The sequence below is a fragment of the Fusobacterium ulcerans ATCC 49185 genome, from assembly GCF_900683735.1.
Lineage (GTDB): Bacteria > Fusobacteriota > Fusobacteriia > Fusobacteriales > Fusobacteriaceae > Fusobacterium_A > Fusobacterium_A ulcerans_A.
This window is the reverse complement of sequence record NZ_LR215979.1, coordinates 3,344,948-3,460,290: the sequence shown is the minus strand read 5'-3', so window position 1 is coordinate 3,460,290 and position 115,343 is coordinate 3,344,948. Positions and strand designations below refer to the sequence as shown.

The window sequence follows — 115,343 nt, the reverse complement described above, 5'->3', positions numbered from 1 at the left end:
TCACCTAATTCAAAATAATTATCCATTTCTACTTCTATTTCCTCAAATGGACTGCCTTTTATATTGAGTATAAGATTTCTAAGTGGAGCTACTTTCTTAGATGAAGAATTCTTTATAATAGTTCCAAAATAAAATCCCTGCTTTTCAGTTATTATAAGTGGTTTTAATTCTTGAGAAAAATTTATTGCTGTTATCATCAAGAAAATACATAGTAGTTTCAATTTCATATTTTCCCCTTTATAAAAAAGGAGGATTCCTCCTCCTGATTTAGTTATTTAGATTTAATCACTATATGTTGCTGTTACTATTACTGTCTCATTAGTCAGACTGTCTGTATCTGCCAATGGGGCATATGTTAATTTCAATGTAGCTGTTGCCTTTCCTGTTGAAGTTAAATCAATAACAGTCCCATAATCAGCTGTTATTCCACTATCACTTGCTATTGTTATAAAGCTTCCTGCACTACCTAAATCCGCTTTTATTTTAACTTTTTGTTCTTTAGTACCAGTAATATCTAATATTTTACTTTGATTTGAAGTTTTTGTAGCCATAACTCTTCCAAAGTCTATTGTGTCTCCACCTTGAGGAACTATATTTATTGCTGCTACTGCTGTTCCTTTAAGATTTATTGTTGTTGTTCCATCTGAATCTGCTCCAAATGCTGTTATAGATAATGCTGCCAATATTCCTACCATAAAAAACGTTTTTTTCATGATACGTCATCTCCTTTTTTATTTTAACTTTACAGTCTCACTATAAAGTACCTTACCTTTTCCAGCTACATTTATTTCTGCAGCTTCACCTTTTAAATCTTTAAGTTCTATTTTTATTGATGCTGTATTTCCTTTTAAAATTCTTCCAGTTTTTTCTTCCATTTCTCCTATCTTTTTCCCTTTAGCAGAAAGATCGTTTATTTTAACCTCTGGTCTTAAGCTGTATTTCCCGTTATTTTTAATATTCATTGTAAGTTCATTATCTACAACTTTTACATTTGAAACAACTATATCATATTCTACTTTTCCTTTAGTCCCATACACTGTAAGCCCATGTCTTCCAGCTAAAGTCAATGTACTTTGCCCCTCCACCACTTCAGGCAGTTCCTCTATATATATCAGTCCTCTGTATTCTCCATCTGGTTTTTCTTTAGGAGCTCTTACAGAAAACTTTATTCTTCTTTCTGAATTTCCTTCCAGAGTCATAGTTCTTGGATATATTCTCAGCCAGTCTCCAAGATACTCTTCATCTTTAATATTTTCATCTTTTCCTGGATAAACTTTTACTCTGATAGGTTCATTTGAATTATTTACAAGTATTATTTCCTCAGTAGCTGATCTATCCAGATTCATTTCAAATATTCCTGGTGCTACCGAAGTTCTGAAGAATGCAAAACTACTTACAGTTACCATCAAAAACATAAATACAATACTCATTAATTTTTTCATATTCACTCCTCATTTAATCATAGGTAGCAGTAAAAACTATAGTGTCCTCTACTTCATCTCCATGATTCATTTTATTTAAAATTTCTGTATTATATGATATTTTAAATTTTTTCTCTTCTCCATCAGATACTTTCTCTATCTTATAGAGATTTTTTTCATTTCCACTATAATCTACATCTTTTAAATTTATAGACCCATTTGTATACTCTTCTTTCAAGCCAAATGTAAGCGTTTTCATACTTTTATTATTTGATCCCTTGATATAGTTTTCCATTACTATTTCATTTGTTTCTACTCCATCTACTTTTACAACTAATGAAGCATTGGCAACAACTTTCCCTGTTATCTTTATTACAGTAGAAACTTGTTGAAACTCCCCTGAATACAAATTTAAACTTATTAACAAAAACCAAAAAATTTTTTTTATCATAAGCTTATCATCCCTGTTTTGTTTATTTCCATCTTTATTTGGTATTTTTTTGAACAATTATATCTTTAATCGAATTATAGCATACAAAATATATAAGTTCAATAAATATCTTTATTCCTTATTTTGAGATAAAATAACTAATTATATATACTAATATGCTTTTTTCGTTAAGGTTCAAAATTTCAATTAATAAACTTCTTTTATTTAAATTTTCAAAGCTAAAGTGTAAACAAAGTAAAATTTAATTGAAATAAATAACATAAAAAAAATCTATTTTATCTATAAGTAAAATAGATTTAAAGATGTTTTAAGAAAATCAACTTAACTCTCAAAAACAAAAAAACAGGCATATAATACACCTGTTTTCCTATTTTAAAAATTATAATAATTTTTCAGCTAAACGAACTTTTACTAAAGCTTCATTTAAATTCTTTTCAGTTAGAAGAATATCTTTATCTTCTTTTAATTTATCTAATTTAGCCTTAGCTTCTTCAGCCTCTTTTCTAGCTCTTTCTAAGTCTATCATTTCACACGGCATAGCTTCATCAGCTAGCACAGTTACAATATTATTAGATATTTCTAGAAATCCTCCTGAAACAAAGTAACATTTTTCTTCACCATTGAGTCTGATTTTCATTTCACCAATAGCAAGCCCTGCAACAAAAGGTGAATGATTGGGAAGGATTCCCATTTCTCCTTCAGTAGTTCTTACCAAAAGAAACTCTGCTTCCTGTTCCAAAACTTTTTCTTGATAATTTACAACTTTAACTTTAAAAGTAGCCATAATTATTCATCCCCTTTCATAAGGTCTCTTCCTTTAGCCACTGCCTCCTCTATAGTTCCTACAAATAGGAAAGCTTGTTCAGGGATATCATCATGTTTACCTTCAAGGATTTCTTTAAATCCTCTGATAGTATCTTTTACAGTAACATATTTTCCTTCCATTCCAGTAAACTGTTCAGCAACAGAGAATGGTTGAGAGAAGAATCTTTGAATTTTTCTAGCTCTTGATACTGTAAGTTTATCTTCATCAGACAATTCATCCATACCTAGGATAGCAATAATATCTTGAAGTTCTTTATATCTTTGAAGAACTTCCTGCACTTCTCTGGCTACCTCATAGTGCTCTTTTCCTACTACTTCAGCTGATAAAGCTTTTGATGTAGAATCAAGAGGATCAACTGCTGGATAGATACCTAGAGAAGCTATATTTCTAGATAAAACTGTAGTTGCATCCAAGTGTGAGAATGTAGTTGCTGGTGCAGGGTCAGTAAGGTCATCTGCTGGTACATATACTGCTTGCACAGATGTTATTGATCCTGATTTAGTTGAAGTGATTCTTTCTTGCAAAGTTCCCATTTCTGTAGCAAGGTTAGGTTGATATCCAACAGCTGATGGCATTCTTCCTAACAGTGCTGATACTTCAGAACCTGCTTGAGTAAATCTGAATATATTGTCTATAAATAGAAGAACGTCTTGTCCTTCTTTATCTCTAAAATTTTCTGCAATAGTAAGACCTGTAAGCCCTACTCTAAGTCTTGCTCCAGGTGGTTCATTCATCTGTCCATAAACCAGAGATGTCTTAGATAAAACTCCTGACTCAGTCATTTCATCATAAAGGTCTCTACCTTCTCTTGTTCTTTCTCCAACTCCAGCAAAAACTGAAAGTCCTCCATGTCCCTTAGCAATGTTGTTGATAAGCTCCATGATAAGAACTGTTTTCCCAACTCCAGCTCCTCCAAACAATCCAATTTTTCCACCTTTTATATATGGTGCCAATAAGTCGATTACTTTTATTCCTGTTTCAAAGATCTCAGTTTCTGTTTCCTGCTCTTCAAAACTTGGGGCATCTCTATGTATAGGAAGAAATTCTTCAGTTTCAACAGGTCCACCATCATCAACTGGCTGCCCTAGAACGTTTAATATTCTCCCAAGAACCGCTTTCCCTACTGGTACTTTTATAGGGGAACCAGTATCTATTACTTCCATACCTCTTTGCAGACCATCAGTAGAGTCCATTGCTACTGCTCTTATTACATTGTTACCTAGATGCTGTTGAACTTCAAGTACAAGTTCCTTATCTCCTACTTTTACTTTCAATGCATTATATATACTAGGCAGCTGGTCTTTAAAAGACACGTCTACAACGGCACTGATAATCTGTGTTATAGTTCCTTTGTTCTCCACGCTATTGCCTCCTTATCTTTAATTTAGAGCTGCTGCTCCACCAACTATTTCAGTTATTTCTTGAGTAATAGCTGATTGTCTCTCTCTATTATATTTCAGATTAAGATCTTTTATCATCTCTTCTGCATTATCTGTAGCACTCTTCATCGAATTTTTTCTTGCTGAATGTTCACTGGCAGTATTATTCAAAAGAGCCTGATATATTTCAACATTCAAATATTTAGGAAGAAGTGCAGATAAAATAGTTTCTGCATCTGGTTCAAAAATATATGCTGTATTTTCTGTAGCTTCTACTCTTTCTATAGGAATAAGTTTTCTTACTAAAAGGTCACTTCTCAAAGCTGATACAAATTTATTATAGATCATATACACTTCATCAAAGATTCCATTATAGTAATATTCAACTATATTTTCACTTATCTCTTTTGCCTTATCTCCCATTGTTTCAGGAATAAGTTGGATATAGCTTGCTTTCAGGTCATACTTTCTCTTAGAACAGTACTCTCTTCCTTTTCTCCCTATAGCAATCACTGAAACCTCTTTTCCACTATTATTTCTCATGATTTTTTCCATTTCTCTAAGAGTGTTGTTATTAAATCCTCCACAAAGTCCTCTGTCAGATGTCATAACTATTACTCCTATCTTCCTGACTTCTTCTCTTCCATCAAAAAGAGGGTGTTTTTCACTCTTAACTCCTGCTGCTATATTAGACAAGATGTTATGGATACTTTCAGCATAAGGTCTTGATTTAGTTACTAATGCTGAAAATCTTTTGAATTTTGTAGTAGAAACAATTTCCATGGCTTTAGTGATCTGGTGAGTAGACTGAACACTTTTAATTCTGCTTTTTATCTCTTTAGCTCCAGCCATTATCCCACCTCTTTCTAGTTAAAGTTTTTTTTGAAAGCGTTGATAGCTTCTCCCAATTTTGTTTCCATCTCTTTACTCAGGGCTTTTTTATCTTTTATCTCAGCTAAGATATCTGTAGTATTTCTAAGCTCTGTCAGAAGTTCATCTTCAAATCTTCTTACTTTATCAACATCTACAGAATCAAGATATCCATTGATAACCGCAAAGAATGCAACTACCTGTTCTTCAACTGGGAAAGGTCTATATTGTGGTTGTTTTAGAACTTCCATAATTCTGTTACCTCTTTCCAACTGAGCCTTTGTAGATTTATCAAGGTCTGATCCAAATTGTGCAAATGTCAATAGTTCTGTATATTGAGCTAGTTCAAGTTTAACTTTAGAAGCAACCTGTTTCATAGCTTTTATTTGTGCAGAACCTCCAACCCTTGATACAGATATACCAGCATTTATAGCTGGTCTGAATCCAGAGTTGAACAATTGAGAGTCTAGAAATATCTGCCCATCAGTTATAGAAATAACGTTTGTAGGAATATATGCTGATACATCTCCTGCCTGTGTTTCTATTATTGGAAGAGCTGTTATAGATCCTCCACCTAATTTATCAGATAATTTAGCTGCTCTTTCAAGTAATCTTGAGTGCAGATAGAATACATCTCCTGGATAAGCTTCTCTTCCAGGTGGTCTTTTAAGCAGTAGTGACATTTCTCTGTAGGCTACTGCATGTTTTGATAGGTCATCATATACTATAAGTACATGTTCCCCTTTATCTAGGAAATATTCTCCCATAGATACTCCTGAATATGGAGCCATATATTGTAATGGAGCCGCTTCAGATGCTGTAGCTGCAACTATAGTTGTATATTCCATAGCTCCTGCATCTTCCAGTTTTTTATAGATTTGAGCAACAGTAGATCTTTTTTGTCCAATTGCAACATAGATACATTTTACTCCTGTTCCCTTTTGGTTAAGGATAGCATCAATAGCAATAGCTGTTTTTCCTGTTTGTCTATCTCCAATTATAAGTTCTCTTTGTCCTCTACCAATAGGTACCATACCATCAATAGATTTAATTCCTGTTTGTAATGGTTCAAATACTGGTTTTCTAGAGATAATACCTGATGCTTTTCTCTCTATCTCCATGTATTTTTCAGCTTTAATTTCACCTTTTCCATCAATTGGTTCTCCAAGAGCATTTACTACTCTTCCTAGTAAAGATTCTCCAGCTGGAACAGAAACAACTCTTCCAGTTGCTCTTACTTCATCTCCCTCTTTTATCAAAGAGAAGTCTCCAAGTATAACTGCTCCTACATTATCCTCTTCAAGGTTCAATGCCATTCCCATAACACCATGTGGAAATTCCAATAGCTCTCCTGACATTGCACTGCTCAATCCATAGACTCTAGCTATACCATCTCCTACTTCTAAAACAGATCCTGAAGTTTTTATATCAAGACTTTTTTTATAGTTCTCAATCTCATTTTTGATTATGCTGCTTACTTCTTCTGGCCTAATTTTCAACTGATTACACCTCCTGCTTTCCAAGCCTTTCTATTTTTTTCTTAGGGAATTCAATTCTTTACGTATAGATCCATCAGTTACCTGATCTCCTATTTTTATGATACCTCCACCTATGATAGATTTATCAATTTTAACTTCAAGATTGATTTTTTTCCCTGTTTTTTTCATTAATTTTTCTATTAATTTTTCTTTTTGCAGCTCACTTGGTTCAACAGCAAAGGTTGCTTCAACATCAAGTATCTGATTTTTTTCATAGTATATTTTCAGATATTCTGCCACAATGTTTCTTATGTTTTCCATTCTTTTTTTATCAAGAATATAGAACATTATATTTAAAGTCCCCTCATCAGAATCCTTAAAAATAGAACTTAATACTTTTTTCTTTTCATCTTCTTCAATAAGAGGATGTGTAATAAAAGTTTTAAATTCATTATCATTTTTATATAATTCCATAAGAGCATTTAGCTTTTCATAAATGGGTTTTACTTTGTCAGTAGATTCAGCGATTTCATAGATAGCTTCTGCATATCTTCTTCCTACTTGATTATCAATCATCTTTCTTCCCCTACCTCTTCTATAAACTCATCTATTAAGGTAGACTCAAGTTTAGGATTTATTTTTTCTTCAATCAGCTTTTCAGCTAATCTCACAGCTAAATCTTTTACCTCATCCTGAAGTTCTTTTCTTACATCTGATTTCATTTTAACAGCTTCAAGTTCAGCATTTTTTATGATCTTATCTCTTTGATCTTTAGCTTCGCTCAAGATGTATTCTCTTCTTTCATCAGCTTTATGTTCAGCTGTTTTCAGGATTTCATTTGCTTGAAATTTAGCTTTTTTCAGTAATTCTTCTGCTTCTTTTTGAAGTTTCATTGCTGCTTCTTTATTTGCATTAGCATCATTTAAATCGCTTGTTATTTTTGCTTTTCTTGTCTCAAGCATTTTTCCCAAAGGTTTCTTGAAATATTTATTAAATACAAAGACAAGTATAAAAAAGTTGATTATCTGCCAGAACATATTGACATCTATCGATACTGCTGGCATAATTGTTGTCGCCAAATTCTCTACCTCCTTTCCAGATGATGATAAATTTCTCTTTTTATTTTAAAGAAATTATCCTAACATTCCTACGAAAGGGTTAGCATATAATAATATCAAAGCGATAACTAGAGAGTAAATACCAGTTGACTCTGCAACTGCTTGTCCAAGTATCATTGTAGAGATAATATTACCTTTTGCTTCTGGTTGTCTAGCTACTGCTTCTACTGCTTTACCTGCTGCATAACCTTCTCCAATTCCTGGTCCTAATCCAGCTATCATTGCACAACCTGCTCCAATTGCTGATGCTGCTAATACTATAGTTTTTGCTAATAACATTTCATTCATATTTTATTACCTCCTAAAGTTCTATTGTTTTTTATCTAGTCTGTATACTCCGCATCTCCCAAAGAGCCTTGGATATATACCATACTCAGCATGATGAATACGAAACTTTGTACCAACCCCATAAATAAGTCAAAGTACAAATGCAAAGGTGCTGGAACTATTGCTGGTGCTGCCATATATAGAAGCCCCATGATAACTCCACCTGCGAACATGTTTCCGAAAAGTCTGACAGAAATATTAACTGGTTTTGCAAACTCTCCAACTATATTCAGAGGAAGCATAACTGGTATTGGTTCAATAAATCCTTTCAGATATCCGCCAAAACCATTTGTTGATATATTTGCTTTTAGGAAAGCAAATGTTGTAAGTAGTGCCAATCCTACTGTAGTATTCAAGTCAGCTGTAGGTGATCTAAAAGCTGGTGCTAACTGAAATACTCCATTCTCTACTGAATACCATGGTATAGGAAAGAATGTCACTATGTTAGATGTAAATATAAATAAAAAAAGTGTTGATATGTAGGAAAAATACTTTTTCTTCCATGATCCCAGCATCTGCTCAATTATAGCATCTAAAAAGTCATATACACTTTCCAGCATTATTTGAGCCTTTCCTGGTATCATTTCCAATTTTTTAGTTCCCAGCTTAAATAAAATAAACAGTACCAAAATAATAAACCAAGTGGTCACAACTGTTATTGTCACTGGCAAACCATAACCTCCATTAGCCATTTCCATTGCAAATGGCATTTTATGAAGAAATTCAGGAAGAGGGAGAAAAAATACAATTCTTGGTCCTTCCACCAAAGGGGGTGTTACGAACTCTATTGCTCCTAATCTCATCTGTTAAAACCCTCCTTTCATTGCGTCATCTTAGATATTTATCTCTAAGCTTCAATATATTTTCAGAAAGAATTATTAAAAGAATATTTGCCTTCACATTCAATAACCCTATTGCTGAACCTAATAACATGGGCAGCCCAAAAAAATGAGCCATCACACCAAGATATACTCCATAAATGGCATATCTTTTTGCATAACCTATAAAACCCCTTTTTCTCGAAACACTTTCAGAAGCAGCTATGGATTTTATATCAAGACAAAGCAAATAGAATACAAAAATAGACATCACACTACCTGAAAACATTCCCAGATAAACATATTCACTTTTTACTAATACTCCATATATAAGAATAATGACTGTTGTCACTGCTGCTCTTTTAAAAATTCTTTTTATATCATTCATTCCATCACCTTTTCTACTTTTTCATTATCAGCTTATATGCACTGTAAAAGCCGCTTACTATACCTATTAAAAGCAGTAGAATAAATAATATCGTGCTTTTAAAAAAATACTTCTCAATCATTTTATATATAAATATATAAAGTAGGATATTTCCAGCTATTAAAAAGCCAAGATACCCTAGTAATGAGAAATTCTTAATTAATTCTTTAGTTATCCATTTCATGAATAATTCACCATCTATACTGTATAATTTTATAATGTTTATCACTTTTAGTCAATGTTTTATTTCTATTCTGAAAATAATTTATCATTCTTTTACCATTTTGGTATTATTTTTTTAACAAATAAACATTTCGTCTGCCTGCAATCTCATCATTTTCTATAATTCTGATTAATTTAAGCCCAGATTCTTTTATTGAATCTTCAATCTCTTTTTCTGTAAATATCATTTTGCTGTAACTTTCAGTTACTTTGTCAAAAGTTCCTTTAGAATTTTTTACAAAATATGTAGCATCTATGTAGTCTATTCCTTCTTCTATTTCATGTTCCCAGATACAAGTTAAATCTTTTCTATTGTCAACAAAGATATCATTGGGAAACATCATTTCCATAAACTCTCTGTCTACAACATCAAAAATATATACCCCTTCATCTTTCAAAGAATTTCTTACACTTATAAAGTGACTTGTAAGTTCTTCTGTAGATAAAATATGATTCACTGTATCAAAAAGAGCAATCATTATATCATATTGAAAACCAGTATTAAAATCTACCATGTCCCCAAGGAATAATCTGACTTCTCTATGTTTTAATTTTCTGTCTGCTACTTTAAGCATTCCTTCAGATAAATCCAGACCGTGGCATTTATACTTTTTAGCCATTCTTAAAAGAAGCTCGCCAGTCCCACACCCTATATCCAGCAAATCCCTTCCTTGAGGATTTCCTTCAGCGATAAGCCCTTCTACTACCTTTTCCCATGCTCCATAATCTGAATATTCCATAAACTTATCATAGATTTTTGAAAAATATTTATACATATATATTCACCCTATTTATGCTAATTCTTTTTTTACTATTTCAGCAATTTCATTAACTACTTTTTCCACCATAGACATATCTTTCCCTTCTACCATAACTCTTACCAATGGCTCAGTTCCAGATGTTCTTACTAATACTCTTCCCAGTCCTTCCATCTCTTTTTCTTTCAGAGCTATAAAGTCTGTTATATTTTTATTCTGATTCCAGATATTTTTCTTTTTATTGTCCACTGTTACATTGATAAGTTTTTGAGGCCAGTCCTTTATATCTTTTACCATCTCATCAATATATTTTTTTTCATCTCTCAATGCTTCAACCAGTTTAAGTGATGTAAGTACTCCATCTCCAGTTGTTGCATGTTCTAAAAGTATAATATGTCCAGACTGTTCTCCACCAATAGCAGCTTCACTTCCTATCATCTTTTCCAAAACATATCTGTCTCCTACATTTGCTCTTAATAATTCTATTCCATTTTCTTTTAGATAATTTTCAAGTCCCATATTGCTCATTACTGTTGTAACTACTTTATTTCCTTTTAAATGTCCTTTTTTCTTCATTAAAAGGGCCAGAACAGCTATTATCTTATCTCCATCTATTATGTTTCCATTTCTGTCAACAGCCATAAGTCTATCAGCATCACCATCATATGCCAATCCTAAATCTGCCTCATAACCTATAACTACTTTAGCAAGAATTTCTGGATGAGTAGAACCACATTTTACATTAATATTCCTTCCATTAGGCGCATCATTTATTACTACTACCTCTGCTCCCAATGCTAAAAATACATCTCTTGCTATTCTGTATGCTGATCCATTAGCTGTATCAACTATTATTTTCATTCCAGTAAAATCACCTTTTACACATGAAAGAAGATGATCTCTATATAGGAAATATTCATCTTCTGCATATTTAAATCTTCCTACTTCATCTCCAGCTATGGCATCTTTAGTTATTTCAGCATAATTGTCCATTAATCTTTCAATTTCTGCTTCTGTTTCATCTGGAAGTTTATATCCATTTGGTCCGAATACTTTAAGTCCATTATCCTTTGCTGGATTATGAGAAGCTGATATCATTATTCCTGCATCTGCCCCTTTAGTTTTAGTTATATGAGCCACTGCTGGTGTTGATATAACTCCTACGAAATCTATATCCACTCCCATAGAGTTTAAACCTGCTGTAAGAGCTGATCTCAGCATATATCCTGATCTTCTTGTATCGCTTCCCATTATAACTTTTATTTTTCCATTATTTTTTTTCTGTTTAAGATAATATCCTAGTGCATACCCTAATCTGAGTGCTATATCTACTGTAAGTTCTCTGTTTGCTTCTCCTCTGATACCATCTGTTCCAAAATATTTTCTCATAATTTATTACCTCTTCTTAAATTTAATTTTTCTCCAATAAAGCCTGTTACAATTCCTGCCCCTACACCTATAGCCAAAAAGCCCCATACAAACATCATTATAGATTTTGAATACAGGGTAATATTCCTAAAGATAAGAAAATATACGACTATAAGTTGAATCATATTGTGAAGAAAGGCGGAAAGAGAACTGATTGCCAAAAGAGAAAGGTATTTCCTGAATTTATAAAGTCCAACCATAAATAAAGTAGTTGCTCCTCCAGCTGATAAACTTATTATAAAACCGGGGGTGAAAAGAGTTCCTAGCATAAGAGCCTGAATAAAGATTCTAAGCAGTACGACCTCAATCGCAAGCTTAGAATCAAATTTTTCAAGAGCTATCAAAACAGCTATATTGGATAATCCTATTTTCATCCAAGGAAAAGGTTTTGGAATAAAATTTTCTGCCAGAGAAAGATACAATGCAAGTAAAACTAAGGCGGTTAAATATATCTCTCGTCTGTTTTCCTTCATACCTATACCCTTAGTGCTGCTTCCATTCCTAGTTTATCACTATATCTTTCTAAGATTGGTTTTACTTCTATATTTATAAATTCTTCTGTCTGTTCAGGTGCAAAACCTATAAAATTCTTAGGAGATAAAATTTCCAGCAATCTATCTTTATCTAAATTGAAATATTTATCATTTAATATTCTCTCTATAAGATCATTTTCTTTACCTTCTATTTTTACCATTTTTCCTGCTTCCATAGAATGAACTCTTATTCTTTCATGAAGTTCCTGTCTGTCTCCTCCATTTTTTACACATTCCATTATAATATATTCTGTAGACATAAATGGAAGTTCAGACATTATACGTTTTTCTATCATTTTTGGATAAACTACTAATCCATCCAGAACATTTTTCCAGATTATCAATATAGCATCTATTGCCAAGAAAGCTTGAGGCAGGGATAATCTTTTATTAGCTGAATCATCAAGAGTTCTTTCAAACCATTGAGTAGCTGCTGTCATAGCTGTACTTTGCTGAAGAGCTATTACAAATTTTGCAAGAGAAGATATTCTCTCACTTCTCATTGGATTTCTTTTATAAGCCATAGCTGATGACCCAATTTGACTTTTTTCAAATGGTTCTTCTACTTCTTTCAGATGTTGTAAAAGTCTTAAATCATTTGTAAATTTATGAGCTGACTGAGCTATATTGGCAAGAAGATTCATCACTTCTGAATCAACTTTTCTATCATAAGTCTGTCCTGTAACAAGGAATCTTTTATTAAATCCCATTTTTTCCGTTATTTTCTCGTCTAAAGCTTTTACTTTAGAAAAATCATCATTAAATAGTTCTTTAAAACTTGCTTGTGTTCCAGTTGTACCTTTAACTCCTCTGAATCTTAAAGTTTTCTCTCTGAATTCAAGTTCTTCTAGATCAAGCAGAAGACTTTGAAGCCACAGAGTAGCTCTTTTACCTACTGTAGTTAATTGAGCTGCCTGAAAATGAGTAAATCCCAATGTTGGAAGATTTCTATATTCCATAGCAAATTTTGACATTTCAGATATTACGTTTACAAGCTTAGTTTTAACTATATCAAGTCCATCTTTTATCTGAATAAGGTCTGTGTTATCTCCTACAAATGCGCTTGTAGCACCAAGATGGATAATAGGCATAGCTTTTGGAGCTTGTGTCCCAAATGTATGTACATGTGCCATTACATCATGTCTAAATTCAGACTCTTTTTTTGCTGCAAGCTCGTAATCGATATTATAAATATTAGCTTTCATCTCTTCTATCTGTTCATCAGTTATATGCAGTCCTAGTTCTTTTTCAGATTCAGCCAAAGCTATCCAAAGTTTTCTCCAAGTAGAAAATTTCTTGTCAGGTGAAAAATTTTCAAGCATCTCCTTTGAACTATATCTTTCTGCTAAAGGGTTTGAATAAATATTCATATTCATCTTTTGTTTACCATCCTTTTTATATATTTATAGGTTTTTATTGTCAGCTTTTTGATAATACAAAACTATTTTATCCCTCAATTAATTTTTGACCATTATATAAGCTGCTTCTCCTGTATCAGTATAATAGTTTTTTCTGGTAGCTATCTTCTCAAACCCATTTTTCTTGTAAAATTCTATAGCTCCTATATTATTTTCTCTGACTTCAAGCATTATAGGCATTTGAATAAGAGAAGAAATATACTTCAAAAGTTCCTCTCCTATTCCCTTTCTTCTATGCTCCTTTTTTACTGCTATTTTCATGATTTCCCATACATCAACACTGTCATAAAGTATCACATAACCTGCTGTTTTTTCTTCAGCTTTTATAATAAGAAAGCTGTATCTATCTATTTTTTTCATCTCTTCTAGCTGTTTTATTGAAAATGCTGTATTATGAAATATCTCTTCTTCCATTTCAGCCACTTCTAAAAGATTTTTTTTATCAATTAATTCCTCTACCAATTTCTACTCCTATTTCAAAAGCTTTATTCTGTTCAAAGGCCAGAATCTTATAAAAGCTTCTCCTTTTATTCTGTCTTCACTTACAAATCCCCACATTCTTGAATCATAACTTCCATTTGTGTTATCCCCAAGAGCAAGATAATAATCTTTCTCAGATATCAATGCTACATTTTCACCTTTAAGTATTCTGTTTACATATTTAGGATCATGTATTAAATCTAAAAGCATTCCTGTCTTTTCTCCATTCACTCTAAATTCAAGATCAGGAAGTATTTCTCCAACTGCTCCAGGATTATCTACAAGATATTTCTGTACTTCTCCAACATTTATCAAATTTTCTCTAAATAATTTTGAATAATCCTTTCCAGGAATTATCTCAACAGTATCTCCTTTTTTAGGAACTATCCATTTTTCATTTCCAATTTCACCGATATTAGTATATTCTCTAGTTATTATCTCTTCTCCATTTACAAAAAGATGATTATTTTTTATATTTACTGTTTCCCCAGGAAGTCCCATTACCCTTTTAGTATAAAGTACTTTATTTTGAATAGGTTCTTTAAAAACTATAATTTCTTCTCTTTGAGGTTTTCTGAATTTATAAATCAACATATTTCCAAAAAGTCTATCTTTTGGCATTATTGTTGGTATCATTGATCCTGTAGGTACCAAAAAGTTTCCAAGATAAAATTTTTGTATTACAAGAACTAAAATAAGGGCAGTTCCTAATGTTTCTACTAAATTTATAGTTGTTCTTATTCCTTTACTCAGTACTTTTCCTTTTATATTAAGTACCATGATGACCTTATCAGCAAATTTATCTCTGTATATTTTTATAGTATCTGTCAAAGCTTTTTCTTTAACAAAGATATATACAAACACTGCTGTAAGTATCACATAGAAAATACCATTCAGTATTATTTTACTTTTTTCCATCTACAATCACTCCAATTTTATTTTTCCCCAATACAATCATTTTATCATAAATCTAAAAAAAAAAATACCCAAATAAAGAAAAAAGCCAAGGATAAATCCTTGGCTTTTGTTATTATTTTCTGATTTCTTTGATTCTAGCTTTTTTACCAGAAAGTCCTCTAAGGTAATAAAGTTTAGATCTTCTAACTCTACCAACTTTCAATACTTCAATCTTGTCAATCATTGGAGAGTTCATAGGAATTATTCTTTCTATTCCTATTCCTGAAGTTACTTTTCTAACTGTGAAAGTTTTTGCAATTCCCCCACCATTTACTCTGATAACTACACCTTCAAATAACTGAACTCTTTCTTTGTTTCCTTCTTTTACTTTGTAGTATACTGCAATAGTATCTCCAGCTTTAAATGAAGGGATGTCAGTTCTTAAGTAGTTTTGTTCTACTAATTGGATTAATTTTTCTTTCATTGTTTCTCCTCCTTGAGATATTCATTTAATAATTTTGATTAAAGCGGAATATCCATTTTAACTTAGATAGTTTATCATATTAGCAGGATAATGTCAATCCAAATTCTTAATTTTTGAAAATAAATAAATAATCATTATATCAAGAATTTATATTCAGTAAAAAAAAATTTAGACTATAATAAAATTCTTTAAGATTATAAAGTTAACAAATTAATGTATGCTTTTTGAATTTTTTTTGTGGTTTTAGAATTTTTTTTATGCTAAAATGGCTACTATCTAAGGTATACTAAATATGGAGGTGCTGTATGAAAGAATTTAAAAGTAATCCTTTAGTTATTTTGAAGAATGTTTTCTTTGTTGCATGTGCAGGTTTTGTTTTAGCAATCATAGCAAATTTTTTCCTTTCTCCAACTATTTCTAAAGTTCTTGGTACATTAACTTTTCTTGGGGGAGCATATTTTGCAGTAGTTCTTGATAATATCAGAATAATTATAGATGGTGACAAACTTACTTTCTATCGCGGAAAGAAAGAAACTCATAGTTTTATAATAAGTGAATGTTCATTTCATTCTCTGATAACTTCTACTACTGGAGACAGTTCATGTGATCTTACCATTAAGACTCATGAAAATGATTATGGAACAACTATTGACTGCAGTATGTTAGGAAGAGGACGTTATCTGCAACTATTAGATGCACTTGGGTTTAATAATCAAGAGCCAGTAAATATATCCACAACAAAAAAAGCAAATAAAAAAAATTGATATTTGTTAATTCAACTTTACTATTAAATAATGAAAGGCAGGTTTATATGGAAAGTTCTTTTTCTACATTTTTGACTGGACCTGGAAGATACATCATTATCATATGTGTGGCATATCTTTTGATAGGTCTTCCATTAACAATGTTATATTTAAAAAAAAATAAGGCAAAAGCAAAATCCTATCTGGAAGAAAATCCGAGTTCAGCCAAGATGATGATAAGTACACGATTGGCATTTGGTAATCTTTCTGATGCTTTGATTATCATCTACATTAATAATGAGGCTCCAGTTCACTTTTATGAAAAAAGAAAATTAGGATATTTTCTTCGTCCAGGAAAAAATATTATAGAAGCTGAAGCTTCTTGGACAAGAAAAGGTCTTATGAAAACTACTACAACTACTACTGGTCCTACTAAAATTGAAGTAGAAGCAGAGGCGGAAAAAATTTATGCATTAAAATATGATACAGAGGAAAACAGCTTTATTTTCGAAGAATTTATAGAAGAATAAGAAAAATAAAAAAGCCTTGGTGATACATATGTTAAAAAATAATAGAAAAAAAAGTATTTATACTATATTATGGTTGCTGCTATTTTTAACTATAGGAATAGTTTTTATTACTACGTTTTTCTTTTCTCTCCATTCTGGAATAGTAGGATTAATTTGGAATAAAATAATTCTTCCTTTTGAAATGGCATTATTTCCTGCTTTATTCATAGCTTTAGGATTATATGAATTTCTACAGCAGGAAAAAGAAAAAAATGGAAGAATCTCTCTCCATCAAAAAATTATAACTTTATTAGGGTGCATGTGCTGCATCCCATGGAGTCTAATGATCTTTACTCGAGAAGAAGGCCCTGTTCATGCTATACAAGATCTCATAGAAGGCCCTGTTACTGAAACTCTTTCTTTTAGCTCATTACATTATCAGGAAAGTTACAGAAGCATTATTCATACACAGCCATATTTTTATTTATGGATGCTGAAAACTGATTCTTCTGCAAAATGTATTATGCTGAAAATAGAAAACAGAAACTCTCAAATGATAGACCCTTTAACTAAAAAATTTGTAATAGATAATACAGTATGGGATACAAACAAAATAATAGCTTCATATAAAGAGGATCCTAATATATCCATTTATCCTTCTGAACTTGATATTCAAGATATTCCAGATGTAAAAGTTACATATTATCCAAAAAGTATGATCTTAATTTCTATAGAATATAATTAAACAAAAAAAGAAGCTGTCTAAGAATTTAGACAGCTTCTTTTAATTTATCTTTTATTGAATATTACAGGTGCTTTCCTCACAGGAGGTTTTGGTTTTATTTTCATATACCCTAATGTCAAAGGACAAATCCCTTGAAAATTTTCTGGTACTCCATATTTTTCTTTAAATTCTTTTGTATTGAATATATACTCACCAAACCCTATCCAACAGCTCCCTATCCCCATCTCATAAGCTCCCAGCATTATGTTTCCTGCCACAAGAGAACAATCATAAATATTCCAATGAGAATCTGTATTTCCATATATTATAACCAAAGTTCCTGCATCATAAAATACATTATATTTAGGATTTTCTACCCAGTTCTTATACTGTTTCAAATATGGAAATTTATCAAAATTGGCAATTAAATGTTTCTTTATTTCATCTGATAATTTATTCAACTCTTCTCTGTCTTGTATAACAACAAAACCCCAAGGTTCCATAGCAGATCCTGTAGCTGCTTTTGTTCCTAATTCTAAAAGCTCATTTATTATTTTTTCAGATATTGGCTCATCTTTATATGAACGAATACTTCTTCTTTCATTAATACAAGAGATTACACTCATTCCTATTCCTCCTCCATGAAATTTTTTCAATATTTTATATTATATCATATTAAATCGAATAGATTATTATAGAGAAATGTATATAAACTCTTTAAAATTATAGTTTTTTATAAAAAATTTTCCAAAAAATAAAAAAATGGCGCTTCCTAATGGACTTGAACCATTGACACTGCGGTTAACAGCCGCATGCTCTACCGACTGAGCTAAGGAAGCACTCATTTGAGCTTGGCAAGTTCCTATCCTCCCAGGAGGCTTCCCTCCAAGTACTTTCAGCGTTTACGGGCTTAACTTCTGGGTTCGGAATGGGACCAGGTGTACCCCCGCAGCTATTCTTACCAAGCTGTGTCTTTATTTTTTCTAATAGACACTTGAAACTATATAGTAGCATACGCTTTCGCGCTTTCAATCTTTAGGTTAAAACTTTGACTTATTAGTATTGGTCAGCTAAAAGCCTCGCAGCTCTTACACCCCCAACCTATCAACCTTCTAGTCTCGAAGGAGTCTTAAAGAATACTTATCTTGAAGCTGGTTTCCCGCTTAGATGCTTTCAGCGGTTATCCGTTCCAAACGTGACTACCCAGCTGTGCCACTGGCGTGACAACTGGTACATCAGAGGTTTGTCCATCCCGGTCCTCTCGTACTAAGGACAGATCTTCTCAATATTCTAACGCCTACAGTGGATAGGGACCGAACTGTCTCACGACGTTCTGAACCCAGCTCACGTACCGCTTTAATGGGCGAACAGCCCAACCCTTGGGACCTTCTCCAGCCCCAGGATGCGATGAGCCGACATCGAGGTGCCAAACTTTGCCGTCGATATGGACTCTCGGGCAAAATCAGCCTGTTATCCCCAGGGTAGCTTTTATCCGTTGAGCGACGACCCTTCCATTCGGAATCGCCGGATCACTATGTCCTGCTTTCGCACCTGCTCGACCCGTCAGTCTCGCAGTTAAGCTCTCTTATGCCATTGCACTCTGCGGTTGATTTCCATCCAACCTGAGAGAACCTTTGAACGCCTCCGTTACTCTTTCGGAGGCGACCGCCCCAGTCAAACTGCCCACCTAGCACTGTTTCCGTGGCTGCAAACCACAGATTAGAATTTCGACATTGAATGGTTGGTATTCCACCGACAACTCCAATACAGCTAGCGCCATATCTTCATAGTTTCCCAACTATCCTATACATGCAATGCCAAAACCCAATACCAAGCTACAGTAAAGCTCCATGGGGTCTTTCCGTCCTACTGTAGGTAACCGGTATCTTCACCGGTAGTACAATTTCACCAGGCCTCCCGTCAAGACAGCGCTCAAATCATTACACCATTCGTGCAGGTCGGAACTTACCCGACAAGGAATTTCGCTACCTTAGGACCGTTATAGTTACGGCCGCCGTTCACCGGGGCTTCAATTCGGAGCTCTCACTCCTCCTCTTAACCTTCCGGCACTGGGCAGGTGTCAGCCCATATACATCGCCTTACAGCTTAGCATAGACCTGTGTTTTTGTTAAACAGTTGCTTGAGCCTCTTCACTGCGACCCCCAAATGCTTCATAATGCGTAATTACTAACATCCAGGGGCACCCCTTCTCCCAAAGTTACGGGGCAATTTTGCAGAGTTCCTTAACGAGAGTTAGCCTGTCCGCCTTAGATTTCTCATCCTGACCACCTGTGTCGGTTTCGGGTACGGGCAGTTATACCTTAACGTTAGAAGCTTTTCTCGGCAGCGTGGGATTTGTGCATTCATCTTACGACTATATATCACACCTCAAGTCTAATCTAGCGGATTTTCCTACTAGACCACTCTACATGCTTTTACGGGAACTTCCGTTCTCCCGCGCACATACCCTTCTGCGTCCCTCCATCACAAAATATAACTGGCACAGAAATATTAATCTGTTTTCCATTCGCCTACGCATTTTAGCCTCGGCTTAGGTCCCGGCTTACTCAGGGAAGACAAGCTTTACCCTGAAAACCTTGGTCTTCCGGCGAGGGGGATTCTCGCCCCCTTTCTCGCTACTTATTCCTGCATTCTCACTTCTGATACCTCCAGAGTTGCTTACGCTTCTCCTTCAACGGCCTACAGAACGCTCTCCTACCAATTGCTTGCGCAATTCCACAGCTTCGGTTTATAACTTAGCCCCGTTACATTGTCGGCGCAGAGACTCTCGACCAGTGAGCTATTACGCACTCTTTAAAGGTATGGCTGCTTCTAAGCCAACCTCCTGGTTGTTTGTGAATCTCCACCTCCTTTCCCACTTAGTTATAATTAGGGACCTTAGCTGGTGGTCTGGGTTGTTTCCCTTTTGACAATGGAAGTTAATTCCCATAGTCTCACTCCTGAGCTTTGAATTATGGTATTCGGAGTTTGATTGAATTCAGTAAGCAATATGCCCCCTAGTTCATTCAGTGCTCTACCCCCATAATTAAACACTCAAGGCTGCACCTAAATGCATTTCGGAGAGAACGAGCTATCTCCTAGTTCGATTGGCTTTTCACCCCTAAACCTACCTCATCTCCCAACTTTTCAACGGCGGTGAGTTCGGGCCTCCACTGTGTCTTACCACAGCTTCACCCTGGACAGGCTTAGATCACCAGGTTTCGCGTCTACGCCCAGCGACTATGTCGCCCTATTCAGACTCGGTTTCCCTTCGGCTCCGTTATACTTAACCTCGCCACTGAACGTAACTCGCAGGATCATTCTCCAAAAGGCACGCCATCACTCCGAAGAGCTCTGACCGCTTGTAAGCACACAGTTTCAGGTTCTATTTCACTCCCCTCCCGGGGTTCTTTTCACCTTTCCCTCACGGTACTATACGCTATCGGTTAGTAAGAGTATTTAGCCTTACGAGATATGGTCCTCGCAGATTCACACAGAATTCCTCGTGTTCCATGTTACTTGGGAGAGAACATACATTCTAATGAGTTTACCTGTACAGGATTATCACCTTCTACGATCTAGCTTTCCAACTAGTTCCAGTTCGGTCATTAGATATGTTGAATATCTTACAGTTCTTCAAACGTTCTTCCCACAACCCCATATAAGCAACGGCTGTATCCTTGACACTTATATGGTTTAGGCTCATCCCCGTTCGCTCGCCGCTACTTGGGGAATCGTTTTTACTTTCTTTTCCTCGAGTTACTTAGATGTTTCAGTTCACTCGGTACCCTCTTTCGTGCTAAGACTCCATCTTAGCAGATTGCTCCATTCGGAAATCTTGGGGTTGGCGCTCGTTTGCAGCTAACCCAAGCTTATCGCAGCTTACCACGTCCTTCATCGGCTCTTACTACCTAGGCATTCCCTGTGTGCCCTTAATTATTTTAACCTATTTTGTTTTTGTTTAATTTGATTGACAGCTAACTCTGTTTATATAAACAAGAGTTAAAATTGTATTTTATCTACTATATAGTTTCCAATGTCCATTTGATAAGTTATCCAGCGCTTAATACGCTGCAAGAACATTATCAATAGAATAGAGAAAGAGAAATGATCTCCTTAGAAAGGAGGTGATCCATCCGCACGTTCCCGTACGGATACCTTGTTACGACTTCACCCCAATCGCTAATCACACCCTCGGAACATCCCTCCTTACGGTTAGGCCTGTTACTTCAGGTGCAACCAACTCTCGTGGTGTGACGGGCGGTGTGTACAAGACCCGAGAACGTATTCACCGCAACATAGCTGATTTGCGATTACTAGCGATTCCAACTTCATGTACTCGAGTTGCAGAGTACAATCCGAACTAAGAATAGTTTTATGAGATTAGCTTACCCTCGCAGGTTTGCAGCTCTCTGTACTACCCATTGTAGCACGTGTGTAGCCCAGCGTATAAGGGGCATGATGACTTGACGTCATCCCCACCTTCCTCCTGCTCATCGCAGGCAGTCTCGCATGAGTCCCCAACTTAATGATGGTAACATACGAAAGGGGTTGCGCTCGTTGCGGGACTTAACCCAACATCTCACGACACGAGCTGACGACAGCCATGCACCACCTGTCACCAAGTTCCTCCGAAGAGGCACGAAAACATCTCTGTTAACTTCTTGGGATGTCAAACGCTGGTAAGGTTCCTCGCGTTGCGTCGAATTAAACCACATGCTCCACCGCTTGTGCGGGTCCCCGTCAATTCCTTTGAGTTTCATACTTGCGTACGTACTCCCCAGGCGGATTACTTATCGCGTTAGCTTGGGCGCTGAGGTTCGACCCCCAACACCTAGTAATCATCGTTTACGGCGTGGACTACCAGGGTATCTAATCCTGTTTGCTACCCACGCTTTCGCGCTTTAGCGTCAGTATCTGTCCAGTAGGCTGGCTTCCCCATCGGCATTCCTACAAATATCTACGAATTTCACCTCTACACTTGTAGTTCCGCCTACCTCTCCAGTACTCTAGTTTAGCAGTTTCCAACGCAATACGGGGTTGAGCCCCGCATTTTCACATCAGACTTACTAAGCCGCCTAGACGCGCTTTACGCCCAATAAATCCGGATAACGCTTGCGACATACGTATTACCGCGGCTGCTGGCACGTATTTAGCCGTCGCTTCTTCTGTTGGTACCGTCACTGACTTCTTCCCAACTGAAAGCACTTTACATTCCGAAAAACTTCTTCGTGCACACAGAATTGCTGGATCAGACTTTTGGTCCATTGTCCAATATTCCCCACTGCTGCCTCCCGTAGGAGTAAGGGCCGTGTCTCAGTCCCCTTGTGGCCGTTCACCCTCTCAGGCCGGCTACCCATCATCGTCTTGGTGAGCCGTTACCTCACCAACTAACTAATGGGACGCAAAGCTCTCTCACAGCGCATATAGCTTTCATAATCAGATCATGCGACCCAATCATAATATCCGGTATTAGCATTCGTTTCCAAATGTTGTCCCAGTCTGTAAGGCAAGTTCTTTACGCGTTACTCACCCGTCCGCCACCTTCACCCGAAGGATCAAGTAGACTTGCATGTGTTAAGCATTCTGTCAGCGTTCATCCTGAGCCAGGATCAAACTCTTCGTTCAATCTATTTACTCAGTTTTTTAACTGATTGTTTACACCTATTTATTGTTTGTTGATTTTTTCTTCTCTCTCTATTCTGTTGTTAATGTCCTTTTTTATTACTTTTATTTTCTGTCCTCTTTTCTCGTGGACAAGAATTATAATACCATAATTTTTAGATTCCGTCAATATCTTTTTTACTTTTTTTTTAAAAAATTTTTAAGGCATTAAATAAGCCGGGTTTTGTATTTGATGATCATTTATCTAGCCCCATAATTGCTTATGGTATCAAGCAACTTACCCTGAAAGAGGACGAGCAGCCCTTTATACTTTCCTATTTAGCCTTGCTCCAGAGGGGGTTTACCTAGCTTCTTTAGTCTCCTAAAGAACTGGTGGTCTCTTACACCGCCTTTTCACCCTTACCATATAAATATGGCGGTTTATTTTCTGTGGCACTTTCCTTAAAGTTACCTTTAGCAGCCGTTAGCTGCCCTCTTGCTCTGTGGAGCCCGGACTTTCCTCTCCTTGATTACTCAAGCAGCGATCAACTCTAATACCTTAAAAAATTATTTTCTATTCTGATTTTTCTTTTTGATTTTCTCTTTTCTTCTTTACAAAAAGCACTCTTAATATAATAGCAAATATTATAAAAAATGCAATACCCATTCCTATAAAAAATGTATTTTTTTCACTATCAACTATTTCTTCCTCTATAACTATTGGTTCTTCTACATTAACTTTATCTAAAACTCCATCTATTCCATCTAAAACCTCTATAGCATAATTTCCAGCTTCACCCTTTGATAAGGTGTTCTCAGCATTTTCTAGAACAAGATTTATTCCATCCTGGCATTCTTCTACATTTATATCTTTTGAAAAACTTAATTCAATCTTTCCTTTTCCAGAATCATCTTTTTTTATATTTAATATAATAATCTTTTCTGGATCTTCCACACTAAACCCTTCATCAGTTGGAAGAGTATTCACATATATGTGAAGTTTTCTTTTATCTTCCAATTCAGTTATTTTACTTTCTACTTTTATTTTTTCATCTTGAGAAAAAATCTTTAAATTGTCGTTTAACTTAGCAAAAGAAACGTTGAATACTGCTAATAGTCCTATTATAAAAAAAGTCTTTTTCACGATTTTCTCCTTAATAATTTTCAAAAACAGGACCATCATTAAACACTTCCACTTCTAATCCCATCTCTTTTAAATTCCTTTTCAAAAGTTCTGAAAAACAATTCTCACTTTCAAAGTGTCCTATATCGATCAAATGCAGTCCACTTTCTTTAGCATCTAAAGCATCATGATAGCTTATATCCCCTGTTACAAAAAGATCTGCTCCAAGAGATTTAATCTTTCTCCAATAACTCATTCCTGAACCATTGATCAAGGCTATTTTTTTAACTTCTGACTTTATATCACTACTTATTATTCTTACATTTTTTATTTTCATTTTTTCTTTTATAAAATCAGCATATTGAGAAATACTTACTCTTTCTTCCAGAGAATATATTCTTCCAATTCCAACTGTTTCATCTTTTTCATTCATATCTATTATCTTATATTTCTTCACTTCCAACAGTTCAAGAATATAATCATTTAACCCATCTTTTGAAGAATCAAGATTAGTATGCATAGAATATAAATTTATTCTATTTTCTATAAGCTTAATAATTTTTCTTCCTGAAACTTCAGACATGACAATAGACTTTAATGGCTTAAATATAAGAGGATGATGAGTTATTATCATATCTATATCATTATCAGTTGCATAATTTATTGCATTTTCTGTAGCATCTATGGATAGCTGTACTTTCTTTATCTCTTTCTTATTATTTCCTACCAGCAGTCCTACATTATCCCAGTCTTCTGCATTGCTTTTAGGATACTTTTCTTCCAAAAAATTGATTATATCTTTAGTAATCATAAAAACATCTTCCCTTCTACTGTTGAAAGAATTAAAAGAGCGCTTTGAAACAATTCTTCTCCCTGTCCGCTCTCTAATTTTAACACATCTTCTATTTCAAAGATAGAGAATCTTTTATTTTTTCCAAAACCAAAATAATAATTTAATACTTCCATCTGTCTTTCACTTAATCTATTTTCCAAAGTAAAGAAATCAATTCTTTTCTCCACCATTTTTTCTCTCTTTTCAATAGACTCAATAGTAGGAAGAATATCTTCTTCTTTTAAATATACTTCATTATGTTGATGTTCTTCATCATGATCATGGTTATGATGGTGTTCTTTTCCAAAATTTTCTTTTTTATTTTTGAAGAAATTTTTAAACTCATTTCTGATATCTGCCACTTTACTTTCAATATACAGCACTATTTCTCTTGATATCCAATATTTAGAATAATTTTTAAAATCTCCATTCTTATCAGAATCATAATAGTCAACAGCCTTTATAAGCCCTACTGTTCCTTCCTGTACCACATCCATATATGCTATTCCAGTTTTTACATAATTAAAAGCTATTGAAGCTACCTCATTAAGATTTTTTACTATTATTTTCTCTTTAACAGACTCGTTTATATCTTTTAAATAATTATTTTCTTCTTCATCACTTATTACTTCCATATTAGAAAGCTCTTCAAGATAATCAATAACAGTTTCTTCTGCAAATTCATCTATATCTTCAAATTCTTTTGATCCAGTATAATGATTATCAAAAATTAATTCTTTATCTATATTATCATCTAGAAACTCTCTAAAATCATCATCATCTTTATAATTAACTATTATTTCTTTTTCCAATTCTTTGATACTTAATTTCTGCATGTTCCCTCCATAATATTTGCAGGCAAAAATGAGGGAATCCCCAAATAAACCTTATTTTATCCTTTGGGGCTCCCTCAAATTATTACACTTTAAAGTCTTCCAGTTTTTTTCTTCTGCTTGGATGTCTAAGTTTTCTCAAAGCTTTGACTTCTATCTGTCTTATTCTTTCTCTTGTTACCTTAAATATTTTTCCCACTTCTTCCAGAGTCTTAGGTGATCCATCATCCAAACCATATCTATATCTCAATACTCTCTCTTCTCTGCTGCTAAGTGTATTCAACACTCCATTAAGCTGCTCTCTAAGAAGAGATCTATTTGTAAGTTCATACGGATTAAGCATTTTATGATCTTCAACAAAATTCCCTAATTCACTATCTTCTTCACTTCCTACTGGAGTTTCAAGAGAGATAGGATCCTGATTCATTTCCTGAATAGCTTTTACTTTATCTACTTCCATTCCCAGTCTTTCACCTAAAACTTCAGGAGTAGCATCTTTACCTGTTTCCTGTAGATAAATTCTTGCTTCTTTCTTTATTTTATTAATAGTTTCTATCATGTGTACTGGTATTCTTATTGTTCTGCCTTGGTCAGCAATAGCTCTTGTTATAGCTTGTCTTATCCACCAAGTAGCATATGTAGAAAATTTATATCCTTTACTGTACTCAAATTTTTCAACTGCTTTCATCAGACCAATATTTCCCTCTTGAATAAGATCAAGAAGTTTAAGTCCTCTGTTAGTATGTTTTTTAGCTATACTTACAACTAGTCTAAGGTTAGCCTCTATAAGCTGTTTACTTGCCCAATCATCCCCTTCCAATGCTCTCTTAGCATATTCCAGTTCCTCATCATGGCTAAGCAATGGTATCTGCCCTATTTCACGAAGATACATTTTAATAGGCTCATCCACTTTCATATCACCTGAAAGATTAAACAAATCATCACTTACAAGTTCATCTTCATTTATCTCTTCCAATTCTTCTGGATTGAAATGTTCAAAGTCATCTATGTCCTCTACCCTGTCATCTAAAAGGTCATCTATTTCGTCTTCATCAGGAAACTCTTCTTTATCTTGAGTTTTTGAAATAGGTTCTTCTTCTTTATCCTTACCTTTTTTCAAAGATGCCATAAGTTTCTTTTCTTTTTCCAGATCTTCCTGCCTTACAATTTCGATCCCTTGTTCCATCATTCCTGTTATCAGCTGTTCGATTTTTTCTACTGGAAAATCACTTTTTAATTCCTCATTTATCTCTTCATAAGTTATAAACTTATTTTCCATCGCTTTTCTGACTAAAGAAAGAACCTTCTCATTTTTTATAAACTCTCTCATTATTTGAAGCCTCCTCTAAAAAAATTATAGATTAACTATTTCTTCATATTCCTTATATATATCCAATATTTTTGAGAAACCATCAGCTGCATTCAATTTCAATTCTATGCTTTTAAGTCCTATTGTTTTACTAATATTTTCTCTGTTCTTCTGCTTCTCTTTCAGTTCTATCCTGAACCAAGAGATAAATATCTCTTCTAATAATTTATTTGTTCTCTCCTCTGTAGAGAAATCATTTATAGCCATACAGATTACAATTTCCCATTCATCTGTTTCAGCTTTTGTCAATTCCACATGATCTTTAAGTTCTCTTACTATATCTGAATCTTCCTCTCTCTCTTTAAGATATTGAAAAACCTTTCTAGTCAGAGATCCTTTTACATTTTTATTTTTAAAATATTCAAAATACTCATTTTTAGACAGTATAAGTCCAAGTGTGAGTTCTTCCAGTTTACTTGCTGCCTCTTCTCTTGATATACTTATATTTTCTAAAACTTCTTCTATTTTCCTTGATTTTTTCCTATTTTTATCTATTAAAGTCTCTTTAAGTATATCCTTTTCAATGTTCAGTTGTTTAGATAATTTATCTAGATACAAACTTTTTTCAAGATCAGTATCCACACTTTGAAAAAATTCCTTGAATCTATTTATAAAATTCTGCTTAGACATCATATTACTAAGATCATATTCTTTAGAATAATACTTAAATAAAAAATCAAATATCTCAACAGAGTTTTTTACACACTTTAAAAAGCTTTCTTTTCCATACAGTTTTAAATATTCATCAGGATCCTTTGCTCCTTCAAGAACCAGAACTCTGATATTAAAACCTAATGCTTTTAGTATCATTCCAGATCTTTCTGTTGCTGACTGCCCTGCTGCATCTGAGTCAAAAGAAAGTATTATATTAGAGGTATATCTTTTTAGAAGTTTCCCCTGTTCTTCAGTTAATGCTGTTCCTAAAGGGGCCAGAGCTACATCAAATCCATATAAATATCCTGAAAGTACATCCATATAACCTTCCATAAGCATAGCATAATTTTTTTTCTTAATCATGCTGCCTCGTTCCAATCCATATAGATTTTTTCCTTTTTTAAAGATAGGTGTATCTGGTGAGTTTATATATTTAGGAACCTCTTTATTATTTTCAAGTGTTCTTCCCCCAAAAGCTATTATTTTCCCTGTTGGAGAGTAAATTGGAAATATAATCCTATTTCTGAATATATCATACTGCCCATTTTCACTCTCTTTTACAAGTCCAAGAGCAATAAGATCTTTTAATTCATATCCTTTGCTGATAAGATGATCATTAAGTTCATTCCATTTATTCGGAGCAAACCCCAGTTCATTATCTTTTATAATCTTTGGATTAAGTTTTCTTGCTGCCAGATATTCCATAGCTTCTCTTCCACCATTGGAAAAGATATAATCTTTAAAAAAGCTGTGAGCATCTTCCATTATTTTATAATATTTATCATAATTTTCATCACTTTTTTTGCTGCTTCTGATACCTTTTATAGGTATTCCATATTTTTTAGAAAGTTCTTCAACAGCTTCTATAAAACTTATCTTTTTATATTCAGAATAAAATTTTATAGGATTTCCGCCAGCCCCACAAACAAAACATTTACATATATTTTTGCTTGGACTAACCATAAAAGAAGGGGAAGTATCTTGATGAAAAGGACATAATCCTTTATAACTTGAGCCTGATTTTTTCAGTTCTACAAATTCGCCGACTACCTCTTCTATTCTGAGGCTTTCCACCAGCATATCTATATCTTCAGACTTATATCTCACTTGTAATCACTGTTTCATTTTCATTCTTATGCTCAGTTTTCAATTTCCTCATGGTAATCTCCCTTTTTTATATATCCCTATTCTGAAAATAAAAAGTTGTATATTCATTAAAAATACAGAAAATATTTTTCCGTTATTCTTTAGTATAATACATTTTTTAGAAATAATCAAATTTTTTTCCTTCAGAATATAAAAAAGAGAGTAACCCAAAATAAAATTTTAGGTCATTCTCTTTTTGTATACCAATTACCTAAATAAGCTTTTTAAGCTCTTCTTGAGTTTTTGAATTCAGATAATCATCTTTAACTCTATCTTTCAATTCATTGAAATCAGCTGATTTATACTTAACCTCATTTATTTTTTTGAAGATATAAAACTTATCTTCAATAAGAGCTGTTTGAACTTTATTTAAAGGAGCATCAAATATTAACTTTGTAAGTGATTCATTATATCCTAATCCAGGGATATATCCAGCATCATCTATTTTAGAGAATAAATTACTTTGAAGAACATCTTTATTTTCTTTAGAAAGAGTTTCAAAGTTCACTGTACCATTTGCTAACTTTTCTTTTACTGCTTCTATTTCAGCTTTTTTAACATCAAGAGTTGCTTCTGATATTTTAGGAACAACAAGTATATGACTTGCTTTTGCTCTTTCCTCATCATCTTTTCTATCTTCTATATATATTAAATGCTGTCCAAAAATAGTTTCTACAGGCTCAGGATATATTTTCCCAATTTCTCCTGCAAATACAGCCTTTTGGAAAGGTTCAACCATATCTTTTTTAGAAAACCATCCTAAATCTCCACCATTTGGTGAACTTGGTCCATTTGAATTCTTTTTAGCCATCTCAGCAAAATTTTCAGGAGTAAGAGTTTTCAGTAATTCTTCTGCTTTTATTTTTGCTGCTGCTTTATCTTCTGCTGAAGGATCAACTTTTAAAATAGCTATGTATGCATCAGAGCTTGGAAAAGTATCATATACAAGCTTATTTTTTTCAAAATATTCTTTTAATTGAACCTCAGTAGGATTCAATGAATTTTTTATATTTTCAAAAAGTCCTTTTTTATACTCTTCAAATTTATAATCAAGAGGAAGTGTTTCATCTACCTTTATTCCTCTTTCAATAGCTATCTTAGCTAATTTTATTTGAGCTCTGTAATATTCTTTAGATAATTCTCTGGCTTTTTCTCTGTCTCCATTAGTAATAAAAAGATTATTGAGAGTTCTTTTTGCCATTTCTATATTAGACACTGCAAATCCATCCTCTTCCATCTCACTTCTTTCTACATATGCTTTGTATTCTTGTGAAACATTTTCCAGCTTCATATCTTTTCTAGCTTTATTAAGAAGAAGAACATATTCTTCTATTCCTTTAGTTTGTTTTAAATCAGTTATTACTTCATTTCTTACTTCTGCTAAAGGTTTTCCAGAGAATCTGATATATAAATTATCTTCATAATAATTATTAATTTCATCATCAGTAGGATTGATTCCCTCTTGTATTTTAGCAAGAGTTTGTTCTACTGTAAGATTATCTTTCAACTCTTTCTTAAAAGTATTCTTAGTATACCCCTGTACTTGAAGCATTCTTTTAAATTGGTCTTTATTTCCTATAGAGTTTTCTATTTTATCAAATTGTTCATTTACATCACTATTAGAAACTTTAACTTTTAATTTTTCAGCCATTTCTAATGTAAGATTTTTATTTACAACTTCATCAAAGGCTAAAATATCTATAAGACTTCTGTCTACTTTATCTCCAAGATATCTTGAGTATCCATCAATCATTGTAGCCTTTGTTTTTTCTACCTCGAATTTAGATATTTTATTTCCATTCAACTTAAAAGCATAGTTTGAGTGACCATTACTCATACTTCCTACAATACTTGATAAAGTAGCATATCCTCCACCCAATACCATAAGAATAGTTACCAGCCAGATAATAGGTTTCATTTGTTTACGAAATTTTCTAATTGCCATAATCAATGTATTATCAGTCAAAACTGATAAATTTCCCCCTTCTTTTAGTTAGTTCTTTACTGCTGTCTATTTCACTTCTCTCTATTTAAAATCTAAACCATATTTTCTAATTTTTTCATAAAGAGTAGTTCTTCCAATTCCAAGAAGTTTAGAAGTTTCCTGTTTATTCCATCTAGTTTTTTGCAGAGCTATAGCTATAACTACTTTCTCCACATCTGCAAGGCTGTATATTTCTTGCTCAAGAATATCTTTCAATGGTCCTACTCCTACTACAGTTTTATTTTCAACAGTATCAGACTTCATTTTGATTTCAAGAGGAAGATCTTCTACACCTATTATTTTATCAGTAGAAAGGATTACCATTCTTTCTATCATATTTCTAAGTTCTCTGATATTTCCAGGATATGAGTATTCCATTAGATATTTCATAGCTTCTCCAGAAATAACTGGAGTATCTCTATGAAGTTCTCTTACTATTTTATTTAAGAAGTAGTTAGCAAGAAGAGGTACATCTTCTTTTCTATCTCTTAAAGGTGGAACTTCAATTGGGAATACAGTTAATCTATGGTATAAATCTTTTCTGAATTTTCCTTTTTCAGTTTCATCTTTAAGATCTTTATCACTAGCTACAATAAATCTTACATCTACTCTTCTAGTCTTATTTCCTCCAACTCTTCTTAATTCTCCATATTCAATAACTCTTAAAAGTTTAGCTTGAGTTTTGATATCCATAGCTGAAATATCATCAAGGAACATAGTTCCTCCATCAGCTTCTTCCAATAATCCTTTTCTACTAGAGTTAGCTCCTGTAAATGCTCCTCTTTCAAATCCGAAAAGTTCTCTTTCCATAGTTTCTTCTGGCATAGATGCGCAGCTTACTACTATGTAGTTATTTTTTCTTCTGTCACTTTTTTTATATATTTCTTTAGCTACAAGCTCTTTTCCAATTCCATTCTCTCCTGTGATAAGAACTGTAAGATCACTTTCAGCCACTTTTTCTATAAGATTTTTTACATCTTTAATTCTTGAAGATTGTCCTACTATCTCACTTTCTTCTTCTGTACTTAATAGTTTTTCTTCAAGTTTTCTTTTTTCTTTTAATATTTCTAGATTTTTAAGAGCTGGCATTATGATTCTATTCATTTCTCTTAACTCTACCGGTTTCATTAAATAATTATAAATATCTGCATTTCTTAACTCTTGAAGTACTTCTTCAGTTTCATCATCTAATAATCCTACAACAACAAAATCTTTTCCAATTCCATTCAATTTTCTTTTTGCTTCTGCAAAATTGAACCATGTTAGATATTCGTCCAATAAAACAATATCAAAGTCACTCTCTCTAAGCATATCTAGAGCATCTAGAAGATTATTGAATGTTATGATCTCATATTGTTCTGAAAGTTCTTTTCTTATTTGTTTTAAAGTTTCTTTTCTTTCTGAAATAGCTAATATAGCATTCTTCATATTTTGGCCTCCCTATTTTTATATATCTTTCAAAAATAATTCACAATTTATCATTTTCTATTATAATGTATTATAATAGATAATCTGTATTTTTTCAAGACTATTTTTTATAATTTATGTTATGTTGTGTTAGACCCCTGAATTACAGCTATCTTGTTAAATTAAAAATATCATTGGCTGTTATGTAAAAAATAAATGCAAAAAGAATTAACATTCCAGCAGTGTGCAGTCTTTCTTCAAACTTTTTATTTACTTTTATTCCTATTAGTTCTAAAATCACAAAAAGTATTCTTCCACCATCCAAAGCTGGTATGGGCATAAGGTTTAAAATTCCTACATTTACTGACAAAAGTGCAGTCAGCCATACAAGAATCCCAACACCTTCTTTTGAAGCATCTCCTACCACTTTTATTATACCAATAGGACCACTTATTTCCTCTGATTTCACTTTACCACTTACAATAAGTTTAAGTCCACCTAAAGTATCAGCAAATATTTTCTCAAAACTTAAAAGACTTATCTTTGCTGCTTCTCCTGCTCCATATTTTTCTACAGTGTATTCTGGAAGTATTCCCACTATATATCTTTTACTCTCTGGCTCTTCTGTAAGTTCAAGATTTACATTTTCTATTTTTCCTGCTCTTTCCAGTTCTACTTGTATAGGAATTTTAGGGTCTTTTTCTGTAAGTATCTTTCCTATATCATTCCATTCTTTTATATCTATTCCATCTATCTTTAATATTTTGTCCTTTGGAAAGATAACCTTACTTCCTTTGCTTTCTGGAAGTACGCTTCCTATTACAGCTTCTTTGTTCTGAATATATTTTCCATTTGAATAAATCATAGTAAAAATAAGTATAAAAGCAAGAAGAAAGTTCATAAATACTCCAGCAAAAAGTACTACAAATCTCGCTAAAGGTGGTTTGCTGTTAAAACCATCTTCAACTTCACTCCCTACTTCCATTCCCTCTATATTTACAAATCCTCCAAGAGGAATAGCTCTAAAAGAATATGTTGTTTTCATTGTTTCATATGAGTATACCTGTGGTCCCATTCCAATTGAAAATTCACTTACAGGCATTTTAAAAAATTTAGCTGTAAGAAAATGTCCAAGTTCATGTATAAATATTATTATCCCCAAGACCAGAATAGCTATTAGTATGTTCATTATTTCCTCCATCTATCAGATATCAAATGATATTTCTGACTAATTTATATACCTCTTCTCCAATTTCATCAATAGTTTTCAGTCTGTCTCCATCTGTACATTTTATCTCTTTCCAATCATATTTCTCAGCTATACTACAGGCATTTGCATGTGATTTCTCTAAATACGCAGCATCTCTTTCATGAATATCTTTTTTTTGTTCACCAGTTATTTTATTATTTCTTTCTTCCATAAGTTTCAAAGCCATTTTTGTAGGCATATTCAAAAATATAATAAGATCAGGTCTTGGAATATCCATCTTGTCATATTCCAATTCATCAAGCCAATCCAGATATATAGACTTTTTATTTTCATCTATTATTTTAGAAGCCTGATGTACCATATTAGAAGTAACATATCTGTCTGTTACTATTATTCCCTCTTCTTTATAGAATTTTTCCCAGTCCATTTTATATGAAGCATACCTATCTATAGCATACATCATTGATATAGGATAAGGATTTACTTTCATTGCATCTTCTCCAAATTTTCCTGCTAGATACATTTTTACAGGTTCACAAGCAGGACTGTCATAGTTTGGAAATGATATTTTTTTCACATTATATTTTTCTGCCAGAAGTCTTTCAAACAGTTTTTTTGTTTGTGTTTCTTTCCCACTGGAATCTGTTCCCTCAATAACTATAAGTTTTCCCATTTTAATTCTCCTTCTTATTTTTCATACTTTGTATATACCCAGTTTCTTGTTTCTCTATCTACAGTTTTGACTATTTCTATACTGTTGATTTCCACTGGTTCATGTCTGTTCATAGCTCCTTCTATTATCTCATATATAGTAAGAAATCTGATTTTCCCCTTCATGAATAATTCTACAGCTACTTCATTTGCTGCATTGAATACAGCTGGCATGGACTTTCCAGTTCTTCCAGCTCTATAGGCAAGCTCTACCCCTCTGAAAGTTTCATTGTCCACCTTTTCAAAAGTAAGAGTAGACATTTTCATAAAATCAAGAGTTTCAAATACAGGATTTGCCTCTCTCTTTGGGTATGTAAAGGCATATTGAATAGGTAGCTTCATATCTGGTGCTCCAAGTTGAGCTATTACTGCTTTATCCTTAAACTGTACCATTGAGTGTATCACACTTTGAGGATGTACTAAAACATCTATATGATCATAATCCACTCCAAAAAGTTCATGAGCTTCTATTACTTCAAGTCCTTTATTTACAAGTGAAGATGAATCTATAGTTATTTTTTTTCCCATAGACCAATTGGGATGCTTTAGAGCATCTTCCACTTTTACATTTTCCAGTTCCTCTTTTTTCTTTCCTCTGAAAGTTCCCCCACTGGCAGTTATTATTATCTTTTCAACCTCTTTTTTCTTTCCACCTAATAAAGATTGAAATATAGCTGAATGTTCACTATCTACAGGTATTATTTCCGATTTTGGATATTCTGCCAAAAGGCGATTTATATATGATCCAGCAGCTACCATAGTTTCTTTATTAGCAAGGGCTATTCTTTTGCTATTCTTTATTCCCTCAATAGTTGCTTCTATCCCTACAGCTCCACTGACAGCAGTAAGAAGTATATCATAGTCTTTCAACATAGCAAGTTCTTTTAATCCTTCATCTCCTAAAAATATTTTTATATTAGGGAACTCAGCTTTAATTTCTTTATATCCTTCTTCTGTTCCTACAGCTACACACTCAGGTGTAAATTCTCTTATTTGCTCCAAAAGAAGCTTGTAATTTCTATGACCACTCAGAGCTGTTACTTTAAACTTATCATTTGCATTTCTTATTACTTCTAAAGCATTAGTCCCTATACTCCCAGTAGACCCTAACACAACTATTCTTTTCACTTTTTAAATTCCTCCTATGAAAAAAATTGGGCGAATAGAAATATCCTTTCACCCAATGATATTATATTACAATACTATAAATTTCAAGAGATAATAAACAGTAGGTGCAACAAAAAGCATACTGTCAAATCTGTCTAATATCCCTCCATGTCCTTTAAGGAGAGTCCCTGAATCCTTTACCTTGAATTCCCTTTTGAACATAGATTCACCCAAATCACCAAGTTGAGCTATTATACTGATAAATATTCCTATTATTATTATATTAGTCATTCCAAGTTCTCCATTATCAAGAAGATGGAAATATTTTTCAAGAAAATATAAAGAAATTATTGTAAATACTGTTCCCCCTATTGATCCTTCAATAGATTTTTTTGGGCTTATACTGCTGAAACCTCTATTAAATATTTTTCTTCCTATAGCCATTCCTGTAAAATATGCAAAACTATCACATACCCAAACCATTATTTGAGCTGTTAAAAGCCATTTTCCTCCATTTGGAAGAAAACTTATCAGTATCACATGGGAAAAAAGCACTGAAATATATAATGCCCCTAATATAGTTTCTCCTATATCAACACTTGCATTTTCCACTTTATTTTCTAATACTCTATACCCTATGAGGAATATAACAAAAAAAGCTAATACTCCAGCTATATCTATTGATAAAGTTCCTAATTCATTAAAAAATAATACATTAGGAATAAGTAAAGCCCCAATTATCCCTGCTGCTTTGTGAGGTTTTTTTCCTCCCATTTCTGCCATATTATAAAACTCATAAGCCCCAATACCTACAATTACATTTACAAAGAGAAGTAAGGGAAATCCTCCATGGTATAATATGTAGATAAGCAGTGGTATACCCACTATGGCTACCATTATTCTACTAAGCATTTTTTACTCCTCCAAATCTTCTGTCTCTTCCATTATAACTTTCTATAGCTTTATCCAGCTCTTTTTCATCAAAGTCTGGCCATAAAGCCTCAGTAATATATATTTCTGAATAAGCTATCTGCCACAGTAGGAAATTTGATATTCTCAACTCCCCACTTGTTCTTATTAATAGTTCAGGATCAGGCATATCACTATATAAATATTTAGAAAAATTTTCTTCATCTATATGATCTTTCTTTAATTTTAAGATGGAATTTACAGCATCTATTATTTCAGCTCTACCTCCATAGTTAAATGCTATATTTAATGTGAGACCTGTATTATCCTTACTTTTATCTTCAAGATTCTTTATAGCTTTCAAGAGTGGAAGACTCACCCCATCTTTCCTTCCTGATACCAAAAATCTTACATTATTCTTCATTATATTTTTTTCTTCATTTTTTAAATATGTTTTAAAGAGAAACATCAAGGCATCAACTTCATCTTTGCTTCTCCTCCAGTTTTCAGTTGAGAAAGCATACACAGTAAGGTACTTAATCCCAATTTCTCCTGCATAGGTTATTATTTTCCTTAAAGCAACAGCTCCTTCTTTATGTCCCAATGTTCTTGGCAATCCTCTTCTTTCAGCCCATCTACCATTTCCATCCATGATTATTGCTATATGACTTGGAATTCTTGACTCCACTATCTATCACCTCATTGATATATTCAGTAAATTTTACCATATTTATTGAAATTTTTCTATATAATATAAAAAAGAATGAAGGAAAGCCCCCTCATTCTTCAATTTTCAAAATTATTTGTTTTATTAAACAGTTGTAATTTCTTTTTCTTTTTTAGCAAAAAGCTCATCTATTGCTTTGATATGAGCATCTGTCAATTTTTGAATTTCAGCCTCTAAAGTTTTTACTTCATCTTCAGAAATTGGATTTTCTTTATCTTTAGTAAGTTTTTTAAGATCATTATTTCCATCTTTTCTGATGTTTCTTACTGCTACTTTTCCATTTTCAGCTTCTGTTTTAGCCATTTTAACATATTCTTTTCTTCTTTCAGCAGTAAGTTCAGGCATTACAAGTCTGATAACTTTTCCATCATTGTTTGGTGTAAGTCCTAGATTTGCAGCCATAATAGCTTTTTCTATTTTAGAGATAAGAGTTTTATCCCATGGATCAATAACTAATAATCTAGCTTCTGGAGCAGAAACTGATCCCACTTGATTTAAAGGCATTTCAGATCCATATTGTTCTACTTTTACACTATCAAGCATAGAAACACTAGCTCTTCCAGCCCTGATTGAAGTAAATTTATGTTTTGTTGCTTCTATTGCTTTTCCCATTTTTTCATTACATGATTTAACTACATCTTGTCCTGTCATATCTTTTCCCTCCTGATTTAGTCAGCCACTACGACTGTTCCTATTTTTTCTCCCATTATAACTTTCTTTATATTCCCTTCTTCAAGTGAATTAAAAACAACAATTGGTAATTTATTTTCTCTACACAGAGAGATAGCTGTAGCATCCATTACCTTTAAGTCTTTATTTAAAACTTCTGTATAAGTTACAACGTTATATTTAACTGCATCTGCATGTTTTACAGGGTCTTTATCATAAATACCATCAACTTTTGTAGCTTTCAAAACTGCTTCCGTATTCATTTCGATAGCTCTTAAAGCTGCAGCTGTATCAGTTGTGAAATAAGGATTTCCTGTTCCTGCTCCAAATATTACAACTCTTCCTTTTTCCAAGTGTCTTTGAGCTTTTCTTTTGATGAAAGGTTCAGCGATTTTAGGCATCTCTATGGCTGTTTGTACTCTTGTAGGTACTCCAAGCTTCTCTATTGCATTTTGTAAAGCAAGTGAATTGATAACTGTAGCAAGCATACCCATATGATCCCCAGTAACTCTGTCTACCCCTTGAGTAGCTCCAGATATTCCTCTGAATATGTTTCCTCCACCAATAACTATAGAAACTTCTACACCAAGATCAACAATTTCTTTTATCTGCTTTGCATATGAATTTATTACATCTGAAGATATTCCAAATTCTTGATCTCCCATTAGAGCTTCACCACTAAGTTTTAACAAAACTCTCTTATAAAAAGGCTTCTCCATTTCTCCTCCTACAATTTATGATTTTTTAAAAAAATGGGGATGCTGATGCATCCCCTTATGCTTTTGTTGATATTATCCTTTGATTTGAGCTGCAACTTCTGCTGCGAAATCTTCTTCTTTTTTCTCGATTCCATCTCCAACTTTATATCTAGCAAAAGATACAACTTTAAGAGGTGCTGCAAATTTAGCAACAGTTTCTTTATTTTCTGCTCTTACATAGATTTGATCTACTAAACAGTTTTCTTCATAGAATTTATTCATTTTTCCAATTAATATTTTTTCTATGATTTGAGCTGGTTTTCCTTCAGCTTCCAATTGCTTTCTAGCAATTTCTTTTTCATGCTCTAAATCTGTAGTTGTAACTTCAGATGAATCTAAATATTTTGGATCCATAGCTGCTGCATGCATAGCTATATCTTTAGCTTTATTTAGATTTTCTTCAGTAGGTTCACCAGTCATTTCAACAATAACTCCTAGTTTTCCTCCTAGGTGGCTATATGTTGCAACAAATCCATCTTTAGCAATAGTTTCATGGATTCTTCTGATGTTCATATTTTCTCCAATTTTAGCAATTAAATCAGTTACTGCTACAGCAACAGTTTTTCCTGGTGCAAATTCAGCAGCATTTAAAGCATCTACAGTAGTTGCTTTATTATCTATAGCTATTTGAGCTAATTTTTTACCAAATTCTTTGAATTCTACGTTTTTAGCAACAAAGTCAGTTTCAGAGTTGAATTCAATTAATACTGCCATTTTATGGTCAGCTGATACACCATCAAATACTAATCCTTCTGCTGCAATTCTTCCTGCTTTTTTAACTGCTTTTGCAATTCCTTTTTCTCTTAAATAGTCTATGGCTTTATCCATATCCCCATTCATTTCCATAAGTGCTTTCTTACAATCCATCATTCCAGCACCAGTTCTCTCTCTTAGTTCCTTAACTAAGCTAGCTGTTATTTCTGCCATGTCTTCCTCCTAATAAAAATAGTTTTTATTAAATCTTCTATAATTGTATCTCAGTTGATTGTAATTACTCAGCTGATCCTTCTTCTACATTGATTTCTTCAGAAGCTACTTCTTTAACTTCTTTACCTTGGTTTCCTTCAATAATTGCATTAGCAATAACTGAAGAAATAAGTTTTACTGATCTTATAGCGTCATCGTTAGCTGGAATTGGATAAGTTACTAAATCAGGATCTACGTTTGTATCGATCATAGCGAATACAGGGATTCCTAAGTTAGCTGCTTCAACGATTGCTAAAGTTTCTTTTTTACAATCTACGATAAATATAGCTTGTGGAACATCTTTCATATCTTTGATTCCAGAAAGGTTTTTAGAAAGTTTAACTAATTCTTTTCTGAAGTTAGCTGCTTCTTTTTTAGTATAAGCAGTATCTAAAGTTCCATCTGCTTCCATTTTTTCTAATTCTTTTAATCTTTCTATTCTTGTTTTGATAGTAGAGAAGTTAGTTAACATTCCTCCAAGCCATCTGTTGTTTACATAGTACATTCCAGATCTTTCAGCTTGTTCTTTTACAGCTTCTTGAGCTTGTTTTTTAGTTCCTACGAATAGAACTTTTCCACCATTTTCAGCGATTTCTCTGATAACTGCGTAAGCTTCCTCAATTTTCTTTAAAGATTTGTGTAAATCGATTACATGGATTCCGTTTCTTTCAGTAAAGATGTATTTAGCCATCTTTGGATTCCATCTTTTTGCTTGGTGTCCAAAGTGAACTCCAGCTTCTAATAATTGTTTCATTGTTATTACTGCCATTTTTTCCTCCTAAATTTTGGTTTTTTTCTTCCACCAGCCTTAAAACTAAGCCATCTCGAAAGACACCCTGCCTAGAAATAACTGGTGTGTGTATTTAAACAACAGTTTATTCTAGCACACTTCTTAATAAATGTCAATATTTTCAAGGCGATTAAGAGATGAAATAACCTTTTTTCTATTAAAATATTTTTATGTTTATTTATCTTCTTCTTTATAATATAATATACAAAAGGATATCATGTGGGGTGAGACGATGAAAGCTTTAATTTTAGTAGATATACAAAAAGATTTTTGTAAAAATGGGGCCTTGGAAGTAAAAAATGGAGATATGGTAGTTCCTGTTGCAAATAAACTTATTGACTCTTTCAAAGAAAGTAGAGATATGATAATTGGAACAAAAGATTGGCACCCTTCTTCTCACAAAAGTTTTGCTGTAAATTCAAATGGAAAAATAGGTGAAGTTGGAGAATTAAATGGACTTCCTCAAGTATGGTGGCCTGTTCATTGTGTTCAAAATGAAAATGGTTCTAAATTTCATGCTGAACTTCATCCAATAGAAAACATAATATATAAGGGGGAAAATCCTGAAGTTGATTCATATAGTGCCTTTTTTGACAATGGTAAAAAATATAAGACATCTCTTGATGAACTTTTAAAGAAAAACAATATAGATACTCTATATATAATGGGACTTGCTACTGATTACTGCGTAAAATTTACAGTATTAGATGCTCTTGAACTAGGATATAAAGTATATTTAATAGAAGATGGATGCAGAGGAGTAAATATATATCCTGATGACTCTGAAAAAGCTGTAAATGAAATGAAAGACAGAGGTGCTGTTATAATTAACAGTAAAGATATATGAAAAAAGATAAAGTTATTTTTAAAATCTTCCCAAGTATACTTGGAGTTTTATCAGCAATTATTGCTTATAGTGTTTTCAAAATTCCTTTGGAAACTCTCATATATATAATAGTAATCTTGACATCATTTTTACTTTTAATAAAATTATGGAGACCTGTATATACAGCTAATATCATAAAAAATATGCTTCCTATATTAAATGAACAGTGTGACCCTCATCTATTTTTAGAAAAGTCTGCTGCTCTGTTAATGAAGCCTTTTTTAAAAAATACAAATGAATATTCATTTGTTGTTCTTAATATGGCTGTTGGATACTTTGCACAGGGAAATGTGAATAAAGCAGTGGAAACAGCAAGAGAAATACCTGAAAATGAAATAGAAAAAAACCATTACCTAAAAATTGTCTACTTATATAATATGGCCACATTCTATATAAGTGAAGAGCATTGGAATACAGCAGAAGTTTTTATCAACAAACTTCAAAATTATACTGTGCTTCTTAAAAATTCTCCTGTTAGCAAAAATGGAAAAAATATAATGATGTATCTTCCAGAAAAAAAACAGCCTGAATATTTCCCAGTAAAAAATATAGATGAAGTAAATACTATGCTGGATGAACTCACTACTCTTTTAAGATTAAAAGATAAAAAATATCAAGAAGCTATTGAATTATATGAAAGAAAATTTAATAGAACTGATAACAAATATATAAGATCATATTGCAGATACTATCAAGCAGTATGGTATGAAGAACTTGGAGATATGGAAAATATGAAAAAATCCCTTGCCTATACAGCAGAAAATGGAAATAAACTCCATATAGCTGTAACAGCAAGAGAGATTCTTGCAGAATATAATGATATATTCTAGTTTTATTATTATCTATATACATATTGTTTAACCAAGAAAAAGAGGCCTTTTTAAAAGACCTCTTTTTTTCAGATCAATATTGATATAACCTATTTAGCAGAAACTTCTACTGCCATAGGTCCTTTCTTTCCTTCTGATACTTCAAAAGTTACTTCTTGACCTTCTTCTAAAGTTCTGAATCCTTCTCCAACGATTCCAGTGAAGTGTACAAAGTAATCTGCTCCATCTTCACTTGTTAAAAATCCAAATCCTTTTTCTTTGTTAAACCATTTAACTGTACCTTTTAGCATTTTATAACCTCCAAAAAATCAAAAAATTCTCGTTCAGCGTTGAAGATATGAAAACTATAGAGAAGGCTCTACAATTTTTAAACAATCAGTAACCTTGAACAATTAATTAGATTATACCCCACACATCCAATATTATCAAGAACTTTTTACTCATAAGCAAAAAAGAGGAACACCAAACAGTTCCTCTTATTTCTATTAATCTAATAAATTGCTTATTAAACTAATTCAATTATAGCCATTTCAGCTGAGTCACCTTTTCTAACAGATGTTTTGATGATTCTAGTGTATCCACCATTTCTCTCAGCATATTTTGGAGCTAGTTCATTGAATATTTTAGCAACAACTTCTTCATTTCTTAGGAAAGCAAAAGCATTTCTTCTAGAAGCCAAAGTATTTTTCTTACCAAAAGTTATCATTCTTTCAGCAAATTTTCTTAATTCTTTTGCTCTAGTAACAGTAGTTTCTATCTTTTCAGCACTTAGTAAAGATATAGTTAAGTTTTTTAGCATAGCTTTTCTGTGGTCAGCTCTTCTTCCTAACTTTCTATATGACTTATTGTGATTCATTAGTTAGCTATCCTCCTTATCTTAATTACTCAGGAGATCCATTCTGAGATAGATCATATCCTAATTCTTTCATTTTTTCTAGGATCTCATCTAAAGATTTTCTTCCCAGATTTTTAATTTTTAGAAGTTCATTAAGTGACAATTTAGCCAATTGACTAACTTCCTCTATTCCAGCTTTCTTTAAACAGTTGAAAGATCTAACTGTTAAATCAAGTTCTTCTATCTTTGTATTAAGAATATTGTCATCTTTTGCATGGCTTACAGGATTTTCTTCTTCCTCTTCAGCTTCTACTCTTAGATTTTCCATTTTGTTTCCTAATTCTAAGAATGGATCAAAATGCAATTTTAATAATTCTACTGCATAAGATAGTGCATCTCTGATTTCAATACTTCCATCACTTTCAATTTCTAAAGTAAGCTTATCAAAATCAGTCATTCTTCCTACCATTGTATCTTGTACAGTGTAAGAAACTTTTCTGATTGGAGTATAGATAGCATCAACTGCTATATAATCTACAGCCCAGTCTTTTCTTTCTATTTCTTCTGATACTACAAATCCTTCTCCAGTATCAACTAAAAATTCCATGTCAAGTTCTCTATCTGTAGTTATTGTACAAATAACTTGCTCAGGATTTACTATTTCTATTCCTACATCAGGTATTATATCAGCGGCTGTTACTATTTTTGGTCCTTTAACAGAAAGAGTCATTTTTCTCTCTCCAGTACTCTCGGCTTTAACAACGATTTCCTTGATATTAAGGATTATTTCAGTTACAGCTTCTTTTATTCCATCCATAACAGAAAATTCGCTTAAAACACCATCAATTCTTACTCCTTTAATAGCAGCTCCTGGGATAGAAGAAAGTAAAACTCTTCTCAAAGCATTACCAACAGTATGCCCATAGCCTCTATATAAAGGTTCAACAATATATTGTCCTTTAAATTCACTCTCTTTTACTTCGGTAATATTAATACCCCTTGCATGTTTTTCAATTTTTAACATTAAATCAACTCCTATTAAAAGGGCTTATTATCTAGAGTAGAATTCAACTATTAATGATTCATTTAGATCAAAATCTAAATCATCTTTAGTTGGATTTTGAATAACTTTACCAGAGAATGCTGCTTTATCAAGTTCTAGCCAAGCTGGAACTCTTGAATCTTCAACAGCAGTTTTGATGATGTCTAAGTTTTTAGAATTTTCTATAACAGATACAACATCTCCTACTTTTACTCTGTAAGAAGCAATGTTAACTCTTCTTCCGTTTACAGCTACATGTCCATGAGACACAACTTGTCTAGCTTGTCTTCTAGTTTTTGCAAATCCAAGTCTGTAAACTACATTTTCAAGTCTTCTTTCTAAGTATTCGATTAAAGTCAAACCAGTAACTCCAAGTTTTCTAGCTGCTTCCTCGTATATTTTTCTAAATTGTTTTTCCATTACGTTATATATAAATTTAGCTTTTTGTTTTTCTCTTAATTGAATTGCGTACTCTGTAGGTTTTTTGTTAGCGTTTGGTCTTGGCCCTCTTTTAGAAGATTTATTCACTCCTAAAACTACTGGATCAATTCCTAGAGCTCTACATTTCTTCAATACAGGCTGTCTATTTCTTGCCATTTTTTAAATATTCCTCCTTTGTATTCAATTTGCCACAATACTTTTTTTTCAAAATAAAGTGAGACTACACTCTTCTTCTTTTTGGTGGTCTACAACCATTGTGTGGAACTGGAGTAACATCAGTAATTTTTGTTACTTCTAATCCAGCTGCTTGTAAAGATCTGATACAAGCTTCTCTTCCAGAACCTGGACCTTTCACTTTAACTTCTACTTTTTTCATCCCATTTTCCATAGCTATGTTTGCTGCTTGTTCAGCTGCAATTTGAGCTGCAAATGGAGTTCCTTTCTTAGTTCCTTTGAAACCAGAAGTTCCTCCTGATCTCCAACTTACAACTTTCCCTTCTGCATCAGTAATAGCAACTATTGTGTTGTTAAAAGTTGAATGTATATGGGCAACTCCGTTAGGAATATTTTTCAATTTCTTTTTAATCTTAGCTACTTTCTTTTTAGCCAACTTAAGCTACCTCCCTTGCTAATAGATCATAAACTTAATCTATAAATTTCTAAAACGCTCTAATTATCTTTTGATTGGTTTTTTAGGACCTTTAACAGTTCTTGCATTAGTTTTTGAACTTTGTCCTCTTACAGGTAGATTCATTTTGTGTCTTAATCCTCTGTAACATTTGATATCCATAAGTCTTTTAATAGAAAGTCTTACATCTTTTCTAAGATCTCCCTCTACCTTAACAGTTTCTATAATGGCTCTGATCTTATTTACTTCTTCTTCAGTTAAATCTTTCACTCTTGTGTCAAAGTTAACTCCAGCTTCAGTCAATATTCTTTGTGAAGTTGGTTTTCCAATTCCGTAAATGTAAGTTAAAGCTATCTCAACTCTCTTATTTCTTGGGATATCTACTCCTGCTATTCTAGCCAAAATTATTTCCTCCTCTTTCGAAAATTTATATATTTTGCTGGTATATTAACCAACTAAATACTTTCCTCGATATGTCCCAATTCCTATTTTGGGGATGGCTCTACAGCTCACCATATCTTTACAGCACTCCATTATCAGTACTTTTTTTAAACAAACTCTCTTAAATTACAAAATTACCCTTGAACTTGTTTGTGTTTAGGATTGTCACAAATCACTCTTACTTTTCCATGTCTTTTGATAACTTTGCACTTGTCACAAATAGGTTTAACTGATACTCTTACTTTCATTAATCTGCCTCCTTTCGTGATTAATTAATTTTTTTTCCTGTATACGATTCTACCCCTTGACAAGTCATAAGGAGAGATTTGTACAGTTACTCCATCTCCAGGTAAAATTTTAATATAATTCATTCTCATCTTACCAGAAATGTGGCCTAAAATAGTATGCCCATTTTCTAATTCAACTTTAAACATTGCATTTGGAAGGGCCTCTAAAATAGTACCTTCTAATTCGATAACATCTTTTTTCGACATAATTCCTCCTATCGAACAGAACTTCAAATTATTATATCACTAAAAATATAAAAAGTCTAGTATTTTCTTAGCTTTTTTTCTTAATCTATCTCACTTAATATAATCGGTTTTCCATCAACGATTGCTACTGAGTGTTCGAAATGCGCAGACCTTTTTCCATCTTTAGTTACTATTGTCCATCCATCCTCTTTTACATTGATTTTGTATGTACCTACATTGACCATTGGCTCTATTGCAAGAACCATTCCATTTTCAATTTTGATTCCTCTACCTTTTCTTCCAAAGTTGGCAATTATAGGATCTTCATGTATATCATGTCCCACTCCATGTCCAGCAAAATCTTTCACTACTGTGAAACCATTTTTTTCTACATAACTCTGAACAGCATGCCCGATATCTCCTATTCTATTACCAGCTACAGCCATTTCAATTCCTATCTCTCTTGATTTTTCAGTAACCTCCAAAAGTCTTCTAGATTCTTCGTCTATTTCTCCCACTGGAAATGTTATTGCTGAATCCCCATAAAATCCATTCAACTCAGTAACTGTATCTATACTTACTATATCTCCCTCTTGAAGAATTCTATCTCCTGGTATTCCATGAACAACCTCTTCATTGACAGATATACAAGTTCCTGCTGGAAAGGGAGCATATAATCCTTCTACTCCAATACATGCAGGTCTAGCTCCCTGTGATCTTATGTAATCTTCTACTATTTCATTTATCTCTTTAGTAGATATACCTGCTTTGATATATTTGGGCAGAACATCTCTATACAGTCTTGCTATAATCTGATTAGATTTTTTTATCTGCTCTATATCTTCTAAACTTTTTATAAGCGACATCTCAACTTCCTTTCGAAAATAAAATAAATACTATCCTAGAATATCAAATATCTCTTTTGTTATATCTTCCATTTTTTTAGTTCCATCTATATCAACAAGTATCCCTCTTGATTGATAGAAATCAAATAATGGAGCTGTCTGAGAATGATATTCATTCAATCTTTTTGTTACAGTTTCTGCATTATCATCTTTTCTTGTAATTAAATCTGCTCCACAAAGATCACATTTCCCTTCTATTTTTGGTGGATTGAATTTAACATGGAATGAAGCTCCACATACTGGACATACTTTTCTTCCAACAATTCTTCCAAGTATAAGTTCATCTGGTACATTTAAAGAAATAACTTTATCTAATTTGATATTCATTTCTTTCATTAGAACTTCTAAAGCTTCAGCTTGAGCTAATGTTCTTGGAAATCCATCAAGTATAAACCCTTTTTTACAGTCATCTTCTGATAATCTGTCTTTAATAATACCAATGATTGTTGAATCTGGAACTAATTTTCCATCATCCATGAATTTTTTTGCTTCAAGCCCCATAGTAGTTCCTTCTTTTATAGCAGCTCTCAATATATCTCCAGTAGAAATTTGAGGAATTCCATATTTTTCAATAAGGAATTTAGCCTGTGTTCCTTTTCCTGCACCTGGTGCTCCAAATAACATAATATTCATATACAACATCTCCTTAAAATATTTTTTTATTACCTTATTATTATACAATAATTAAGCAAAAAATGCACTATTTTATGAAGTAGATACTTCATTTTCTTTGTATTGCATAACTAAAATATTCTATTTTTTCTGTTCACTATCTTCAATTTTTATATTATATCTCTTTCAGCTTTTTCTATTTTTGATAATGGCAGCTTTTTTCCAATAGCTCTTGCTAATTCTCCAATATTTTTAATTTCAAATCCAGACATTACTATTTCTTCCCCATCCTTACTTTTTATTGTGAATATATTATAAATTTTCTTTCCTATAGTGAGCTTTCCAATAACTACAGAAGAAATTCTGTCTTTTTTTATGATAACTTTCTTTCTTTTAAATACTTTATCAGCTCTTATACTCTCTTCATCAATAGTTATCTGCTGATATTTTTCTAAATATTTTATCAATGGAACCATCCACCATATTACCAATATCACAAATAAAATCTTAGTTACTATTGAAATTTCACTCTCCCATATTCTACTTTTTATTCCAAAAATTAAAAGCATTAAAGAACACATACCTAGGCACATTGTCCAGAAAAATCTAAACCTATTTATACAACTTCTTATTTCTTGCTTATTTTCCATAATCTCTCCTTTTTTTGTTTTCTTCTAAAATTATATAGTAATTCCCTTATAAATTCAATCTTCCATATTTTTATTATTGCCCATATACATATTTTTCATAATATGATAGCATATAAATATAATTATAAAAGGAGGTAAATTATGATACTTAACTTTAAATATGCTCGAGATGAATATGTAAAATCTAGAAGGAATTATCTTTTTATGAATAAAACAATTAAAAAACTTGATTTAACCCTAATTGGACTCCTTATAATTTTTACTATATACTTATTTATAAACAATGGGGTTTCTATAATGCCTATTATCCTTATTATACTCCTTTTTATTGTTTCTATTATCTTTGCAGTATTATACGTTTTTCAGCCTGGGATATTTTATAACAAAATTAATAAATTTAATCAACAGTATCATCTCGAATTTAGAGATAATAGGATACTATTTAAAACTAATGGTATCAATTCTGAGTTGGATTGGAATTTTTATGAAGCTCTATGGGAAAATGATAATTTCTTTTACATAATTCATTCAAAAGAGATGTATACTTTAATTCCAAAAAGAGTTTTTAATAATGAGATGGAAATAATAGAATTCAAAAATTTATTTATGAAGTACAATGATAAGAAGATATATAAAAAATTTAAATAAATACTGCTGATATTATCCATTCATCCTCTTGATAAATAAAAAAAGACTGAAAGAATTTTAACTCTTTCAATCTCATTTGTTTTACAAATAATTAACTATATAAAATTATTTATGAATTTAATTTTATATTACAATATTAAAATTCAGTTGATGCACAATTATCTCCTGATGCAAATACCATTTTTTTAATATTAAGTTTATCCTTTAATAAAGAATAGAATACTTCTATTAAATTTTCACATGTAGCCACTTTTTTTACAACTACTAATCTACATTCTGGATAGGCTTTTGCTAATTCATTCTCTATTGGTAACCCCATATTAGTATTTGTTTTTGTTCCTTCTTTTATTCCTTGCTTTTCATATACTTCTAAAATTTTTGGCAGTAATGGATCATTTTCTTGCATAATTAATGCATGATCAAAATTCTTTAAATAATCCCATGCTATAGACTTTATTCCATTACAAGGATAAACAAAACCTGTTCTTTTATCTACATCTCCTTCTACTTCAATTGTCAAAAACCCAGAATGTCCATGAAGATATTCTGCCTCTCCCTCATATCCTAAAAAACGATGTGCATATTGAATATTTAACTTAGTTACTGATCTCATATATTTCCTCCCTTATACTCTCTATATAATAACAGTAATGATTATTATTATTATATAGAGAGTATAACCTTTTTATTACCTAATGTCAATAATAAATCAAAAATATTAAAAAATATATTCCTAAATCTTGAAAAATATATTATTATATAATAATAGAACTTTATTTGAAAGGAGTTAATATTATGAAATTTTCTAGACAAAGGGAATTAATATTAAATTATGTACTAAATGATGATAAGCATTCTACTGCTGATGATATTTATATCTCTTTAAAAGCCAATAATCCAGAACTAAGTCTAGGAACGGTATATAGAAATTTAGCTAAACTTGTAGAAATGAACTTAATAAAAAAAGTGAGTTTTCCCAATCAAAATGATAGATTTGATAGAAATTTGAAATCACATATACATTTAATTTGCAATAGTTGTAAAACAATTACTGATATTGATAATTTTGATATAACATTGTTAGAAAATGCAATAACAGATAAAAATATAGAAATAAAGCATTTCGATTTAATTTTATATGGTACCTGCCCTAACTGTAATAATAAAAAAATATAATTTAATAAAAAAGACTCTGACAACTAATTTAGGTTGTCAGAGTTTCATTAAAAGATAAATATTATGTAAATTTTTAACTATTCCTAATCTATATTTTATTTTTCTATATATTTTACTTCATTTTCTAAAGGTTTTCCTTCCTGAAATCTCTTTATATTTTCCATAGTTACTCTAGTTATTTCTTCCACTGCTTCTTTAGTAAAAAAAGCCTGATGTGATGTTACAAGCACATTATTGAATGAGAGCAGTCTTCCTAAAATATCATCCTCTATTACCATATTTGAATAATCTTCAAAGAAATAATCTGCCTCTTCTTCATATACATCTAATGCAGCAGCTCCTATTTTTTTATCTTTCAATGCCTCTATCAAATCTACTGTATCAATCAGCATTCCTCTACCTGTATTTACTATCATTACTCCATCTTTCATCTTATTCATAGAATTTCTATTTATCATATATCTGGTTTCCTTAGTTAAAGGACAATTCAAAGATATTATATCAGCTTCTTTATATAGAGTATCCAAATCAGTAAATTCAAATCCTAATTCTTTTGCTTTTTCATAATTAGGATATGGATCATAAGCTATAACTTTCATCCCAAACCCTTTTAATATCTTTATTAAAATCTGAGCTATTTTGCCAGCTCCTATTATTCCTGCTGTTTTCTCATGCAAATCATATCCCATAAGTCCTGTTATTGAGAAATTTCCTTCTCTTGTGCGAATATATGCTTTATGAATCTTTCTATTCAATGTCATTATCATTCCAGCAGTATATTCTGCAATAGAATATGGTGAATAAGCTGGTACTCTCACTACTTTTATTTTTCCATCTATATCTTTTAAAGATACATTATTATATCCTGCACATCTCATAGCTATAAGCTTTACTCCACATTCTACAAGTATATCTATTACTTTCTTATCTACAGTATCATTAACAAAAATAGAAATGATATCATATCCTTTTGCAAGATCAGCACTTTCTTCAGTCAATTTTCCTGTCAGATATTTTATATCAAATCCATAGCCCTTATTATATTTATTAAAAAATTCCTTATCATATGGTTTTGTGTCATAAAATAGTATTTTCATAATTACCTCCATAGTATATCTTCATCTATGATATATTTCGGAGTTTATCACTCTTTTCTTTTATATATATAACTATTTTTTGATTTAAAATTTCGTTATTATTCTCATCGCCATTATTTACATATCAATGATTATAACTATTTTCAATTTTATACCTTATATATTTTTTCTTCATGATAATCTATACTTCTAGTAATTAAAAATAAAATTATCAATGCTATTTTTATTTTTTCAATAAATCTCCTATTTTTCAAGCACATCTCTATTATTTTCATATATTCTTGTATAGGCTCTCTGAGCTATTTCTCCCAGCTCTGTCAATTCATACTCATCATCATAGCAATAAGCTGCTATAAATTTAGCAATAGTTATCAGAACTCCTTCAACATCATACATGTGAATTATATCATACGCTTCATCAAAATTCCCATTTATAAATTCTTTATCCTCATCTGTAAATTTTACCATTTCTAACCCCGCTTATATATCTTTTTTTAAATTATATTTTAAATTTCCTCTTATGTCAAATATTCAAAAAATAAAAAAAGGCACAACCTTTAAAGTTGTGTCTTTATTTATATAAAGCTTTATATAAACCCTTTGTATTCTCTCATAACAAGATGAGCATTAATTTGCTGAACAGTATCTATAGCAACTCCAACTACGATTATTATACCAGTTCCTCCAAAGAATACAGGAAGATTAAAAGTAGTAAAAATTGTATATGGAAGTATAGATATGATCGCTAAGAAGAAAGCACCACCCCAAGTTATCCTTGTTACAACACCTTCTAAATATTCAACTGTTTCATTCCCAGGTCTTATTCCTGGAATTGTTCCTCCACCTTGTTTTAAGTTATCTGCAACCTTTTCAGGATCGAAAACTATAGCAGTATAGAAGAATGAGAAAAATATAATAACTGCAGCATATACTACCATATATACTGGATGTTTTTGACTGAATACCATTGCTAATGTAGTTTTAAAAGTATATTGTGAAGGTATTGCATTTATAATTACTGATGGTATCATCATAACTACTGATGCAAAGATAACAGGCATTACTCCTGCACTGTTAAGTTTTAAAGGTATATATGAGTTTTGACCCATACCTCCTTTTCCACTAAATCCTTTTCCTACATAATGAATAGGTATTTTTCTTTGTCCTAATTGGAAAATTACTATCCCTGCCACTGTAAGTATCGCTGCACCTGCTATAAGGATTAGTACTGGTATAAGGAATTTACTTCCTTTCATTGTTTGTATAGTCTGAACAACACTTGAAGGTCCTCCAGATATTACATTTAAGAAAATAAGTAATGAAACCCCATTTCCAATTCCTTTTATTGATATCTGCTCTCCTATCCACATAAGAAAAACAGTACCTGCAGTCAGTGTAACTACTGTTGTCAAGAAGAATAATGTTCCTGGTGTAGTAACCAGTCCTACAGACTGAAGCCACATACATACTCCAAAACCTTGAACTATAGCAATAGCTATTGTCAAGTATCTTGTCCATTGATTGATCCTGTTTCTTCCTGCTTCTCCATCTTTTTGAATTTCTTCAATTTTAGGAATGATTACAGCCAAAAGGCTGAAAACGATTGAAGCGTTAATATAAGGAACAATACCTAGAGCAAAGATAGAAACTCTTTTAAAAGCTCCACCTGAAAACATATTAATGTATCCCAATATGTCACTTTGTGCTGTCATAGTTGCAAGTCTATCTACATCTATGCCAGGAGCTGGAATATATGTTCCAACTCTAGCAACTAAGAACATTAACAAGGTGAAGATAATTCTATCTCTTAGCTCAGGAATTCTCCTAATGCTACTCAATTTTGCATAAAATTTTTCCATCAAAGTCAAAACAACTTCACCTCGCTTCTCAAACTAACAATAAAAACTATTTGTTGTTTCCAGCAACATCAGCAAATGTTTTAACTTCTAGTATTTCTACAGATCCACCTTTTGCTTCAATAGCAGCTTTAGCTGATCCAGAAACTTTATGAGCTTTAACAGTTACTTTTTTATCAAGTGATCCATTTCCTAGCACTTTGATTCCATCTTTTAAGTCTCTTACTAATCCACTTTCGAATAAAACTTCAGGAGTAACTACTGCTCCATCTTCAAATTTATTCAATAAATCTAAGCTTATTAAAGCATATTCTTTTTTGAATATAGCATTTGAGAAACCTCTTTTTGGAACTCTTCTATAGATAGGCATTTGTCCACCTTCGAAATAAGTTTTAACTCCTCCACCCGCTCTCGAGTTTTGTCCGTTACTTCCTTTTCCAGATGTTTTTCCTAATCCAGAAGATTCTCCTCTTCCAACTCTTTTTCTAGCTTTTCTAGGTACAGAAGGCATTAATTCATTTAATTTCATCTTATGCTTGCACCTCCTCTACTTTAAGTAAGTAAGAAACTTGAGCTAGTTTTCCTTTTAACTCAGGAGTTTCTACATGCTCCACTACATCGTTCATCTTCTTAAGCCCTAGCGACTTTACAGTTGCTATGTGGTTAGGCTTTCTTCCGATTATGCTTTTCACAAGCTCTATTCTAAGCTTTACCATCTAAATTCCCTCCTAGCTTAAGATATCTTTAACTTCTTTTCCTCTTTGAGCAGCTATTTGTTCAGCTGATCTTAACATTTTCAATGCTTCAACAGTAGCTCTTGCTACGTTGTGCTTATTTCTAGAACCTTTGATTTTTGTTAAAATATCATGAACTCCTACAAGTTCTAATATTTCTCTTGCTGCAGATCCAGCAATAACTCCAGTTCCTTCATATGCAGGTGCCATCCATAAATTTGTTGCACCCCATTTTCCAGTGATTTCATGAGGAATAGTTTTTCCTTTTAAAGAAACCTCTACCATGTTCTTTTTAGCAGAAGCGATAGCTTTCTTTATAGCATCAGGTACACCATTTGCTTTCCCTAATCCTAATCCGATCTTTCCTTCTCCATCTCCAATTGCTGCTAAAACTGAGAAAGATATTGTTCTTCCTCCTTTAGTTGTCTTAGAAACTCTTGAAATTTTCAATAATTTTTCTTGATATTGTTTTTCTTCTCTATTTGCTAACTTAGACAAGTGAAATCCTCCTCTCTCTAAAGATTTAGAAGCTTAATCCTGCTTCTCTAGCTGCTTCTGCAAGAGCGGCTATTCTTCCTGTGTATTTATACCCAGATCTATCAAATACTATAGCTGTTATCCCTTTTCCTGTTGCTCTTTCTGCAAGCGCTTTACCAACAGTTTTTGCAGCTTCAACATTTCCACCATTTGCAATATTTGCTTTTAATTCTTTATCTATTGTAGATGCAGAAACTAATGTTACTCCATTCACATCGTCGATTAATTGAGCAAAGATATTGTTGTTTGATCTATATACAGAAAGTCTTGGTCTATCAGCTGTACCAGAAATTTTATTTCTGATTGATAAATGCTTTCTTGTTCTTACAGCTTGTCTATCTACCTTCTTAAACAACTGTCTTACCTCCTTATAGTTAAGCTACCTTACGACTTTTTACCTTCTTTTCTTCTAATAACTTCATCAGAATATTTAACACCTTTTCCTTTGTATGGTTCAGGTGGTCTTTTAGCTCTAATATTAGCTGCTACTTGACCTACTACTTCTTTTTCAATTCCTTCAATATGAATAGTAGTATTTTTTTCTACAGTGAATTTGATTCCAGGAATCTCATCAATGATGACAGGGTGAGAATATCCTAAAGATAGTTCTAATCCTTTTCCTTTTTCAGCAGCTCTGTATCCAACCCCTACTAGGTTTAAAGTTTTCTTGAATCCTTCTGAAACTCCTATTACCATATTGTTTAATAGAGCTCTAGTTGTTCCATGTATAGCTCTAACTTCTGGTAAATCATTAGGTCTTTCAATAACGATTTCGTTCAAACTTTCATGATGTTTTTCTTCTTTTGCATGTTTTATTACTAATTCTTTGTTAAATTCTTTTTTTAAAGTACCTTTAGGACCTTTTACAGTAACTTCATTTCCATTAACTGTAACTTCAACTCCAGAAGGCACAACAATAGGTTTTTTACCTACTCTTGACATTTACTAGACACCTCCTAAGTTTTAATTACCAAACAAATGCAAGTATTTCTCCACCTACGTTTTCTCTTCTAGCTACTCTGTCAGTAACGATTCCCTTAGAAGTGGATACGATTGCAATTCCTAGTCCTGATAAAACTCTTGGCATATCTTCAACTGAAGAATACACTCTTCTACCTGGTTTAGAAATTCTTTTGATTCCTTTGATAATTCTGTCTTTACCATCATATTTTAAGTACACTCTTATACTTTTTTTGTTCCCATCAGTAACAACTTTATAATTTGCAATGTAACCTTCTTCCTTAAGAATTTCAGCTATTTTGTCTTTTAAAGTTGAATGAGGTATATCTACTTTTTCATGCATTACTGCATTTGCATTTCTGATTCTTGTTAACATATCAGCGATTGGATCTGTTAAATACATCTACGAAAATCCTCCTTCCTATCAAATTACCAAGATGATTTCTTAACTCCTGGTATAACTCCAGCTCCTGCAAGCTGTCTGAATTTTACTCTTGAAATTCCAAATTCTCTCATGAATCCTCTTGGTCTTCCGTCTAACTGACATCTATTTCTTTTTCTAACTGCTGAAGAGTCTTTTGGAAGTTTGTTTAATTCAAACATAGCTTCCATATCTCCCTCTGCAACTCTCTTTTTAAGTTCTGCTCTTTTTTCAGCATATTTATCACATAGTTCAGCTCTTTTCGCATCTCTAGCGATCATTGACTTCTTTGCCATCTATTCCTTACCCTCCTCACTATTACTTTTTGAAAGGCATTCCAAACGCCTTAAGTAAAGCTCTTCCTTCTTCGTCATCTTTTGCAGAAGAAACCATAGTGATAGACATTCCTAAAAGTTTATCAACTTTATCGAATTCAATTTCAGGGAAAACTAATTGATCTCTTAATCCTAGAGAGTAGTTTCCTCTTCCATCAAATGCGTCAGCTGGAACTCCTTCGAAGTCTCTTACTCTTGGAAGAACTACATTAACTAATCTATCTAAAAAGTCATACATTCTCTCTTTTCTTAAAGTAACTTTTGCTCCGATTGGCATTCCTTCTCTTAACTTAAATCCAGCTTCAGATTTTTTAGCTTTTCTTACTAGTGGTTTTTGTCCAGAGATGATAGTTAAATCACCCATAGCTGCATCTATTAATTTCACATTTTGAGTAGCTTCTCCTACTCCCATGTTTACAATTATTTTTTCTAGTTTTGGACATTCCATAATGTTATTGATTCCTAAGTCTTTCATAAGAGCTGGAACTATAACATCGTTATACAATTTGTGATATCTAGAAACGTATTTAGACACTTACGTTTTCCTCCCTTCTTATAGAACTTCTCCAGATACTTTAGAGTATCTTACTTTTTTACCATCTACTATTTTATGACCAACTCTTGTAGGTTTACCTGCTTTTTCATCGAAAAGCATAACTTTTGATGAAAATATAGCAGCTTCCTTAGTTACAACTCCACCTTGTGGGTTTATTGGAGTTGGCTTCATATGTTTAGTAATCATGTTTATTCCTTCAACTACTACTTTCCCTTTACTTGGGAATACTTTTACAACTTTACCTGTTTTACCTTTGTCTTTTCCAGAGATAACATATACTAAATCTCCAGTCTTTACATGTAATGATTCAGGTACAAATTTGATCTTAGGTTTAGCCACGACTATTAGCCTCCTCTCTTATTAGATTACTTCAGGAGCTAGAGATACTATTTTCATAAAGTTTTTAGCTCTTAGCTCTCTTGCAACTGGTCCAAATATTCTTGTTGCTTTTGGTTCATTATTTGTATTGATTATAACTCCTGCGTTATCATCAAATTTTATATATGATCCATCTTCTCTTCTTAATTCTTTTCTTGTTCTTACTATTACAGCTTTTACTACGTCACCTTTTTTAACGTTTCCACCAGGGATTGCTTCCTTAACTGATGCGACAACGATGTCACCAATTCTTCCGAATCTTTTTTTAGATCCACCAAGAACTCTTATAATCATAAGTTTCTTAGCTCCAGAGTTGTCAGCAACATTAAGGATAGTTTGTTGTTGTACCATTAAAATATCCTCCTCTCACAATAATTGGAATTATCTAGCTTTCTCGACAATCTCTACTAGTCTCCATCTTTTATCTCTCGATAATGGTCTAGTTTCCATAATTCTTACTTTATCTCCAGTTTGAGCTACATTATTTTCATCGTGAGCTTTAAACTTAGTAGTACTTTTTACTCTCTTTTTATAGATAGGATGCAAAGTCATTGTTTCTATTGCAATAACAATTGTTTTATCCATCTTGTCAGAAACAACTATTCCTTCTCTAACTTTTCTTTCGTTTCTCAAGACATTAACCTCCTCTTCCTAAGAATCAAACATCTATAAACTGAACGAGATTATCTTTCATTTAAGATTGTGTTAATTCTAGCAATTTCTCTTCTAACTTCTCTAATTTTAGCAGTGTTAGTAAGTTGACCTAATGAAAGTTGGAACTTTAGGTTGAATAATTCTTCCTTAAGCTCTTTACACTTAACAACTAAGTCTTCAGTAGACATTTCTCTTATTTCCTTAGCTCTCATTAGTTTTCACCACCATTCTCTTTTTTTACGATTTTACAACTGATTGGAAGTTTCATTGCAGCTTTTCTTAAAGCTACTAATGCTCTTTCTTCAGTTACTCCTGAAACCTCAAACATGATTCTTCCAGGTTTTACAACTGCTACCCAACCTTCAACATTTCCTTTACCTTTACCCATTCTCACTCCAGCTGGTCTAGCTGTGATTGGTTTGTCAGGGAATATTCTGATAAAAGTTTTTCCTTCTCTTTTGAAAGTTCTGTTGATAGCAACCCTACATGATTCTATTTGTCTATTAGTAATCCAATGTGGCTCAAGAGCTTGTAGTCCGTAATCTCCGAATGCTACAGTATTTCCTCTTTGAGCAGTACCTTTCATTCTACCTCTAAACATTTTTCTATGTTTTGTTCTTTTTGGCATTAACATGACTACGCTTCTCCTCCTTCCCTTTTAGTTGGAAGAACTTCACCATGGAAAACCCATACTTTAATTCCTAGAGCTCCATAAGTAGTGTGAGCTGTTGCTACTGCATAATCAATATCAGCTCTTAATGTATGTAAAGGAACTTTACCTTCAACTACCCATTCAGCTCTGGCAATTTCTGCTCCATTTAGTCTTCCAGAAACCATAACTTTGATTCCTTTAGCTCCAGCTCTCATAGCTCTCATAATAGCTTGGCTTACAGCTCTTTTATATGCTACCCTTTTTTCAATTGAAGTAGCAATATTTTCTGCAACAAGTACAGCATCTTTGTTGAATTCTTTTACTTCTTGAACTTTAACTGTTACTTTTTTCCCAGTTAATTTTTCAAGTGATACTCTAAGATTATCTATCTCAGCACCTTTTCTTCCTATGATTATACCTGCTTTTGCAGTATAAACAAGAACAACTACATTAGAAGGAGAAGTTCTTTCGATCTTTACCTTCGATATCCCTGCATGGAAGTAGTTCTTCTTGATAAGTTCTCTGATTTTTACATCTTCATGGAAGTACTTAGCGTATTCCTTCTTATCTGCATACCAGTTAGAATCCCAAGATCTTGTTATTCCTAATCTTAGTCCTCTAGGGTCTACTTTTTGTCCCACAGTCTTACCTCCTTAAACTACTTTTCAGAAACTGCCACTACAATGTGAGCTGTTGGTTTTCTGATTATATCCGCTCTTCCCATAGCTCTAGGCATTATTCTTTTAAGAGCTGGTCCATCATTAATCATTATTGTTGAAACTACTAACTTATCTTCATCCATCTTGAAGTTGTTAGTTGCATTAGCAACAGCTGATGCTAATGTTTTCTTTATTATTCTAGCTGCTTTTTTGTTTGTAAACTCTAGAATATCTAATGCTTCTAGCGCTGATTTTCCTCTTACTAAGTCAGCTACTAACCTAGCTTTTCTAGGAGACAATCTTACGAATCTAGTTATTGCTCTAGCTTCCACTAGTCCAACCTCCTTTATATCATACATCAATAAAATTTAGTATTTTATATTATTATTTTTTCTTCTTTTTATCCACACCGTGTCCGTAGTAAGTTCTAGTTGGTGCAAACTCACCTAGTTTGTGTCCAACCATTTGCTCAGTTACATGAACAGGTATGTGCTTCTTACCATTGTACACACCAAAAGTGATTCCAATGAAATTAGGGAATATAGTAGATCTTCTTGACCAAGTTTTAATTACTGCTTTCAAGTTTTCAGTTGCAACTGCATCTTCAACTTTCTTCATTAAGTGGTGGTCACAGAAAGGTCCTTTTTTTAATGATCTAGCCATTACCTATTAACCTCCTCTCGAAAATTATTTATCGTTTCTTCTTCTTACGATAAATTTATCTGTAGTTTTCTTACCTCTAGTTTTAACACCCATTGCTGGTTTACCCCAAGGTGTTAAAGGAGATTTTCTACCTACTGGACTCTTACCTTCTCCTCCTCCATGAGGGTGATCAACAGGGTTCATTACAGATCCTCTTACATGAGGTCTTTTACCCATATTTCTGTTTCTTCCAGCTTTACCGATTTGGACTAAGCTATGTTCAGAGTTTCCTACTTCTCCGATAGTTGCCATACATTCACCATGGATTAATCTAAGTTCTCCTGATGGTAATTCTATGTGACAGTAAGTTCCTTCTTTAGCAACAAGTCTTGCTGCTGTTCCTGCAGATCTTACTAATTGTCCACCCTTTCCTCTTTGTAGTTCAACATTATGAATTTGAACCCCTACTGGCATGTCTTTTATTTTTAGTGCGTTTCCTGGTTTAATCTCAGCTTGAGATCCTGCCATAACCATGTCGCCCTTTTTTAATCCTTTAGGTGCTAGTATATATCTTTTCTCTCCATCTACATAGAATAAAAGAGCTATATTAGCAGTTCTATTTGGATCGTACTCGATAGATTCTACTCTAGCAGGTACATCTAATTTGTTTCTTTTGAAGTCGATAATTCTGTAAAGTCTTTTGTGTCCTTTTTGTCTGTCTCTACAAGTTCTATGTCCATAGTTGTCTCTACCATAAGCAGATTTTAAAGGTACAGTTAAAGACTTTTCAGGTCTTACATTATCTAAATCTTCATTGACTAATCTAGACATGTGTCTTGTTCCATTAGTCATTGCTTTCATTTTTCTAATAGCCATTTTTGCTTAACCTCCGTTTAGACCTATATATATCTTTAGCCGTTTTACAGTATTTTATACTTCTTTAAAGTAAGTTATTGTATTTCCTTGAGCTAATTTAACGATTGCCTTCTTTTTAGCTTGAGTTTTGTAAAGTTTCATTCCATGTCTTTTAGTAACAGGTTTGCTGTTAAGAGTAGATACTGTTTCAACCTTTACATTAAATAATTCCTCAATCGCTTTTTTGATTTGAATCTTGTTAGCTTTTGGACTCACTTCGAAAGTGTACTTGTTGTACTCTCTTCTAAGTGTTTCAGTTTTTTCAGTTATTACAGGTTTCTTTACTATATCATATGATGTCATTATCCAAGCACCTCCTCTATTGTAGTTAGTGCCTCTTTAGTAAGAATTACTTTTTCTTGTTTTAGAAGCCAGTATACACCAATTTCATTTGGTTGTAATACAACTGCATTTTCAAGGTTTCTTACTGATAAGTATAAGTTGTAATCTGCTTGTTCAGCAAGATCATTTACTACGAATAATTGCTTTGTAGTTGCATTTACTGCATTTGTTAAAGCTATTATTGTTTTTGTTTTTGGTGTATCAATTGTACCATCAAGTACAAGGATATCTCCATTAGCTACTTTAGCTGATAAAGCTGATCTTAGAGCTAGGTTTCTTACTTTTTTATTAACTTTTTTCTCATATGATCTTGGGTGAGGACCAAATGTAACTCCTCCTCCTACCATATGTGGAGCTCTGATAGTACCTTGTCTTGCTCTACCAGTTCCTTTTTGTTTGAAAGGTTTTCTTCCCCCTCCTCTAACCATTGCTCTAGTCTTAGTAGCTGCAGTTCCTTGTCTAGCAGCTGCTAATTCTGCAGTCAATACTTCATGAAGTACTGCTTGATTAGGTTCAATCCCAAACACTGTATCTTTAACTTCAACAGTTCCAGTTTGAGTTCCTGTCAAGTCATATATGTTTAAAACTGCCATTATTTTCCTCCTTCCACATCTACTAACCTATTATTTTTTTACTGCTGGTTTAACTACTATATAACTGTTTTTTGATCCAGGTACTGCACCTTTGATCAATAGTAGATTGTTTTCAACATCTACTTTCACTACTTTTAAGTTTTGAACAGTTACAGTTGCATTTCCGTATTGTCCAGCCATTCTTTTACCTTTAAGAACTTTTCCTGGCCAAGATGACATTCCGATAGATCCTCCAAGTCTGTGGTTTCTAGAAACCCCGTGAGACGCTCTGTTTCCACCGAAGTTATGTCTCTTCATAACCCCTGCTGTACCTTTACCTTTTGAAGTACCAGTAATATCTACATACTCTACTTCAGCTAAGACATCAGCTTTGATTTCTTGTCCAAGTTCAAAACCTTCAACAGAATCCACTCTTAATTCTTTTACAAATCTTTGAGGATTAACTCCTGCTTTCTTGAAGATTCCCATAATTGGTTTAGTAGTGTTTTTTTCCTTTTTCTCATCAAATCCTAATTGTAGAGCTGTATATCCATCATTTTCTACAGTCTTCTTTTGAAGAACATAGTTAGGACCCGCTTCAACAACTGTTACTGGAATGAATTTTCCATCCTCAAATATTTGAGTCATTCCAATTTTTTTTGCTAAAATTCCTGACATTGTTTTTACCTCCATCAAATAATATATTGGTTGACAACTTGACCTCGTGGTTCTACTGTCTAGCTTTAAAAAAAGCGTCAACTTGTATTATTCTGTAAGGATAATTTGGATTTCGATAACCATCTTATCAAGCACAATCAAATTACCCGAATTAAAACCGTGAGTGCTTTTTAAAGAAATCATCAATCAATTAGATTTGTTTGATTTCTATTCCGACACCAGCTGGCAAGTTAACTGCTGTTAACGAAGCGATTGTCTTTTGTGTAGAATTATTAATTTCTACCATTCTTCTGTGTACTCTCATTTCAAATTGTTCTCTTGAATCCTTGTTTACATGCACTGATCTTAAAACAGTGTACTTTTTAATTTTAGTAGGTAATGGCATAGGTCCTGCAATCTCTGCTCCAGACTTTTTAGCAACCTCCGCTATTCTTTTAGCTGATTGATCTAATAAAGTGTGGTCATAAGCCTTTAAGTAGATTCTTAATTTGTTAGAAGCCATCTATTCTTTACACCTCCTTCAAAATCATCTTTAAGGATCAAATATCCTTATACACTCTAAGGATTATATCATAGTTATAAGAAAAAGCAAAGCTTTTTTTGAAATTTTTAGATATTTTTTTATAATTTTCTCAACGTTACTTCAATTCATAGTTTTACAATATTTTTTTAGATTTTTTTCCTTCAAAAACATATTTTTTAATTTTTTCTCATAATTTTTTTTAGATATTTTTTAATATTTTATATTAAATTTTTGAAAAATACTCTCGTACACTTTTTACTATATAAAGCAAAATGGAAAATATTACAAAAATCACCATCTCTTCTACAGTTATTATCATTCCTGGAAGAAGAGTTATTCCAAGAGAAAATATTATGCTGAAAAGAAATATCTCTCTTGCTCTTTTCTTCCCCATAATCAAAAACACTCCTGAGAGAATATATAAAAGACTTCCAAATATATATTCTCCTGAAAATATCAAGTTTCCATATAAATTTATCTTTGGAACTTCTTCTATATTCAATGGAAAGAGAAGAACTGTTATTCCTGCCAAAAGTTTTAAAACTGCTGCTATTACAATTATTAATCCAATCCCTCTCATAAAAAATGGTTTTTTCATATTTTCCTCCTGATGCTCATATTTTTAGTAGTATCTTACTTTTATCATATTCAAAAAATTTTTTACTTAATTTATGTAATACTTTAAATACTTATTTTCTTCTTTTCATTTCACTTTTCTTGCTTTTATTCTTTATATATTATATTATTTTTAATATTAAAATTAATCTTTTATAAAAAAAGAGAAATACATTCAGCTTTTATAGTTTTAGAAGCCAATATACTTATAGAAAAACTCCCAGATATTATTCCAACTGCTGCCATTGAAAATACTAATATTCCTTTTATTAAACTTCCACTCAGTATATATAAAGATATTGTCACTTTAAAAACCCTGATCCAATAATTATCCCAACTATTATAGCAATAGTAGTAAATAGACCATCCTCTCTTTTTTTCATTAAACTTTCTTCCTTTCAATTTTTAAAAAACTTTATTCTGTTTTTATTACGTTGAATTATAACCCAGAATCTATCTTTTTCAAAGAAATTATTTTAAAATGAATGTTTATAAGAAAGTTTAGCTTTGATTTTTTTTAAAATTCTCATTAATGGATATCCTTTTAATACCCACATTTTTCTTATTTCTTTAAATCTATTGAGAAATTTTTTTCTTTTTTCATCAATAGGCTCTGAACATCTGTTTTCCCAACACTTATACACTCCTGATATATCTACTTTTCTTAAAATTTTTTTTAATTTTTTAGGTAGATATTTGGTAGAGATACATGATTGGAAATCTATTATATAAGGATAATTATTTTCTCCCATTATTATATTCCCTAAATTCCTCAGATCTAAATGAACTATTTCCTTTTCATGCATTTTTTTGACATTTTTTTCCAAAGTAATGAAAAATTCTCTTGGGATATTATCGCATTTTTTTAAAGGTTTTCCCTTTATATATGCAAAAGACAAAGTATATGGAGAAAGAAACTTCACTTGTTTAGTTACAGATTTATTTCCCTCAAGTTTTTTCAAAGTTTTTCCTTCAATGTTAACAGCAAGTCTTCCAAAAATATTCTTTATCAGCCATGGTGAACCAGAAAAATCCTTTATTGTAAGATCTATTTTGGCATCACAATATCTAAAAACTGTAGCATTAGCAAATTGTCCTTTATGCAGCAGAATTAGATTTTCTTTTTTTATATCCAAATCCTTATATCTCTTTCTCAAAATATTTATTACCTTGTCTTTTACTTTATCTATATTTTTATCCAGCATATTTTTTACCTCTGTTTACGATATTTTCTATAATTCTTAATTATATACCTCTTTGACTAGTTAGTCAATATTTTTGACCAATTAGTCATTATGTTGTATTTTTATAGATAAAAAAAGAGACCAGCATAAAGCTGATCTCAATATTTTGATTTTTGGATTTAGCTAACTATTTAGTAATTTCAGCAACTACACCAGAAGCTACTGTTCTTCCACCTTCTCTGATTGCGAATCTTAATCCTGTTTCCATTGCGATTGGGTGGATTAATTCTACTCTCATTTCTATGTTATCTCCTGGCATTACCATTTCTACTCCTTCTGGTAATGTTACTGCTCCTGTTATATCTGTAGTTCTGAAGTAGAATTGTGGTCTGTATCCTGAGAAGAATGGTGTATGTCTTCCTCCCTCTTCTTTTGTCAATACATATACTTCTGATCTAAATCCTGTATGTGGTAGGATTGATCCTGGTTTTGCTAGTACTTGTCCTCTTTCTACATCTTCTTTTTTAGTTCCTCTTAATAGAGCTCCTATGTTATCTCCTGCTTGACCTTGATCAAGTAGTTTTCTAAACATTTCTACTCCTGTACATGTTGTCTTTGCTGTAGGTTTGATTCCTATTATTTCTAATTCTTCTCCTACTTTTACTATTCCTCTTTCTACTCTTCCTGTTACAACTGTTCCTCTTCCTGTTATTGTGAACACGTCTTCTATTGGCATCAAGAATGGTTGATCTACTGCTCTTTCTGGAGTTGGAATATACTCATCTACTGCGTTCATTAGCGCCATTATTTGATCTACCCATTTTTGTTCTCCATTTAATGCTCCTAGTGATGATCCTGTTATTACTGGAATGTCATCTCCTGGGAATCCATACTCTGTTAGTAATTCTCTTACTTCCATTTCTACTAGTTCTAGTAATTCTGGATCGTCTACCATATCTGCTTTATTTAAATATACTACGATATATGGAACTCCAACCTGTCTTGATAGTAGGATGTGCTCTCTTGTTTGTGGCATAGGTCCATCTGCTGCTGATACAACTAGAATAGCTCCATCCATTTGAGCTGCTCCTGTGATCATGTTTTTTACATAGTCAGCATGTCCTGGACAGTCAACGTGTGCGTAGTGTCTTTTTTCTGTTTCATACTCAATGTGAGCTGTGTTGATTGTGATTCCTCTTTCTCTTTCTTCTGGAGCTACGTCGATTTTATCAAAATCAACTTTTTGAGCTAGTCCTAAGTCTGATAAAACTTTAGAAATAGCTGCTGTTGTAGTTGTTTTTCCGTGGTCAACGTGTCCAATTGTTCCAATGTTTACATGGGGTTTGCTTCTTTCGAATTTTGCCTTAGCCATTCTTTCTTACCTCCGAAATATCTCATTTATTATTTTAAGTTTATATTGTATTACTTAATATATTGCACTATTTATTAAAAAAAAATCCACACAATATGCTTTTGCATTCTAGTGTAGTAATAATGGTGGTGAGGGAAGGATTCGAACCTTCGAAGGCAGAGCCGTCAGATTTACAGTCTGATCCCTTTGGCCGCTCGGGAACCTCACCGATTATTATATTGTTAAGTGGTACCCCGTAGGGGAATCGAACCCCTGTTGCCAGAGTGAAAATCTGATGTCCTTACCACTGAACGAACGGGGCATCATATATGGTGCCGCTTATCGGAATCGAACCAATCACCTACTGATTACAAGTCAGTTGCTCTACCAGATGAGCTAAAGCGGCATTTCATATCATTGTTTTGGTGTCCTACTTGTTCTCTCGGACATTTGTTATATTACAATATTTTTCATTTTTTGTCAAACTTTTTTTTCTTATTTTTTTCAATTATTTTCATCACATGCTACAACCTTAACATTTTCAATGCTTTTCATCATTCTTAATTTTAAAAATTTTTTCCATTTCTTCTTCACTATATTCTCTTATTGATTTCATATTTTCTATTAAATCTTCTTCCATTTCAATTTTTTCTTTTCTTTCTGAAAGCTCTTTTACTATTTCTACATTTTCAATTCCATTTTCTGCAAATATTCTTTTTACATTATTGAGTGCTTCTATAGAAGCTGGTTTTACCCAACTTTCAGCTCCTCTTCTGGCCAAAGAATTAAGCTGTATTTTAGTAAACCTTATAGTTTTCAAAAATTCAGCCATTCTTTTTATATGATCTTCGCTGTCATTTAATCCTTCTATTATAAAAGTTTCTAAAAAAACTTTTCCATTATATGAAGCTGAAAGCTTTTTCAGTCCTGACATAAGCATGGATACATGAATATCCTTTGAAGGTCTGTTTATCTTATGAAATATCTCATCATCTACACTATTTAATGTTGGAATTATAAGATCTGCTCTTTGTACTTCTTTTATAACTTCATCATTATTTAAAAGAAGACTATTAGTAATTAGACAAACATTCACATCTGTATTATCTTTTATCCAATTGATTATTTCTCCTAAATCTTTGCTAAGAGTAGGTTCTCCACTTCCAGAAAATGTTATATAATCAGGTTTTACATCTTTTAAAACCGATTGTATCTCATTTTCTACCTCTTTTATATCTTTAAAACTTTCTCTTTGTTCTGCAAGCTTTGGAGTAACTCCACACTCACAAAATACACAATTCATATTACAGCTTTTAGGTTTTACCAAATCCACTCCTAAAGATATTCCTAATCTTCTAGATGGTACTGGTCCAAAAACATATTTATACATAAAATTCCTCCCAATTTTCAATTAGAGAATAAATAGTTGCTGCAAGTTTGTAAGGATGATGTCTTACCATTCCCTTAGAGTCTATTTCCAATATATCTCTATCTATTATTTTTATTCTGCATTCTTCTAATTTATCTCTGTCCAGTGTTACCCTATCACTATTCATCATTCTATATCTTTCAAGGATTTCCTTTGGAATTTCTCTTGAATCAACAATAACTTCATTGATTATTCCTTCCTCAACGTTTTCATTTATAGCTTTTATATGATCTGAAACTGTATATCCCTCTGTTTCTCCTGGCTGTTGCATAGCATTACATATGTATATCCTTTTTCCTCTGCATTTTTTTAGACTTTCCTTTATTCCATCTAAAAGAAGATTAGGGATAATGCTTGTATACAAGCTTCCTATTCCGAATATTACAAGATCTGCATCTTCTAAAGCTTTAAGATTTTCTTCTGGTGCTTCTACTGATTCTTTATAGAATACTCTTTTTATCTTTTCTCCTACAACTGGAATATTTGATTCTCCTTCTATTATCTTTCCATTTTCTTTTTCAGCCATAAGGATAACTTTTTCACTTGTTGCTGGAAGTATCTTTCCTTTTATATTAAACAGTTTTCTAAGATTATCCACTGCGCTTCTTATATCTCCTGTAAGTTCTTTCATGGCTATTATCAAAAGATTTCCCAATGGATGTCCCTCTAAAAAACTATCTTTTTTAAATCTATATTGAAACACCTCTTCTATTAAAGGTTCTACATCGCTCAATGCTACCATTACATTCCTAAGATCTCCAGGAGCAGGAACATCAAACTCTTCTCTCAAAAGTCCGCTGCTTCCCCCATCATCTGCCACAGTCACTATGGCTGTCAGGTCTACTGGAAGATATTTCAAGCCTCTCAATACTACTGAAATACCGCTTCCTCCCCCTATAACAACAACTTTGGGTTTCTTATCCATATCAAGTACCTCCCACTGTTTCTTAGTTAATTATCTCTCGAAAATAGAAAAAAAGCAACCTAATTTATTCCAAATATTTTCCATATATTTCAGTGTTTACAGTAATCTTTAAGGTCATTTTTCTAAATATTGCAATAAAAACTTATAATACAAAAAATAAAAAAAGCAACCAATTATGATTGCTCTTATCCTCACTTGGAGGCGACGACCAGATTTGAACTGGTGGTGGAGATTTTGCAGACCTCTGCCTTACCGCTTGGCGACGTCGCCACTATAAAATTTTAGTGGTGCCCAGAGGCGGAATCGAACCACCGACACGGGGATTTTCAGTCCCCTGCTCTACCGACTGAGCTATCTGGGCATTTAACAATCAGTAAGAAATAAAAATGGCGGGAGTGACGAGGGTCGAACTCGCGACCTCCTGCGTGACAGGCAGGCGCTCTAACCAACTGAGCTACACCCCCAGCATAATGGTGGTCACAATAGGACTTGAACCTATGACCCCCTGCTTGTAAGGCAGGTGCTCTCCCAACTGAGCTATGCGACCATTTCTTTAACTGTGCTTAATTATAATACCTCATTTTATTCAATAAAGCAATTTAAGTTATTAGAGTTTATTCAGTAATATATCTAATTATTTTGTTATTTATATATATGCTTTCATTATCTTCATTTTATAAAAAAATATATTTTTTCTTCTGAATTTACCTATAATTTAAGAAATCTTTCGTTTAACCTTGATATTGCTGAAAGTATGATTAAATAATATAATTTTAATAAATTTGGTGTTGAACATTATGGCAACATTTGTGTTATTAATACTTTTGCTAGATATATTTCTTGGAATCCTCATATTCACTGCATATTTACCATAGAGGTTGACTCCAATAATAATTGGATTTCTTTTAAATCCCTACCTTGGGAAGTTTTAAGAGCTTCTTGGCAAAAATGTACTTTAGATATCCTTAGTGATTTTGCTAGAAAAATAATTCTATCCCTCTAAAAAATATTGTTTTTAACGTAAATATCCTAATGGATATCTATGTTAATAGCGATAATTTAATCAACAATCCTAAATAAATAGTTAAATATATTAGGTGTTATCTTGCCAGACCTGCTATTTCTGAGTATAGAATTACTTTTTTAAATTCTTCCATTGTTAAATTTTGGTTTAAAAATCCTGACTCTAAAAACAAAATTTTACTTTCTCTTGATATCACTACATTCATTTGAAGGCTATTTGCTCATATTTATCCTTCTAATTTTAAAATGGTTAGGAGATTTGGTATTTATTCTAGAAATTCTAATATTAAAAAAACCCATGAATTTTCATTCCTAAAATTACATGGGCTCAAAAAATTTTTAAGACTTATGGAGTTAATCTTTTTATATGCAATAAGCGTAATTCAACTTTTAACCTCATTGAAATTTTTCATTGCACCTATGGCATTATCTTTCCTAAAAGTTCATCTCCATGAATTAAAGACTTCATATTTTCTCAAACCATATCTCACCCGTATAGTTTTTTGACATTTTTTGAAATCTTTTATCTCTACCTTTAATATATCAGATTTTTCTTTTCTTTCATAATACTTATCTTAATTTTCACTTCATTTTTTTATACTTTCCTCAACTATAAAAACAGTTCAAGAAGCACAAGTTTCATATTGATGGGATACCTCAACATTCCCTTCAGAGTAAGCCTTTCCTCCAAACCTTTTATATCTCCTAATACATAGATAGTGTATTCTATGATTTTTCGATATATCTCTTTATCTGAGGTTCCTCTCATTATCTCCTCTACAAAGAATATTTTTTCCTGAGGTGATATATAGTATTTTCCTTTAATAAAGTCCCTTATGCATTTATATATTCCTGTCTTATATTCAAGTTCCTTAGTTTCAGTATATTTCTTTAAAAAATTCCCTATGTTTCCATAAAACTCAGATTTATTTAAATCCAGTTCTGATTCTTTAAAACCTTTTATATCTTCACTATTTCCCATATAGAATGAATATGTAAAATCGTCTACATCTAATTCTTCTGCATTTCTCTTCTTTATCTTTACCAATATACTTCTTGATTTTATCGTAGGAAGTATATTCAGACTGCTGCTGAGAAGAAGAAAAAAACTTCCTTCATTAGGTTCCTCTATAAGTTTTAAAAGAGAGTTCCCTGCCTCTTTTTTCATTTTTTGTATATCTTTCAGTATAAATATCTTTCTTCCACCTTCATAAGAACTTGATGAAGACTTATATGCAAGTTCTCTTACAGCATCTACTTTTATTCCGCTTGGATCGTTCAGCACTTCCAAATCACTATAAATAAGTTTATCTATTTTTCTACATGTACTGCATGTATTGCAAAAGTCCCCTTCCAGAGTTTCACAGCATAACCCCTTAGTAAAATAAAGAGCAAACTCCATTAATTGATCAGTGTCACTTCCATAAAAAAGATATGTTCCTGATTTTTTTCCTGCTTTAAGTTCATTTCTAAAAAAAGTTTTAACCTCTTCATTAGAAACAATATCTTTTATCATTATCTTTCAGCCTTTTCTATCTTTCTAAGAATATTTAACTGATCAAGAGCCAATCCAGCACCTTTTACTACACTTTCAAGAGGATTTTCAGCCAGTCTTACATTAAGGTTAGTATATTTAGCTATCATCTCTGGGAAGTTTCTAATAAGAGAACCTCCTCCAGCCATAACTATCCCTTTATCAACTATATCTGCTGCAAGTTCAGGAGGGGTTCTTTCAAGGACATACTTTACACAATCTACAACTTCCATAAGAGAATCATTTATAGCTTCTCTTACTTCTTCTGAAGTTATTTCCACTGTTTTAGGAAGTCCTATTATAAGATCTCTACCTTTAATAGTCATTTTTTCATCTTCATCTAAAGGTAAAGCTGTTCCTATTCTTATTTTTATTTCCTCAGCTGTCTTATCCCCTATAAGAAGATTATGAGTTTTCTTTACATATTTTATTATATCATTATCGAAGTTATTTCCAGCTGTTCTTATAGTCTTACTTACTACTGTTCCTCCTAGAGAGATAACAGCTACATCAGTAGAACCCCCTCCAATATCTATTATCATATTTCCTTCAGGTACAGATATATCAAGTCCTGAACCAAGAGCTGCTGCCCTTGCTTCTTCTATAAGATATGCTCTCTTTGCTCCAGCAGATATAGCAGCTTCCAATACAGCTCTTTTTTCTACTCCTGTTACATCTATAGGGACACATATCATTATTTCAGGCATAATAAAATTATATGATCCAAAAACCTTTTTAATAAAATATTTTATCATAGCTTCAGTGATGTCATAGTCAGCTATAACTCCTTCACTAAGAGGTTTTACAGCTACAATAGTATCTGGAGTTTTTCCAAGCATTTCTTTAGCTTCATTTCCTACTGCTAATACTTTTCTGCTTTCTCTTTCCACTGCTACTACTGATGGTTCATTTAAAACTATTTTTTTATGCTTTTTACTATAAACCAGCGTATTTGCTGTTCCTAAATCGATTCCTATACTTCTATTCAATCTAAAACTTGGGAATAATTTCATCACTTTTCACCCTCTATACATTTTTTTATTGCTAATTCAATCAAGTCTTCTCTTCCATCAACATAAAATCCAGCTATAAGTGCTTCAAAAGCTGTTGCTTCCTTATACTCCAAAACTGAGCATGATTTAGGAAATGTCTTTATATTCCCATTTTTTGCTCTGTTCCCCAGCATCTGATATTTCTCCTCTACTAGGGGAACTATCTCCTTGTACAATACACTCTGTCTTTTGGCATTGACACACTCCTTAACTCTTTTATTGAGATTTTGGAGATTCAATCCTTTACTTATCCAATATTTCCTTATACAGAGTTCCCAGACAGCATCTCCAAGGTATGCCAGCACTACTCCACTTGTTTCCTTTAAATCTACATGCTCCATGTAGTTGTATCCTTTCCATCTTTGATTTTTATACCTATCTCTGCTAGTCTATCTCTAATTTTATCAGACATAGCCCAATTTTTGTCAGCTCTTGCTTCTCTTCTTAATTCAAGAATAAATTCAACAAGCTCAGAAGTCAGATTTCCAACTTCATTATCAAGTTTAAGTATAACACCTAAAACTTCCTGCATTATATTAACTACATAGTCCACAGTTTCTTTTACAGTTTCTTTTCCTTTTGCACTTAGCTTATCTCCTTCAAGAGCTTTGTTCAATTCTTTAATAAGTTCAAATATAGCTCCAAGTCCTTGTGCAGTATTAAAGTCATCATCCATAGCAGTTACAAATTTTTCACTTGAAGATTTAAGCACTTCTGCCAGTTCAGCACAGTCTGCTCCACCCTCTTTTGTAACTACTGCCAATGCATCTTTAGCCCTTAATAGAGCATTTTCTATTCTTTCTAATGATGATTTAGCTTGATTTAATTCATAGTTAGAGAAATCCATAGGTTTTCTATAATGAGCTCCAAGTATGAATAATCTTATTACTCTTCCTTCAAATTGATCCAGCACTTGTCTAAGAAGCATAAATGTTCCTGACTTAGACATTTTTTCTCCATTGATATTGATGTATCCATTATGCATCCAGTATCTTGCGAACTCTCCTCCACAAGAACATTTAGATTGTGCTATTTCATTCTCATGGTGTGGGAATATTAAATCCTGTCCTCCACCATGTATATCAAAAGTATCTCCTAGATATTTATGAGACATTGCTGAACATTCTATATGCCATCCTGGTCTGCCTTTTCCCCAAGGAGATTCCCAGCTTGGCTCTCCTTCTTTTGCAGCTTTCCAAAGAGCAAAGTCCACAGGAGATTTTTTTATATCTGCCACTTCAATTCTTGCTCCACTTTTAAGATCATCTACATTTTGTTTAGAAAGAGCTCCATATCCATCTTTGTATTTTTCTACATTGAAGTATACATCTCCTTCAGCTTCATAAGCATATCCTTTTTCTATAAGATTTTGAATTATTTCTATCATATCTCCAATATGTTCAGTAGCTTTAGGTCTTATCATTCCAGATTCTTTTAAGTTTACTTTTGAAGTATCTTCAAAATATGCTTTTATATATTTTTCAGCTATATCCTTAAGAGAAACTCCCTCTTCATTAGCTTTTCTTATCATTTTATCATCTACATCAGTAAAGTTCTGTACATACTTCACTTTATAACCTCTATATTCAAAATATCTTCTTACTGTATCAAAGAAAATAGCTGGTCTTGCATTTCCAATATGAATATAGTTATATACTGTAGGCCCGCAGACATACATTGACACTTCCCCTTCTTTTACAGGTTTAAATTCGTCAACTTTTCCACTGAGTGTGTTATATATCTTTATCATTTTATCCTCCTTAATAGTTTTTCTATATTTTTAGAATCAGTTTCTGCTTCAAAAATTATTTCACTTCCGATTCCTGTTATGTTCAAATCTGTTCCTTTCAATTCCTCTATACCAAAATTACTGTAAATATCTAAAGAACCATATAGGAATTGTCCCCTTACTAATGCTGCTGGCTGAACATTTTCTACAAAACTATCTTTTCCATAAATAAGTGTATTTTCATCTTTAAAGAATAATCTTGCTCTGTTTGAAATACGATATCCATCTTCTGTTCTGAATATACTTAAAGCTTTTCTCACTTTTTCAGCATCTTTTAAAGGTATCATTACTGTTGCATTATTACTGTCAGCTATTATCTCTCCATCTATTTCTCTAAGAAGTTCTGATGGTTTTGCTCCAATAAATCCCTGCCACATAGCAAGTATCAAATCTTTGTTATTTCCAAGTGTATATGAATTAAAGATGAGTTTTTCAAGTTTCGAAAAATCTTTCATTGAAAGATACAAAATATTTTTTCCAGTATATTTCAATAATTTTCTCTCTTCTGGCTGCTCATTAAATGTAGAAAATATATCTTTATCTCCAGTAATCTTACCTTGTAACTTTACTGTATTTTTATCTATAGTTCCTGTAAGAGATATTACTTCTATACCAAGATCTTTAGTTTTTGTATTATTATATATAAGAGTTCCAAGAAGATTATCTCTAGTTTCATCTATTATATTTTCTATTTTAGCATTATAAATTCCTTTTTTGTTAATTATTTTTTTCAAAACCGATTTATTTTCAGAAAAAATTATCAGACCTCTATAGAAAGACATATATACATCTTTTTTTAAACCATATTTTTCCATATATTTGCTTTTCAGTCTATAAAATTCTCCATCTTTATCAAAGTATTTTACACTATCTTTCAATATAAAGAAATACCAGTATCCTGTATCTACAACTACTGCACTTTTTATATCTTTATTATAAAAATCCGAATCAGAAAAAGCATATATTTTTGAAATATATTTTTTTATTTCCTCAAATTTCTTATAATCTACTTCTTTTTCAACTGCATTTATCAGAGGTGTTATCCCTTTAAAATTTTTATCTGATATACCTTCATTTGCATATATTATTTTTGTATCTTCTGCTATAAAATCTCTTGGAGATACTTTATATCCAAATCTATATCCCACTAGAAAACCAATAAAAATAACTACAACCAAAAGCAGTATATATCTTTTTTTCATAAGCTCTTCTCCTTATTCAAATCTATTTTCCTGTATTCTTTTTAACTCTCTGATAGTTAAATCAAGCTTTTCAGCCTTGAATACTGGAGCACTTGTTCTTACTCTTCTTATACAACATGGATTAATACAACAACATAAAGTTTCCTCTTTAAAATATTCTGCTTCTTTTATAATTTCTCCAGCTGGATCTATTACAGCAGAGTTTCCAAAGAATGTCACTCCATCTTCAACTCCTACTCTATTTGTCATTATATTAAATATTCCATTAGATATAGAACTGCTCTTTAATAAAGCTTTCCATGTAGCTGATACAGAAGTTTTATTCATTCCAAGTCTGGCAGGAGCATTAGCTATAGAGAATATATACTTAGCTCCATCTTGTGCAAGAATGTAGTGAGCTGACTGGTGCCAAGCATCTTCACATATAAGCATTCCCATTCTTCCAAACTTTGTATTAAATGCTCTTATTTTTTCTCCCTCTGCAAAGTATCTTCCTTCAGAAAACATTCCATAATCAGGAAGGTAAACTTTTCTATGCTTATATATGATCCTCCCATCTTCCAGATAGTAAGCTGTATTATATGGATATTCCTCTTCTCCCAGCTCTGCCATACCAAATATTATACTTATCTCTTTACTTTTCTCCAATAGTATTTCTGGAACATTTTTCATAGCTGTTTCAAAAACTATATCCTCCAACATATATCCATTTAATGCCAATTCAGGAAACACTATGATATCATCTCCAGCTTCTATTCCCTTTTCAATTAACTCTACCATTTTCAATAAGTTTTGCTCTGTATTTCCCAATACAGGTTTCATCTGCTCAATACGAATATTCATAGTTCCCCCTATTTAAGAGATAACAAATCTTCTAATGTAGTTATCTTTATATTATCATAATCTCCTGTGATTACTTTTACTTTTTCTCCTACTCTCTCTACAAGGAAAGAATCGTCTGTCCCAAGAATTTTTTCAATTTCTGCTTTTTTATATGCTTCTTTTAGTATATCTCCTCTGAATGTTTGAGGAGTATGAACAGCTATAAGTCCTGCTCTGCTTGGCGTAGTAAGTATTTCGCCATCTATTCCCACTACTTTTATAGTGTCCTTTACAGGTACTCCTATCACTGCTCCAGCAAGAGTTTTATCATTATCCAGTGCTTCGCAGGTCATTTTTATATATTTTTCTTTCATAAAAGGTCTCACTCCATCTTGTACCAGTATGTAAGTGCTTCCTTCATCTTCTTTCAAGGCATTATAAATAGAGTCTTGCCTCTCTCTTCCACCTGCAAGAACTTTTTTAACTTTTTTTATATTATATTTATTACATTGTTTTTCCACTAAGTCAATATTATTTTCATTAGTTACAATAATTATTTCATCTATCAAAGAAGATTTTTCTGCTGTTTCCAATGGGAATATAAATAAAGGTTTTCCATTATGTTCAAAGAATTGTTTTGGATAATCCAGTCCCATCCTTTTTCCTATTCCAGCTGCTGCCAATATCAATGTTATTTTCTTCTTTTTTATTTCAGAGTCACTACTGTACATCCTAATCCTCCCTCTCCATGTCCTCCTATTCTGTATTCTTTTACATAAGGACATTTTTTTAGGTAATTAAGTATTCCTTCTCTCAGCGCTCCAGTACCTTTTCCATGTATCACATAAACTTCATTATATGAATTCATAACAGCTCTGTCCAGATAAGTTTCCAGTTCATACACTGCTTCATCTACCATTTTTCCTCTTAGATCTATTTCGCTTCTTACAGCGGTTTTCTTATGAGAGAATGAATTATATACTTTCTGTTTTTTCTCTTCTACTACTTTTACATCATCTAAAGATACTTCCAGTTTTAATATTCCTGCTTGTACCTGTACTGTTTCTTTAGAAAGATTTATCTTTAATACATTTGCGAATTGGTTAAGACTATTGACAAACACTCTTTCTCCCACTTTGAAATCAACTTTTCTTGCAACTTTTGGTTTCTCTGCAACAGTTTTAGTCTTATCATCCTGCAGAGCCGATCTAAGCATATTCAAACTTTTCTGAACATTCTTAATATCTTCTTTCTTATTATCTTCTTTTTGTATCTTCTCAACCAGAGCTGCTGCTTTAGACTGCATTTCTTTCATCATTCTATCTGCTTTTTCATAAGCTTCTTTCAATATATCATTCTTTTCTTTTTCCAAAACTCTAAGTTTTTCTTCAAAAGCTTCTTTATCTCTTTGAGCAGCTTCTTTCAAAAACTCTACCTGTCTTTTCATTATATCAAGTTCATCTGCTTTATCCTTAATATTGCTTATCATTTTTTCTATTTTTTTATTATCATCGCTTATGTAACTCTTAGCTTTGTTGATTACCTCTTCAGATACTCCAAGTCTTCTGGCAATAGTAAGAGCATTACTTTCCCCAGGTATTCCTATTAATAGTCTATAAGTAGGTGAAAGAGTTTCTACATTAAATTCCATTGATGCTGTTTCTATTCCTTCTTCATTATAACCATGAGCTTTTACTTCACTGTAGTGAGTAGTTATTATTGATTTGCATTTTTTATCTTTCAGATAATCTATAACTGCCATAGCAAAAGCTGACCCTTCAGCAGGGTCTGTTCCTGATCCTAATTCATCTAATAATACAAGAGAAGCTCTTGTTACATTTTCAAGTATCTCCTGAACATTTTTTAAGTGAGCTGAGAATGAAGATAGTGATTGTTCAATACTTTGCTCATCCCCTATATCAGCATAAACCCCTGTGAAAAATCCAATGCTTGAATGCTCATGAGCTGGAATAGGTATTCCACTCAATGCCATTAGTGTTAGAAGACCAGCTGTTTTCAATGCAACTGTTTTTCCTCCTGTATTTGGACCTGTTATAAGAAGAGTATTATAATCTTTTCCTATTTCAAATGTAAGAGGAACAACTGATGAAGCTGGTATAAATGGATGTCTTGCATCTACCAGTGTCAATATCTCTCTATTATTGATATTAGGAACTACACATTTTTTTTCTATCCCATACATAGCTCTGGCATTAAGTATATCCAGTGTGATAACTGCTTCCCCAACTCTATCTATATCATCTTTGCTGTTTCTTATATAATCAGTTATTCTAAGAAGTATTTTTCTTATTTCTTCTCTTTCCTTTATTTCCAGTTCTCTATTTTTATTATTTAGAGCAACTATTGATAATGGCTCAATAAATACTGTCTGCCCACTTGATGATCTGTCATGTTCAATACCTTTTAGCTGTCCTTTAAAATCTGCCTTTACAGGAACTACACTTCTTCCATCTCTTTCAGTGATTATCTTTTCCTGAAATACTTTAGCAAACTGAGGTTCATTAAAAAGTTCATCAAACTTTCTCTTGATATTCATAGCAAGAGTCTTTTTATGTATTCTGATATCTCTTAAATCAAGAGATGCATCGTCTTTTATCTCTTTGTTATTATCAATAGCCTTGTTAATAGTATCTTCTATCCCTCTCAAAATAGGTACATCATTAAATTTATCTCTTAAATCTTTATATTTGTTCAAATCATCCAATCTGTTTTTAAATACTCTGAAAAGTCTTAGGTTATGATTGATATCCCACAAATCTTCCACATCCAGATATGTTCCAATCAGCTGTGATTTCTTTGTCATCTTACATATATCTTTCATTCCAGCAGTTTCCAGTCCACCATCAAATTTCAAAAAATCTGTGAAATCTCTCAATACATCAAGCTCTCTATTTAAAGAGCTGAAGTCTTTGAAAGGTTCAAGCCCCAATATTTTGTAATGGTTCTCTTCTATAGCACTATAATTTGAAATTTCTTCTCTTAGCTTGTCAAATTCCAAAACTGTATAACTATGTCTATTCATTTCTACCACCTTGTTATATATTTACGTTCATTTTATTATATCACAAATCTCTATTTTTCTTAAAGAAAGTTGAAGAAATTTAAAAAAAACTTGATATTTTCTTTATTTAATGATACAATTATTTGCAATTGTGTGTTCAATTGCAATCAGGAAAGAGGTGACAAAGATGCAAAGATGTGAAATTACAGGAACTGGAATTATTAGTGGTAACCAAATTTCTCACTCTCATAGACTTACTAGAAGAGTATGGAAACCAAACTTACAAGTTACTACTATCGTTGTAAACGGATCTCCAGTTAAAGTTAAAGTTTGTTCAAGAACTTTAAAAACTTTAAGAGGTGCCAGTGAAGTTGAAGTAATGAATATGCTAAAAGCTAACGCTTCTACTTTAAGTGCTAGGCTTGCTAAATTCTTAAGCAAATAGTCTTAATCTTAACAATGGGATACCTTTAATAAAAAAAGACAGCTTAACAAAAGCATGTCTTTTTTTTATATCTTTTTTTACCCTGACAAATAACAGCAATGCTGAACAGGACTTTATTTTACTTTTAGGTTATACTTTATTTGAGAGGAGAGATGTTATGGATTGGATATTTTATATACAGAATGCTATTGACTATATAGAAGATAATATTCTTGAAGCTATTGATTACAATGATGTGGCAGAACAAATTGGTTTTTCTAATTTTCATTTTCACAGAACCTTTGCTCTCCTTGCAGGAATGACAGCAAATGAATATATTCGTAAAAGAAGATTATCAATGGCTGGTGAAGAACTTTCTATGTCTAATGCTAAAATCATTGATATTGCATTTAAATATGGTTATGAAACTCCAGAAAGTTTTTCAAAAGCTTTTAGCCGCTTTCATGGATTTAACCCAAGTGAAGCTAAAAAATCTGGAACATCTCTGAAAAAATTCTCTCGTTTTTCTATTAAAGTAAAAGTTGAAGGGGGTAAAATTATGGATTACAAAATTGAAGAAAAAGGTTCTATGAAATTTTTAACTGCATCTAAAAGCTTTCTGAATGAGATAATAAACGAAAAGGAGAATCGAGAAATTTCTGATTTCTGGACTGAATCTTTTAAAAATGGAACTATAGAAACACTGAAGAAAAGTTCAGTTGATGGAGGAATATATGGCTTATGCCTTCCTACATCTAAAGAATCTGACAGTTTTAAATATGGAATTGGGATAAAAAATGATGATATTCTCAATCCTATAGAAAATTTTGAAATATGGACTGTAGAACCATCTATGTGGGCCATTTTTAAATGTATTGGCAGTGATGGACAATGTATCGCTAATATGTGGGAAAGAATATTCAGTGAATTTCTACCAGCCTCTCCTTATAAAATGACTGCCCAAGCTGACTTAGAATATTATTATGAAAATAATGAAAATATATTCTGTGAACTATGGATCCCTGTTGAGAGAAAATAAATATATATTAAAAAGGGACTGTTGTAAATTTAAAACAGCCCCTTTTTTTATCTTATATCATTATTCAATTACATCTGAAACTTTTCTTTTCCCTATAAATGCTCCTATTATCATTCCTATTATTGCTGGCACAAGCCATGAAAATCCATATTCAGACAAAGGCATCTTACTTAAAATAATTCTGAATATAGAAATATTCAATCCACCATTTACTAGAGTTTCCATTAAGCTAAAGAGAAAAGCCATTAAAACTCCACCTTTAAATGGTCCATCATTTGGAAGAAATTTCTTTATCAATCCAAGGAAAGTTATCACTATACATATTGGATAGATTACTGCAAACATAAATGAAGCATATCCTACTATTCTGTTAACTCCAAGAATTCCTAAAACTCCTCCAACTATACATACAACTATCAGCCATGTTGAATATTTTATTCTCCCTTTTGTAAATTCTTCTACAAATTCTCCTGCAATAGCAGCTATCCCTACTCCTGTTGTCAAGCATGCAAGCATAACAATAACTGCCAGAACTCCTGATCCTGCTTTTCCAAGCAGTTGTTCTACAAGAACTATAAGCATTGTTGCCATAGACATATTTGAATTAATATATTCATCACCTGTTGCTCCCAGATACAGCAATCCTATATAGATAATTGTCAGTCCTATAATGGCTACAAGGGCTGTAATATATATTCCCATATTTATCTGACTTTTCTTTATCTCTCCATCTCTTAGAGCATTAAAGAACAGAGCTGCACACATCAATCCAAGAGTAAGATCTCCAGTATTATATCCTGTTATAAGGGCATCAACAAATGGTTTTTCTATTCCTGTAGGAATAGGTGTTCCTATTGGTTTGATAACTGCTGCTGCCACTATTACTAATAATGCAATCAAAAGTGCTGGTGTCAGATATTTCCCAATTTTATCTACCACAGATTTAGCATCTTTTGCTATAAAGAATATAATTACAAAAAAAATCAATATTGTAACTGGCATTGGAACTTTATCTGTTAAAGCACGAATTCCCATTTCATGTGTTGTAGCCGCTAATTTCGGCATAGTTGAAGTCATTGCAAGCATCAATACCATTATAAGATAAAAGAAGTTATAAAACCAAGGTGCAATAGGATTTAAAAGATTTTTAACATTTCCTCCAGAGTTATTCACTGCAATTACAGCAATTACTGGAAGTAATATCCCTGAACAAAATAATCCCAAAGCTCCTGATATCCATTCCGTCCCGCTTGCTACTCCTATTCCAGGAGGAAATATTAAATTCCCTGCTCCAAAAAAAGTTGAAAAAAGAGCAAATCCAACAATAATTCCTTTCTTAATCACTTTACTATCCATAAAATTTCCCTCTCCTCTTTTTATTTATTTTATGATTTAGTCTTTTTTATATACAATTTCTCCATTAACCATTGTAAAAGAGATTTTTACATCTTTTATTTCATCCTTTGGAATATTGTAAATATTTTTTTCTAATCCTGTTATATCTGCATATTTTCCAATCTCCAATGTTCCCTTGATATTTTCTTCAAAAGACTGGTAAGCAGCATTTATTGTAAATAATCTTACAGCCTCATCTATACTCAATCTTTGAGATGGCATCCACCCTCCCTCTGGCAACCCTTTTATATTCTTACTTGTCACTGCAAAATATATATTTTCCAGAATATTAAAACTCACCACTGGTGCATCTGATCCCCCTGAAATATGTAATCCCTCATCTAGCATTGTTTTCCATGCATATGATGAATCTGTTCTTTCTTTTCCCAGCCTTTCTTCTGCTATTTCCATATCTGTATCTATAAAAACTGGCTGTATATAAGCAGTTATATTCCCTTTTACCATTTTATTAAGAATTCTTTTATTTGTAATTTGAGCATGTACTATTCCATTTCTCATAGGATTTGAAAGATTATCTTTATTTACTTCATTTAAAATATCTGCTGCTATTTCAATAGCTCCATCTCCTATTCCATGTACTGCTACCTGCATATTATTTTCTTTAGCTTTTCTAAAAAATTTTCTTAATTGATCTTCATCTAAAATCTGTATTCCACAAGTACTTGAATCATCAGTATATGGTTCATTCATATAGGCTGTTCTTGCTCCAAGAGATCCATCTGATATAACTTTTAAAGGTCCAATTTTAAAGTATTCCCCACCTTGCCCTGTTCTGTATCCTTTATTTATAAATTCTTCAAAATTTTCATAAACAAAAAACATATTCTGTTCATAGGTTCTTACTTTCAATTTTCCTTCTTTTTCAAGCTCTGTATATGCTGTTATTACCTTTTCCCAATCCTCCTCTGGAACTGCTGAAAAATAGTCAGCACTATGTACCTGTGTTATCCCCTCTTTCAGAAAATCTTCCTGTGCCAGAAGAATCATCTCTTTAATATATTCAATAGTAGGTTTTTCTAAAGTCTTTCTATATACTGTTATTGAAGATTCTCTCAAGGTACCTTTTTCTATATCTATATACTCCATAGCTTCTTCTGAAATTTTATTTTTCATTATCATTTCCATAGCCTTTGAATTTACTACAGCAACATGAGCACAAACTCTCAATAAAATTATAGGATAATCTGTAGATATTTTATCCAAGTCCTTTTTATAAATAAAATCATTTCCATCTTTAAATTCTGATTGATTCCAACCCCATCCAATTAACCATCCTTGACTCAATCCATTTTTCTTATAATGCTCTTTGCCTCTTTTGATAACTTCCTCTACTGATTCTGACCCATTTAATTTTACAAATTTTTTTGTTTCTGCATAATCCAAAGCATGAAGATGTGTATCTACAAATCCAGGAAAAACTAATTTTCCTTTCATATCTATTTTTTCTTTTGCTTTCAAATTCTCACTCTCTTTATCTTTTCCAAGAAAAGATATTTTTCCATCCTTTATTCCAATTGCCTCATAAATAGAATTAGCCTCATCCATTGAATGAAACTCTCCATTATACAGTAACGTGTCTAAAGTCATTTTATTCCCCTCCTTAAATTTCATTGTTTTAATTAAAAGCAATTTTTATGCCAATATTTTATTAGCTCCACTTTTCTCTAAAATATATAATTTTTATACTCAAATACATTTCTATTCATTTAAGAAACTGTAAATTTTTTTACTCTTTTGTAAAAAATATTTTACATTACTATTACAAATATGTTAAAGTAATTCAAAGGGAGGGATTAAAATGATTGAGAACTATATTGATTTAATAAAAATGATAGATAATTCCTTTGATGGAATAATGGTTGTAGACGAAAACCTGATTATAAGGTACTGTAAATATTTTTCTGCTTCTGGACTTGGAAGTGTTGATGTAAAAGCAGCTATTGGAAAAACACCTCTTGATATTTTTGCAAATATTACTGAGGAATCTTCTACTTTCTACAAAGCAGTAAAATATAGAGAAACTTCTCTGAATAATACTCAGGTTATTATTTACAGCAATGGAAAAAAAGAACCTATAGTTGACAGTACAATCCCTATCATTGCAGATGATAAAGTCATAGGAGCTGTAAATACAGTAAGGTTTGTAAGCAACTTTAAAAAAAATAACTTTACCAACCATTCAAATATATTAGCTCCATGTTCCAATGAACTCTATACTATTGATGATATAATAGGAACTTCTGAAGAAATTACAGCCTTAAAAAATAAGATATCCAAAGTTTCCAGAACTAATTCAAATGTATTTATATATGGAGAAACAGGAACAGGAAAAGAAATGGTAGCTCAGTCTATTCATAGCAACAGTGACAGGAAAAACAAAATATTTATTTCACAAAACTGTGCAGCTATCCCTGATAACCTTTTGGAGAGTATTTTATTTGGAACTACAAAAGGGAGTTATACTGATGCTATAAATAGACCTGGAATTTTTGAGATGGCAGATGGGGGAACAATTTTTTTAGATGAAATCAACTCTATGAACCTCAATATGCAGGCAAAACTTTTAAGAATAATAGAAGACAAAAAAATAACAAGGATAGGAGGAATCGAAACTAAAGAAGTAGATGTTCGTATAATAGCAGCAATCAATGAAGTTCCTGAAGTCTGTCTTGCTGAAAAAAGAATTCGCCCTGATCTCTTTTACAGATTATCAAGTGTTCAGTTAAAAACTCCTGCACTAGCTGAAAGAAAAAAAGATATAGAAAAACTATCCCATTTTTTTATCAACCTTTACAATAAAAAAATGAATATGTCTATATCTGGTATTTCAAAAAATGTTTTGAATATCTTTGGTGATTATACATGGCCTGGAAATGTGAGAGAATTAAAAAATGTAATTGAAACAGCTTTCAACTTTGCCTCATCTGATATCATAGAATTATGTGACATTCCTGATTATATTTTAACAGCTGATAATAAATTAAACCATTGCAGCAGTCCTGTACCTAATAGTACTTATAAAAATGAATCTTTAAATACTGCTCTTGAAAATTTTGAAAAAAATTATATAATCACAGCTTCTAAAAACACTTGCTCATTTTCAGAATTGGCAGATACTCTTAAAATTTCTCGACAGCTTCTTAATCATAAAATTAAAAAATATGATTTAAAAAAAGATATTAATTACTAAAAATTCAAAAGGGCCAGTTGATTATCTCAACTGGTCCTAATTTTATATATTATTATTCTTTCCAGAAGGCATATCCATCTCTTCCTCTATTTTTACTGTATAAAAGATCCTAGAAAAAATGCCCCAGCAATTACAGGAATGTACATTACTGTTATAGCTAAAAGATGAAAATGCTAGAAGCAATTCTATTGCTGCTATTATCAGAAATTTATGCATTTGTTCCCACTATACACTACTAAAACATTTTATATGTTAGTACCAAAAGTCTATAATATTTTTTTGATAATTACTTTTAAAATGAATTTATATTAGTATTTATGACAATTATCAAAAAAAGAAAAAAGGCTGAACTTTAACGTCCAACCTGTAAGAAACTATTTTTCAACTCTTGTATAAGGAATCAAAGCAATGTTTCTAGCTCTTTTTATAGCTTTAGCTATTCTTCTTTGTAACTTAGCATTAGCTCCAGTTACTCTAGAAGGATTGATTTTTCCTTTATCAGATACAAATCTTTTTAAAAGGTCTACATTTTTATAATCAATTTCTTCAGCTTTAACTCTTAATTTAGCTCTTCTTCTTCTGAATTCTGCCATTTTTATAACCTCCTCTTGATTTTAACTACATTCTAAAATAATTAGTCTTGCTTAACGATGATATATCTCATTACTTCTTCAGTAATGTTAAGCTTTCCTTCAACTGCTGATAATTGAGTTCCATCAATATCAAAAGTTGCTAGTACATAGAATCCAGTTTTTTTCTTATCAATAGGATAAGCTAATTTTCTTTCTCCCCATTTTTCACTTTTAGCTACTGTAGCTCCAGCTGCAGTTAAAATTCCTGTTACTTTTTCAACTACTGCATCTCTACCTTCTTCTAAAATTGTTGGGTTGATGATGTACATGATTTCATATTTTTTCATTTCTTAACCTCCTCCCTATGGTTTTAGCCCAAAACACATTGATTTTGAGCAGGGCAATAAATACTATACCATTTTCCAATGATTTTTTCAAGTATTTATTTATTATTTTTTAGAACTTCTTATCCAAGGTGGAAGATCAAGTTCAGATCTTTTTACATCTGCTTCTTCTGGAGTAACAACTGTTACAGGTTTCTTAGCATCTACATTGATAAATGGCTCGCTTTTCTCCTGTTCATTTACAAAGTTGTTAGCTATAATAGTAACTTGTACTCTATCCCCAACTTCTGGATCAATAACAAGCCCGAACATAACATCATCAGCAGTTTTTCCAGCTGCATCTCTAATCATATCAGAAATTGTCTGAGCTTCCATAAGAGTTATATCAGGTGCACCAGTTATATTAATAAGTATTTTGCTTGCTCCAAGTATAGATTTTTCAAGTAATGGAGATAGCAATGCTTTTTCAGTAGCTTTTACAGCTCTGTTTTCCCCTTCTCCCTCTCCAAATCCAAGGACAGCCACACCAGAATTCATCATTGTTGCTTTGATATCAGCAAAATCCAGATTAATAAGTCCATTACCAATCATAAGGTCTGCAACACCTCTGATACCTATTTTCAGGATATTATTTGCTTCTTTGAATGCATTTTGCAAAGTTATTGTTTTATCAGGTAATTCAAAAAGTTTGTCATTTGGTATTATTACTAAAGCATCTACAGCTTTTTTAAGGTTCTCAACACCTATATCAGCATTATTTTTTCTTTTCTTCCCTTCAAAAGAGAATGGTCTTGTTACAACTGCTACAGTCAATACTCCAAGTTCTTTTGCTACCTTAGCAATTACTGGAGCAGCTCCTGTTCCAGTTCCTCCTCCCATTCCTGCTGTTATGAAAAGCATATCTGTTTCTTCTAAAAGATTTTTGATTTTTTCTACATCCTCTTCTGCTGCCTGTCTCCCTATTTCAGGATCAGCTCCAGCTCCAAGTCCTCTTGTTAATTTTTCTCCAAGTTGAATTCTTATGTCAGCCAGAGATTTATTTAAATCTTGAGCATCTGTGTTGGCAGCAATATATTCTACTCCTCCTACTCCAGATTCGATCATATCATTGATCGCATTTCCTCCAGCTCCTCCAGCTCCTAATACCTTTATCTTAACTAAATCTTGATCTATCAACATAATACCCCCTTTTATCATTTCCTTCCGAATTTAAATAAAATTAGAAAACCAGTTTTTTATACTGCTGAGTGTTCCACTTTTCTTTTTGCTGTTATTTTTATCATTTTCTAGTAATTTATCCAAGTCGTCCTCTTCAGACTCTTCTGCTGTAACTCTTGAAGGATCTTCAGATTCATTCTGCTGCGAATAAAAACCTGACTGCATTCTGTTATACTCTTCTTCCATTATTTCACTGAAGATTCCTATAACTGTAGCCATACTGGCATCTACATCCTCCAAACCTCGAAAAGCATGAGGAAGCACCTTTCTCACAACATATCCTGTTTTTTTATTTATTTTTTCAAGAAGGCCATCAATAACAATAGCTCCTCCTGTTAAAACCAAACCTTTTCCAAGGTATCCGTTAAATCCAGATTCCTCAATAGTTTGAGTAATAAAGCTGATTATGTCTTCTGTTCTTGCATCTATTATATTTTTTATATCTGCTACTGATACCTTTTTAGTATCACCACAGAATATATGTTCTTCGTGTATATCTTTATCTTTCAGTTTTGATAAAATTTCAAAAGCTTCCTGTTTAGATATCTGGAATAGATAACTTATGTCATTGACATAGTGCATTCCACCTAATGGAAGTGATTTTGAATAGATAAGTTTATCGTTCTTAAATAGGATTATATCTGTTGAGCCTTCCCCAATATCAATCAGAGCAACTCCCATTCTCCTATCTTCATCATCAAGAGAAGCTTTAGCAGAGGCATAAGCATTTAAAAGAACATTTTCTGCTTCCAATCCCACTCTATTTACTACTTCCACCAATTTCTCAGCTTCTGCTTCATCTATATATATCAGATGGACATCTCCCTGCATCTCTTTTCCAGTTACTCCTATTGGGTTTTTGATTATCCCTGAATTATTTACTCTAATATTATATATTTCTCTTTTTAATACTCTTTCTTTGCCTGTAAGAAGCTCATGTTCAGCCATTCTGATCAGTGTATCTACCTCTTTCTCTCCGATTTCTTTTTCATCAAAAGAATATCTCACATTGGTAGTTCTTGATTTAATAGCTTCTCCACCTATACCTATGGATACTTTTTCAATAGGAATACTAGTCTGCTCTCTCAGCTGTCCCAGTGCATAAGCTAGACAGTGACTAAGCTCCTCTGGATTTTCCACGACTGATTTTTTCATACCACGGCTTGGAACTTCCACATATCCTAATATCCTCAGGTGTTCACCGTCAGCAGATAATTCTCCAGTGACAGCTTTTATTTTCATATTTCCTATATCTACTGCTGTTTTTATTATACTATCTCTATTATCTGTCATCGCTTTTATCCCCCAAACTTTTTACTATAAAGTCATTGAATCTCAAATCTATATATTCTACTTTTTTGCTTTTGATAAGTTCCGAATATAAAGTTTCTACAACCTTATATTTTTCTCTTTTTATCTCTTCATTGGTTTTTATTATTGTACCATCTACAAGGATTATTTCAATGCAATTTTTATCTTTTATGTAGATTTGAGACACTAATTCTTTTAATATGTAGTCATCCATCAAAACTAAAACATTTAGCAGGCTCTTTATATCCTCTTTTTCATTTACTGAAATAAGGGGAATATCCTTCTTTTCTTTTTCATTAAAAGTCCCAAAGACTACTCCTTCTGAATCCACTAAATATATTTTATCCTTGATCTGGGCGTAGTAAAATAGCTCTTTTTCCTCTACAATTATAGTGAGTTCTCCCAATGCATTATTTTCTACACTGGCATTTTTTACTCTGACATCCTTTTTCAATATATCTTCTATGCTCTTAAAATCTAAATCCCATATGTTCTTATTATATGTTGTTTTCCCTAGTTCTGTCAATTCCCTTAATAATAATTTTGGCTCACCTTTTATATTAACCTTCTTTATCTTAAAGAAATCCAGCTTTAAAAATTGAGAAGGAATAGAGAAAACTAAAAAGCTTATTCCTAATATTGTGAAAAGTCTTATTATAAATTTCAAAAAAATCTCCTCACTTTTAGATTTGATCTATCTTTTAAATGTTTCTACCATTATTTTTACAACATCATCATATGTATATCCTTTTAAAGTTGCCAGATCTGGAATAAGACTTGTTTTTGTCATTCCAGGAAGTGTATTTACTTCAAGGAAATATACTTTATCATCTTTAAGAATAAAATCACTTCTTGATATTCCTGCAAGTCCAAGCACATTATGTACCTTTACAGCATTTTCAAGAGCCTCATCATATGCTTTTTTATCTATTTTAGCAGGGTATTCATGTACTGATCCCCCTTCAGCATATTTTGATTCATAGTCATAAAATTCATTTTTAGGAATTATTCTAAGTACTCCAATTCCCTCTCCATTGATAACTCCAACAGTAAGTTCATCCCCAGTTATCATTTCTTCTATAACTATTTTTTTCCCAGCAAGTTCTGCTGCTGCTTTTTCAGCTTCTTCTCTGTTATGGCAGAAGAATATTCCTACACTTGAACCTTCTAGAGCAGGTTTGATTACAACAGGATATGAATCTATATCAGATACCTTATCATAATTCTTTGCAGTTCTTACTCCTGCACTTTCAGCAAGTTTTTTAGTAATAACTTTATCCATAGCTATTCCGCTTGCCTCTGCTCCTGATCCAGTATATGGTTTTCCAAGCATATCAAGAAGTCCCTGTACTCTTCCATCTTCTCCAAATCCTCCATGAAATGCAAGATATGCAAAATCATATTCATTTTCAATAAAAGCTGAAACAAGATTTTCTTTTGTAACATCGATTCCATATGCATCATAGCCTTGTTTTAAAAGGCTTTCTAAAATTGCTTTTCCACTGTTGAGAGATACTTCTCTTTCAGAAGATATTCCTCCCATAAATACTGCTATCTTCAAAATTATTCCCCCTATTTATCCGAATTTTTAATTATTATTATTTCTTCTTCAAGGTTTATTCCATATTTTTCGCTTATAGTCTTCTTTACCAGCTTCAGTATTTCAGAAATATCTTTGAATGTAGCAGTTCCTTTATTGACTATGAAATTAGGGTGTTTTTCTGATATCTGAGCTCCACCTATAACAGTCCCTTTCAATCCAGCCTCTGATATAAGCCTTGCTGAGAAGTCCCCAGCTGGATTTTTGAAAGTACTTCCAAGATTAGGGAGATCCAAAGGCTGTTTACTCTCTCTCAAAGCTTGTATTTCTACAACTTTTTGGAGATTAAATCCATCTTTGAACTTAAATACAGCACTTATTATTATCCATTTTTTACTTTGTATCTCAGTTCTTCTATAAGAAAAATCTAAATCCTCTTTTTTTATTCTTCTTATTTCATGATTTTCATCAAATATTTCAACTTCACTTATACAGTCAAAGATTTCACTTCCATAAGCTCCCCCATTCATGTAGACAAGTCCCCCTACACTTCCAGGTATTCCAGCAAGATTTTCCAGCCCGCTGTAGTTATTTTTGTTCATATAAGCAATAAGCTTATTGAAATCCAGCCCAGCTTCTACTTCTATCAGACCTCTTTCCAGTTCTCTTATACTATCAAACTCTTTCAGAGAAACAAAAGTCATATCTAAATTTCCCTCATCTATCAGAGTATTAGTTCCATTTCCAATGAGAAAAATATTACTATTTTTTTCAAATATCTCTTTAAGTTCATTTTTATCTTCTACAGTTATAAATTTTTTTGCTGTTCCCCCTACTTTCATATTAGAGTGCAGCTTCATTTCATGATTTTCAAGTATCTTCATTATCTGTTTTTCCCTTCTAATTTATCAGCTATCCTGTGAGCTACTTTAGAGATATCTCCTGCTCCCATAAACATAAATACTTCATGTCCTTGACAGTTTAATACTCTTTCATCTATTTTTTCACTGTTTTTTTCAATTATTACTTTTTTATTTTTTAATATATTTCCAAGATCTTCTACAGTTACTCCAAATTCATCTTTTTCCCCAGCACTGTATATTGGAAGAAGAAATACCTCTTCAGCTCCATCAAATGCATCTTTGAAACTTTGAAGAAGAAATTTAACTCTGCTGTAACGATGAGGTTGAAATATTATAGTAAGTTTTTCATGCTCAATAGATTTTGCTCCTTGAAGTGTTGCTTTAATCTCAGTTGGATGATGTGCATAGTCATCTATTATTTTTATTCCTTTATCTTCATTACAATAAAGAATATCATATCTTCTTTTTGATCCTTTAAAGTTTTCCAAAGCTTTTTTCAAAAATTCCTCATTTACTCCAAATTTTTTAGCATAGTAAATAACTGGCAGAGAGTTAAGGATATTGTGATGTCCTGGAATAGATATAGTATATCTTCCAGTATCCTCTCCTCTTATCGCTACATTATAGCTTGTTTTTCCATTTTCAATACAAATATCATAAGCAAATATATCTGCATCTTTATCTTTTATACTGTATGTTACTATCTTTTCTTTTTCTTTTCCTTCAACTAATTTTTTTAGGTTTTCGCAGTCTATACATACCACTGCTTCATTCTTAGTCTGATCAATAAATTGAGAAAAAGATTTATTTATATTTTCAAGACATCCATGAGTATCCAGATGGTCTTCCTCTATATTAGTTATCACTGCATATGATGGATTCATATATAGAAAAGAATTGTCACTTTCATCAGCTTCAGCTACAAAGTATTCTGATTTTCCCGGCTTGGCATTTGACCCTATTTCAGGAAGTATTCCTCCTACTACAATAGTTGGATCTAAATCAAGCATAACAGAAGACATCATAGAACTTGTAGTAGTCTTACCATGTGTTCCTGCCACTGCTATTCCAGTTTCATCATTTAGAAGCATAGCTAAAAGCTCTCCTCTTTTTACTATTTTTATTCCATTATCCACTGCATATTTATATTCAGGATTATCATATTTTATGGCACTTGAAGCAATTACCATATCACATCCTTTTATATGTTCTCCCTCATGAGTATTATATACAGTTATACCCATATTTTCCAATTCTTCTGTCACATATCCTCTATTTAAGTCAGCCCCATTTACTTCATAACCTTTTGTTTTCATTATTTTAGCAAGACCGCTCATTCCTATACCGTTTATACCAATAAAATAAATTTTTTTCATCAACCTAATTCCTCCAAATATCTAAATCATTTATAATCTTTTCCACAGCGTTGGATTTTTTCAATGATCTTATCCTTACTCTCATTGACTTCAATGCTTCCTCATTCTTTATTAACTCAAGAGCCTTTTCAATTGCAGTATCTGCCTCTGTATTAGTGTATACAAGTGCAGAATTATTTTCTTCTAATATCTTTGCATTGTCATATTGTCCAACTTTTAAAGAATTATATGGAATAATAATTGATGGTTTCTCTAGTTCTATTATTTCAGAAATCGTCAAAGCTCCTGCACGACATATTATTAAGTCAGCAGCAGCCATAATATTTATCATATTATTAAAATATGGTTTTACTGTATCAGACATCTTCGTTTTTACTATTCTTTTACTGATGTCTTCAAAGTTATTCTCTCCAGTTGCCCAGTAAACTCTCAATTTTTTATCTTCAAGGAACTTGTCCCAGTTTTTTATTACTGCATCATTTATATCTTTTGCACCTAGACTTCCTCCTGTTATAAGGATAACTTTCTCATCCTCTTCCAGTTTTAATCTCTCTCTTTCCTCATTTTCATTTACATAATTGATTTCTTCTCTTAAAGGATTCCCAGTTACATCAAATCTTTTCTGGTATTTCAAAGGAATATCATCATATGTTTTATCAAATGCAAGAAATGTTTTTTCTGCAAATTTATATAATACTTTATTTGTCCATCCTAAATTAGCATTCTGCTCCTGAAGATAAACTTTTTTTCTTAGAAGTATCCCTCCAATTATAACTGGAACAGAAATATAGTTTCCAAATCCTATTATTGCATCAGGCTTTTCCTTTGCAACTATTTTTATTCCTTGCCATACCCCTTTTATATATTTAAGTATACTTTTTATATTTTTAGGAGGTTTTATATCTAGACCAATAAATCTAAATCCTGCTTCAGGAACTATATCCTTTTCCATTCTGATACTGGTTCCTACAAAAAGGACATCTATATTTTTTAATTTAAGACCTTCAGCTACAGCCAGAGCAGGATAAATATGCCCTCCTGTTCCTCCAGTCGTTAAAATAATTTTTTTCAAATTTCTCACCTACCAAAAATTTCTCTTACTAATTCCTTGAATACTTCCCCTCTGTGTTCATAACTTTTGAACTGATCAAAGCTGGAAGTTGCTGGGGAAAGCAGTACCACTTGATGTTCTTTTGGATTAAATCTCTCCTTCATATTTAACAGGCAGCTTTTTAAATCTCTAAGAAGAAATATTCTGCTTCTATCATAGCCTTTTTCTAAAAGTATCCTGTTAATTTCATCAGCAGTATCCCCTATGAGATAAGTTTCTTTTGCATGAATCTTTATCAGGTCTGCAAGAGGAGTCCAGTCAAGTTTCTTATCAAATCCACCACAAATAAGGATACACTGGTCAAAAGCCTCCACTGCAAATTTTGTTGAATCAATATTTGTCCCTTTAGAATCATTTATAAATTTTACTTTTCCATAATTAAAAAAGTCTTCCATCCTATGTTCAATAGTTTCTGTGTTATACAAAAACTCTCTTATTTTCTCATTTGATATTCCTATTATTTCAGCCGCTGCTGTAATAAAGAGTACATTTTCAAGATTATGTTTTCCCTTTAGCGAAAGTTTAGAGCATTCTAATATCTCTCCATCTTTTCCATAGAGTTTTCCATTTTCTACCCAGAAATCACATCCTTCACTAGTATTTTGAGATATTTTTATCTTTTTCCCAGATATAAGTGCTTCTCTTTCCACTACTTCTTTTGAATCAAGATTAAAGATAAAATAATCTTCTTGAGTTTGATTTTTACCAATATTGAATTTTGTTCTGTAGTAATCATCTATACCCTTATATCTAGAAAGATGGTCAGGAGTAAGGTTTATTACCATAGTTATCCATGGTTTAAAATCAAGAAGATTTTCAAGTTGGTACGAACTTAACTCCAAAACAATATAATCCAGATCTTTATGCTTTAAAAGCAGTTCTGCATATGAAACTCCTATATTTCCAGCATATTCAGCTTTATAGCCAGCATATTGAAGGAGTTCTGTAATTTTAGAAGTAGTAGTAGTTTTTCCATTTGTTCCTGTTACCGCAATTATTTTACTTTTTATTTCATATTGTAACATATATTCATAACTTAATTCAATTTCATCTATTAATTTTATTTTTTTTTCTTTAACTTTCATCACAAGCTCGTTATATGGTACTCCTGGACTTTTAACAAAAATTTCAATTTCATCTAAATATTCCATACCTTCATTAGAAGATATCCCTTTTTTATCATCAACAAGTATTACTTCATACCCCATATTTTTCAATAAATGTTCAGCACCAAGACCACTTACACCAATTCCGAAGACCATTGCTTTTTTCATAAAATATCCCTTCCTTTTTTTATGTTTCCAATATAGACGGAAAACCACGGGGTTTCCGTGGTTCTTTTATTAGAGAATTCCTCTTAATCTTATTATTCCAAGTGCTACCATTCCAAATATCAATGTAGTTATCCAGAATCTCATTGTAACCTTTGTTTCAGCCAAACCACTGAGTTCAAAGTGATGATGAATAGGTGCCATCTTAAATATCCTTTTTCCTCTCAGCTTAAAAGATCCCACCTGAAGTATAACTGAAAGAGCTTCCATTACAAATACTCCACCAATTATTGGAAGAATAAGTTCCTGCTTCAAAAGAATAGCAACTACTCCCAGTACTCCACCTAAAGTAAGTGAACCTGTATCCCCCATAAATATCTGAGCTGGATAGAAGTTATACCACAAAAAACCAAGCCCTGATCCACAAATAGTTGCAAGAAATACAGACATTTCTCCAGAACCTGGTATATAAAAAAGTTTCAAGTGCTCACTCATATTTACGTTTCCTGTGAAATAAGAGATTGCTCCAAGGATAGTAGAACATATTATCATTGGCATTATAGCCAGCCCATCTAATCCATCAGTTATATTTACTGCATTTGATGTTCCCATAAGAATTATAAGAATGAAAATCAACATACCTATGCTTCCTATGTAGAACATACTTCCAGAAATCAAGGGATTTATTATTGAAAGATCAAATGCTCTGTCTCCTGTCAATCCTATCTGACTCACAAAAAGCCATACTAAAATAGCTATGAGAGCCTGTCCTAAAAGCTTTTTCTTTCCAGAAAGTCCCTTTTTATTTACAGTAAATTTTTTATAATCATCAATAAATCCTATAGAGGCAAATCCCATCATTGCAACAAGAAGCACATCTATAAATATATTAGAAATATCTGATACAAGCAGATTTGTTACCAACATTACCACAACGATAAGAACTCCACCCATTGTAGGGGTTCCCTTTTTTGAAAGATGCGTAGCAGGTCCATCATCTCTGATTTTTTCGCCAAATTTTTTAGCTTTAAGATAGTTTATGAATGGTTTTCCTAAGATCAAAACTAAAACAAAAGAAAGTGTAAAACTTATGAATCCTCTCAAATACATAGACTTTAAGAAAGCAAAACTCTCAAAGTACTCCCCTATTATATATAACATTCTATTATTAATCTCCTCACAATATTTTTTCTGTTTTTTTTATTTATCTAAAATTATCTTATTATCTCTTCAAGCTTCATTCCACGAGATCCTTTTAAAAGAACAGCAGTTTTTTTCTGTTCTTTTTCAAGAAGTTTTTTTATATCTTCTTTATTTGTAAAATGAATTACTTTTTCTTTGTTGCTTTTTACTATTTCTAAAGCTTTTTTCATTCTCTCTCCATATAAATATATCTTATCTGAATTGACAGTCAAAGCTTTTTCTATAATATCTTTATGATACTCTATCTCTTTTTCTCCAAGTTCCAGCATATCTCCTAAAACTACTATTTTTAAAGTATCATTGTACAACTTATCAAAAGTTTCAAGTGAGAAGCTTACTGATATAGGACTGGCATTATATGCATCATTTATATAAATAATATTTTCTTTCTCTATCTTTTGAAATCTCATTGGCGTAAGTTCAAGATTTTTCAATCCTTTTTCTATTTCTTTATAAGATACTTCCATTTTTTTCCCTATAACTACAGCCATAGCTGCATTTACGCAATTATGTTTTCCATTTAAAACTATACTATATTTTTCCTGTTCCAGCTCAAAAGATAATCCTTTATCACTATCAGTAAAATTTTTAATTTGATAATTATTATTATCCCCATATCCTACTTTTATACCATTAAGATTTCTTAGAAATGGATCATCTCCAAATACGATAAGATTTCCATCGGAAACATAATTCACTAATTCAGTTTTTGCTTTGAAAACATTTTCTCTGGTTTTCAGAAATTCTAGATGAGAGTCTCCTATATTAGTTATAACCCCTATATCAGGTTTAACTATACTGGATAACAAATCTATCTCTCCAAAGTTACTCATACCTAATTCAAGAACTGCTACTTCACATTTTTCATCTAACTGTAGAATTGTAAATGGAACTCCTATATGGTTATTGAGATTTCCCATAGTTTTAGCTGTCACGTATTTTTGTGACAGTACAGAATATATTATATCCTTTGTAGTTGTTTTCCCATTGCTTCCTGTTATAGCAATAATTTTTATATCTAGAGCTTTTCTATATTTCTCAGCTAACTCCTGCATACATTTTATAGTATTTCCTACTTTAATTACTCTTTTATCATTCCCATTGTAATTATCAGCTATTACTAAAGCTGCACCTTTTTCAAGTACATCATCTATATAGCTGTTGCCATTATTTATAGCAAAAAACAGGTCACCTTTTTGAACTTTTCTACTGTCCATATTTGTATGCCCTATCTCATTTTTTTCAACTAACCTCTTTATTCCAAATATTTCATCTAGAATATTGAAAAGTATTTTCATTTTATCATTCCTTTTCCTTTTAAATACCTTTATTTTATCATTAAAAACTTTTGTACACAAGAATTTTAATAATTATTTCAAGCTTAATGCAAAATCATAAAGAGAGTTATAAATATCTATTTTTCTATCTCCAATTTTTTCCAAGGTTTCCATTCCATGTCCTGTTTTTACCAAGACAGGAGTAAGACCAGCTTTTTGTCCAGCATCTATATCAGCAAGAGTATCTCCTACCATAAAAGAAACTGCTGTATCTATATTAAATTCTTTTATTGCAGCATCTAGCATACCAGTATTTGGTTTTCTGCACAAACAATCAGTTTTATATTTTCCAACACCCTTTTCTGGATGATGTGGACAGTAATAGAATTTTTCTATTATTACTCCATATTTTTCCAGCTCTTTTTTTATATATTCATTTAATTTCTGAAGATCATCCTCTGTATAGTATCCTCTTGCTATTCCAGACTGGTTAGTTACAACTGCCATTGTATACCCTAAAGATGAAAATATTTTTAAGGCTTCTACCACATTTTTCTCAAATTCAAAATCTTCTATCTTATGAAGATAGTCTTTTTCTACATTTATAGTTCCATCTCTATCCAGTAAAATTGCTTTTTTCATTTATAACATCCTTCATTTCTTTATAGTTTCGGGTATATTTTCTGAATGTCTTATTCTCTCTTTCAGTAAAAAACAACCACTTAAAATGATACATTATATTTTATTTTTTGTACATAATTTTTTTCAAAAAATAAAAAAAAGCTTGGCAAGTTCCTATCCTCCCAGGAGGCTTCCCTCCAAGTACTTTCAGCGTTTACGGGCTTAACTTCTGGGTTCGGAATGGGACCAGGTGTACCCCCGCAGCTATTCTTACCAAGCTGTGTCTTTATTTTTTCTAATAGACACTTGAAACTATATAGTAGCATACGCTTTCGCGCTTTCAATCTTTAGGTTAAAACTTTGACTTATTAGTATTGGTCAGCTAAAAGCCTCGCAGCTCTTACACCCCCAACCTATCAACCTTCTAGTCTCGAAGGAGTCTTAAAGAATACTTATCTTGAAGCTGGTTTCCCGCTTAGATGCTTTCAGCGGTTATCCGTTCCAAACGTGACTACCCAGCTGTGCCACTGGCGTGACAACTGGTACATCAGAGGTTTGTCCATCCCGGTCCTCTCGTACTAAGGACAGATCTTCTCAATATTCTAACGCCTACAGTGGATAGGGACCGAACTGTCTCACGACGTTCTGAACCCAGCTCACGTACCGCTTTAATGGGCGAACAGCCCAACCCTTGGGACCTTCTCCAGCCCCAGGATGCGATGAGCCGACATCGAGGTGCCAAACTTTGCCGTCGATATGGACTCTCGGGCAAAATCAGCCTGTTATCCCCAGGGTAGCTTTTATCCGTTGAGCGACGACCCTTCCATTCGGAATCGCCGGATCACTATGTCCTGCTTTCGCACCTGCTCGACCCGTCAGTCTCGCAGTTAAGCTCTCTTATGCCATTGCACTCTGCGGTTGATTTCCATCCAACCTGAGAGAACCTTTGAACGCCTCCGTTACTCTTTCGGAGGCGACCGCCCCAGTCAAACTGCCCACCTAGCACTGTTTCCGTGGCTGCAAACCACAGATTAGAATTTCGACATTGAATGGTTGGTATTCCACCGACAACTCCAATACAGCTAGCGCCATATCTTCATAGTTTCCCAACTATCCTATACATGCAATGCCAAAACCCAATACCAAGCTACAGTAAAGCTCCATGGGGTCTTTCCGTCCTACTGTAGGTAACCGGTATCTTCACCGGTAGTACAATTTCACCAGGCCTCCCGTCAAGACAGCGCTCAAATCATTACACCATTCGTGCAGGTCGGAACTTACCCGACAAGGAATTTCGCTACCTTAGGACCGTTATAGTTACGGCCGCCGTTCACCGGGGCTTCAATTCGGAGCTCTCACTCCTCCTCTTAACCTTCCGGCACTGGGCAGGTGTCAGCCCATATACATCGCCTTACAGCTTAGCATAGACCTGTGTTTTTGTTAAACAGTTGCTTGAGCCTCTTCACTGCGACCCCCAAATGCTTCATAATGCGTAATTACTAACATCCAGGGGCACCCCTTCTCCCAAAGTTACGGGGCAATTTTGCAGAGTTCCTTAACGAGAGTTAGCCTGTCCGCCTTAGATTTCTCATCCTGACCACCTGTGTCGGTTTCGGGTACGGGCAGTTATACCTTAACGTTAGAAGCTTTTCTCGGCAGCGTGGGATTTGTGCATTCATCTTACGACTATATATCACACCTCAAGTCTAATCTAGCGGATTTTCCTACTAGACCACTCTACATGCTTTTACGGGAACTTCCGTTCTCCCGCGCACATACCCTTCTGCGTCCCTCCATCACAAAATATAACTGGCACAGAAATATTAATCTGTTTTCCATTCGCCTACGCATTTTAGCCTCGGCTTAGGTCCCGGCTTACTCAGGGAAGACAAGCTTTACCCTGAAAACCTTGGTCTTCCGGCGAGGGGGATTCTCGCCCCCTTTCTCGCTACTTATTCCTGCATTCTCACTTCTGATACCTCCAGAGTTGCTTACGCTTCTCCTTCAACGGCCTACAGAACGCTCTCCTACCAATTGCTTGCGCAATTCCACAGCTTCGGTTTATAACTTAGCCCCGTTACATTGTCGGCGCAGAGACTCTCGACCAGTGAGCTATTACGCACTCTTTAAAGGTATGGCTGCTTCTAAGCCAACCTCCTGGTTGTTTGTGAATCTCCACCTCCTTTCCCACTTAGTTATAATTAGGGACCTTAGCTGGTGGTCTGGGTTGTTTCCCTTTTGACAATGGAAGTTAATTCCCATAGTCTCACTCCTGAGCTTTGAATTATGGTATTCGGAGTTTGATTGAATTCAGTAAGCAATATGCCCCCTAGTTCATTCAGTGCTCTACCCCCATAATTAAACACTCAAGGCTGCACCTAAATGCATTTCGGAGAGAACGAGCTATCTCCTAGTTCGATTGGCTTTTCACCCCTAAACCTACCTCATCTCCCAACTTTTCAACGGCGGTGAGTTCGGGCCTCCACTGTGTCTTACCACAGCTTCACCCTGGACAGGCTTAGATCACCAGGTTTCGCGTCTACGCCCAGCGACTATGTCGCCCTATTCAGACTCGGTTTCCCTTCGGCTCCGTTATACTTAACCTCGCCACTGAACGTAACTCGCAGGATCATTCTCCAAAAGGCACGCCATCACTCCGAAGAGCTCTGACCGCTTGTAAGCACACAGTTTCAGGTTCTATTTCACTCCCCTCCCGGGGTTCTTTTCACCTTTCCCTCACGGTACTATACGCTATCGGTTAGTAAGAGTATTTAGCCTTACGAGATATGGTCCTCGCAGATTCACACAGAATTCCTCGTGTTCCATGTTACTTGGGAGAGAACATACATTCTAATGAGTTTACCTGTACAGGATTATCACCTTCTACGATCTAGCTTTCCAACTAGTTCCAGTTCGGTCATTAGATATGTTGAATATCTTACAGTTCTTCAAACGTTCTTCCCACAACCCCATATAAGCAACGGCTGTATCCTTGACACTTATATGGTTTAGGCTCATCCCCGTTCGCTCGCCGCTACTTGGGGAATCGTTTTTACTTTCTTTTCCTCGAGTTACTTAGATGTTTCAGTTCACTCGGTACCCTCTTTCGTGCTAAGACTCCATCTTAGCAGATTGCTCCATTCGGAAATCTTGGGGTTGGCGCTCGTTTGCAGCTAACCCAAGCTTATCGCAGCTTACCACGTCCTTCATCGGCTCTTACTACCTAGGCATTCCCTGTGTGCCCTTAATTATTTTAACCTATTTTGTTTTTGTTTAATTTGATTGACAGCTAACTCTGTTTATATAAACAAGAGTTAAAATTGTATTTTATCTACTATATAGTTTCCAATGTCCATTTGATAAGTTATCCAGCGCTTAATACGCTGCAAGAACATTATCAATAGAATAGAGAAAGAGAAATGATCTCCTTAGAAAGGAGGTGATCCATCCGCACGTTCCCGTACGGATACCTTGTTACGACTTCACCCCAATCGCTAATCACACCCTCGGAACATCCCTCCTTACGGTTAGGCCTGTTACTTCAGGTGCAACCAACTCTCGTGGTGTGACGGGCGGTGTGTACAAGACCCGAGAACGTATTCACCGCAACATAGCTGATTTGCGATTACTAGCGATTCCAACTTCATGTACTCGAGTTGCAGAGTACAATCCGAACTAAGAATAGTTTTATGAGATTAGCTTACCCTCGCAGGTTTGCAGCTCTCTGTACTACCCATTGTAGCACGTGTGTAGCCCAGCGTATAAGGGGCATGATGACTTGACGTCATCCCCACCTTCCTCCTGCTCATCGCAGGCAGTCTCGCATGAGTCCCCAACTTAATGATGGTAACATACGAAAGGGGTTGCGCTCGTTGCGGGACTTAACCCAACATCTCACGACACGAGCTGACGACAGCCATGCACCACCTGTCACCAAGTTCCTCCGAAGAGGCACGAAAACATCTCTGTTAACTTCTTGGGATGTCAAACGCTGGTAAGGTTCCTCGCGTTGCGTCGAATTAAACCACATGCTCCACCGCTTGTGCGGGTCCCCGTCAATTCCTTTGAGTTTCATACTTGCGTACGTACTCCCCAGGCGGATTACTTATCGCGTTAGCTTGGGCGCTGAGGTTCGACCCCCAACACCTAGTAATCATCGTTTACGGCGTGGACTACCAGGGTATCTAATCCTGTTTGCTACCCACGCTTTCGCGCTTTAGCGTCAGTATCTGTCCAGTAGGCTGGCTTCCCCATCGGCATTCCTACAAATATCTACGAATTTCACCTCTACACTTGTAGTTCCGCCTACCTCTCCAGTACTCTAGTTTAGCAGTTTCCAACGCAATACGGGGTTGAGCCCCGCATTTTCACATCAGACTTACTAAGCCGCCTAGACGCGCTTTACGCCCAATAAATCCGGATAACGCTTGCGACATACGTATTACCGCGGCTGCTGGCACGTATTTAGCCGTCGCTTCTTCTGTTGGTACCGTCACTGACTTCTTCCCAACTGAAAGCACTTTACATTCCGAAAAACTTCTTCGTGCACACAGAATTGCTGGATCAGACTTTTGGTCCATTGTCCAATATTCCCCACTGCTGCCTCCCGTAGGAGTAAGGGCCGTGTCTCAGTCCCCTTGTGGCCGTTCACCCTCTCAGGCCGGCTACCCATCATCGTCTTGGTGAGCCGTTACCTCACCAACTAACTAATGGGACGCAAAGCTCTCTCACAGCGCATATAGCTTTCATAATCAGATCATGCGACCCAATCATAATATCCGGTATTAGCATTCGTTTCCAAATGTTGTCCCAGTCTGTAAGGCAAGTTCTTTACGCGTTACTCACCCGTCCGCCACCTTCACCCGAAGGATCAAGTAGACTTGCATGTGTTAAGCATTCTGTCAGCGTTCATCCTGAGCCAGGATCAAACTCTTCGTTCAATCTATTTACTCAGTTTTTTAACTGATTGTTTACACCTATTTATTGTTTGTTGATTTTTTCATCTCTCTCTATTCTGTTGTTAATGTCCTTATTTTCTTTATTTGATTTATTTCTTCTTTTGTTCCGCTTTCCTGCGGCACATTGATTATAATATCATAAATAATACTTTCCGTCAACAACTTTTTTTCAATTATTTTCAAATATTTTTTATTCTTTTAAAGAACCCTTTATTTTATTGGGCTCTCTATAGAATAGAGTTTAAAAAATATTTATTTTTATTTTGTTTTTATCTTAAATATTAAAAAATTATCTAAAAAATATTTTAAAAATTTTTATAAAAAATTATAAAAAAAGCAACTAAAAAATAAAATTAAATTTCCTGTGATTAAGCAGTCAGTAATTTTATCTGCTGTCATCAATTCAGATTAAAAATTAGAAATAATATAATCTTTAAGAAATTTTTTTATTCATTAGTTACCCTATATGATATCTTTAATTAATTTAAATATAAAAATTTATAAAATTCTTTTAAATATAAATAGAAATTAAAGTTCCTGCTGTTTTTTATAAAACATTGCTATACTGAAAGTTCTCTTTTCTCTGCTTTTTTCTTTCATAGAGTAAATGAATGAAGCTATATAAGTAGTAATAGGTGCAACTACTACCAACCCTATACTTCCTATTATTATTTTAATAATTTCTGAAGTTACCATCTTCATATTTAATATCTGAAGTATAGTTGTATTTCTTTCCATAAACAACATCATCAAAGTAAGAAATCCTCCTGAATACGCAAGTAAAAGAGTAGTTGTCATAGTTCCTATAACTGACCTTCCAACATTAAATCCTGATTTTATCAAAGCTTTTCTAGAAATATCTGGATTGTGAAGTTTCAATTCCTCAATAGTTGCTGTCATATCCATGGCTATATCCATAGCTGCTCCACTTGCTCCTATTACTATTGCTGCATAGAAAATATCAAGAATATTTATACTCATAAAACTTGAAAATACAACACTTTGAGCAAGAGGCTGATTCATTCCATCTATTCTGAATGTATCTCCAAAAAGAAATGTGAGAGCAGCAGTGACAAAAAGTCCTGACATAGTTCCAAGAAAAGCACTAAATCCTTTTTTAGTAAATCCTGCTACTAAAAATATTATTAAAGCTGACAAAAGAACAAGAGCAGATACTGTTACAGCAAATACATTTTCTCCTTTTCTCAAAGCTGGTATAAGATATTCCCAGATTATCACAATGCTTCCTGCAAAGGAAAGAAGAGATTTAAATCCTACTTTTCCTGCATAGATAATAAGAAGGGCAACAAATATAAAAGCTAATACAGCTATTTTCTCTACTCTCAAAAGAGATAATACCTTTCCATCTATTTTCCCATTATTTTCCATGACTGCCATAAGAACTTTATCTTTTTCTGCATAAAACTCATCATATTCCATGCTTCCACTCAAAAGATTATTTATCTCTAATATTTTCCCCTTAAATTTTCCTGTGAGAACTTCTACAGTAAGATGCTGACATCCTACTTTAGATATCCCCTGAACTATTGCATCACTATTATCAACTGTAAGAACTTTTCCTATATTTTCTTTTTTAAAGAAATACCCCTCCAGCTTTCCACTGAAAACTAGAAGGGCAAGGAATGTCACTACAACTGCTATTCCTATTTTCTTCACCTTTTTATCCCCCTGAGGTTATTTTATCTCTTTTCCCATACTTTGCCCGATAAGCTTTGCTACTTCTGTATTATCTTTAAATCCAATAAAGTTTTGAGAATCTTTTCCTACTGCTGCTAAAGGTACTTGTACAGCTGTATGTGCATAAGATGTCCACTGCATTCCTGATCTTTCAGAAACTATATGAGTTACTGCAATAGCCACTGGACTGTATCCTCCATACATTTCGCTTGCATTCTTGTTTTTATCCTGAAAATCCATAGCTTTCACTATTTTATCTTTTTCTTCTGGTGTAAGTTTTGATAATCCCATATTCTGTCCAATATATTCAAAGAATTTATCTCTATCCCCTGTGTAAGCTTTCTGCAGAACATCTTCAACAGAAACTTTTACATTTTTAAGCTCATCAAGTTTTAAGAAATAGTTTGCTCCAAATCCAAGTCCCATACCTCCTGTTTCATGGTCTGCAGCTACCACTATCAAAGTATCATTTGGATTTTCTTTATAGAATTTGTAAGCTGTTTTAAGGGCATCATCAAAAGCTATAGTATCATAAATAGTTCCCATAACATCATTAGCATGTGAAGCATGGTCGATTCTTCCACCCTCTACCATCATAAAGAAACCATCTTTATCTTTTTTCAATAGTTCAATTCCTTTCTCAGTCATTGCACTAAGACTTGGACTATCAGATTTTCTGTCTATCTCATAAGGCATATGAGAAGCTTCAAAGGCTGCAAATATTTTTTCTCCATCTTTAGGAGCCCACTTCTTAAAATCCTGTGCTGACTTCTGTCCTACAAATGTTTTGTATCCTTTATCCTGAAATTCTTTTACAAGATTTCTGTCATCTTTTCTTTTACTTGCAAGTTCTCCATCTTTAGGAGTGAAGTGTCTGTACCCTCCTCCTGCGAAGTAATCAACATTGCTTTTTACATAATCTGATGCTATTCCATTTTCATCATCTCTATCTATGTTATGAGAAGCAAATACTGCTGGTGTAGCATGAGTGATTCTTGTTGTTGTTACTAACCCTGTTGCTCTTCCATCTTCCTGAGCCATTTCAAGCAGAGTCTTTAAATTATTTCCCTTTGTATCTTTTGCTATATATCCATTGTTTGTTTTATGCCCTGTAGCTAGTGCTGTTCCTGCTGCTGCTGAGTCTGTGATAAGAGTATCTGCTGAATATGTAGTAGTTATTGCTGAAAATGGAAGTGAATTCATAAGAAGTTTTCCATCTTCTTTCATTACCCCTTTTTTGTACTCTTCTGTAATCTGTCTTTGAGCGGCTCCCATACCGTCACCTATAAAATAGAATATATATTTTGCCTGTGCAAAACTTGTAGCTGCCATAAGAAGCATACCTGCCAAAACCATTTTTTTCCTGTTCATTGTCATTTCCTCCTTGATATTTTATTCTTGTTTTCAAAGGTATTCTACCCTCAGAATGTTAAAGGAGTTTTTCTTTTTTGTAAAATAAATGTAAATAAAAAAAGTAGGTGACTAATTAGCCACCCACACTTTATATTTAAAAATTATTTCAACTTAATTTTTTCTCTCTTTTATTCCCTATATAATAAGGACTTTCATCACATATTCCCACAAAAACAAACCCTCTGCTTTCATAGTAATCATTTAATTCTTTGCTTTTCACACCACAATCTAAACGGAATCTTTCTTTTCCATCTTGAACAGCTTTTTTCTCACAATACTTGAGTATTATTTCTCCAAGTCCTCTTATCTCTGGATCAGTAGTAAAATTATGAAGATAGTAAGCTGAAATATCATCATCCCATCTCTTGTCATTCTCTAAAAGAACAAACATTCCAACTATCTTTTCTCCTATTTCTGCTACATACAATTCTCCATTATCTGCTTTGCTTGAAAAATAATTATGATTATAGAAACTTAAATATCCTTCATTATTCCACTGCTGTATACCTTTTCTGTCCATCCATCTGCATCTTTCTTTCAAGAGTTCTACAACAGCTTCCACATCAGTTTTTACACCTTTTCTAAAACTTACTTCTCCATATTCCACTTTATCACCTTAATTTCTATAAAATACTTTATAAGCTCTGTAAGTTTCATATACATCTAACTTAGATGAAACTTCAAAAGGCGAGTGCATAGCTAGCAAAGCTGGACCTATATCAATAGTATTTATACCTAGATGAGCAAGGTACATAGCAACTGTTCCTCCTCCACCTTCATCAACCTTTCCAAGTTCTCCTATCTGCCAGTTAACTTTAGCATCATTAAGCATTTTTCTTATCTTTCCTACATACTCTGCATCAGCGTCATTAGTTCCGCTCTTTCCTCTTGCTCCAGTATATTTTGTAACTACTACTCCATACCCTATTTTAGCAGCATTCTGTGCATCATGTACCCCTCTGAATATAGGGTCTATCCCTGCATTTACATCTGATGACATTGCATTAGAGTTCCATAATGTTTTTCTAAGCATCATTTCATTAAAGTTTCCTTTTAGTTTATGCACCATATCTCCTGTGATATAGTTGATGTAGTCTGATTTAAGTCCTGTACTACCTGTAGAACCTATTTCCTCTTTATCAGCTAGAAAACATACTGCTGTTCTTTCTGGAATTTCTTTAAGATCTATTATAGCCATCATAGAAGTATAACCACATATTCTGTCATCCTGTCCGTATCCGCCTATCATCGATCTGTCAAATCCTAAATCTCTGCATCTTCCAGCTGGAACTAATTCCAATTCAGCAGAAATAAAGTCTTCTTCTATCATTCCATAATCTCTGTTTAATATTTCAAGAACTGTATATTTTATTTTTTCTTTTACATCTTTATCTTCTATAGAAGATGGAATACTTCCAACTATTATTTGAAGTTCCTCCCCTTTTATTACCTCCCCAGTTTTTCTATCTCCCTGTATTTTAGCAGAAAGATGAGGTAATATATCTGGAATTGTAAATACAGGATCATCATCCTTTTCTCCAATAATTATTTCAACTTTTTCTCCTGAAGCTAATACTACTACTCCATGTAAAGCTAACGGAAGAGAAGCCCATTGATATTTCTTTATTCCTCCATAGTAGTGAGTTTTCATATATGCAAGATCAAGGTCTTCATATAGAGGATTTCCCTTTAAGTCCAGCCTTGGAGAATCTACATGAGATACTACATAATTTATTCCATTTTCTATATCTTCTTTACCTATAACAGCAAGAACAAGATTTTTTCCTCTATTTACATAGTATATTTTATCTCCAACTGTCAGCTTATCTTTTTTCTCAGCATTTACAAATCCATTTTTTTCAGCAAGTTTTATCCCTTCAGTTACAAATTCTCTTTCAGTTTTTGCCCCATCCAGAAATTTTTTATATCCTTCAGAGAAATCAAATACTGCTTCTCTGCTGTCAATACAATTCCATCCATTTTCTTTTTTGTAATTCATCATTACCATCTCCTTTTTAGATGCTATCTCACTCTCACAGTATACCATATATTAAAGCTTTTCTAAATAAGAAAGAAGAGAGGATAGAAAATAAAAAAGAGAAAGTTATAATTTTCTATACTTTCTCTGATGTTTTTTCATTCTATTTTGCCATCTCTGCATCTGCCCATAATGTCAGCTGCTCCAGCATATCTTCACTTATTACTTGTTCTGCTGCTAAAACTTCTTTAGTTTTGTTGTACATTTTTCCTCCTGTATCAGATTAAATATTTATATAAATTTTTTAATTTCTAATATGACATAGAAGGTTATTATATATCTCTTTTTAAATTTTGACAAGTACTTGTTTTATGAATTTTTATCCTGTTTAATATGTCATTATTCTATTTAACTTTAGACCTCTTATATTCTTCACACCATACCATATGATCATTTACCATTCCAGTGGCTTGCATAAAGGCATAACAAATAGTTGAACCAGCAAATTTGAATCCTTTTTTCTTCAATTCCTTGCTCATTTTATCAGATATCTCAGTCTTAGCTGGAACTTCAGAAATATTTTCCCATTTATTTACTATTGGTTTATCATTAGTAAATTTCCATATATATTTACTGAAGCTTCCATATTCTTCCTGTATTTTCATAAAAGCTTTAGCATTAGAAATAAGTGCATCTATTTTGAGCCTGTTACGAATTATCCCTTCATCTTCCAAAAGAGATTTTTTCTTTTTATCATCATATTCAGCAATTACTTTATAATCAAATTTGTCAAAAGCTTTTCTCATGTTTTCTCTTTTTCTCAAAATAGTACTCCAGCTCAAACCTGCCTGCATAGTTTCCAGAATAAATATCTCAAAAAGTTTTTCATCATTAAATTCTGGTTTTCCCCACTCTTCATCATGGTATTTTATATCCAGTTCCTCTTTTGCCCATTCACATCTTTTGATTTCTTTCATTACAGTATACCTCCTATGCTTTTAGCTTTTAATTTATTATATCTTTATTCAATTGCCATTAGCAAGAACTTATTCAGAAATATATCTTTGCAAAATATTTTCATATTCATAAACCTAAATACTTCCCAAAATATTATTTTTTTATATCAGTCATAAAAAAGAGGATAAGAAATTTCCTATCCTCTGGTTTTATACTATTTATTTTCTAGTCTTTTATTTAATATTTCAGCTTCTTTTTCATAACCTTTTTTTCCAAGAAGAGCAAACATATTAGCTTTGTAAGACTCTACTCCTGGCTGATTGAAAGGATTTACTCCTAGAAGATATCCACTGATTCCACATGCTTTTTCAAAGAAGTAGAACAGGTATCCAAGATTAAAAGGAGTAGCTTCTGGTATAGTTACCACTAGATTTGGTACCCCTCCATCTACATGGGCTAAAAGTGTTCCTTGTGATGCTTTCTTATTTACAAAGTCCATTCCTTTTCCACTTAAATAATTAAGTCCATCTAAATCTACTGCTTCCTCTTCTATAATTATATCTTTTTCTGGTTTTCCTATCAATACAGCTGTTTCAAATAGTTCTCTTCTTCCATCTTGTATATATTGTCCCATTGAATGAAGATCAGTACTGAAATCTGCTGCTGCTGGGAAAAGCCCTTTTCCATCTTTACCTTCTGATTCTCCAAATAATTGTTTCCACCATTCTCCAAGATAATGTAATCTTGGTTCATAATTGATTAGCATTTCAATATTCTTTCCTTTTCTGTTAAGAATATTTCTGATAGCAGCATATTTATAGCAATCATTTTCTTCATATGGTGCTGTATATGCTACCTGAGCTGCTCTTGCCCCTTCCATTAGTTCATCAATATTTACTCCACTGCATGCAATTGGCAGAAGTCCTACAGGTGTAAGCACTGAGAATCTTCCTCCTACATCATCAGGGATAACAAAAGTTTCATACCCTTCCTCATCAGCAAGTTTTTTTAATGCTCCCTTAGCTTTGTCAGTAGTAGCATATATTCTATCCTTTGCTCCTGCTTTTCCATATTTTTCTTCAATATGTTTTTTCAATACTCTGAAAGCTATTGCAGGCTCTGTAGTAGTTCCTGATTTAGATATAACATTAATAGAGAAATCTTTTCCATCTAATAAATCTAAAAGATGTGAAAGATATGTTCCAGAAATATTATTTCCTACATAGTATATTTCAGGTGCATTTCTCTTTTCTTTTGAAAGGCTGTTATAGAAAGTGTGAGAAAGAAAATCAATAGCAGCTCTTGCTCCTAAATATGATCCTCCTATCCCCACTACAAGCAATACATCAGAATCTTTTTTTATTTTCTCTGCTGCTGCTTTTATTCTTTGAAATTCCTCTTTATCATAGTTAGTAGGAAGCTCTATCCACCCTAGATAGTCATTCCCTGCTCCTGTTTTTTCAATTAGAAATTTCTCAGCTACAGCCACCTGTTCTTTCATCATAGATAGCTCAGCTTCATTAAAAAATCCCAATGCTTTTGAATAATCCAATGACAGTTTTTCCATTTTGTTTCCTCCCTGTTTATTACCTTATCTATTTCTTGTTTTCTAGTTTTTCAATCCTTTTTTTAAGTTGATCTATTACTATTTCATTTTCATTTACTCTTTTTTTCAATAATTCTACAGTTTCATTTATATTATCTATTTTAGAATTATATGTTTCTGTATCAAATCCTATCTTATTTAATTCTTTTGAAAATTCAAGAATTAAGGCTTCAAGTATATTTAAATCCTCTTTATTAGCTTTTTCAAGGTCTACCTTATCCAGTACTTTTGAAAGATCATAAGCAAATTCGTATCTGGATACAGAGTCTTCACCATTGAATTTATATGAATTCTCTTTTATTATTCCTTTTTTTACAAGATTTTCTATTGAGGAATAAGCCCAATGCTCTTTGTTAAGATCTTCATAACTCAAAGCAGCAAATCCTATGTTGAAAATCATAAAGTTAACTATTAATATTTTTTTCAAAATCTTAATTTTCCCTCACCTCTTCCTGTATAATTTCTGAATAATCCTCTTATTTAATAATTATTTTAAATAGTGATACTCTACTTTCAGTATATCACAATGCCCCTATGCTTACAACGAAAATCAAAGCAAAAAATTAAGATTTAATTGATATAAATAAAAATAATATTAGTTTATTCCAAGTATATTTTTATCAAACATAGATTTTTTGTTATAGTTAGAGTTATCTGAATGTGGTTAATTACTGTAGAAAGGTTATATCATTGGAATTGATAATACATATCTTTGATGTTTGATGAAGCTGTTTGTACTCCAAACTTTGTAATATCATAAAAGTAAGAAAAAATAAATATATAAATTAAAAAAGGAAAATAAAATTAATATAGTAAAACTATAATATAATCTTTCCCCAAGATGTTTTATATATAGAAAAGGAGCTTCTTCCCCAGAGGCTCCTTTTCACTAATTAGAAATATTTAAAAAATTTTCAAATATTTTTTAACATTAAGACATGGAGGTATTTTAATGAAAGGGCTTATATTAACCTTAATTATTTTCTTTATTTTTACATTTTTTTGTATGGGAACAGCTATCTACTTCTTTCTTTGCTTTATAAAAATGATATTTTTATGCTTATAAATTTTTACTTTTTTGTATTTCCTCTTTTTGTCATCCCCTTTCTTATTTAATCTAATTTACATTATTTCCAGTTTTTTATTCAATTCTTTCATTATTTTTTTAATCTTCTCTCAAGTTTTTTAATCAGAGTTAATATCAACACTCATCTACAACTATGTCCATTAAACGAAAAATACACTGTTATAAGAAAATAAAACATCATAATAATACAGTCAAATCAATAATAAAGTTGTTGACAAGATTGAAGTTTGATTTTTCAAATAGTATACTTTACATATATGAAAAGGAAAATTATTATTTGAAATTAAAAAAATTTAATTTTTTTAGCTTTTAATAATATTTACACAAATTTAATACTTATTTTTCTGCTATGGCTAAAAATTAGATTATTCTTTTTAACTAAAAAGTATCCTTTCTTGAATAATTTAGTTTGTATATCTATAAATTTACAAATTTCTTTTGCCAATATATTTTTAATCCTACTTGAAATATTCTTCCAAAATCAATTATATTTCCAAATACTTAAAAATTTAAATTTATAATTTTTCTATATTAATCCAATAAAAACAAAGAAACGATGTAGAGAAAAGTTTTATAAAAATATAATTAACAAAAATTAATTATGTAACTATACAAAGGAGGTAAAATATGCAGTTGGTAATAGCATTACTATTAGGATTGGCCCTTGTTATATTTTTTATACTTAAAACTAAAGTCCAAGCATTTCCAGCATTACTTATAAGTGCTATATTTATAGGATTACTTGCAGGTATGTCAACTAATGAAATAATGGCTTCTATATCATCAGGATTTGGTGGAACATTATCAAGTATAGGAATAGTAATTGGTCTTGGTGTTATGATGGGAAAAATACTTGAAGTTACAGGTGGGGCTAAAAAAATGGCTTCTGTAATTTTAAAATTGGTAGGTATCCAGAGAACAGAAATAGTTCTATTATTATCTGGTTGGTTAATTTCCATCCCTGTATTCTGTGATTCTGGTTTTGTTATATTATCAGAGCTGGCAAAAGAATTTTCTCGTAATACAAAAAAATCTATGGTTAAGTTAGGTTGTTGTCTGGGAGCTGGATTATATTTGACACACCATTTAGTTCCTCCTACACCTGGACCACTTGGTGTTGCTGCTATTTTAGGAGTTGATGTTGGGCAATTGATTATATGGGGAACTACAGTTTCAATATTGATGATGCCTATTCCTCTTATTTACTCTAAATATATATCAAACAAAATTCCAGATATAATTCCTGAATCAACAAGTGAAGTAAAATTTACAGATGAAAATCTTCCCAGTGGACTTATGTCTTTTTTACCAATACTTGTTCCTGTTGTATTAATTCTTATTAATACAGTAAGTGCAGCAAAGGGAATTAATAATTCTATAATCTCTCTTGTTGGTAATCCTATAACTGCAATTTTAATTGGTACTCTTATTGCTATTTATGGATTAACTGCAAGAGTTTCAAGAAGTGAAGTTATTAAAACCCTAGAAACTTCTCTAGCAGACGCTGGATTAATTATCTGCATAACTGGAGCAGGAGGAGCCTTAGGTTCAGTGCTGAGAACTTCTGGAATAGGAGATTATGTGGCAAATATAATTGCTTCATCAAGTTTTCCACCTATACTTCTGCCTATGATAATGTCATCACTCCTTAAATTATCACAAGGAAGTGGAACAGTATCTATGATAACAACAGCATCAATATTAGCTCCTATGATTTCAGGATTAGGAATTTCACCATTAATTACAACATTGGCAATATGTGTTGGAGCACAATGTGCCTCAATTATAAATGACAGTTATTTCTGGGTTGTTACAAAGTTTTCTGGAATGGATGTAAAAGTTGGACTACTACTACTTGTGTTATGAGCATAACAGGCTGTGTTATAGTATTTATTCTAAGTTTTTTCTTATAAGGAGGAGAGGTAATCATGCGTAGTCAAAAAGTTTATGCAGGGCCTAGCAGAATAGAAGCAAGAGCCCTACTGTATGCAACAGGAAAATTAGAAAAAGAAATTGGAAAAAAACCCTTAATTGGAGTGGTTAATTCATTTAATGAAATAGTTCCTGGACATTTTCATTTAAGAACAATAGCAGAAGCAGTTAAACTTGGAGTTGCATCAGCAGGAGGTATTCCTGTTGAATTCCCTGCAATAGCAATATGTGATGGAATAGCAATGAGTCATGAAGGGATGAGATACCCATTAGCATCAAGAGAGCTGATAGCAGACAGTATTGAAGCTATGACGCTGGCACATGGATTAGATGGACTTGTATTAATAGCAAATTGTGATAAAATAGTTCCTGCTATGATGATGGCTGCCCTAAGACTTAATATTCCTGCTATTTTAGTCAGCGGAGGTCCAATGGCAACAGGTCATTATAGAGGAAAACCAGCTGATTACAGTACATGCATAGAAAAAATTGCAGCATATAAACTAGGAGAAATGGATGAAAGTGAAATGGAAGAATATGCACATTCTGCTTGTCCTTCATGTGGTTCATGTGCAGGAATGTTTACAGCTAACAGTATGAATTGTTTATCTGAAGTATTAGGTCTTGCATTACCAGGAAATGGAACTATTCCCTCATACTATGGAGAAAGAATAGCATTAGCTAAACTTAGTGGAGAAAGAGTCATTGAGCTTGTGAAAGAAGATATAAAACCTAGAGATATTATCAACAAGGAGTCTTTTTACAATGCTATAACTGTTGATATGGCAATTGCTGGTTCAACTAATACTACCCTACATTTACCTGCAATTGCTCACGAAGCTGATATTGAAATTAATTTGGAACTATTTGATGAAATATCTAAAAAAATTCCAAACTTATGTCATATAAGCCCATCTGGAGAAAATTTTATGTTTGATTTTTATATTGCTGGAGGTATTCCTGCAGTAATGAGTGAATTAAATAAGAAAAATTTATTAAACTGTAATACACTTAATGTAAATGGAAATACTCTGGGAGAAAATATAAAAGCAGTTGTAGTTAAAGATTATGAAATCATAAGAAATATTAATAATCCATATAATATTGAAGGTGGTATAGCAATCTTAAAAGGAAATATAGCCCCTGATGGATGTGTTGTCAAAGCTGCTGCTGTTTGTAATGAAATGATGGTACATTCAGGACCTGCCAAAGTTTATACAAGTATGGAAGAAGCTGCTGAAAGCATTTTTAATGGTGACGTAATAAAAGGTGACATTGTTGTAATAAAATATGAAGGCCCTAAGGGTGGTCCTGGAATGAGGGAAATGCTTAGCCCTACATCAGCAATTGTGGGAATGCATTTGGATAAAGATGTAGCTTTAATCACAGATGGAAGATTTTCAGGAGCTACAAGAGGAGCTGCAATAGGACATATTTCTCCAGAAGCTATGGAAGGAGGAGTTTTCTCTATTATTGAAAATGGGGATATTATTTCTATAGATATCAAAAATAGAAGTATAAATCTAGATGTTAAGGATGATATAATAAAAGAAAGAATGGAAAAATGGATAAAACCTGACCCAAAAGTAAAAAAAGGTTATTTAGTAAGATATTCAAAAATGGTATCATCTGCGAATAAGGGAGCTGTTGTAGAATAATTAATAGGATGGTTAATTTGTATGGATGACAATAAGGAAAATTTAACTAGAAAAGATGTTATGAAATTTTTAATTAATCTAATTAAGGAAGGAAAATTTAAAGCAACACAAAAATTGTATTCAGAGAATTTTATTGCTAAAAAACTTGGAATAAATCGCTCAATGGTACATGAAGTGTATACAGCTTTAGAATGTATGGGGATACTTGAATGCATTCATGGAAGGGGAACTTATTTAAAACAGGTAGATAATAGTGTTTTAAATTCTCCTTTATGTCTATTAGCCTTTTTATTGGAAGGAGATCCTCTGCAGACATTAGATTTTAGAAGAATTATCGAAATAGGAATAGTAGAAAAAGTTATACATCAAATAACACCAGAAGATATTCAAAAAATGTATGCAGCAATTGAGAATATCAAAAATACAAATGATTATATGGAAGCAAGTAAAAATGATATATTAATCCATTCTATTTATGTAAATTCCATTGATAATGAATTAATTTCTTTTGTATATAATATGAGTGTCACATATATTACATACATATCAAATGATAATTGGAAAAAAATTCTGTTATCAGAAAACCAAAAATTAAAAAAAGCTCAAATTGCACAACATTTTAATATTATAAAAGCATTAGAAGAACATAATATAAAAAAATGCAAAAAATATATCTTAGAGCATATTACTTATATTGGAGATATCCTTATGAAATAATTACAAAAGCACAATAATTTATCATGCTTTAGGCTGTAGATGATTAAACCTATCTACAGTCTTTTTCTATCTTTGAAAGTATGTTAAAATATTTCTCTTGATTCTTTAATAGCCAAAAATCATATTATCAGAAAATTTGATTCTACAGTTAATTTATCCTTTTAAGTTTATAAAAAAATCTTTATTTGTAGTTTTTTGTTCTAAGTTCTCTAATTTTCCCTTTGATAAAATCTAGCAAAAATATGTATTTTCAATGTACCTTATATCTATATGACTCTTTCTTTACTTAAAGGTTCTATTAGAGATTTCTTTTTTCATAATATTTATCTTAATTTTTACTTTATTCTTTTGTATTTTTCTCAACTATAAAAGTACGATTTTCATCGTACTTTATTCATTATCCCTAAATCTATTTCTTTTACCAGAA

At 32.6% G+C, this 115,343-nt stretch carries 126 protein-coding genes, 8 tRNA genes, 6 rRNA genes and 1 other RNA gene (1 of these 141 cut by a window edge); 15 read left to right on the top strand and 126 right to left on the bottom strand.

The features are described from left to right. The 21 genes from E0E45_RS15700 to rplS all read right to left on the bottom strand — a co-directional run. On the bottom strand, positions 1-227 hold the 5' portion of the coding sequence (locus E0E45_RS15700; RefSeq protein ID WP_130891999.1) for a hypothetical protein. Its footprint begins 172 nt before the window's first position; 227 of the gene's 399 nt are visible here — the first part of the coding sequence; it begins with the start codon at positions 225-227; its stop codon lies beyond the left edge, outside the window. A gap of 54 nt (positions 228-281) precedes the next feature. Next, positions 282-713, bottom strand: coding sequence for a hypothetical protein (locus E0E45_RS15695; protein WP_130891998.1), 432 nt, complete (start codon positions 711-713; stop codon positions 282-284). Between the two features lie 18 nt (positions 714-731). Next, complete coding sequence (locus tag E0E45_RS15690) at positions 732-1,442, bottom strand: molecular chaperone (protein WP_130891997.1); 711 nt, start codon at positions 1,440-1,442, stop codon at positions 732-734. Positions 1,443-1,455: 13 nt separating this feature from the next. Continuing rightward, complete coding sequence (locus tag E0E45_RS15685) at positions 1,456-1,872, bottom strand: hypothetical protein (RefSeq protein WP_130891996.1); 417 nt, start codon at positions 1,870-1,872, stop codon at positions 1,456-1,458. Positions 1,873-2,251: 379 nt separating this feature from the next. Then, entirely contained in the window at positions 2,252-2,656 is a 405-nt protein-coding gene (gene atpC, locus E0E45_RS15680) for an ATP synthase F1 subunit epsilon (protein ID WP_130891995.1), read from the bottom strand. Between the two features lie 2 nt (positions 2,657-2,658). Then, the gene (gene atpD, locus E0E45_RS15675) at positions 2,659-4,059 is read right to left on the bottom strand and encodes a F0F1 ATP synthase subunit beta (RefSeq protein ID WP_130891994.1); all 1,401 of its coding nucleotides are present in this window, start codon (positions 4,057-4,059) and stop codon (positions 2,659-2,661) included. A gap of 18 nt (positions 4,060-4,077) precedes the next feature. After that, positions 4,078-4,929: an ATP synthase F1 subunit gamma gene (gene atpG / locus E0E45_RS15670; RefSeq protein ID WP_130891993.1), complete on the bottom strand. Its 852-nt coding sequence runs from the start codon at positions 4,927-4,929 to the stop codon at positions 4,078-4,080. Positions 4,930-4,943: 14 nt separating this feature from the next. Further along, complete coding sequence (gene atpA / locus E0E45_RS15665; protein WP_005982523.1) at positions 4,944-6,446, bottom strand: F0F1 ATP synthase subunit alpha; 1,503 nt, start codon at positions 6,444-6,446, stop codon at positions 4,944-4,946. Positions 6,447-6,476: 30 nt separating this feature from the next. Continuing rightward, positions 6,477-7,001 carry an ATP synthase F1 subunit delta gene (atpH, locus tag E0E45_RS15660; protein ID WP_130891992.1) on the bottom strand — a complete coding sequence of 175 codons (525 nt, stop codon included), beginning with the start codon at positions 6,999-7,001 and terminating at the stop codon, positions 6,477-6,479. Beyond that, the gene (gene atpF, locus E0E45_RS15655) at positions 6,998-7,504 is read right to left on the bottom strand and encodes a F0F1 ATP synthase subunit B (RefSeq protein WP_130891991.1); all 507 of its coding nucleotides are present in this window, start codon (positions 7,502-7,504) and stop codon (positions 6,998-7,000) included. Before atpF ends, atpH begins: the two co-directional genes overlap by 4 nt. A 54-nt stretch (positions 7,505-7,558) precedes the next feature. Beyond that, positions 7,559-7,831 (bottom strand): ATP synthase F0 subunit C, encoded by a 273-nt coding sequence (gene atpE, locus E0E45_RS15650; RefSeq protein WP_005952243.1) that lies wholly within the window; start codon positions 7,829-7,831, stop codon positions 7,559-7,561. 35 nt (positions 7,832-7,866) lie between these two features. Continuing rightward, positions 7,867-8,673, bottom strand: coding sequence for a F0F1 ATP synthase subunit A (gene atpB, locus E0E45_RS15645; protein ID WP_005982517.1), 807 nt, complete (start codon positions 8,671-8,673; stop codon positions 7,867-7,869). 25 nt (positions 8,674-8,698) lie between these two features. Continuing rightward, entirely contained in the window at positions 8,699-9,076 is a 378-nt protein-coding gene (locus tag E0E45_RS15640; RefSeq protein WP_130891990.1) for an ATPase, read from the bottom strand. Between the two features lie 13 nt (positions 9,077-9,089). Beyond that, the gene (locus E0E45_RS18120) at positions 9,090-9,299 is read right to left on the bottom strand and encodes an AtpZ/AtpI family protein (RefSeq protein WP_130891989.1); all 210 of its coding nucleotides are present in this window, start codon (positions 9,297-9,299) and stop codon (positions 9,090-9,092) included. A 106-nt stretch (positions 9,300-9,405) separates the two neighbouring features. Further along, positions 9,406-10,113, bottom strand: a complete 708-nt coding sequence (locus tag E0E45_RS15630; RefSeq protein WP_130891988.1) for a class I SAM-dependent DNA methyltransferase — start codon at positions 10,111-10,113, stop codon at positions 9,406-9,408. 15 nt (positions 10,114-10,128) lie between these two features. Next, positions 10,129-11,484 carry a phosphoglucosamine mutase gene (glmM, locus tag E0E45_RS15625; RefSeq protein ID WP_130891987.1) on the bottom strand — a complete coding sequence of 452 codons (1,356 nt, stop codon included), beginning with the start codon at positions 11,482-11,484 and terminating at the stop codon, positions 10,129-10,131. Continuing rightward, positions 11,481-11,996: a Gx transporter family protein gene (locus E0E45_RS15620; RefSeq protein ID WP_130891986.1), complete on the bottom strand. Its 516-nt coding sequence runs from the start codon at positions 11,994-11,996 to the stop codon at positions 11,481-11,483. The genes glmM and E0E45_RS15620 overlap by 4 nt, the downstream gene beginning before the upstream one ends. A 2-nt stretch (positions 11,997-11,998) precedes the next feature. Then, positions 11,999-13,432 (bottom strand): adenylosuccinate lyase, encoded by a 1,434-nt coding sequence (gene purB, locus E0E45_RS15615; protein WP_130891985.1) that lies wholly within the window; start codon positions 13,430-13,432, stop codon positions 11,999-12,001. A gap of 81 nt (positions 13,433-13,513) precedes the next feature. Beyond that, entirely contained in the window at positions 13,514-13,936 is a 423-nt protein-coding gene (gene rimI / locus E0E45_RS15610; RefSeq protein WP_130891984.1) for a ribosomal protein S18-alanine N-acetyltransferase, read from the bottom strand. A gap of 9 nt (positions 13,937-13,945) precedes the next feature. Then, positions 13,946-14,872, bottom strand: coding sequence for a signal peptidase I (gene lepB, locus E0E45_RS15605; RefSeq protein ID WP_130891983.1), 927 nt, complete (start codon positions 14,870-14,872; stop codon positions 13,946-13,948). Positions 14,873-14,984: 112 nt separating this feature from the next. Beyond that, entirely contained in the window at positions 14,985-15,335 is a 351-nt protein-coding gene (rplS, locus tag E0E45_RS15600; RefSeq protein WP_130891982.1) for a 50S ribosomal protein L19, read from the bottom strand. Between the two features lie 305 nt (positions 15,336-15,640). Between rplS and E0E45_RS15595 the strand changes: the two genes are divergently transcribed. From E0E45_RS15595 to E0E45_RS15585, 3 genes are read left to right on the top strand one after another with little or no spacing between them, the layout of a single operon-like run. Beyond that, on the top strand, positions 15,641-16,099 hold the full coding sequence (locus tag E0E45_RS15595) for a hypothetical protein (protein WP_130891981.1): 459 nt from the start codon (positions 15,641-15,643) through the stop codon (positions 16,097-16,099). 47 nt (positions 16,100-16,146) lie between these two features. Beyond that, positions 16,147-16,608 (top strand): hypothetical protein, encoded by a 462-nt coding sequence (locus tag E0E45_RS15590; RefSeq protein WP_130891980.1) that lies wholly within the window; start codon positions 16,147-16,149, stop codon positions 16,606-16,608. 28 nt (positions 16,609-16,636) lie between these two features. Beyond that, the gene (locus tag E0E45_RS15585) at positions 16,637-17,332 is read left to right on the top strand and encodes a hypothetical protein (protein ID WP_130891979.1); all 696 of its coding nucleotides are present in this window, start codon (positions 16,637-16,639) and stop codon (positions 17,330-17,332) included. Between the two features lie 44 nt (positions 17,333-17,376). On the opposite strand, the gene E0E45_RS15580 is transcribed toward E0E45_RS15585, so the two are convergent. The 22 genes from E0E45_RS15580 to rpsB all read right to left on the bottom strand — a co-directional run bounded on the left by E0E45_RS15580 (position 17,377) and on the right by rpsB (position 40,089). Next, entirely contained in the window at positions 17,377-17,937 is a 561-nt protein-coding gene (locus tag E0E45_RS15580) for a nitroreductase family protein (protein WP_130891978.1), read from the bottom strand. A gap of 137 nt (positions 17,938-18,074) precedes the next feature. Beyond that, positions 18,075-18,150: transfer RNA gene (locus E0E45_RS15575), tRNA-Asn, on the bottom strand. A 10-nt stretch (positions 18,151-18,160) separates the two neighbouring features. After that, a 5S ribosomal RNA gene (gene rrf, locus E0E45_RS15570) occupies positions 18,161-18,277 on the bottom strand. 70 nt (positions 18,278-18,347) lie between these two features. Continuing rightward, a 23S ribosomal RNA gene (locus tag E0E45_RS15565) occupies positions 18,348-21,258 on the bottom strand. A gap of 173 nt (positions 21,259-21,431) precedes the next feature. Continuing rightward, positions 21,432-22,939: ribosomal RNA gene (locus E0E45_RS15560) — 16S ribosomal RNA — on the bottom strand. Together the 16S, 23S and 5S rRNA genes with 1 tRNA gene alongside form the textbook arrangement of a ribosomal RNA operon. 193 nt (positions 22,940-23,132) lie before the next feature. Further along, positions 23,133-23,477, bottom strand: an RNA gene (gene rnpB, locus E0E45_RS15555) — RNase P RNA component class A. Positions 23,478-23,489: 12 nt separating this feature from the next. Then, on the bottom strand, positions 23,490-24,059 hold the full coding sequence (locus tag E0E45_RS15550) for a TPM domain-containing protein (protein ID WP_130891977.1): 570 nt from the start codon (positions 24,057-24,059) through the stop codon (positions 23,490-23,492). Between the two features lie 10 nt (positions 24,060-24,069). Next, entirely contained in the window at positions 24,070-24,849 is a 780-nt protein-coding gene (locus tag E0E45_RS15545; RefSeq protein WP_130891976.1) for a Nif3-like dinuclear metal center hexameric protein, read from the bottom strand. After that, entirely contained in the window at positions 24,846-25,706 is an 861-nt protein-coding gene (locus E0E45_RS15540) for a sigma-70 family RNA polymerase sigma factor (protein WP_130891975.1), read from the bottom strand. Before E0E45_RS15540 ends, E0E45_RS15545 begins: the two co-directional genes overlap by 4 nt. An 82-nt stretch (positions 25,707-25,788) precedes the next feature. Next, positions 25,789-27,033, bottom strand: coding sequence for an RNA polymerase sigma factor RpoD (gene rpoD / locus E0E45_RS15535; RefSeq protein WP_130891974.1), 1,245 nt, complete (start codon positions 27,031-27,033; stop codon positions 25,789-25,791). Positions 27,034-27,057: 24 nt separating this feature from the next. Beyond that, positions 27,058-28,833: a DNA primase gene (dnaG, locus tag E0E45_RS15530; RefSeq protein ID WP_130891973.1), complete on the bottom strand. Its 1,776-nt coding sequence runs from the start codon at positions 28,831-28,833 to the stop codon at positions 27,058-27,060. Between the two features lie 250 nt (positions 28,834-29,083). Further along, positions 29,084-30,838, bottom strand: coding sequence for a peptidylprolyl isomerase (locus E0E45_RS15525; protein ID WP_130891972.1), 1,755 nt, complete (start codon positions 30,836-30,838; stop codon positions 29,084-29,086). A gap of 60 nt (positions 30,839-30,898) precedes the next feature. Beyond that, positions 30,899-32,284: a sigma-54-dependent transcriptional regulator gene (locus E0E45_RS15520; RefSeq protein WP_130891971.1), complete on the bottom strand. Its 1,386-nt coding sequence runs from the start codon at positions 32,282-32,284 to the stop codon at positions 30,899-30,901. 148 nt (positions 32,285-32,432) lie between these two features. Continuing rightward, positions 32,433-33,452, bottom strand: a complete 1,020-nt coding sequence (locus E0E45_RS15515; protein WP_130891970.1) for a M50 family metallopeptidase — start codon at positions 33,450-33,452, stop codon at positions 32,433-32,435. Between the two features lie 22 nt (positions 33,453-33,474). Beyond that, on the bottom strand, positions 33,475-34,146 hold the full coding sequence (locus E0E45_RS15510) for a dTMP kinase (protein WP_130891969.1): 672 nt from the start codon (positions 34,144-34,146) through the stop codon (positions 33,475-33,477). Positions 34,147-34,160: 14 nt separating this feature from the next. Then, on the bottom strand, positions 34,161-35,312 hold the full coding sequence (dxr, locus tag E0E45_RS15505) for a 1-deoxy-D-xylulose-5-phosphate reductoisomerase (RefSeq protein ID WP_130891968.1): 1,152 nt from the start codon (positions 35,310-35,312) through the stop codon (positions 34,161-34,163). A 66-nt stretch (positions 35,313-35,378) separates the two neighbouring features. Continuing rightward, entirely contained in the window at positions 35,379-36,203 is an 825-nt protein-coding gene (locus tag E0E45_RS15500) for a phosphatidate cytidylyltransferase (protein ID WP_130891967.1), read from the bottom strand. Beyond that, positions 36,196-36,888 (bottom strand): isoprenyl transferase, encoded by a 693-nt coding sequence (locus E0E45_RS15495; RefSeq protein ID WP_130891966.1) that lies wholly within the window; start codon positions 36,886-36,888, stop codon positions 36,196-36,198. The genes E0E45_RS15500 and E0E45_RS15495 overlap by 8 nt, the downstream gene beginning before the upstream one ends. Before the next feature lie 123 nt (positions 36,889-37,011). Continuing rightward, positions 37,012-37,578, bottom strand: coding sequence for a ribosome recycling factor (gene frr, locus E0E45_RS15490; protein WP_130891965.1), 567 nt, complete (start codon positions 37,576-37,578; stop codon positions 37,012-37,014). Between the two features lie 17 nt (positions 37,579-37,595). After that, positions 37,596-38,315, bottom strand: coding sequence for a UMP kinase (gene pyrH, locus E0E45_RS15485; RefSeq protein ID WP_130891964.1), 720 nt, complete (start codon positions 38,313-38,315; stop codon positions 37,596-37,598). Between the two features lie 72 nt (positions 38,316-38,387). Beyond that, a complete protein-coding gene (tsf, locus tag E0E45_RS15480; protein ID WP_130891963.1) occupies positions 38,388-39,281 on the bottom strand; it encodes a translation elongation factor Ts in 894 nt (297 codons plus the stop codon). A gap of 64 nt (positions 39,282-39,345) precedes the next feature. Next, entirely contained in the window at positions 39,346-40,089 is a 744-nt protein-coding gene (gene rpsB, locus E0E45_RS15475; RefSeq protein ID WP_130891962.1) for a 30S ribosomal protein S2, read from the bottom strand. Between the two features lie 238 nt (positions 40,090-40,327). On the opposite strand from rpsB, the gene pncA reads away from it, so the two are divergent. Then, positions 40,328-40,957: a bifunctional nicotinamidase/pyrazinamidase gene (gene pncA / locus E0E45_RS15470; RefSeq protein ID WP_130891961.1), complete on the top strand. Its 630-nt coding sequence runs from the start codon at positions 40,328-40,330 to the stop codon at positions 40,955-40,957. Beyond that, positions 40,954-41,826, top strand: a complete 873-nt coding sequence (locus E0E45_RS15465) for a hypothetical protein (protein WP_130891960.1) — start codon at positions 40,954-40,956, stop codon at positions 41,824-41,826. Before pncA ends, E0E45_RS15465 begins: the two co-directional genes overlap by 4 nt. A gap of 89 nt (positions 41,827-41,915) precedes the next feature. Here the strand turns inward: E0E45_RS15465 and E0E45_RS15460 are convergent, their stop codons facing one another. The 11 genes from E0E45_RS15460 to E0E45_RS15410 all read right to left on the bottom strand — a co-directional run bounded on the left by E0E45_RS15460 (position 41,916) and on the right by E0E45_RS15410 (position 47,853). Beyond that, on the bottom strand, positions 41,916-42,116 hold the full coding sequence (locus E0E45_RS15460) for a cold-shock protein (RefSeq protein ID WP_005950364.1): 201 nt from the start codon (positions 42,114-42,116) through the stop codon (positions 41,916-41,918). A gap of 215 nt (positions 42,117-42,331) precedes the next feature. Then, positions 42,332-42,682: a 50S ribosomal protein L17 gene (gene rplQ / locus E0E45_RS15455; RefSeq protein ID WP_005950362.1), complete on the bottom strand. Its 351-nt coding sequence runs from the start codon at positions 42,680-42,682 to the stop codon at positions 42,332-42,334. A gap of 25 nt (positions 42,683-42,707) precedes the next feature. Continuing rightward, complete coding sequence (locus E0E45_RS15450; RefSeq protein ID WP_130891959.1) at positions 42,708-43,685, bottom strand: DNA-directed RNA polymerase subunit alpha; 978 nt, start codon at positions 43,683-43,685, stop codon at positions 42,708-42,710. A 27-nt stretch (positions 43,686-43,712) separates the two neighbouring features. Further along, entirely contained in the window at positions 43,713-44,300 is a 588-nt protein-coding gene (rpsD, locus tag E0E45_RS15445) for a 30S ribosomal protein S4 (RefSeq protein ID WP_005982445.1), read from the bottom strand. Positions 44,301-44,364: 64 nt separating this feature from the next. After that, positions 44,365-44,754: a 30S ribosomal protein S11 gene (gene rpsK / locus E0E45_RS15440; RefSeq protein WP_005950356.1), complete on the bottom strand. Its 390-nt coding sequence runs from the start codon at positions 44,752-44,754 to the stop codon at positions 44,365-44,367. Between the two features lie 63 nt (positions 44,755-44,817). Then, a complete protein-coding gene (rpsM, locus tag E0E45_RS15435; protein ID WP_096404419.1) occupies positions 44,818-45,174 on the bottom strand; it encodes a 30S ribosomal protein S13 in 357 nt (118 codons plus the stop codon). 173 nt (positions 45,175-45,347) lie between these two features. After that, the gene (rpmJ, locus tag E0E45_RS15430) at positions 45,348-45,461 is read right to left on the bottom strand and encodes a 50S ribosomal protein L36 (protein ID WP_005950352.1); all 114 of its coding nucleotides are present in this window, start codon (positions 45,459-45,461) and stop codon (positions 45,348-45,350) included. Between the two features lie 24 nt (positions 45,462-45,485). Next, positions 45,486-45,707, bottom strand: coding sequence for a translation initiation factor IF-1 (gene infA, locus E0E45_RS15425; protein WP_005885934.1), 222 nt, complete (start codon positions 45,705-45,707; stop codon positions 45,486-45,488). A gap of 80 nt (positions 45,708-45,787) precedes the next feature. Continuing rightward, positions 45,788-46,552 (bottom strand): type I methionyl aminopeptidase, encoded by a 765-nt coding sequence (map, locus tag E0E45_RS15420; protein ID WP_130891958.1) that lies wholly within the window; start codon positions 46,550-46,552, stop codon positions 45,788-45,790. 30 nt (positions 46,553-46,582) lie between these two features. Further along, positions 46,583-47,224 carry an adenylate kinase gene (locus E0E45_RS15415; protein ID WP_130891957.1) on the bottom strand — a complete coding sequence of 214 codons (642 nt, stop codon included), beginning with the start codon at positions 47,222-47,224 and terminating at the stop codon, positions 46,583-46,585. A gap of 149 nt (positions 47,225-47,373) precedes the next feature. Continuing rightward, positions 47,374-47,853: a hypothetical protein gene (locus E0E45_RS15410; RefSeq protein WP_130891956.1), complete on the bottom strand. Its 480-nt coding sequence runs from the start codon at positions 47,851-47,853 to the stop codon at positions 47,374-47,376. Positions 47,854-47,994: 141 nt separating this feature from the next. Between E0E45_RS15410 and E0E45_RS15405 the strand changes: the two genes are divergently transcribed. Beyond that, on the top strand, positions 47,995-48,501 hold the full coding sequence (locus tag E0E45_RS15405; RefSeq protein WP_130891955.1) for a YcxB family protein: 507 nt from the start codon (positions 47,995-47,997) through the stop codon (positions 48,499-48,501). A gap of 136 nt (positions 48,502-48,637) precedes the next feature. Here the strand turns inward: E0E45_RS15405 and E0E45_RS15400 are convergent, their stop codons facing one another. Continuing rightward, on the bottom strand, positions 48,638-49,114 hold the full coding sequence (locus E0E45_RS15400; RefSeq protein WP_130891954.1) for a 6-carboxytetrahydropterin synthase: 477 nt from the start codon (positions 49,112-49,114) through the stop codon (positions 48,638-48,640). 182 nt (positions 49,115-49,296) lie between these two features. On the opposite strand from E0E45_RS15400, the gene E0E45_RS15395 reads away from it, so the two are divergent. After that, positions 49,297-49,677: a Fur family transcriptional regulator gene (locus tag E0E45_RS15395; RefSeq protein ID WP_130891953.1), complete on the top strand. Its 381-nt coding sequence runs from the start codon at positions 49,297-49,299 to the stop codon at positions 49,675-49,677. 95 nt (positions 49,678-49,772) lie between these two features. Here the strand turns inward: E0E45_RS15395 and E0E45_RS15390 are convergent, their stop codons facing one another. From E0E45_RS15390 to E0E45_RS15210, 37 genes are all read right to left on the bottom strand, one after another. Further along, positions 49,773-50,774, bottom strand: a complete 1,002-nt coding sequence (locus E0E45_RS15390) for a 2-hydroxyacid dehydrogenase (RefSeq protein WP_130891952.1) — start codon at positions 50,772-50,774, stop codon at positions 49,773-49,775. Between the two features lie 243 nt (positions 50,775-51,017). Then, positions 51,018-51,242, bottom strand: a complete 225-nt coding sequence (locus tag E0E45_RS15385) for a hypothetical protein (RefSeq protein ID WP_130891951.1) — start codon at positions 51,240-51,242, stop codon at positions 51,018-51,020. Positions 51,243-51,361: 119 nt separating this feature from the next. Next, positions 51,362-52,642 (bottom strand): preprotein translocase subunit SecY, encoded by a 1,281-nt coding sequence (secY, locus tag E0E45_RS15380; RefSeq protein WP_130891950.1) that lies wholly within the window; start codon positions 52,640-52,642, stop codon positions 51,362-51,364. A 37-nt stretch (positions 52,643-52,679) separates the two neighbouring features. Continuing rightward, positions 52,680-53,159 (bottom strand): 50S ribosomal protein L15, encoded by a 480-nt coding sequence (rplO, locus tag E0E45_RS15375; RefSeq protein WP_005950336.1) that lies wholly within the window; start codon positions 53,157-53,159, stop codon positions 52,680-52,682. A 1-nt stretch (position 53,160) separates the two neighbouring features. Beyond that, complete coding sequence (gene rpmD, locus E0E45_RS15370) at positions 53,161-53,346, bottom strand: 50S ribosomal protein L30 (protein ID WP_005885913.1); 186 nt, start codon at positions 53,344-53,346, stop codon at positions 53,161-53,163. Positions 53,347-53,358: 12 nt separating this feature from the next. After that, positions 53,359-53,862, bottom strand: a complete 504-nt coding sequence (gene rpsE, locus E0E45_RS15365; protein WP_130891949.1) for a 30S ribosomal protein S5 — start codon at positions 53,860-53,862, stop codon at positions 53,359-53,361. Between the two features lie 25 nt (positions 53,863-53,887). Next, complete coding sequence (gene rplR / locus E0E45_RS15360; protein ID WP_005982431.1) at positions 53,888-54,256, bottom strand: 50S ribosomal protein L18; 369 nt, start codon at positions 54,254-54,256, stop codon at positions 53,888-53,890. Positions 54,257-54,285: 29 nt separating this feature from the next. Next, complete coding sequence (rplF, locus tag E0E45_RS15355; RefSeq protein ID WP_130891948.1) at positions 54,286-54,843, bottom strand: 50S ribosomal protein L6; 558 nt, start codon at positions 54,841-54,843, stop codon at positions 54,286-54,288. 25 nt (positions 54,844-54,868) lie between these two features. Beyond that, a complete protein-coding gene (gene rpsH, locus E0E45_RS15350; RefSeq protein WP_005950327.1) occupies positions 54,869-55,264 on the bottom strand; it encodes a 30S ribosomal protein S8 in 396 nt (131 codons plus the stop codon). Positions 55,265-55,290: 26 nt separating this feature from the next. Further along, positions 55,291-55,578: a 30S ribosomal protein S14 gene (rpsN, locus tag E0E45_RS15345; protein ID WP_005950325.1), complete on the bottom strand. Its 288-nt coding sequence runs from the start codon at positions 55,576-55,578 to the stop codon at positions 55,291-55,293. A gap of 22 nt (positions 55,579-55,600) precedes the next feature. Further along, positions 55,601-56,152, bottom strand: a complete 552-nt coding sequence (rplE, locus tag E0E45_RS15340; protein ID WP_118006821.1) for a 50S ribosomal protein L5 — start codon at positions 56,150-56,152, stop codon at positions 55,601-55,603. A gap of 18 nt (positions 56,153-56,170) precedes the next feature. Then, the gene (rplX, locus tag E0E45_RS15335) at positions 56,171-56,512 is read right to left on the bottom strand and encodes a 50S ribosomal protein L24 (RefSeq protein ID WP_118006822.1); all 342 of its coding nucleotides are present in this window, start codon (positions 56,510-56,512) and stop codon (positions 56,171-56,173) included. A gap of 21 nt (positions 56,513-56,533) precedes the next feature. Further along, on the bottom strand, positions 56,534-56,902 hold the full coding sequence (gene rplN, locus E0E45_RS15330) for a 50S ribosomal protein L14 (RefSeq protein WP_005950319.1): 369 nt from the start codon (positions 56,900-56,902) through the stop codon (positions 56,534-56,536). Positions 56,903-56,932: 30 nt separating this feature from the next. Then, positions 56,933-57,184, bottom strand: a complete 252-nt coding sequence (rpsQ, locus tag E0E45_RS15325; protein ID WP_005982426.1) for a 30S ribosomal protein S17 — start codon at positions 57,182-57,184, stop codon at positions 56,933-56,935. 50 nt (positions 57,185-57,234) lie between these two features. Then, positions 57,235-57,417 (bottom strand): 50S ribosomal protein L29, encoded by a 183-nt coding sequence (rpmC, locus tag E0E45_RS15320; RefSeq protein WP_005885895.1) that lies wholly within the window; start codon positions 57,415-57,417, stop codon positions 57,235-57,237. Then, positions 57,417-57,839 (bottom strand): 50S ribosomal protein L16, encoded by a 423-nt coding sequence (rplP, locus tag E0E45_RS15315; RefSeq protein WP_005950314.1) that lies wholly within the window; start codon positions 57,837-57,839, stop codon positions 57,417-57,419. The genes rpmC and rplP overlap by 1 nt, the downstream gene beginning before the upstream one ends. Positions 57,840-57,841: 2 nt before the next feature. Then, positions 57,842-58,498 carry a 30S ribosomal protein S3 gene (rpsC, locus tag E0E45_RS15310; RefSeq protein ID WP_005982425.1) on the bottom strand — a complete coding sequence of 219 codons (657 nt, stop codon included), beginning with the start codon at positions 58,496-58,498 and terminating at the stop codon, positions 57,842-57,844. A gap of 17 nt (positions 58,499-58,515) precedes the next feature. After that, positions 58,516-58,848: a 50S ribosomal protein L22 gene (rplV, locus tag E0E45_RS15305; RefSeq protein WP_005982424.1), complete on the bottom strand. Its 333-nt coding sequence runs from the start codon at positions 58,846-58,848 to the stop codon at positions 58,516-58,518. 52 nt (positions 58,849-58,900) lie between these two features. After that, complete coding sequence (gene rpsS, locus E0E45_RS15300) at positions 58,901-59,179, bottom strand: 30S ribosomal protein S19 (RefSeq protein ID WP_005950307.1); 279 nt, start codon at positions 59,177-59,179, stop codon at positions 58,901-58,903. A 24-nt stretch (positions 59,180-59,203) separates the two neighbouring features. Next, entirely contained in the window at positions 59,204-60,034 is an 831-nt protein-coding gene (gene rplB / locus E0E45_RS15295) for a 50S ribosomal protein L2 (protein ID WP_130891947.1), read from the bottom strand. Between the two features lie 54 nt (positions 60,035-60,088). Continuing rightward, positions 60,089-60,376, bottom strand: coding sequence for a 50S ribosomal protein L23 (gene rplW, locus E0E45_RS15290; RefSeq protein WP_005982423.1), 288 nt, complete (start codon positions 60,374-60,376; stop codon positions 60,089-60,091). Further along, on the bottom strand, positions 60,376-61,008 hold the full coding sequence (gene rplD, locus E0E45_RS15285) for a 50S ribosomal protein L4 (RefSeq protein WP_005982422.1): 633 nt from the start codon (positions 61,006-61,008) through the stop codon (positions 60,376-60,378). The genes rplW and rplD overlap by 1 nt, the downstream gene beginning before the upstream one ends. Positions 61,009-61,038: 30 nt before the next feature. After that, positions 61,039-61,665, bottom strand: a complete 627-nt coding sequence (gene rplC / locus E0E45_RS15280) for a 50S ribosomal protein L3 (RefSeq protein WP_005950301.1) — start codon at positions 61,663-61,665, stop codon at positions 61,039-61,041. A gap of 190 nt (positions 61,666-61,855) precedes the next feature. Then, positions 61,856-62,167, bottom strand: a complete 312-nt coding sequence (gene rpsJ / locus E0E45_RS15275) for a 30S ribosomal protein S10 (protein ID WP_005950298.1) — start codon at positions 62,165-62,167, stop codon at positions 61,856-61,858. 244 nt (positions 62,168-62,411) lie between these two features. Next, positions 62,412-62,786, bottom strand: a complete 375-nt coding sequence (locus E0E45_RS15270) for a hypothetical protein (RefSeq protein ID WP_130891946.1) — start codon at positions 62,784-62,786, stop codon at positions 62,412-62,414. A 170-nt stretch (positions 62,787-62,956) separates the two neighbouring features. Then, positions 62,957-63,109 (bottom strand): hypothetical protein, encoded by a 153-nt coding sequence (locus E0E45_RS17965; protein ID WP_232044132.1) that lies wholly within the window; start codon positions 63,107-63,109, stop codon positions 62,957-62,959. 170 nt (positions 63,110-63,279) lie between these two features. Next, positions 63,280-64,008 (bottom strand): hypothetical protein, encoded by a 729-nt coding sequence (locus E0E45_RS15260; protein ID WP_130891945.1) that lies wholly within the window; start codon positions 64,006-64,008, stop codon positions 63,280-63,282. A gap of 166 nt (positions 64,009-64,174) precedes the next feature. Then, entirely contained in the window at positions 64,175-65,359 is a 1,185-nt protein-coding gene (gene tuf, locus E0E45_RS15255; protein WP_096401451.1) for an elongation factor Tu, read from the bottom strand. A 123-nt stretch (positions 65,360-65,482) separates the two neighbouring features. Beyond that, positions 65,483-65,567 (bottom strand) — tRNA-Tyr (locus tag E0E45_RS15250). An 18-nt stretch (positions 65,568-65,585) separates the two neighbouring features. Beyond that, a tRNA-Glu gene (locus E0E45_RS15245) sits at positions 65,586-65,660 on the bottom strand. Between the two features lie 8 nt (positions 65,661-65,668). Further along, positions 65,669-65,744: transfer RNA gene (locus E0E45_RS15240), tRNA-Thr, on the bottom strand. Between the two features lie 135 nt (positions 65,745-65,879). Further along, positions 65,880-66,728, bottom strand: a complete 849-nt coding sequence (locus E0E45_RS15235; RefSeq protein ID WP_130891944.1) for a radical SAM protein — start codon at positions 66,726-66,728, stop codon at positions 65,880-65,882. Then, positions 66,721-67,692: a gluconeogenesis factor YvcK family protein gene (locus E0E45_RS15230; RefSeq protein WP_130891943.1), complete on the bottom strand. Its 972-nt coding sequence runs from the start codon at positions 67,690-67,692 to the stop codon at positions 66,721-66,723. The genes E0E45_RS15235 and E0E45_RS15230 overlap by 8 nt, the downstream gene beginning before the upstream one ends. Before the next feature lie 196 nt (positions 67,693-67,888). Beyond that, positions 67,889-67,962: transfer RNA gene (locus tag E0E45_RS15225), tRNA-Cys, on the bottom strand. A gap of 15 nt (positions 67,963-67,977) precedes the next feature. Further along, a tRNA-Phe gene (locus E0E45_RS15220) sits at positions 67,978-68,053 on the bottom strand. Between the two features lie 26 nt (positions 68,054-68,079). Continuing rightward, positions 68,080-68,156 (bottom strand) — tRNA-Asp (locus E0E45_RS15215). Positions 68,157-68,163: 7 nt separating this feature from the next. Beyond that, positions 68,164-68,239, bottom strand: a tRNA-Val gene (locus tag E0E45_RS15210). A gap of 258 nt (positions 68,240-68,497) precedes the next feature. Between E0E45_RS15210 and E0E45_RS18115 the strand changes: the two genes are divergently transcribed. Together E0E45_RS18115 and E0E45_RS18110 are read left to right on the top strand one after the other, a co-directional pair. After that, the gene (locus E0E45_RS18115) at positions 68,498-68,695 is read left to right on the top strand and encodes a transposase (protein WP_130892367.1); all 198 of its coding nucleotides are present in this window, start codon (positions 68,498-68,500) and stop codon (positions 68,693-68,695) included. A gap of 77 nt (positions 68,696-68,772) precedes the next feature. Further along, positions 68,773-68,925 (top strand): transposase, encoded by a 153-nt coding sequence (locus E0E45_RS18110; protein ID WP_130892366.1) that lies wholly within the window; start codon positions 68,773-68,775, stop codon positions 68,923-68,925. Positions 68,926-69,325: 400 nt separating this feature from the next. Here E0E45_RS18110 and E0E45_RS15195 read toward each other — a convergent pair whose 3' ends face one another. Genes E0E45_RS15195 through E0E45_RS15160 form a run of 8 tightly spaced genes read right to left on the bottom strand, consistent with a single transcriptional unit; the run spans position 69,326 to position 78,157 of the window. Continuing rightward, positions 69,326-70,231, bottom strand: coding sequence for an ATPase (locus E0E45_RS15195; protein WP_130891942.1), 906 nt, complete (start codon positions 70,229-70,231; stop codon positions 69,326-69,328). Then, positions 70,231-71,262 (bottom strand): rod shape-determining protein, encoded by a 1,032-nt coding sequence (locus E0E45_RS15190; RefSeq protein WP_130892365.1) that lies wholly within the window; start codon positions 71,260-71,262, stop codon positions 70,231-70,233. Before E0E45_RS15190 ends, E0E45_RS15195 begins: the two co-directional genes overlap by 1 nt. Continuing rightward, entirely contained in the window at positions 71,262-71,642 is a 381-nt protein-coding gene (locus E0E45_RS15185) for a ribonuclease III domain-containing protein (protein ID WP_130891941.1), read from the bottom strand. The genes E0E45_RS15190 and E0E45_RS15185 overlap by 1 nt, the downstream gene beginning before the upstream one ends. Next, positions 71,630-73,051 carry a cysteine--tRNA ligase gene (gene cysS, locus E0E45_RS15180; protein ID WP_130891940.1) on the bottom strand — a complete coding sequence of 474 codons (1,422 nt, stop codon included), beginning with the start codon at positions 73,049-73,051 and terminating at the stop codon, positions 71,630-71,632. Before cysS ends, E0E45_RS15185 begins: the two co-directional genes overlap by 13 nt. Beyond that, on the bottom strand, positions 73,048-74,292 hold the full coding sequence (locus tag E0E45_RS15175) for a hypothetical protein (RefSeq protein ID WP_130891939.1): 1,245 nt from the start codon (positions 74,290-74,292) through the stop codon (positions 73,048-73,050). The genes cysS and E0E45_RS15175 overlap by 4 nt, the downstream gene beginning before the upstream one ends. A gap of 12 nt (positions 74,293-74,304) precedes the next feature. After that, complete coding sequence (locus tag E0E45_RS15170; protein WP_130891938.1) at positions 74,305-75,135, bottom strand: nitrilase-related carbon-nitrogen hydrolase; 831 nt, start codon at positions 75,133-75,135, stop codon at positions 74,305-74,307. A gap of 8 nt (positions 75,136-75,143) precedes the next feature. Further along, a complete protein-coding gene (ispD, locus tag E0E45_RS15165) occupies positions 75,144-75,845 on the bottom strand; it encodes a 2-C-methyl-D-erythritol 4-phosphate cytidylyltransferase (protein ID WP_130891937.1) in 702 nt (233 codons plus the stop codon). Further along, the gene (locus tag E0E45_RS15160; protein ID WP_130891936.1) at positions 75,821-78,157 is read right to left on the bottom strand and encodes an endonuclease MutS2; all 2,337 of its coding nucleotides are present in this window, start codon (positions 78,155-78,157) and stop codon (positions 75,821-75,823) included. The genes ispD and E0E45_RS15160 overlap by 25 nt, the downstream gene beginning before the upstream one ends. A 166-nt stretch (positions 78,158-78,323) precedes the next feature. Between E0E45_RS15160 and rpmB the strand changes: the two genes are divergently transcribed. Together rpmB and E0E45_RS15150 are read left to right on the top strand one after the other, a co-directional pair. Continuing rightward, positions 78,324-78,581 (top strand): 50S ribosomal protein L28, encoded by a 258-nt coding sequence (gene rpmB / locus E0E45_RS15155; protein ID WP_130891935.1) that lies wholly within the window; start codon positions 78,324-78,326, stop codon positions 78,579-78,581. A 157-nt stretch (positions 78,582-78,738) separates the two neighbouring features. Then, positions 78,739-79,599: an AraC family transcriptional regulator gene (locus E0E45_RS15150; RefSeq protein ID WP_130891934.1), complete on the top strand. Its 861-nt coding sequence runs from the start codon at positions 78,739-78,741 to the stop codon at positions 79,597-79,599. A gap of 60 nt (positions 79,600-79,659) precedes the next feature. Here the strand turns inward: E0E45_RS15150 and E0E45_RS15145 are convergent, their stop codons facing one another. Further along, positions 79,660-80,955, bottom strand: coding sequence for a branched-chain amino acid transport system II carrier protein (locus E0E45_RS15145; protein ID WP_130891933.1), 1,296 nt, complete (start codon positions 80,953-80,955; stop codon positions 79,660-79,662). Positions 80,956-80,991: 36 nt separating this feature from the next. Continuing rightward, on the bottom strand, positions 80,992-82,602 hold the full coding sequence (locus E0E45_RS15140; protein ID WP_130891932.1) for an amidohydrolase: 1,611 nt from the start codon (positions 82,600-82,602) through the stop codon (positions 80,992-80,994). Positions 82,603-82,813: 211 nt separating this feature from the next. Here E0E45_RS15140 and E0E45_RS15135 point away from each other — a divergent pair, with 211 nt between their 5' ends. Then, positions 82,814-84,205 (top strand): sigma-54 interaction domain-containing protein, encoded by a 1,392-nt coding sequence (locus E0E45_RS15135; protein ID WP_130891931.1) that lies wholly within the window; start codon positions 82,814-82,816, stop codon positions 84,203-84,205. A gap of 42 nt (positions 84,206-84,247) precedes the next feature. Here the strand turns inward: E0E45_RS15135 and E0E45_RS17745 are convergent, their stop codons facing one another. The 24 genes from E0E45_RS17745 to E0E45_RS15020 form a co-directional block, all read right to left on the bottom strand. After that, entirely contained in the window at positions 84,248-84,421 is a 174-nt protein-coding gene (locus tag E0E45_RS17745) for a hypothetical protein (RefSeq protein ID WP_172604207.1), read from the bottom strand. 158 nt (positions 84,422-84,579) lie between these two features. Beyond that, on the bottom strand, positions 84,580-84,798 hold the full coding sequence (gene rpsR, locus E0E45_RS15130) for a 30S ribosomal protein S18 (RefSeq protein ID WP_130891930.1): 219 nt from the start codon (positions 84,796-84,798) through the stop codon (positions 84,580-84,582). Positions 84,799-84,839: 41 nt separating this feature from the next. Beyond that, complete coding sequence (gene rpsF, locus E0E45_RS15125; RefSeq protein WP_005950251.1) at positions 84,840-85,124, bottom strand: 30S ribosomal protein S6; 285 nt, start codon at positions 85,122-85,124, stop codon at positions 84,840-84,842. A gap of 102 nt (positions 85,125-85,226) precedes the next feature. Then, positions 85,227-86,300 (bottom strand): cell division protein FtsZ, encoded by a 1,074-nt coding sequence (gene ftsZ / locus E0E45_RS15120; protein ID WP_005982369.1) that lies wholly within the window; start codon positions 86,298-86,300, stop codon positions 85,227-85,229. 30 nt (positions 86,301-86,330) lie between these two features. Beyond that, entirely contained in the window at positions 86,331-87,632 is a 1,302-nt protein-coding gene (gene ftsA, locus E0E45_RS15115; RefSeq protein WP_130891929.1) for a cell division protein FtsA, read from the bottom strand. Then, positions 87,622-88,317 carry a cell division protein FtsQ/DivIB gene (locus tag E0E45_RS15110; protein WP_130891928.1) on the bottom strand — a complete coding sequence of 232 codons (696 nt, stop codon included), beginning with the start codon at positions 88,315-88,317 and terminating at the stop codon, positions 87,622-87,624. The genes ftsA and E0E45_RS15110 overlap by 11 nt, the downstream gene beginning before the upstream one ends. A gap of 27 nt (positions 88,318-88,344) precedes the next feature. After that, positions 88,345-89,211, bottom strand: coding sequence for a D-alanine--D-alanine ligase (locus E0E45_RS15105; protein WP_130891927.1), 867 nt, complete (start codon positions 89,209-89,211; stop codon positions 88,345-88,347). Positions 89,212-89,222: 11 nt separating this feature from the next. Beyond that, the gene (gene murB, locus E0E45_RS15100) at positions 89,223-90,074 is read right to left on the bottom strand and encodes a UDP-N-acetylmuramate dehydrogenase (protein WP_130891926.1); all 852 of its coding nucleotides are present in this window, start codon (positions 90,072-90,074) and stop codon (positions 89,223-89,225) included. After that, positions 90,074-91,429: a UDP-N-acetylmuramate--L-alanine ligase gene (murC, locus tag E0E45_RS15095; protein ID WP_130891925.1), complete on the bottom strand. Its 1,356-nt coding sequence runs from the start codon at positions 91,427-91,429 to the stop codon at positions 90,074-90,076. Before murC ends, murB begins: the two co-directional genes overlap by 1 nt. Positions 91,430-91,433: 4 nt before the next feature. Further along, positions 91,434-92,510 (bottom strand): undecaprenyldiphospho-muramoylpentapeptide beta-N-acetylglucosaminyltransferase, encoded by a 1,077-nt coding sequence (gene murG / locus E0E45_RS15090; protein WP_130891924.1) that lies wholly within the window; start codon positions 92,508-92,510, stop codon positions 91,434-91,436. Then, positions 92,507-93,814, bottom strand: coding sequence for a UDP-N-acetylmuramoyl-L-alanine--D-glutamate ligase (gene murD, locus E0E45_RS15085; protein ID WP_130891923.1), 1,308 nt, complete (start codon positions 93,812-93,814; stop codon positions 92,507-92,509). The genes murG and murD overlap by 4 nt, the downstream gene beginning before the upstream one ends. A gap of 69 nt (positions 93,815-93,883) precedes the next feature. Continuing rightward, the gene (mraY, locus tag E0E45_RS15080; RefSeq protein ID WP_130891922.1) at positions 93,884-94,972 is read right to left on the bottom strand and encodes a phospho-N-acetylmuramoyl-pentapeptide-transferase; all 1,089 of its coding nucleotides are present in this window, start codon (positions 94,970-94,972) and stop codon (positions 93,884-93,886) included. A gap of 53 nt (positions 94,973-95,025) precedes the next feature. After that, entirely contained in the window at positions 95,026-96,312 is a 1,287-nt protein-coding gene (locus E0E45_RS15075) for a UDP-N-acetylmuramoyl-tripeptide--D-alanyl-D-alanine ligase (protein ID WP_130891921.1), read from the bottom strand. A gap of 72 nt (positions 96,313-96,384) precedes the next feature. Continuing rightward, positions 96,385-96,933, bottom strand: coding sequence for a D-glycero-beta-D-manno-heptose 1,7-bisphosphate 7-phosphatase (gene gmhB, locus E0E45_RS15070; RefSeq protein ID WP_130891920.1), 549 nt, complete (start codon positions 96,931-96,933; stop codon positions 96,385-96,387). A gap of 140 nt (positions 96,934-97,073) precedes the next feature. Then, positions 97,074-97,190: ribosomal RNA gene (gene rrf, locus E0E45_RS15065) — 5S ribosomal RNA — on the bottom strand. Positions 97,191-97,260: 70 nt separating this feature from the next. Further along, a 23S ribosomal RNA gene (locus tag E0E45_RS15060) occupies positions 97,261-100,171 on the bottom strand. A 173-nt stretch (positions 100,172-100,344) separates the two neighbouring features. Further along, positions 100,345-101,852, bottom strand: a 16S ribosomal RNA gene (locus E0E45_RS15055). A 546-nt stretch (positions 101,853-102,398) separates the two neighbouring features. Beyond that, entirely contained in the window at positions 102,399-103,547 is a 1,149-nt protein-coding gene (locus tag E0E45_RS15050) for a YibE/F family protein (protein ID WP_130891919.1), read from the bottom strand. A gap of 18 nt (positions 103,548-103,565) precedes the next feature. Beyond that, on the bottom strand, positions 103,566-104,939 hold the full coding sequence (locus E0E45_RS15045; RefSeq protein WP_130891918.1) for an alkaline phosphatase: 1,374 nt from the start codon (positions 104,937-104,939) through the stop codon (positions 103,566-103,568). 148 nt (positions 104,940-105,087) lie between these two features. Continuing rightward, on the bottom strand, positions 105,088-105,588 hold the full coding sequence (locus E0E45_RS15040; RefSeq protein WP_130891917.1) for a GNAT family N-acetyltransferase: 501 nt from the start codon (positions 105,586-105,588) through the stop codon (positions 105,088-105,090). A gap of 9 nt (positions 105,589-105,597) precedes the next feature. Then, positions 105,598-106,980, bottom strand: coding sequence for an aminopeptidase (locus E0E45_RS15035; protein WP_130891916.1), 1,383 nt, complete (start codon positions 106,978-106,980; stop codon positions 105,598-105,600). Between the two features lie 383 nt (positions 106,981-107,363). After that, complete coding sequence (locus E0E45_RS15030) at positions 107,364-107,936, bottom strand: DNA-3-methyladenine glycosylase I (protein WP_130891915.1); 573 nt, start codon at positions 107,934-107,936, stop codon at positions 107,364-107,366. 194 nt (positions 107,937-108,130) lie between these two features. Further along, a complete protein-coding gene (locus tag E0E45_RS15025; protein WP_130891914.1) occupies positions 108,131-109,483 on the bottom strand; it encodes a glucose-6-phosphate isomerase in 1,353 nt (450 codons plus the stop codon). Between the two features lie 28 nt (positions 109,484-109,511). After that, on the bottom strand, positions 109,512-109,949 hold the full coding sequence (locus tag E0E45_RS15020; protein ID WP_232044131.1) for an S-layer homology domain-containing protein: 438 nt from the start codon (positions 109,947-109,949) through the stop codon (positions 109,512-109,514). Positions 109,950-111,236: 1,287 nt separating this feature from the next. On the opposite strand from E0E45_RS15020, the gene E0E45_RS15015 reads away from it, so the two are divergent. The 3 genes from E0E45_RS15015 to E0E45_RS15005 all read left to right on the top strand — a co-directional run bounded on the left by E0E45_RS15015 (position 111,237) and on the right by E0E45_RS15005 (position 114,916). Next, the gene (locus E0E45_RS15015; protein WP_197730062.1) at positions 111,237-112,475 is read left to right on the top strand and encodes a GntP family permease; all 1,239 of its coding nucleotides are present in this window, start codon (positions 111,237-111,239) and stop codon (positions 112,473-112,475) included. A 62-nt stretch (positions 112,476-112,537) separates the two neighbouring features. Further along, complete coding sequence (gene ilvD / locus E0E45_RS15010) at positions 112,538-114,199, top strand: dihydroxy-acid dehydratase (protein ID WP_130891913.1); 1,662 nt, start codon at positions 112,538-112,540, stop codon at positions 114,197-114,199. Between the two features lie 21 nt (positions 114,200-114,220). Then, positions 114,221-114,916 carry a FadR/GntR family transcriptional regulator gene (locus tag E0E45_RS15005; protein ID WP_130891912.1) on the top strand — a complete coding sequence of 232 codons (696 nt, stop codon included), beginning with the start codon at positions 114,221-114,223 and terminating at the stop codon, positions 114,914-114,916. The last annotated feature ends 427 nt before the right edge of the window (positions 114,917-115,343 follow it).

Bases quoted from the DNA above. Each gene is read 5' to 3' on its own strand.
- E0E45_RS15695 (WP_130891998.1), bottom strand. From the start codon at position 713: ATGAAAAAAACGTTTTTTATGGTAGGAATATTGGCAGCATTATCTATA.
- E0E45_RS15690 (WP_130891997.1), bottom strand. From the start codon at position 1,442: ATGAAAAAATTAATGAGTATTGTATTTATGTTTTTGATGGTAACTGTA.
- E0E45_RS15685 (WP_130891996.1), bottom strand. From the start codon at position 1,872: ATGATAAAAAAAATTTTTTGGTTTTTGTTAATAAGTTTAAATTTGTAT.
- atpC (WP_130891995.1), bottom strand. From the start codon at position 2,656: ATGGCTACTTTTAAAGTTAAAGTTGTAAATTATCAAGAAAAAGTTTTG.
- atpG (WP_130891993.1), bottom strand. From the start codon at position 4,929: ATGGCTGGAGCTAAAGAGATAAAAAGCAGAATTAAAAGTGTTCAGTCT.
- atpH (WP_130891992.1), bottom strand. From the start codon at position 7,001: ATGATTGATAATCAAGTAGGAAGAAGATATGCAGAAGCTATCTATGAA.
- atpE (WP_005952243.1), bottom strand. From the start codon at position 7,831: ATGAATGAAATGTTATTAGCAAAAACTATAGTATTAGCAGCATCAGCA.
- atpB (WP_005982517.1), bottom strand. From the start codon at position 8,673: ATGAGATTAGGAGCAATAGAGTTCGTAACACCCCCTTTGGTGGAAGGA.
- E0E45_RS15640 (WP_130891990.1), bottom strand. From the start codon at position 9,076: ATGAATGATATAAAAAGAATTTTTAAAAGAGCAGCAGTGACAACAGTC.
- E0E45_RS18120 (WP_130891989.1), bottom strand. From the start codon at position 9,299: ATGAAATGGATAACTAAAGAATTAATTAAGAATTTCTCATTACTAGGG.
- E0E45_RS15630 (WP_130891988.1), bottom strand. From the start codon at position 10,113: ATGTATAAATATTTTTCAAAAATCTATGATAAGTTTATGGAATATTCA.
- glmM (WP_130891987.1), bottom strand. From the start codon at position 11,484: ATGAGAAAATATTTTGGAACAGATGGTATCAGAGGAGAAGCAAACAGA.
- E0E45_RS15620 (WP_130891986.1), bottom strand. From the start codon at position 11,996: ATGAAGGAAAACAGACGAGAGATATATTTAACCGCCTTAGTTTTACTT.
- purB (WP_130891985.1), bottom strand. From the start codon at position 13,432: ATGAATATGAATATTTATTCAAACCCTTTAGCAGAAAGATATAGTTCA.
- lepB (WP_130891983.1), bottom strand. From the start codon at position 14,872: ATGGAAAAAAGTAAAATAATACTGAATGGTATTTTCTATGTGATACTT.
- rplS (WP_130891982.1), bottom strand. From the start codon at position 15,335: ATGAAAGAAAAATTAATCCAATTAGTAGAACAAAACTACTTAAGAACT.
- E0E45_RS15595 (WP_130891981.1), top strand. From the start codon at position 15,641: ATGAAAGAATTTAAAAGTAATCCTTTAGTTATTTTGAAGAATGTTTTC.
- E0E45_RS15590 (WP_130891980.1), top strand. From the start codon at position 16,147: ATGGAAAGTTCTTTTTCTACATTTTTGACTGGACCTGGAAGATACATC.
- E0E45_RS15585 (WP_130891979.1), top strand. From the start codon at position 16,637: ATGTTAAAAAATAATAGAAAAAAAAGTATTTATACTATATTATGGTTG.
- E0E45_RS15580 (WP_130891978.1), bottom strand. From the start codon at position 17,937: ATGAGTGTAATCTCTTGTATTAATGAAAGAAGAAGTATTCGTTCATAT.
- E0E45_RS15545 (WP_130891976.1), bottom strand. From the start codon at position 24,849: ATGATTACTAAAGATATAATCAATTTTTTGGAAGAAAAGTATCCTAAA.
- E0E45_RS15540 (WP_130891975.1), bottom strand. From the start codon at position 25,706: ATGCAGAAATTAAGTATCAAAGAATTGGAAAAAGAAATAATAGTTAAT.
- rpoD (WP_130891974.1), bottom strand. From the start codon at position 27,033: ATGAGAGAGTTTATAAAAAATGAGAAGGTTCTTTCTTTAGTCAGAAAA.
- E0E45_RS15520 (WP_130891971.1), bottom strand. From the start codon at position 32,284: ATGAAGAATGCTATATTAGCTATTTCAGAAAGAAAAGAAACTTTAAAA.
- E0E45_RS15515 (WP_130891970.1), bottom strand. From the start codon at position 33,452: ATGAACATACTAATAGCTATTCTGGTCTTGGGGATAATAATATTTATA.
- E0E45_RS15510 (WP_130891969.1), bottom strand. From the start codon at position 34,146: ATGGGAAAACTTATAGTTATTGAGGGAACAGATTCCAGTGGGAAAGAA.
- E0E45_RS15500 (WP_130891967.1), bottom strand. From the start codon at position 36,203: ATGCTTAGTAGAATAATGGTAGCCATAGTGGGTATACCACTGCTTATC.
- frr (WP_130891965.1), bottom strand. From the start codon at position 37,578: ATGACAGGACAAGATGTAGTTAAATCATGTAATGAAAAAATGGGAAAA.
- pyrH (WP_130891964.1), bottom strand. From the start codon at position 38,315: ATGGAGAAGCCTTTTTATAAGAGAGTTTTGTTAAAACTTAGTGGTGAA.
- tsf (WP_130891963.1), bottom strand. From the start codon at position 39,281: ATGGCAGAAATAACAGCTAGCTTAGTTAAGGAACTAAGAGAGAGAACT.
- rpsB (WP_130891962.1), bottom strand. From the start codon at position 40,089: ATGGCAGTAATAACAATGAAACAATTATTAGAAGCTGGAGTTCACTTT.
- pncA (WP_130891961.1), top strand. From the start codon at position 40,328: ATGTGGGGTGAGACGATGAAAGCTTTAATTTTAGTAGATATACAAAAA.
- E0E45_RS15465 (WP_130891960.1), top strand. From the start codon at position 40,954: ATGAAAAAAGATAAAGTTATTTTTAAAATCTTCCCAAGTATACTTGGA.
- E0E45_RS15460 (WP_005950364.1), bottom strand. From the start codon at position 42,116: ATGCTAAAAGGTACAGTTAAATGGTTTAACAAAGAAAAAGGATTTGGA.
- rplQ (WP_005950362.1), bottom strand. From the start codon at position 42,682: ATGAATCACAATAAGTCATATAGAAAGTTAGGAAGAAGAGCTGACCAC.
- E0E45_RS15450 (WP_130891959.1), bottom strand. From the start codon at position 43,685: ATGTTAAAAATTGAAAAACATGCAAGGGGTATTAATATTACCGAAGTA.
- rpsD (WP_005982445.1), bottom strand. From the start codon at position 44,300: ATGGCAAGAAATAGACAGCCTGTATTGAAGAAATGTAGAGCTCTAGGA.
- rpmJ (WP_005950352.1), bottom strand. From the start codon at position 45,461: ATGAAAGTAAGAGTATCAGTTAAACCTATTTGTGACAAGTGCAAAGTT.
- infA (WP_005885934.1), bottom strand. From the start codon at position 45,707: ATGTCGAAAAAAGATGTTATCGAATTAGAAGGTACTATTTTAGAGGCC.
- map (WP_130891958.1), bottom strand. From the start codon at position 46,552: ATGTCGCTTATAAAAAGTTTAGAAGATATAGAGCAGATAAAAAAATCT.
- E0E45_RS15415 (WP_130891957.1), bottom strand. From the start codon at position 47,224: ATGAATATTATGTTATTTGGAGCACCAGGTGCAGGAAAAGGAACACAG.
- E0E45_RS15410 (WP_130891956.1), bottom strand. From the start codon at position 47,853: ATGGAAAATAAGCAAGAAATAAGAAGTTGTATAAATAGGTTTAGATTT.
- E0E45_RS15405 (WP_130891955.1), top strand. From the start codon at position 47,995: ATGATACTTAACTTTAAATATGCTCGAGATGAATATGTAAAATCTAGA.
- E0E45_RS15400 (WP_130891954.1), bottom strand. From the start codon at position 49,114: ATGAGATCAGTAACTAAGTTAAATATTCAATATGCACATCGTTTTTTA.
- E0E45_RS15395 (WP_130891953.1), top strand. From the start codon at position 49,297: ATGAAATTTTCTAGACAAAGGGAATTAATATTAAATTATGTACTAAAT.
- E0E45_RS15390 (WP_130891952.1), bottom strand. From the start codon at position 50,774: ATGAAAATACTATTTTATGACACAAAACCATATGATAAGGAATTTTTT.
- E0E45_RS15385 (WP_130891951.1), bottom strand. From the start codon at position 51,242: ATGGTAAAATTTACAGATGAGGATAAAGAATTTATAAATGGGAATTTT.
- rplO (WP_005950336.1), bottom strand. From the start codon at position 53,159: ATGAAATTAAATGAATTAATGCCTTCTGTACCTAGAAAAGCTAGAAAA.
- rpmD (WP_005885913.1), bottom strand. From the start codon at position 53,346: ATGGTAAAGCTTAGAATAGAGCTTGTGAAAAGCATAATCGGAAGAAAG.
- rplF (WP_130891948.1), bottom strand. From the start codon at position 54,843: ATGTCAAGAGTAGGTAAAAAACCTATTGTTGTGCCTTCTGGAGTTGAA.
- rpsH (WP_005950327.1), bottom strand. From the start codon at position 55,264: ATGTATTTAACAGATCCAATCGCTGATATGTTAACAAGAATCAGAAAT.
- rpsN (WP_005950325.1), bottom strand. From the start codon at position 55,578: ATGGCAAAGAAGTCAATGATCGCTAGAGATGCGAAAAGAGCTGAACTA.
- rplN (WP_005950319.1), bottom strand. From the start codon at position 56,902: ATGGTACAACAACAAACTATCCTTAATGTTGCTGACAACTCTGGAGCT.
- rpmC (WP_005885895.1), bottom strand. From the start codon at position 57,417: ATGAGAGCTAAGGAAATAAGAGAAATGTCTACTGAAGACTTAGTTGTT.
- rplP (WP_005950314.1), bottom strand. From the start codon at position 57,839: ATGTTAATGCCAAAAAGAACAAAACATAGAAAAATGTTTAGAGGTAGA.
- rpsS (WP_005950307.1), bottom strand. From the start codon at position 59,179: ATGGCTAGATCATTAAAAAAAGGACCTTTCTGTGACCACCACTTAATG.
- rplB (WP_130891947.1), bottom strand. From the start codon at position 60,034: ATGGCTATTAGAAAAATGAAAGCAATGACTAATGGAACAAGACACATG.
- rplW (WP_005982423.1), bottom strand. From the start codon at position 60,376: ATGACATCATATGATATAGTAAAGAAACCTGTAATAACTGAAAAAACT.
- rplD (WP_005982422.1), bottom strand. From the start codon at position 61,008: ATGGCAGTTTTAAACATATATGACTTGACAGGAACTCAAACTGGAACT.
- rplC (WP_005950301.1), bottom strand. From the start codon at position 61,665: ATGTCAGGAATTTTAGCAAAAAAAATTGGAATGACTCAAATATTTGAG.
- rpsJ (WP_005950298.1), bottom strand. From the start codon at position 62,167: ATGGCTTCTAACAAATTAAGAATCTACTTAAAGGCTTATGACCACACT.
- E0E45_RS15270 (WP_130891946.1), bottom strand. From the start codon at position 62,786: ATGAAAAAACCATTTTTTATGAGAGGGATTGGATTAATAATTGTAATA.
- E0E45_RS15260 (WP_130891945.1), bottom strand. From the start codon at position 64,008: ATGCTGGATAAAAATATAGATAAAGTAAAAGACAAGGTAATAAATATT.
- tuf (WP_096401451.1), bottom strand. From the start codon at position 65,359: ATGGCTAAGGCAAAATTCGAAAGAAGCAAACCCCATGTAAACATTGGA.
- E0E45_RS15235 (WP_130891944.1), bottom strand. From the start codon at position 66,728: ATGTATAAATATGTTTTTGGACCAGTACCATCTAGAAGATTAGGAATA.
- E0E45_RS15230 (WP_130891943.1), bottom strand. From the start codon at position 67,692: ATGGATAAGAAACCCAAAGTTGTTGTTATAGGGGGAGGAAGCGGTATT.
- E0E45_RS15195 (WP_130891942.1), bottom strand. From the start codon at position 70,231: ATGATAAAAGATATTGTTTCTAATGAAGAGGTTAAAACTTTTTTTAGA.
- E0E45_RS15190 (WP_130892365.1), bottom strand. From the start codon at position 71,262: ATGAAATTATTCCCAAGTTTTAGATTGAATAGAAGTATAGGAATCGAT.
- E0E45_RS15185 (WP_130891941.1), bottom strand. From the start codon at position 71,642: ATGGAGCATGTAGATTTAAAGGAAACAAGTGGAGTAGTGCTGGCATAC.
- cysS (WP_130891940.1), bottom strand. From the start codon at position 73,051: ATGATAAAGATATATAACACACTCAGTGGAAAAGTTGACGAATTTAAA.
- E0E45_RS15175 (WP_130891939.1), bottom strand. From the start codon at position 74,292: ATGAAAAAAAGATATATACTGCTTTTGGTTGTAGTTATTTTTATTGGT.
- E0E45_RS15170 (WP_130891938.1), bottom strand. From the start codon at position 75,135: ATGAATATTCGTATTGAGCAGATGAAACCTGTATTGGGAAATACAGAG.
- ispD (WP_130891937.1), bottom strand. From the start codon at position 75,845: ATGTACAGTAGTGACTCTGAAATAAAAAAGAAGAAAATAACATTGATA.
- E0E45_RS15160 (WP_130891936.1), bottom strand. From the start codon at position 78,157: ATGAATAGACATAGTTATACAGTTTTGGAATTTGACAAGCTAAGAGAA.
- rpmB (WP_130891935.1), top strand. From the start codon at position 78,324: ATGCAAAGATGTGAAATTACAGGAACTGGAATTATTAGTGGTAACCAA.
- E0E45_RS15150 (WP_130891934.1), top strand. From the start codon at position 78,739: ATGGATTGGATATTTTATATACAGAATGCTATTGACTATATAGAAGAT.
- E0E45_RS15145 (WP_130891933.1), bottom strand. From the start codon at position 80,955: ATGGATAGTAAAGTGATTAAGAAAGGAATTATTGTTGGATTTGCTCTT.
- E0E45_RS15140 (WP_130891932.1), bottom strand. From the start codon at position 82,602: ATGACTTTAGACACGTTACTGTATAATGGAGAGTTTCATTCAATGGAT.
- E0E45_RS15135 (WP_130891931.1), top strand. From the start codon at position 82,814: ATGATTGAGAACTATATTGATTTAATAAAAATGATAGATAATTCCTTT.
- E0E45_RS17745 (WP_172604207.1), bottom strand. From the start codon at position 84,421: ATGCATAAATTTCTGATAATAGCAGCAATAGAATTGCTTCTAGCATTT.
- rpsR (WP_130891930.1), bottom strand. From the start codon at position 84,798: ATGGCAGAATTCAGAAGAAGAAGAGCTAAATTAAGAGTTAAAGCTGAA.
- rpsF (WP_005950251.1), bottom strand. From the start codon at position 85,124: ATGAAAAAATATGAAATCATGTACATCATCAACCCAACAATTTTAGAA.
- ftsZ (WP_005982369.1), bottom strand. From the start codon at position 86,300: ATGTTGATAGATCAAGATTTAGTTAAGATAAAGGTATTAGGAGCTGGA.
- ftsA (WP_130891929.1), bottom strand. From the start codon at position 87,632: ATGACAGATAATAGAGATAGTATAATAAAAACAGCAGTAGATATAGGA.
- murB (WP_130891926.1), bottom strand. From the start codon at position 90,074: ATGAAGATACTTGAAAATCATGAAATGAAGCTGCACTCTAATATGAAA.
- murC (WP_130891925.1), bottom strand. From the start codon at position 91,429: ATGAAAAAAATTTATTTTATTGGTATAAACGGTATAGGAATGAGCGGT.
- murD (WP_130891923.1), bottom strand. From the start codon at position 93,814: ATGAAAAAAGCAATGGTCTTCGGAATTGGTGTAAGTGGTCTTGGTGCT.
- mraY (WP_130891922.1), bottom strand. From the start codon at position 94,972: ATGTTATATATAATAGGGGAGTACTTTGAGAGTTTTGCTTTCTTAAAG.
- E0E45_RS15075 (WP_130891921.1), bottom strand. From the start codon at position 96,312: ATGAAAATACTTTTCAATATTCTAGATGAAATATTTGGAATAAAGAGG.
- gmhB (WP_130891920.1), bottom strand. From the start codon at position 96,933: ATGAAAAAAGCAATTTTACTGGATAGAGATGGAACTATAAATGTAGAA.
- E0E45_RS15045 (WP_130891918.1), bottom strand. From the start codon at position 104,939: ATGAACAGGAAAAAAATGGTTTTGGCAGGTATGCTTCTTATGGCAGCT.
- E0E45_RS15035 (WP_130891916.1), bottom strand. From the start codon at position 106,980: ATGAATTACAAAAAAGAAAATGGATGGAATTGTATTGACAGCAGAGAA.
- E0E45_RS15030 (WP_130891915.1), bottom strand. From the start codon at position 107,936: ATGAAAGAAATCAAAAGATGTGAATGGGCAAAAGAGGAACTGGATATA.
- E0E45_RS15025 (WP_130891914.1), bottom strand. From the start codon at position 109,483: ATGGAAAAACTGTCATTGGATTATTCAAAAGCATTGGGATTTTTTAAT.
- E0E45_RS15015 (WP_197730062.1), top strand. From the start codon at position 111,237: ATGCAGTTGGTAATAGCATTACTATTAGGATTGGCCCTTGTTATATTT.
- ilvD (WP_130891913.1), top strand. From the start codon at position 112,538: ATGCGTAGTCAAAAAGTTTATGCAGGGCCTAGCAGAATAGAAGCAAGA.
- E0E45_RS15005 (WP_130891912.1), top strand. From the start codon at position 114,221: ATGGATGACAATAAGGAAAATTTAACTAGAAAAGATGTTATGAAATTT.